This window comes from Pseudomonas sp. CFBP 5748 (genome assembly GCF_053850495.1).
Window position 1 is genome coordinate 342777 of record NZ_JBSPTN010000002.1, and the last position, 113527, is coordinate 456303.

102 protein-coding genes (1 of these 102 running past the window's edge) are annotated in these 113527 nt (G+C 61.9%); 57 read left to right on the top strand and 45 right to left on the bottom strand.

What is annotated here, in order from left to right; translation table 11 throughout:
- The 3 genes from ACWNZ1_RS06125 to ACWNZ1_RS06135 form a co-directional block, all read left to right on the top strand.
- Nucleotides 1–158: the end of a phosphotransferase family protein gene (locus tag ACWNZ1_RS06125; RefSeq protein ID WP_135845029.1), read on the top strand. 910 nt of this gene lie to the left of the window's left edge; 158 of the gene's 1068 nt are visible here — the last part of the coding sequence; its start codon lies off the left edge, out of view; its stop codon occupies nucleotides 156–158.
- 24 nt (nucleotides 159–182) lie between these two features.
- Nucleotides 183–950 (top strand): SDR family oxidoreductase, encoded by a 768-nt coding sequence (locus ACWNZ1_RS06130; protein WP_003180553.1) that lies wholly within the window; start codon nucleotides 183–185, stop codon nucleotides 948–950.
- Nucleotides 951–1165: 215 nt separating this feature from the next.
- Nucleotides 1166–2278, top strand: a complete 1113-nt coding sequence (locus tag ACWNZ1_RS06135; RefSeq protein ID WP_456027480.1) for a Gfo/Idh/MocA family protein — start codon at nucleotides 1166–1168, stop codon at nucleotides 2276–2278.
- Nucleotides 2279–2343: 65 nt separating this feature from the next.
- Here ACWNZ1_RS06135 and ACWNZ1_RS06140 read toward each other — a convergent pair whose 3' ends face one another.
- Both ACWNZ1_RS06140 and ACWNZ1_RS06145 read right to left on the bottom strand, forming a co-directional pair.
- Complete coding sequence (locus ACWNZ1_RS06140) at nucleotides 2344–3792, bottom strand: FAD/NAD(P)-binding protein (protein ID WP_265073019.1); 1449 nt, start codon at nucleotides 3790–3792, stop codon at nucleotides 2344–2346.
- A gap of 15 nt (nucleotides 3793–3807) precedes the next feature.
- Entirely contained in the window at nucleotides 3808–4371 is a 564-nt protein-coding gene (locus ACWNZ1_RS06145) for a helix-turn-helix domain-containing protein (protein ID WP_135845026.1), read from the bottom strand.
- Between the two features lie 12 nt (nucleotides 4372–4383).
- Here ACWNZ1_RS06145 and ACWNZ1_RS06150 point away from each other — a divergent pair, with 12 nt between their 5' ends.
- The 8 genes from ACWNZ1_RS06150 to ACWNZ1_RS06185 all read left to right on the top strand — a co-directional run bounded on the left by ACWNZ1_RS06150 (nucleotide 4384) and on the right by ACWNZ1_RS06185 (nucleotide 12751).
- Nucleotides 4384–5388, top strand: a complete 1005-nt coding sequence (locus ACWNZ1_RS06150) for a DMT family transporter (RefSeq protein WP_265073097.1) — start codon at nucleotides 4384–4386, stop codon at nucleotides 5386–5388.
- 152 nt (nucleotides 5389–5540) lie between these two features.
- Complete coding sequence (locus ACWNZ1_RS06155; protein ID WP_280944880.1) at nucleotides 5541–8462, top strand: monovalent cation/H+ antiporter subunit A; 2922 nt, start codon at nucleotides 5541–5543, stop codon at nucleotides 8460–8462.
- Nucleotides 8462–8806, top strand: a complete 345-nt coding sequence (locus ACWNZ1_RS06160; protein ID WP_003202835.1) for a Na+/H+ antiporter subunit C — start codon at nucleotides 8462–8464, stop codon at nucleotides 8804–8806. Before ACWNZ1_RS06155 ends, ACWNZ1_RS06160 begins: the two co-directional genes overlap by 1 nt.
- Complete coding sequence (locus tag ACWNZ1_RS06165) at nucleotides 8803–10488, top strand: monovalent cation/H+ antiporter subunit D (RefSeq protein WP_135845023.1); 1686 nt, start codon at nucleotides 8803–8805, stop codon at nucleotides 10486–10488. The genes ACWNZ1_RS06160 and ACWNZ1_RS06165 overlap by 4 nt, the downstream gene beginning before the upstream one ends.
- Entirely contained in the window at nucleotides 10485–10973 is a 489-nt protein-coding gene (locus tag ACWNZ1_RS06170; RefSeq protein ID WP_256452688.1) for a Na+/H+ antiporter subunit E, read from the top strand. Before ACWNZ1_RS06165 ends, ACWNZ1_RS06170 begins: the two co-directional genes overlap by 4 nt.
- Nucleotides 10970–11248, top strand: coding sequence for a K+/H+ antiporter subunit F (locus tag ACWNZ1_RS06175; protein WP_024780040.1), 279 nt, complete (start codon nucleotides 10970–10972; stop codon nucleotides 11246–11248). The genes ACWNZ1_RS06170 and ACWNZ1_RS06175 overlap by 4 nt, the downstream gene beginning before the upstream one ends.
- Nucleotides 11245–11607: a Na+/H+ antiporter subunit G gene (locus ACWNZ1_RS06180; protein ID WP_256452687.1), complete on the top strand. Its 363-nt coding sequence runs from the start codon at nucleotides 11245–11247 to the stop codon at nucleotides 11605–11607. The genes ACWNZ1_RS06175 and ACWNZ1_RS06180 overlap by 4 nt, the downstream gene beginning before the upstream one ends.
- A 739-nt stretch (nucleotides 11608–12346) precedes the next feature.
- Nucleotides 12347–12751 carry a hypothetical protein gene (locus ACWNZ1_RS06185; protein ID WP_456027481.1) on the top strand — a complete coding sequence of 135 codons (405 nt, stop codon included), beginning with the start codon at nucleotides 12347–12349 and terminating at the stop codon, nucleotides 12749–12751.
- Between the two features lie 126 nt (nucleotides 12752–12877).
- Here ACWNZ1_RS06185 and ACWNZ1_RS06190 read toward each other — a convergent pair whose 3' ends face one another.
- The 3 genes from ACWNZ1_RS06190 to ACWNZ1_RS06200 all read right to left on the bottom strand — a co-directional run bounded on the left by ACWNZ1_RS06190 (nucleotide 12878) and on the right by ACWNZ1_RS06200 (nucleotide 15097).
- Nucleotides 12878–13315, bottom strand: coding sequence for a DUF3995 domain-containing protein (locus ACWNZ1_RS06190; RefSeq protein ID WP_265073015.1), 438 nt, complete (start codon nucleotides 13313–13315; stop codon nucleotides 12878–12880).
- A gap of 141 nt (nucleotides 13316–13456) precedes the next feature.
- Nucleotides 13457–14467: an ABC transporter substrate-binding protein gene (locus ACWNZ1_RS06195; protein ID WP_456027482.1), complete on the bottom strand. Its 1011-nt coding sequence runs from the start codon at nucleotides 14465–14467 to the stop codon at nucleotides 13457–13459.
- A gap of 180 nt (nucleotides 14468–14647) precedes the next feature.
- Complete coding sequence (locus tag ACWNZ1_RS06200; RefSeq protein ID WP_135845013.1) at nucleotides 14648–15097, bottom strand: hypothetical protein; 450 nt, start codon at nucleotides 15095–15097, stop codon at nucleotides 14648–14650.
- A 427-nt stretch (nucleotides 15098–15524) separates the two neighbouring features.
- Between ACWNZ1_RS06200 and ACWNZ1_RS06205 the strand changes: the two genes are divergently transcribed.
- From ACWNZ1_RS06205 to ACWNZ1_RS06215, 3 genes are all read left to right on the top strand, one after another.
- Nucleotides 15525–15761, top strand: a complete 237-nt coding sequence (locus ACWNZ1_RS06205) for a hypothetical protein (RefSeq protein WP_256452683.1) — start codon at nucleotides 15525–15527, stop codon at nucleotides 15759–15761.
- Nucleotides 15762–15893: 132 nt separating this feature from the next.
- Nucleotides 15894–16124: a hypothetical protein gene (locus ACWNZ1_RS06210; RefSeq protein ID WP_135845011.1), complete on the top strand. Its 231-nt coding sequence runs from the start codon at nucleotides 15894–15896 to the stop codon at nucleotides 16122–16124.
- 87 nt (nucleotides 16125–16211) lie between these two features.
- Nucleotides 16212–16448: a DUF2789 family protein gene (locus ACWNZ1_RS06215; RefSeq protein WP_135845010.1), complete on the top strand. Its 237-nt coding sequence runs from the start codon at nucleotides 16212–16214 to the stop codon at nucleotides 16446–16448.
- Between the two features lie 174 nt (nucleotides 16449–16622).
- Here the strand turns inward: ACWNZ1_RS06215 and ACWNZ1_RS06220 are convergent, their stop codons facing one another.
- The 14 genes from ACWNZ1_RS06220 to ACWNZ1_RS06285 all read right to left on the bottom strand — a co-directional run bounded on the left by ACWNZ1_RS06220 (nucleotide 16623) and on the right by ACWNZ1_RS06285 (nucleotide 33672).
- On the bottom strand, nucleotides 16623–18233 hold the full coding sequence (locus tag ACWNZ1_RS06220; protein WP_135845009.1) for a methyl-accepting chemotaxis protein: 1611 nt from the start codon (nucleotides 18231–18233) through the stop codon (nucleotides 16623–16625).
- A 180-nt stretch (nucleotides 18234–18413) separates the two neighbouring features.
- Entirely contained in the window at nucleotides 18414–18818 is a 405-nt protein-coding gene (locus tag ACWNZ1_RS06225; protein ID WP_003202859.1) for a TraR/DksA family transcriptional regulator, read from the bottom strand.
- Between the two features lie 327 nt (nucleotides 18819–19145).
- The gene (locus ACWNZ1_RS06230) at nucleotides 19146–20168 is read right to left on the bottom strand and encodes an ABC transporter permease (protein ID WP_135845008.1); all 1023 of its coding nucleotides are present in this window, start codon (nucleotides 20166–20168) and stop codon (nucleotides 19146–19148) included.
- A 68-nt stretch (nucleotides 20169–20236) separates the two neighbouring features.
- A complete protein-coding gene (locus tag ACWNZ1_RS06235) occupies nucleotides 20237–21799 on the bottom strand; it encodes a sugar ABC transporter ATP-binding protein (RefSeq protein WP_135845007.1) in 1563 nt (520 codons plus the stop codon).
- A gap of 74 nt (nucleotides 21800–21873) precedes the next feature.
- Nucleotides 21874–22800 carry a sugar ABC transporter substrate-binding protein gene (locus tag ACWNZ1_RS06240; RefSeq protein ID WP_135845006.1) on the bottom strand — a complete coding sequence of 309 codons (927 nt, stop codon included), beginning with the start codon at nucleotides 22798–22800 and terminating at the stop codon, nucleotides 21874–21876.
- A 51-nt stretch (nucleotides 22801–22851) separates the two neighbouring features.
- A complete protein-coding gene (locus ACWNZ1_RS06245) occupies nucleotides 22852–23004 on the bottom strand; it encodes a hypothetical protein (RefSeq protein ID WP_018612770.1) in 153 nt (50 codons plus the stop codon).
- A 143-nt stretch (nucleotides 23005–23147) separates the two neighbouring features.
- A complete protein-coding gene (locus ACWNZ1_RS06250) occupies nucleotides 23148–24200 on the bottom strand; it encodes a Gfo/Idh/MocA family protein (protein WP_135845005.1) in 1053 nt (350 codons plus the stop codon).
- Between the two features lie 160 nt (nucleotides 24201–24360).
- Nucleotides 24361–25371 (bottom strand): Gfo/Idh/MocA family protein, encoded by a 1011-nt coding sequence (locus tag ACWNZ1_RS06255; RefSeq protein ID WP_256452682.1) that lies wholly within the window; start codon nucleotides 25369–25371, stop codon nucleotides 24361–24363.
- A gap of 29 nt (nucleotides 25372–25400) precedes the next feature.
- Entirely contained in the window at nucleotides 25401–27332 is a 1932-nt protein-coding gene (gene iolD / locus ACWNZ1_RS06260) for a 3D-(3,5/4)-trihydroxycyclohexane-1,2-dione acylhydrolase (decyclizing) (protein WP_456027483.1), read from the bottom strand.
- Nucleotides 27333–27483: 151 nt separating this feature from the next.
- Nucleotides 27484–28305: a TIM barrel protein gene (locus ACWNZ1_RS06265; RefSeq protein ID WP_456027484.1), complete on the bottom strand. Its 822-nt coding sequence runs from the start codon at nucleotides 28303–28305 to the stop codon at nucleotides 27484–27486.
- A gap of 35 nt (nucleotides 28306–28340) precedes the next feature.
- The gene (locus tag ACWNZ1_RS06270; RefSeq protein WP_135845001.1) at nucleotides 28341–29843 is read right to left on the bottom strand and encodes a CoA-acylating methylmalonate-semialdehyde dehydrogenase; all 1503 of its coding nucleotides are present in this window, start codon (nucleotides 29841–29843) and stop codon (nucleotides 28341–28343) included.
- Nucleotides 29844–29873: 30 nt separating this feature from the next.
- Nucleotides 29874–30683 carry a 5-deoxy-glucuronate isomerase gene (gene iolB, locus ACWNZ1_RS06275; RefSeq protein WP_135845000.1) on the bottom strand — a complete coding sequence of 270 codons (810 nt, stop codon included), beginning with the start codon at nucleotides 30681–30683 and terminating at the stop codon, nucleotides 29874–29876.
- A complete protein-coding gene (gene iolE, locus ACWNZ1_RS06280) occupies nucleotides 30680–31573 on the bottom strand; it encodes a myo-inosose-2 dehydratase (RefSeq protein ID WP_456027485.1) in 894 nt (297 codons plus the stop codon). Before iolE ends, iolB begins: the two co-directional genes overlap by 4 nt.
- 158 nt (nucleotides 31574–31731) lie before the next feature.
- Complete coding sequence (locus ACWNZ1_RS06285; RefSeq protein WP_256452680.1) at nucleotides 31732–33672, bottom strand: bifunctional 5-dehydro-2-deoxygluconokinase/5-dehydro-2-deoxyphosphogluconate aldolase; 1941 nt, start codon at nucleotides 33670–33672, stop codon at nucleotides 31732–31734.
- Between the two features lie 311 nt (nucleotides 33673–33983).
- On the opposite strand from ACWNZ1_RS06285, the gene ACWNZ1_RS06290 reads away from it, so the two are divergent.
- The gene (locus ACWNZ1_RS06290) at nucleotides 33984–34907 is read left to right on the top strand and encodes a MurR/RpiR family transcriptional regulator (RefSeq protein WP_014337867.1); all 924 of its coding nucleotides are present in this window, start codon (nucleotides 33984–33986) and stop codon (nucleotides 34905–34907) included.
- 30 nt (nucleotides 34908–34937) lie between these two features.
- The gene (locus ACWNZ1_RS06295) at nucleotides 34938–35549 is read left to right on the top strand and encodes a glutathione S-transferase family protein (protein WP_135844997.1); all 612 of its coding nucleotides are present in this window, start codon (nucleotides 34938–34940) and stop codon (nucleotides 35547–35549) included.
- A 168-nt stretch (nucleotides 35550–35717) separates the two neighbouring features.
- Here ACWNZ1_RS06295 and hcnC read toward each other — a convergent pair whose 3' ends face one another.
- Genes hcnC through hcnA form a run of 3 tightly spaced genes read right to left on the bottom strand, consistent with a single transcriptional unit; the run spans nucleotide 35718 to nucleotide 38720 of the window.
- Nucleotides 35718–36995, bottom strand: coding sequence for a cyanide-forming glycine dehydrogenase subunit HcnC (gene hcnC / locus ACWNZ1_RS06300; RefSeq protein WP_456027486.1), 1278 nt, complete (start codon nucleotides 36993–36995; stop codon nucleotides 35718–35720).
- Entirely contained in the window at nucleotides 36988–38397 is a 1410-nt protein-coding gene (gene hcnB, locus ACWNZ1_RS06305) for a cyanide-forming glycine dehydrogenase subunit HcnB (protein ID WP_456027487.1), read from the bottom strand. The genes hcnC and hcnB overlap by 8 nt, the downstream gene beginning before the upstream one ends.
- Nucleotides 38394–38720 carry a cyanide-forming glycine dehydrogenase subunit HcnA gene (hcnA, locus tag ACWNZ1_RS06310; RefSeq protein ID WP_256452677.1) on the bottom strand — a complete coding sequence of 109 codons (327 nt, stop codon included), beginning with the start codon at nucleotides 38718–38720 and terminating at the stop codon, nucleotides 38394–38396. Before hcnA ends, hcnB begins: the two co-directional genes overlap by 4 nt.
- A gap of 276 nt (nucleotides 38721–38996) precedes the next feature.
- Here hcnA and ACWNZ1_RS06315 point away from each other — a divergent pair, with 276 nt between their 5' ends.
- Both ACWNZ1_RS06315 and ACWNZ1_RS06320 read left to right on the top strand, forming a co-directional pair.
- On the top strand, nucleotides 38997–39680 hold the full coding sequence (locus ACWNZ1_RS06315) for a response regulator transcription factor (RefSeq protein WP_135844993.1): 684 nt from the start codon (nucleotides 38997–38999) through the stop codon (nucleotides 39678–39680).
- Nucleotides 39658–41043: a sensor histidine kinase gene (locus tag ACWNZ1_RS06320; RefSeq protein WP_456027488.1), complete on the top strand. Its 1386-nt coding sequence runs from the start codon at nucleotides 39658–39660 to the stop codon at nucleotides 41041–41043. Before ACWNZ1_RS06315 ends, ACWNZ1_RS06320 begins: the two co-directional genes overlap by 23 nt.
- Before the next feature lie 72 nt (nucleotides 41044–41115).
- On the opposite strand, the gene ACWNZ1_RS06325 is transcribed toward ACWNZ1_RS06320, so the two are convergent.
- The 4 genes from ACWNZ1_RS06325 to ACWNZ1_RS06340 all read right to left on the bottom strand — a co-directional run bounded on the left by ACWNZ1_RS06325 (nucleotide 41116) and on the right by ACWNZ1_RS06340 (nucleotide 46085).
- The gene (locus ACWNZ1_RS06325; protein ID WP_135844991.1) at nucleotides 41116–41364 is read right to left on the bottom strand and encodes a DUF1652 domain-containing protein; all 249 of its coding nucleotides are present in this window, start codon (nucleotides 41362–41364) and stop codon (nucleotides 41116–41118) included.
- A gap of 232 nt (nucleotides 41365–41596) precedes the next feature.
- A complete protein-coding gene (locus ACWNZ1_RS06330; protein WP_135844990.1) occupies nucleotides 41597–43084 on the bottom strand; it encodes a PAS domain S-box protein in 1488 nt (495 codons plus the stop codon).
- An 87-nt stretch (nucleotides 43085–43171) separates the two neighbouring features.
- Complete coding sequence (locus ACWNZ1_RS06335) at nucleotides 43172–44455, bottom strand: Zn-dependent hydrolase (protein ID WP_135844989.1); 1284 nt, start codon at nucleotides 44453–44455, stop codon at nucleotides 43172–43174.
- A 151-nt stretch (nucleotides 44456–44606) separates the two neighbouring features.
- A complete protein-coding gene (locus ACWNZ1_RS06340) occupies nucleotides 44607–46085 on the bottom strand; it encodes an NCS1 family nucleobase:cation symporter-1 (RefSeq protein WP_256452676.1) in 1479 nt (492 codons plus the stop codon).
- A gap of 620 nt (nucleotides 46086–46705) precedes the next feature.
- Between ACWNZ1_RS06340 and hydA the strand changes: the two genes are divergently transcribed.
- From hydA to preA, 3 genes are all read left to right on the top strand, one after another.
- Entirely contained in the window at nucleotides 46706–48145 is a 1440-nt protein-coding gene (hydA, locus tag ACWNZ1_RS06345; RefSeq protein ID WP_256452675.1) for a dihydropyrimidinase, read from the top strand.
- A gap of 182 nt (nucleotides 48146–48327) precedes the next feature.
- On the top strand, nucleotides 48328–49695 hold the full coding sequence (locus ACWNZ1_RS06350; protein WP_265073007.1) for an NAD(P)-dependent oxidoreductase: 1368 nt from the start codon (nucleotides 48328–48330) through the stop codon (nucleotides 49693–49695).
- Entirely contained in the window at nucleotides 49696–50970 is a 1275-nt protein-coding gene (gene preA, locus ACWNZ1_RS06355; RefSeq protein ID WP_456027489.1) for an NAD-dependent dihydropyrimidine dehydrogenase subunit PreA, read from the top strand.
- 71 nt (nucleotides 50971–51041) lie between these two features.
- Here the strand turns inward: preA and ACWNZ1_RS06360 are convergent, their stop codons facing one another.
- Together ACWNZ1_RS06360 and ACWNZ1_RS06365 are read right to left on the bottom strand one after the other, a co-directional pair.
- The gene (locus ACWNZ1_RS06360; RefSeq protein WP_003202912.1) at nucleotides 51042–51662 is read right to left on the bottom strand and encodes a TetR/AcrR family transcriptional regulator; all 621 of its coding nucleotides are present in this window, start codon (nucleotides 51660–51662) and stop codon (nucleotides 51042–51044) included.
- A 136-nt stretch (nucleotides 51663–51798) separates the two neighbouring features.
- Nucleotides 51799–52158, bottom strand: coding sequence for a DUF6124 family protein (locus tag ACWNZ1_RS06365; RefSeq protein ID WP_256452672.1), 360 nt, complete (start codon nucleotides 52156–52158; stop codon nucleotides 51799–51801).
- 829 nt (nucleotides 52159–52987) lie between these two features.
- Here ACWNZ1_RS06365 and ACWNZ1_RS06370 point away from each other — a divergent pair.
- The 7 genes from ACWNZ1_RS06370 (at nucleotide 52988) to ACWNZ1_RS06400 (ending at nucleotide 59913) form a co-directional block, all read left to right on the top strand.
- The gene (locus ACWNZ1_RS06370; protein ID WP_406550164.1) at nucleotides 52988–54175 is read left to right on the top strand and encodes an OprD family porin; all 1188 of its coding nucleotides are present in this window, start codon (nucleotides 52988–52990) and stop codon (nucleotides 54173–54175) included.
- Between the two features lie 99 nt (nucleotides 54176–54274).
- Nucleotides 54275–55096 carry an NAD-dependent epimerase/dehydratase family protein gene (locus tag ACWNZ1_RS06375; protein WP_256452671.1) on the top strand — a complete coding sequence of 274 codons (822 nt, stop codon included), beginning with the start codon at nucleotides 54275–54277 and terminating at the stop codon, nucleotides 55094–55096.
- A gap of 43 nt (nucleotides 55097–55139) precedes the next feature.
- Nucleotides 55140–56045 (top strand): SMP-30/gluconolactonase/LRE family protein, encoded by a 906-nt coding sequence (locus ACWNZ1_RS06380; protein WP_256452670.1) that lies wholly within the window; start codon nucleotides 55140–55142, stop codon nucleotides 56043–56045.
- A 60-nt stretch (nucleotides 56046–56105) separates the two neighbouring features.
- Complete coding sequence (locus tag ACWNZ1_RS06385) at nucleotides 56106–57074, top strand: TRAP transporter substrate-binding protein (protein ID WP_135844980.1); 969 nt, start codon at nucleotides 56106–56108, stop codon at nucleotides 57072–57074.
- 76 nt (nucleotides 57075–57150) lie between these two features.
- Nucleotides 57151–57678, top strand: coding sequence for a TRAP transporter small permease (locus ACWNZ1_RS06390; protein WP_135844979.1), 528 nt, complete (start codon nucleotides 57151–57153; stop codon nucleotides 57676–57678).
- Complete coding sequence (locus ACWNZ1_RS06395) at nucleotides 57678–58958, top strand: TRAP transporter large permease (RefSeq protein ID WP_256452669.1); 1281 nt, start codon at nucleotides 57678–57680, stop codon at nucleotides 58956–58958. The genes ACWNZ1_RS06390 and ACWNZ1_RS06395 overlap by 1 nt, the downstream gene beginning before the upstream one ends.
- An 85-nt stretch (nucleotides 58959–59043) precedes the next feature.
- Nucleotides 59044–59913 carry an aldose 1-epimerase gene (locus tag ACWNZ1_RS06400; protein WP_456027490.1) on the top strand — a complete coding sequence of 290 codons (870 nt, stop codon included), beginning with the start codon at nucleotides 59044–59046 and terminating at the stop codon, nucleotides 59911–59913.
- A gap of 32 nt (nucleotides 59914–59945) precedes the next feature.
- Here the strand turns inward: ACWNZ1_RS06400 and bkdR are convergent, their stop codons facing one another.
- The gene (gene bkdR, locus ACWNZ1_RS06405) at nucleotides 59946–60434 is read right to left on the bottom strand and encodes a Bkd operon transcriptional regulator BkdR (RefSeq protein ID WP_109755132.1); all 489 of its coding nucleotides are present in this window, start codon (nucleotides 60432–60434) and stop codon (nucleotides 59946–59948) included.
- A 192-nt stretch (nucleotides 60435–60626) separates the two neighbouring features.
- Here bkdR and ACWNZ1_RS06410 point away from each other — a divergent pair, with 192 nt between their 5' ends.
- The 5 genes from ACWNZ1_RS06410 to ACWNZ1_RS06430 all read left to right on the top strand — a co-directional run bounded on the left by ACWNZ1_RS06410 (nucleotide 60627) and on the right by ACWNZ1_RS06430 (nucleotide 66867).
- Entirely contained in the window at nucleotides 60627–61862 is a 1236-nt protein-coding gene (locus ACWNZ1_RS06410; protein ID WP_135844976.1) for a 3-methyl-2-oxobutanoate dehydrogenase (2-methylpropanoyl-transferring) subunit alpha, read from the top strand.
- Nucleotide 61863: 1 nt separating this feature from the next.
- Nucleotides 61864–62922 (top strand): alpha-ketoacid dehydrogenase subunit beta, encoded by a 1059-nt coding sequence (locus ACWNZ1_RS06415; protein ID WP_135844975.1) that lies wholly within the window; start codon nucleotides 61864–61866, stop codon nucleotides 62920–62922.
- Entirely contained in the window at nucleotides 62923–64200 is a 1278-nt protein-coding gene (locus tag ACWNZ1_RS06420; RefSeq protein ID WP_456027491.1) for a dihydrolipoamide acetyltransferase family protein, read from the top strand.
- 3 nt (nucleotides 64201–64203) lie between these two features.
- Entirely contained in the window at nucleotides 64204–65589 is a 1386-nt protein-coding gene (gene lpdA / locus ACWNZ1_RS06425; RefSeq protein WP_456027492.1) for a dihydrolipoyl dehydrogenase, read from the top strand.
- 258 nt (nucleotides 65590–65847) lie between these two features.
- On the top strand, nucleotides 65848–66867 hold the full coding sequence (locus tag ACWNZ1_RS06430; protein ID WP_210639229.1) for a branched-chain amino acid aminotransferase: 1020 nt from the start codon (nucleotides 65848–65850) through the stop codon (nucleotides 66865–66867).
- Between the two features lie 98 nt (nucleotides 66868–66965).
- Here the strand turns inward: ACWNZ1_RS06430 and ACWNZ1_RS06435 are convergent, their stop codons facing one another.
- The 3 genes from ACWNZ1_RS06435 to ACWNZ1_RS06445 are packed head-to-tail and all read right to left on the bottom strand — an operon-like array spanning nucleotide 66966 to nucleotide 69441.
- Nucleotides 66966–67730: a PAS domain-containing protein gene (locus ACWNZ1_RS06435; RefSeq protein ID WP_135844971.1), complete on the bottom strand. Its 765-nt coding sequence runs from the start codon at nucleotides 67728–67730 to the stop codon at nucleotides 66966–66968.
- Nucleotides 67731–68402 (bottom strand): response regulator, encoded by a 672-nt coding sequence (locus ACWNZ1_RS06440; RefSeq protein ID WP_256452666.1) that lies wholly within the window; start codon nucleotides 68400–68402, stop codon nucleotides 67731–67733.
- Entirely contained in the window at nucleotides 68371–69441 is a 1071-nt protein-coding gene (locus ACWNZ1_RS06445; RefSeq protein ID WP_135844969.1) for an ATP-binding protein, read from the bottom strand. Before ACWNZ1_RS06445 ends, ACWNZ1_RS06440 begins: the two co-directional genes overlap by 32 nt.
- A gap of 248 nt (nucleotides 69442–69689) precedes the next feature.
- Here ACWNZ1_RS06445 and ACWNZ1_RS06450 point away from each other — a divergent pair, with 248 nt between their 5' ends.
- The 9 genes from ACWNZ1_RS06450 to folD (ACWNZ1_RS06490) all read left to right on the top strand — a co-directional run bounded on the left by ACWNZ1_RS06450 (nucleotide 69690) and on the right by folD (ACWNZ1_RS06490) (nucleotide 80674).
- Nucleotides 69690–70136, top strand: coding sequence for a dimethylamine monooxygenase subunit DmmA family protein (locus ACWNZ1_RS06450; protein WP_456027493.1), 447 nt, complete (start codon nucleotides 69690–69692; stop codon nucleotides 70134–70136).
- Nucleotides 70133–71062 (top strand): PDR/VanB family oxidoreductase, encoded by a 930-nt coding sequence (locus ACWNZ1_RS06455; RefSeq protein ID WP_135844967.1) that lies wholly within the window; start codon nucleotides 70133–70135, stop codon nucleotides 71060–71062. Before ACWNZ1_RS06450 ends, ACWNZ1_RS06455 begins: the two co-directional genes overlap by 4 nt.
- Nucleotides 71063–71073: 11 nt before the next feature.
- Nucleotides 71074–72087, top strand: a complete 1014-nt coding sequence (locus ACWNZ1_RS06460) for a heme-dependent oxidative N-demethylase family protein (protein ID WP_135844966.1) — start codon at nucleotides 71074–71076, stop codon at nucleotides 72085–72087.
- Nucleotides 72088–72122: 35 nt separating this feature from the next.
- Nucleotides 72123–73253 (top strand): aminomethyltransferase family protein, encoded by a 1131-nt coding sequence (locus tag ACWNZ1_RS06465; RefSeq protein ID WP_256452665.1) that lies wholly within the window; start codon nucleotides 72123–72125, stop codon nucleotides 73251–73253.
- 30 nt (nucleotides 73254–73283) lie between these two features.
- Nucleotides 73284–74150, top strand: a complete 867-nt coding sequence (gene purU / locus ACWNZ1_RS06470; RefSeq protein ID WP_109755144.1) for a formyltetrahydrofolate deformylase — start codon at nucleotides 73284–73286, stop codon at nucleotides 74148–74150.
- A 21-nt stretch (nucleotides 74151–74171) separates the two neighbouring features.
- Nucleotides 74172–75539, top strand: coding sequence for an NAD(P)-binding domain-containing protein (locus tag ACWNZ1_RS06475; RefSeq protein WP_135844964.1), 1368 nt, complete (start codon nucleotides 74172–74174; stop codon nucleotides 75537–75539).
- A 15-nt stretch (nucleotides 75540–75554) separates the two neighbouring features.
- Nucleotides 75555–77897, top strand: coding sequence for a DUF1989 domain-containing protein (locus ACWNZ1_RS06480; RefSeq protein WP_456027494.1), 2343 nt, complete (start codon nucleotides 75555–75557; stop codon nucleotides 77895–77897).
- Nucleotides 77898–77974: 77 nt separating this feature from the next.
- Complete coding sequence (locus tag ACWNZ1_RS06485; RefSeq protein ID WP_456027495.1) at nucleotides 77975–79654, top strand: APC family permease; 1680 nt, start codon at nucleotides 77975–77977, stop codon at nucleotides 79652–79654.
- Nucleotides 79655–79750: 96 nt separating this feature from the next.
- Nucleotides 79751–80674, top strand: coding sequence for a bifunctional methylenetetrahydrofolate dehydrogenase/methenyltetrahydrofolate cyclohydrolase FolD (folD, locus tag ACWNZ1_RS06490; RefSeq protein WP_456027496.1), 924 nt, complete (start codon nucleotides 79751–79753; stop codon nucleotides 80672–80674).
- 213 nt (nucleotides 80675–80887) lie between these two features.
- Here the strand turns inward: folD (ACWNZ1_RS06490) and ACWNZ1_RS06495 are convergent, their stop codons facing one another.
- The 5 genes from ACWNZ1_RS06495 to glnT all read right to left on the bottom strand — a co-directional run bounded on the left by ACWNZ1_RS06495 (nucleotide 80888) and on the right by glnT (nucleotide 86783).
- Nucleotides 80888–82213 carry an ammonium transporter gene (locus ACWNZ1_RS06495; RefSeq protein WP_456027497.1) on the bottom strand — a complete coding sequence of 442 codons (1326 nt, stop codon included), beginning with the start codon at nucleotides 82211–82213 and terminating at the stop codon, nucleotides 80888–80890.
- Nucleotides 82214–82414: 201 nt separating this feature from the next.
- Complete coding sequence (locus tag ACWNZ1_RS06500) at nucleotides 82415–83755, bottom strand: FMN-binding glutamate synthase family protein (RefSeq protein ID WP_135844962.1); 1341 nt, start codon at nucleotides 83753–83755, stop codon at nucleotides 82415–82417.
- A gap of 20 nt (nucleotides 83756–83775) precedes the next feature.
- Entirely contained in the window at nucleotides 83776–84459 is a 684-nt protein-coding gene (locus tag ACWNZ1_RS06505) for a GltB/FmdC/FwdC-like GXGXG domain-containing protein (protein WP_135844961.1), read from the bottom strand.
- 11 nt (nucleotides 84460–84470) lie between these two features.
- Nucleotides 84471–85376, bottom strand: coding sequence for a class II glutamine amidotransferase (locus ACWNZ1_RS06510; protein WP_135844960.1), 906 nt, complete (start codon nucleotides 85374–85376; stop codon nucleotides 84471–84473).
- Between the two features lie 72 nt (nucleotides 85377–85448).
- The gene (gene glnT / locus ACWNZ1_RS06515) at nucleotides 85449–86783 is read right to left on the bottom strand and encodes a type III glutamate--ammonia ligase (protein WP_135844959.1); all 1335 of its coding nucleotides are present in this window, start codon (nucleotides 86781–86783) and stop codon (nucleotides 85449–85451) included.
- Between the two features lie 276 nt (nucleotides 86784–87059).
- Here glnT and ACWNZ1_RS06520 point away from each other — a divergent pair, with 276 nt between their 5' ends.
- The 7 genes from ACWNZ1_RS06520 to ACWNZ1_RS06550 all read left to right on the top strand — a co-directional run bounded on the left by ACWNZ1_RS06520 (nucleotide 87060) and on the right by ACWNZ1_RS06550 (nucleotide 94798).
- Entirely contained in the window at nucleotides 87060–87665 is a 606-nt protein-coding gene (locus ACWNZ1_RS06520) for a helix-turn-helix domain-containing protein (protein ID WP_109755155.1), read from the top strand.
- A 349-nt stretch (nucleotides 87666–88014) separates the two neighbouring features.
- A complete protein-coding gene (purU, locus tag ACWNZ1_RS06525; RefSeq protein ID WP_265073001.1) occupies nucleotides 88015–88881 on the top strand; it encodes a formyltetrahydrofolate deformylase in 867 nt (288 codons plus the stop codon).
- Complete coding sequence (gene folD / locus ACWNZ1_RS06530; RefSeq protein WP_135844957.1) at nucleotides 88878–89783, top strand: bifunctional methylenetetrahydrofolate dehydrogenase/methenyltetrahydrofolate cyclohydrolase FolD; 906 nt, start codon at nucleotides 88878–88880, stop codon at nucleotides 89781–89783. Before purU (ACWNZ1_RS06525) ends, folD (ACWNZ1_RS06530) begins: the two co-directional genes overlap by 4 nt.
- Complete coding sequence (locus ACWNZ1_RS06535) at nucleotides 89765–91006, top strand: FAD-dependent oxidoreductase (RefSeq protein WP_456027498.1); 1242 nt, start codon at nucleotides 89765–89767, stop codon at nucleotides 91004–91006. Before folD (ACWNZ1_RS06530) ends, ACWNZ1_RS06535 begins: the two co-directional genes overlap by 19 nt.
- A gap of 13 nt (nucleotides 91007–91019) precedes the next feature.
- A complete protein-coding gene (locus tag ACWNZ1_RS06540; protein WP_135844955.1) occupies nucleotides 91020–91322 on the top strand; it encodes a sarcosine oxidase subunit delta in 303 nt (100 codons plus the stop codon).
- Nucleotides 91319–94216, top strand: coding sequence for a 2Fe-2S iron-sulfur cluster-binding protein (locus ACWNZ1_RS06545; protein WP_456027499.1), 2898 nt, complete (start codon nucleotides 91319–91321; stop codon nucleotides 94214–94216). The genes ACWNZ1_RS06540 and ACWNZ1_RS06545 overlap by 4 nt, the downstream gene beginning before the upstream one ends.
- Nucleotides 94217–94219: 3 nt before the next feature.
- Nucleotides 94220–94798, top strand: a complete 579-nt coding sequence (locus ACWNZ1_RS06550; protein ID WP_135844953.1) for a sarcosine oxidase subunit gamma — start codon at nucleotides 94220–94222, stop codon at nucleotides 94796–94798.
- A 62-nt stretch (nucleotides 94799–94860) separates the two neighbouring features.
- Here the strand turns inward: ACWNZ1_RS06550 and ACWNZ1_RS06555 are convergent, their stop codons facing one another.
- Entirely contained in the window at nucleotides 94861–95640 is a 780-nt protein-coding gene (locus tag ACWNZ1_RS06555) for an ArsR/SmtB family transcription factor (RefSeq protein WP_456027500.1), read from the bottom strand.
- Between the two features lie 82 nt (nucleotides 95641–95722).
- Between ACWNZ1_RS06555 and ACWNZ1_RS06560 the strand changes: the two genes are divergently transcribed.
- Nucleotides 95723–96859 (top strand): cytochrome P450, encoded by a 1137-nt coding sequence (locus ACWNZ1_RS06560; RefSeq protein WP_265072997.1) that lies wholly within the window; start codon nucleotides 95723–95725, stop codon nucleotides 96857–96859.
- 13 nt (nucleotides 96860–96872) lie between these two features.
- On the opposite strand, the gene ACWNZ1_RS06565 is transcribed toward ACWNZ1_RS06560, so the two are convergent.
- Entirely contained in the window at nucleotides 96873–97214 is a 342-nt protein-coding gene (locus ACWNZ1_RS06565) for an FKBP-type peptidyl-prolyl cis-trans isomerase (protein ID WP_135844950.1), read from the bottom strand.
- A gap of 147 nt (nucleotides 97215–97361) precedes the next feature.
- On the opposite strand from ACWNZ1_RS06565, the gene ACWNZ1_RS06570 reads away from it, so the two are divergent.
- A complete protein-coding gene (locus ACWNZ1_RS06570) occupies nucleotides 97362–98423 on the top strand; it encodes a M4 family metallopeptidase (protein WP_256452657.1) in 1062 nt (353 codons plus the stop codon).
- On the top strand, nucleotides 98423–98746 hold the full coding sequence (locus ACWNZ1_RS06575; RefSeq protein WP_135844948.1) for a protealysin inhibitor emfourin: 324 nt from the start codon (nucleotides 98423–98425) through the stop codon (nucleotides 98744–98746). The genes ACWNZ1_RS06570 and ACWNZ1_RS06575 overlap by 1 nt, the downstream gene beginning before the upstream one ends.
- Before the next feature lie 4 nt (nucleotides 98747–98750).
- Here the strand turns inward: ACWNZ1_RS06575 and ACWNZ1_RS06580 are convergent, their stop codons facing one another.
- Nucleotides 98751–99059 (bottom strand): RcnB family protein, encoded by a 309-nt coding sequence (locus tag ACWNZ1_RS06580; protein ID WP_135844947.1) that lies wholly within the window; start codon nucleotides 99057–99059, stop codon nucleotides 98751–98753.
- Between the two features lie 161 nt (nucleotides 99060–99220).
- On the opposite strand from ACWNZ1_RS06580, the gene ACWNZ1_RS06585 reads away from it, so the two are divergent.
- A complete protein-coding gene (locus ACWNZ1_RS06585; protein ID WP_265072995.1) occupies nucleotides 99221–100321 on the top strand; it encodes a DNA alkylation repair protein in 1101 nt (366 codons plus the stop codon).
- Nucleotides 100322–100327: 6 nt separating this feature from the next.
- Here ACWNZ1_RS06585 and ACWNZ1_RS06590 read toward each other — a convergent pair whose 3' ends face one another.
- Nucleotides 100328–102406, bottom strand: a complete 2079-nt coding sequence (locus ACWNZ1_RS06590) for a putative bifunctional diguanylate cyclase/phosphodiesterase (RefSeq protein ID WP_135844945.1) — start codon at nucleotides 102404–102406, stop codon at nucleotides 100328–100330.
- 415 nt (nucleotides 102407–102821) lie between these two features.
- On the opposite strand from ACWNZ1_RS06590, the gene pncA reads away from it, so the two are divergent.
- Both pncA and ACWNZ1_RS06600 read left to right on the top strand, forming a co-directional pair.
- Complete coding sequence (gene pncA / locus ACWNZ1_RS06595) at nucleotides 102822–103475, top strand: bifunctional nicotinamidase/pyrazinamidase (RefSeq protein WP_456027501.1); 654 nt, start codon at nucleotides 102822–102824, stop codon at nucleotides 103473–103475.
- A gap of 41 nt (nucleotides 103476–103516) precedes the next feature.
- The gene (locus ACWNZ1_RS06600; RefSeq protein WP_456027502.1) at nucleotides 103517–104158 is read left to right on the top strand and encodes a DUF1345 domain-containing protein; all 642 of its coding nucleotides are present in this window, start codon (nucleotides 103517–103519) and stop codon (nucleotides 104156–104158) included.
- A gap of 66 nt (nucleotides 104159–104224) precedes the next feature.
- On the opposite strand, the gene ACWNZ1_RS06605 is transcribed toward ACWNZ1_RS06600, so the two are convergent.
- Together ACWNZ1_RS06605 and ACWNZ1_RS06610 are read right to left on the bottom strand one after the other, a co-directional pair.
- Nucleotides 104225–105532 (bottom strand): ATP-binding protein, encoded by a 1308-nt coding sequence (locus ACWNZ1_RS06605; protein ID WP_135844941.1) that lies wholly within the window; start codon nucleotides 105530–105532, stop codon nucleotides 104225–104227.
- Between the two features lie 3 nt (nucleotides 105533–105535).
- Complete coding sequence (locus tag ACWNZ1_RS06610; RefSeq protein ID WP_135844940.1) at nucleotides 105536–106237, bottom strand: response regulator transcription factor; 702 nt, start codon at nucleotides 106235–106237, stop codon at nucleotides 105536–105538.
- A 267-nt stretch (nucleotides 106238–106504) separates the two neighbouring features.
- On the opposite strand from ACWNZ1_RS06610, the gene ACWNZ1_RS06615 reads away from it, so the two are divergent.
- Both ACWNZ1_RS06615 and ACWNZ1_RS06620 read left to right on the top strand, forming a co-directional pair.
- Nucleotides 106505–107662 carry an efflux RND transporter periplasmic adaptor subunit gene (locus ACWNZ1_RS06615; RefSeq protein WP_135844939.1) on the top strand — a complete coding sequence of 386 codons (1158 nt, stop codon included), beginning with the start codon at nucleotides 106505–106507 and terminating at the stop codon, nucleotides 107660–107662.
- Nucleotides 107663–107676: 14 nt separating this feature from the next.
- Entirely contained in the window at nucleotides 107677–110775 is a 3099-nt protein-coding gene (locus ACWNZ1_RS06620; protein ID WP_456027503.1) for a multidrug efflux RND transporter permease subunit, read from the top strand.
- A 186-nt stretch (nucleotides 110776–110961) separates the two neighbouring features.
- Here the strand turns inward: ACWNZ1_RS06620 and ACWNZ1_RS06625 are convergent, their stop codons facing one another.
- Complete coding sequence (locus ACWNZ1_RS06625) at nucleotides 110962–112149, bottom strand: pyridoxal phosphate-dependent aminotransferase (RefSeq protein WP_265072994.1); 1188 nt, start codon at nucleotides 112147–112149, stop codon at nucleotides 110962–110964.
- 157 nt (nucleotides 112150–112306) lie between these two features.
- A complete protein-coding gene (locus ACWNZ1_RS06630; RefSeq protein WP_456027504.1) occupies nucleotides 112307–113443 on the bottom strand; it encodes a glycerate kinase in 1137 nt (378 codons plus the stop codon).
- Nucleotides 113444–113527: the final 84 nt, after the last annotated feature.

Sequence of the window (113527 nt, forward strand, 5' to 3'; positions counted from 1 at the left end):
ACACCTACGGCCTGTTCCGCCTGGCCGGGATCGTCCAGCAGATCTACTACCGCTTCTTCCACGGCCAGACCCAGGACAAACGCTTCGCGCAGTTCGTTCAGATGAACAAACTGCTGGAGCAGATGAGCCTGCACGTCATCGGCAAATCCACGCTTTGAGCGCACCTATAACAAGGAAACAGCATGTCCAAGACTCAGTTGTTCGACCTCGACGGTAAAATCGCTTTCGTTTCCGGCGCCAGCCGTGGCATCGGCGAAGCCATCGCCAAACTGCTGGCCCAGCAAGGCGCCCACGTGATTGTGTCGAGCCGCAAGCTCGACGGTTGCCAGCATGTGGCCGACGCCATCATCGCCGCCGGCGGCAAGGCCACCGCCATTGCCTGCCACATCGGCGAAATGGAGCAGATCAGCCAGGTGTTCGCTGGCATCCGCGAGCAGTTCGGGCGCCTGGACATCCTGGTGAACAACGCCGCCACCAACCCGCAATTCTGCAACGTACTGGACACCGACCTGGGAGCGTTCCAGAAAACCGTCGACGTGAACATTCGCGGCTACTTCTTCATGTCGGTGGAAGCCGGCAAGCTGATGCGCGAGAACGGCGGCGGCAGCATCATCAACGTGGCGTCGATCAACGGCATCTCGCCGGGAATCTTCCAAGGCATCTATTCGGTGACCAAGGCCGCCGTGATCAACATGACCAAGGTGTTCGCCAAGGAATGCGCGCAGTTCGGCATCCGCTGCAACGCCCTGTTGCCGGGCCTGACCGACACCAAGTTCGCCTCGGCCCTGGTCAAGAACGACGCGATCCTGAAAACCGCCCTGGCGCAGATCCCGCTCAAGCGCGTGGCCGACCCGAGCGAAATGGCCGGCGCGGTGTTGTACCTGGCCAGTGATGCGTCGAGCTACACCACGGGTGTGGCGTTGAATGTGGATGGGGGTTTCCTGTCCTGATATCGACATTCCTCCTGTGGGAGCGGGCTTGCTCGCGAATGCGCCGGATCAGTTGATACAGTTATGACTGACTCATCGCATTCGCGGGCAAGCCCGCTCCCACAGAGGATCTTCAGTGATTGCAGAAATGAATATTTATTCCAGTATTTGCAATTAGCGAATATTTATTCCATAAAGAGCCCTCCTGAAAACAAAAATTCAAAGGGCTCTTCCTCATGCGCGAACTCGGCATCGGTCTGATTGGCACCGGCTTCATGGGCCGTGCCCATGCGCTGGCGTTCCACAATGCCAAAGCGGTCTTCGACCTCCCCCTGAACCTGACACTGGCGGCCCTGGCCGACGCCGATCCGCAGCGCGCCCGGCAATGCGCCCAAAGCTGGGGGTTCGCGACGGCCCACAGTGACTGGCAACAACTGATCGACGACCCGAAGGTCAACCTGGTCGCCATCACCACCCCCAACCATCTGCACTTCCCGATGGCCATGGCGGCCCTGGCGGCGGGCAAGCCGGTCTATTGTGAAAAACCCCTGGCGGTGTCCCTGGAGCAGGCCGAGCAGATGCAGCAGGCAGCCAAGGCCGCCGGCGTGGTCACACGGGTCGGCTACAACTACCAGCACAACCCGATCATCCAACTGGCGCGGGACATGATCCAGCGCGGGGAACTGGGGCGGATCATCAGCTTCCAGGGTGAATTCAGCGAAGACTTCATGGCCGATCCGACCTCGCCCTGGTCATGGCGCTGCGAAGCGGCCCACGCTGGTGGTGCGCTGGCCGACCTGGGCAGTCACTTGCTGGCCATGGCCCGTCACCTGTTGGGCAATGTCGAAGCGGTGTGCGCCGACAGCCAGACCGTGCACAACCAACGCCCGGCCAGCGCGGGCAATCCCGAACAGCGCGCCATTGTGGTGGACGACCAGGTCCACGCCCTGCTGCGCTTCACTAACGGCGCCCGGGGCACCGTGAGCAGCAGTTGGCTCAAGCATGGCTACAAGAACCACCTGAGCTTCGAGATCAGCGGCACCCTCGGCACCCTGGCGTTCGATCAGGAGCGGCTCAATGAACTGCGCCTGTGCCACATCGGCCAGCCGGGTTTCCAGCGATTGCTGGCCGGGCCGGACTTGCCGGGGTATGCCGCGTTCAGCCCGGCGGCCGGGCATCAGTTGGGGTACAACGAATTGAAGACTCTGGAGGTGCAGGAACTGCTCATGGCCCTCGCCGGCCAGGGTGGCAGCGGGACAGATTTTGCCGAGGCCTGGGAGGTGGAGCGGCTGGCGGCGGCGATTCGTGTGGCGGCGCGGGAACAGCGCTGGGTGAAAATCAGTGAATAGTCACTGCCCGCCGCTGATCCGCTTTTGTGGCGAGGGAGCTTGCTCCCTCGCCACGGGGGACGAGGTCAATCTGGGTGGTGGGTTTGCAACTCAACCAAGCGCGCCGCCAGCGCCTTGGCCTGGCTCGCCACGTCGGTCACCGCGGTGCTTTCCCACCACATTCCGCGCAGCGGCGGGCCCATCGCGAAAAGGCGCTCGGCGGGCTCGCCGTGGGCGTCCAGCACGGCCCCATCGGGACACGCGGCGATGCCCAGGGCCAATGGGCCGGGCTGGATCAGACCACGGGCCAGCAACTGCTGCGGCAACGGTCGCGCCACCCGGCGCCAGTCATATTCGATGCCGCTGGAGTTGATCAATGCCGCGCCCTGCACCACGGTCAGGCCAGCCTCGCCCCGTCGACGGATGTGAATCGCCAGTGTCCCCTCAGCAGAGGACGCCAGCCCGTTGAACGACGCCGCCCGGATCCGCAACCGCCCTTCTTCGTGCAGACGCGCCACCAGTCCGGCGCTCAACGGTGGCGAGCGATGGTGATGGCTCTCCCACCAGGGCCGTACGTGCCGGACGAACTGCCGGCGCTGCACATCGCTGGCCTGGCTCCACAAACGCCCGATGTGCGCGCGCACCGTGTCCAGCGGCGCCTGCCAATCAATGCCTTGGGCCAGGGCCTGGCGGCATTGCTGCCGCAAGGCCCGCATCAGTTGGCGCGGCGAACGCAGGCTGTGATCCTCGGCCAGGAAATCCACCCAGGCCGGCGGCTGGCGACGTACATGGGGCAGCAGGCCATGACGGGAAAACACTTCGATCGGCCCGCGATGCCCGGCCTGCTCCAGGGACACCACGGCGTCAACCATGGTCAGCCCCGAGCCGATGATCAACACGGTGGATTGCGGATCGAGCCGGCGCATCGCCGCCACATCCCAAGGGTCCAGGGCGGCGGCATTCAAGCCGCTGGATTCGGTTTGCGGGGTTCGCGCCGCCGGAAACATGCCGGTGGCCAGCACGGCGAAACGGCCACGCAAGACCTGGCCGTCATCCAGGGTCAGCATTACGGCATCGTCGACAACCCGCAGGTCCACGGCCTCCCCGCGCACGTGCTCGGCGGTCGAACCGTTTTGTACGCCCAACTCGCGAGCCTCGGCCAGGCGTTGCTGCGCATAAAGGCCAAACATCCCCCGGGGTGGGAACAGCTCGCTGATGGGCACCTGTTGCTGATCCGACTCGGGCCAGCCGCCGGCCTCGATGAACGCAGTGAGCCATTGGGTCAGGTCATCGGCGTTGTCCGGATCGACACTCATCCGCGCCGCGTTGCCATTCAAGGTATGGCCCAGTTCCACGGCACTGTAGGCTTCACCCCGCCCCAGTTCGCTGCGCGGCTCGACGATCAACACCTCGCGTCGGCCCGGCAGGCGCAACAATTGCGCCGCCAGCATGGCACCGCTCAGGCCGCCGCCGATGATCAGGATGTCCGCCTCGCGGGTGACGCCATGCTCATGTCGATCCAGCGCTGTATCCATACCGCTCTCCAGGAATCAAATCACCACATTGCGGACGAATCTCGCCGCCACCGGCCCATCGTTGCGATAGGCATGGGGCTGGTTGCTGGCGAACATGAAAAACTCACCGGCGTCGATCCGGCGCTCTTCGCTGCCCAACAACAGGGTCAGGCAGCCTTCGAACACATAGAGCTGTTCGCTCCAACCCTCGGCGTCGGGTTCGGAAGGGTAATGCTCACCGGGCTCCAGGCGCCATTCCCAAAGTTCGACTTCGCGACTGGCAGTGGCTTTGGCCAGCAGCACGGCTTTGCTGCCGGGGATGGTGCCGGCCCAGGCCAACTCGTTGATGCGGCTCGGATCGCGGGCGTCGGGGGCCTGGATCAAGTCGCTGAAGGCCACGTTGAGGGCCTCGGCGACGCGGTCCAGGGTGGTCAGGCTGACGTTTTTTTCGCCGGCTTCGATGGCCACCAGCATTCGCCGGCTGACCCCGGACAGTTCCGCCAGCGCGGTCTGGCTGAGCTGCGCGACATGCCGCAGGCGGCGGACGTTCTGGCTGACGTGTTGCAGGACGGATGCCCGCTGGCCGTTTTCTTTGTGCACTATATTGCTCACATGCTAGGGCTGCGCATTATACTGCCCAACTTCGGGCGCATTGTGCGTCCGCCTCAAGTGGCGCGCAAGGTCATGACATCGGTGAACTCCCCTCAAGCTTCCTCCCGTTTCTCAAGGTTCAGCAAGGCCGAATGCGTGCTGGTGCTGATCACCATGATCTGGGGCGGGACTTTCTTGCTGGTGCAGCACGCCATGACCGTCAGCGGACCGATGTTTTTCGTGGGTTTGCGCTTTGCCGCCGCGGCGGGGTTTGTCGCGCTGTTCTCCTGGCGCCAGTTGCGGGAACTGACCTTGTTCGAGCTCAAGGCCGGGAGCTTCATCGGCGTGGCGATCATGCTCGGCTATGGCTTGCAAACGGTCGGCCTGCAAACCATCCCCAGCAGCCAGTCGGCGTTCATCACCGCGCTGTACGTACCCTTCGTGCCGCTGTTGCAGTGGCTGGTGCTGGGCCGCCGGCCTGGCTTGATGCCGAGCATCGGCATCATGCTGGCGTTCACCGGACTGATGCTGGTCTCGGGGCCGGCGGGCGCCTCGTTGAATTTCAGTGCCGGCGAGATCGCCACGCTGATCAGCGCCATCGCGATTGCCGCCGAGATCATCCTGATCAGCGCCTATGCCGGCCAGGTCGATGTGCGCCGGGTGACCGTGGTGCAACTGGCGAGCACGGCGGTACTGGCATTCTTGATGGTGGTGCCGACCCAGGAAGCCATCCCGGATTTTTCCTGGCTGCTGCTGGTCAGCGCCGTGGGTCTGGGGGCCGCCAGTGCAGCGATTCAGGTGGCGATGAACTGGGCGCAGAAAAGCGTCTCGCCAACCCGTGCCACGCTGATCTATGCCGGTGAGCCGGTGTGGGCCGGCATTGCCGGGCGCCTGGCGGGCGAGCGGCTGCCGGCGATTGCCTTGTTCGGCGCGGCGCTGATCGTCGCGGCAGTGATTGTCAGTGAGCTGAAGACCCGGAGCAAAGGTGAGGTCGGGGTGGATGAGGTGCTTGAGCGCGAGCAGTGAGGCCGTCGAGAAATCGTTGCCTTGCCTCCTCTTGCAGCCATGCAAAGTCAGAAAACTCCACCTGCTTTGTAGGATTCTGAGACAGCCTCGCGGTTGGTGATCCGGGATACGCCACGTATGATCCCTCACAAACTCCCGCCGAATAGAAGCCTATGTCACTGATAGTTCTATTGCTTTTACCCTTCATCGGCAGCTGTGTCGCGGCGCTGCTGCCGCATAACGCCCGTAACGCCGAATCGTTGCTGGCGGGCCTCGTGGCCCTGGTCGGCACCGTTCAGGTGGCCTTGCTGTACCCGCAGATCGCTGACGGCGGCGTGATCCGCGAAGAATATTCCTGGCTGCCCAGCCTGGGCCTGGATTTCGTGTTGCGCCTGGACGGTTTCGCCTGGCTGTTTTCGTTGCTGGTGCTGGGTATCGGCACGCTGGTGTCGCTGTACGCGCGCTATTACATGTCACCGGACGATCCGGTGCCGCGCTTCTTTGCCTTTTTCCTGGCGTTCATGGGCGCCATGCTCGGGCTGGTGATCTCCGGCAACCTGATCCAGATGGTGTTCTTCTGGGAGCTGACCAGCCTGTTCTCGTTCCTGCTGATCGGCTACTGGCACCACCGCGCCGACGCCCGGCGCGGTGCCTACATGGCCTTGATGGTGACCGGAGCCGGCGGACTGTGCCTGTTGGCCGGGGTGATGCTGCTCGGCCATGTGGTGGGCAGCTATGACCTGGACAAGGTCCTGGCCGCCGGCGACCTGATCCGTGCCCATGCCCTCTACCCCACCCTGCTCTCGCTGATCCTGATCGGCGCCCTGAGCAAAAGCGCCCAGTTCCCCTTCCACTTCTGGCTGCCCCACGCCATGGCCGCGCCCACGCCGGTGTCGGCCTATTTGCACTCGGCGACCATGGTCAAGGCCGGGGTGTTCTTGCTGGCGCGGTTGTGGCCGGCGCTGTCGGGCAGTGAACAGTGGTTCTATATCGTCGGCGGCGCGGGGGCCTGCACCTTGTTGCTGGGCGCCTACTGCGCGATGTTCCAGAACGACCTCAAGGGACTACTGGCCTACTCCACCATCAGCCACCTCGGGCTGATCACCCTGCTGCTGGGCCTGAACAGTCCGCTGGCGGCGGTGGCGGCGGTGTTTCATATCCTCAACCACGCCACCTTCAAGGCCTCGCTGTTCATGGCCGCCGGGATCATCGACCACGAAAGCGGCACCCGCGACATTCGCAAGCTCAGCGGCCTGGTGCGGCTGATTCCGTTCACCGCGACCCTGGCGATGGTGGCCAGCGCGGCAATGGCCGGGGTGCCGCTGCTCAACGGCTTTCTGTCCAAGGAAATGTTCTTCGCCGAGACCGTGTTCATTTCCGCCACAGCCTGGGTCGAGCTGGCGCTGCCGATCATCGCCACCATCGCCGGGACCTTCAGCGTCGCCTACTCCCTGCGCTTCACCGTGGACGTGTTCTTCGGCCCCACCGCCACCGACCTGCCCCATACCCCCCACGAGCCGCCGCGCTGGATGCGCGCGCCGGTGGAGTTGCTGGTGTTCACCTGCCTGCTGGTGGGGATTTTCCCGGCCCAGGTGGTCGGCTCGTTGCTCGCTGCGGCGGCGTTGCCGGTGGTGGGCGGCACGCTGCCCGAGTACAGCCTGGCGATCTGGCATGGCCTGAACGCGCCAATGATCATGAGCCTGGTGGCGATGTCCGGCGGCATCGTGCTGTACCTGCTGTTGCGTAATCAGTTCAGGCAGGGGCACATCAAGCACCCACCGTTCATTGGCCGGCTCAGCGGCAAGCGGCTGTTCGAGCGCTGCCTGGTGCTGATGATGCGCCAGAGCCGGCGGCTGGAACGGCTGATCAGCACCCGCCGCCTGCAGGCCCAGTTGTTCTGGCTGGTGCTGGCTGCGGTGCTCGCCGGGTTGATCCCGATGCTGCACAGCACGCTGGTCTGGGGTGACCGGCCGAAGATCCCCGGCTCCATCGTGTTCGTCACCCTGTGGCTGCTGGCGATCGCCTGTGCCCTGGGTGCGGCCTGGCAGGCCAAGTACCACCGGCTCGCGGCCCTGACCATGGTCAGCGTCTGCGGCCTGATGACCTGCGTGACCTTCGTCTGGTTCTCCGCGCCCGACCTGGCCTTGACGCAACTGGTGGTGGAAGTGGTGACCACGGTGCTGATTCTGCTCGGCCTGCGCTGGCTGCCACGGCGGATCGAGGATGCCTCACCCCGGCCCAACAGCGAACGGCGCGCGCGCATTCGACGCCTGCGGGACCTGCTGCTGTCCATCGCGGTGGGCAGCGGCATGGCGCTGTTGTCCTACGCGATGCTGACGCGCCAGACCCCCAACGACATTTCTTCGTTCTACTTGAGCCGGGCCCTGCCCGAAGGTGGCGGCAGTAACGTGGTGAACGTGATGCTGGTGGATTTCCGTGGCTTCGACACCCTGGGGGAAGTCACCGTGCTGGTGGCGGTGGCCCTGGCCGTGTTCGCCCTGCTGCGACGGTTCCGCCCGCCGAAGGAAAGCATGCAACTGCCGGCGCAACAGCGTCTGCTGGCGCCGGACGTGGTCACCGACCTGGTCAACCCGCGCCATGCCAGCGACACCGCGCTGGGCTTCATGATGGTGCCGTCGGTGCTGGTGCGGCTGCTGCTGCCGATTGCGCTGGTGGTGTCGTTCTACCTGTTCATGCGCGGACACAACCAACCCGGCGGCGGTTTCGTCGCCGGGCTGGTGATGTCGGTGGCGTTCATCCTGCAATACATGGTCGCCGGCACCCAGTGGGTCGAGGCGCAAATGAGCCTGCGACCACTGCGTTGGATGGGCACTGGGCTGTTGTTCGCCACAGCCACGGGGCTTGGGGCGATGGTGGTGGGTTATCCGTTCCTGACCACCCACACCTGGCATTTCCACTTGCCGCTGCTGGGCGACATTCATCTGGCCAGCGCGCTGTTCTTCGACATCGGCGTGTACGCCGTGGTGGTCGGCTCGACGCTGCTGATTCTCACCGCCCTGGCTCACCAGTCGGTACGTGCGCATAAACCGGGCCTGCAAGCCAAACCCGTCACCCAACCAGGAGCCACCGCCTGATGGAAGAAGTCATCGCAATCGCTATCGGCGTACTGGCCGCCTCCGGTGTCTGGCTGGTGTTGCGGCCTCGGACCTTCCAGGTGGTCATGGGCCTGTGCCTGCTGTCCTACGGCGTCAACCTGTTCATTTTCAGCATGGGCAGCCTGTTCATCGGCAAGGAGCCGATCATCAAGGACGGCGTGCCCCAGGATCTGTTGCACTACACCGACCCGCTGCCCCAGGCCCTGGTGCTGACCGCCATCGTCATCAGCTTCGCCATGACCGCGCTGTTCCTGGTGGTGCTGCTGGCGTCCCGGGGCCTGACCGGCACCGACCATGTGGACGGCCGGGAGCCCAAGGAATGATGTTGACGCCCCATCTGATCGCCGCGCCCATCCTGTTGCCGCTGCTGACCGCCGCGTTGATGCTGATGCTCGGTGAAAAGCACCGCCCACTCAAAGCGCGGATCAACCTGTTCTCCAGCCTGCTGGGCCTGGGCATCGCCGTGTTGCTGCTGCGCTGGACCCAGGACCAGGCCCTGCCCGCCTCCATCGGTGTGTACTTGCCCGGTAACTGGCAGGCGCCGTTCGGCATCGTCCTGGTGGTCGATCGTCTGTCAGCGCTGATGCTGGTGCTGACTGGCATCATCGGCGTCAGCGCCCTGCTCTTCGCCACGGCCCGCTGGGACCGCGCCGGGGCGAGTTTCCATGCGCTGTTCCAGATCCAGCTGATGGGCCTCTACGGCGCCTTCCTGACGGCGGACCTGTTCAACCTGTTCGTGTTCTTCGAGGTACTGCTGGCAGCTTCCTACGGTTTGATGCTGCACGGGTCAGGTCGGGCGCGGGTATCGTCGGGGCTGCATTACATTTCCATCAATCTGCTGGCCTCGTCGTTGTTCCTGATCGGCGCGGCGCTGATCTATGGCGTCACTGGCACGTTGAACATGGCCGACCTGGCCCTGAAAATCCCGCTGGTGCCGGAGGCCGACCGCGGCTTGCTGCACGCGGGGGCAGGCATTCTCGCGGTGGCGTTCCTGGCCAAGGCCGGCATGTGGCCGCTGAACTTCTGGCTGGTGCCGGCTTACAGTGCCGCCAGTGCGCCGGTGGCGGCGCTGTTTGCGATCATGACCAAGGTCGGCGTCTACACGATCCTGCGCCTGTGGACGTTGCTGTTCTCCGGCCAGGCCGGCGCCTCGGCGTATTTCGGCGCCGACTGGCTGGTCTACGGCGGCATGGCGACCATCGTCTGCGCCGCCATCGCCATTCTCGCGGCCCAGCGCCTGGAGCGCATGGCCAGTCTGAGTATCCTGGTCTCGGCCGGAATCTTGCTGTCGGCCATTGGTTTTGCCCAGCCGAACCTGGTGGGCGCGGCGCTGTTTTATCTGGTGAGCTCGACCCTGGCGCTTTGCGCGCTGTTCCTGCTGGCGGAGTTGGTCGAACGCTCGCGCTCGGCCAATGAAGCGGGCCTGGACGACGACTTCGACACGTTGCCGCGACCGCAGGAATCCCTGCAGCCGCCCAAGGGCATCAACCTCGATGACGAGCAGAAAGCCGTGGTCGGCCAAGTGATTCCCTGGACCATGGCCTTTCTCGGCTTGAGTTTCATCTTCTGCGCGCTATTGATTATCGGCATGCCGCCGCTCTCGGGGTTCATCGGCAAGCTGGGTCTGCTGAGCGCGTTGCTCAATCCCCAGGGGTTGGGGGCCAGCGCCGGGGCGCCGGTGTCGAATCAGGCGTGGAGCCTGTTGGCGTTGCTGATTCTGTCGGGGTTGGCCTCGTTGATCGCGTTCTCGCGCCTGGGCATCCAGCGCTTCTGGACGCCACAGGAACGACCGTCGCCGTTGCTGCGGCCGTTCGAATGCCTGCCGATCATCGTCCTGCTGGGCCTGGGCATCGCGCTGACCTTCAAGGCCGAGCCGTTGCTGCGCTATACCCAGTCCGCCGCCGATGCGCTGAACAACCCTGAACATTATGTGATGTCGGTTCTGGCCACCCGCGCCGTGCCCAACCCCCAGGCCAGCACCGCATTGCCGGAGGTGCAACCATGAAGCGCCTGTTTCCCGCTCCGTGGCTGTCCCTGGCGCTCTGGTTGCTGTGGCTGGTGCTGAACCTGTCCCTCAGCGCCGGGCACCTGCTGCTGGGGGCGGCGTTGGGCTTTCTCGCGCCGCTGATGATGCGCCCGCTGCGCCCACGGCCCATCCGTATCCGGCGACCGTGGGTGGTGCTGCGCCTGTTCCTGTTGGTGGGCCGCGATGTACTCGCCTCGAACCTGGCGGTGGCCTGGGGTGTGTTGAACGCCGGGCGCCGCCCGCCTCGCTCGCAGTTCATCAAGGTGCCGCTGGACCTGCGCGATGCCAACGGCCTGGCAGCGCTGTCGATGATCACCACGGTGGTACCCGGGACAGTCTGGTCGGAACTGGCCCTGGATCGCAGCATCCTGCTGATGCATGTGTTCGACCTGCAAGACGAGGCGTCTTTCATCGCGCATTTCAAGGCCACCTACGAGCGCCCGTTGATGGAGATTTTCGAATGAGCCCGCTGCTGTCCAATGCGATCCTGTTGAGCCTGTTCCTGTTCTCCCTGGCGATGGTGTTGACCCTGTTGCGGTTGTTCAAGGGCCCTTCGGCACAGGATCGGGTACTGGCCCTGGACTATCTGTACATCGTGGCGATGCTGATGATGCTGGTGCTGGGCATTCGTTATGCCAGCGACACCTATTTCGAGGCGGCGCTGCTGATCGCCCTGTTCGGCTTTGTCGGCTCGTTTGCCCTGGCCAAGTTCCTCTTGCGTGGCGAGGTGATCGAATGAGCGGTGAATTGTCAATGTGGGTCGAAATCCCGGTGGCGATCCTGCTAGTGCTCAGCAGCCTGTTCGCCTTGATCGGGGCGATCGGCCTGGTGCGCTTGAAGGACTACTTCCAGCGCATGCACCCACCGGCCCTGGCTTCCACGCTGGGCGCATGGTGCGTAGCGCTGGCCTCGATCATTTACTTCTCGGCGCTCAAGTCCGGGCCGGTGCTGCACGCCTGGTTGATCCCGATCCTGCTGGCAATCACCGTACCGGTGACCACCCTGCTGCTGGCCCGGGCGGCGTTGTTTCGCAAGCGCATGGCGGGGGATGATGTGCCGGCGGAGGTCAGCAGTCGCATAACCGAAAGCGGCGACTGACAGATGCTTCGAGCCGGCACCGTTTTTGTGGCGAGGGAGCTTGCTCCCGCTGGGGTGCGCAGCAGCCCTGAAACCTGTCGCCTCGGTATGTCAGGCTGACTTGTGTTCAGCCTTTTGGGGGCTGCCGAGTTTAGTTGATAACTGGCCGCACGGCCCTTCGCTACTCATAAGGACTCACCCAGCGACAACACCTGAAACGGTAACAATGAGGCTTTTAATATTGGGGCGGCGAAAATGTGTGCCAAGTACACATCAGCTCAGGTCAATACTCATTAGGCGGAGTTGAAGCACTCGACCAAAAACAGGTCCGCCTATGAGAATCTTTTTTTTACCGAGGATGATTGTTTGGCTGACATATGGACTGGCGCTGAGCGGTTGCAGCCTACTTGAGCCACATTCACCGACATGCTGGGAGACAGATTCGCGGGTATCGACCCAAGAAATTATTTCATGCGCGCAACAGACTCTCCAAGCTTTATCAGTTAAGAACCGTAAATGGGAAACGACTATTACTCGACTGGACATTCGCGGCGGGATACTAGAAACAGATGATTATCCAAACTCTAATGCGACTGGCTTACGAACCCGTGTCACTTTCCAACCCGAAGCCCATCAACTGACAGTGGACATTAAAAGGTGACGGCCCCTACTACATGGATCCTGGGGCTAAGAGGGCGCAACCCACTTCAAGCGAAGCATGGAAAACTGCCTAGCCAGATAGTTTCTCAGAGGAAAGGCAATGAATAAAAGATCATTCTTTTGGGCTACATTTTTGATGCTTTCAGGATTTTCCACTGGCGGTTTTTCTCGCGAAATCGAATGGCAGGTGAATGAGTCAGTCGTGAGGACCATAGAAGATCCAAAAATAATTATCGAGCGCACAGCGTCATTTAATAAAAGCTTGAAGCACAAAGGCCATACAGGCGTTATAAAAGATTGCTCTGACATCTATGACTTTCCTGTTGGGATTGCCGGTGGAAACCATAGTTTTGGCAGCATCTGCACTTATAAACATGATCAAACCACTGAAAAAGTTTTTGTTTGCAACGACATAATGATGGGGCATTTTGCGCTGCTAAATAAATTCACCGATACGGACCAGTGGAAAGCCAAAGCCATTTACGAGAACTGTTACGGCGGCTAGGCTGACTCGTGTTCAGCCTTTTCGGGGCTGCTACGCAACCCAGCGGGAGCAAGCTCCCTCGCCACAAGGATTGCGGTTGACTGGCTATTGTCTGCAATTACATGAAACCATGGGTGAGCTGGAAACTCAGGCCCACGCCACCGTCAGCAACCCAGCCCCAAGCACCACGCACAACGGCGAGTATACCCAGGTGTCGAGCCTGGCGAAGGTCGAGTCCTTGACCTCTTTGAAGAACCCCACCAGGTGCGACTCACCGATGGCCCGGGCGAACATCAGCAAGGCAATCGCGCTGATCAACCACTGCAACGCCCGATGGGTGACGGGCGGTGCCAGCAGACCGACTCGCAGGCAGACCAGCACCGCAATCATCAACAACGCAAGCGCCACCAGCAGGGTCAACCAGCCGGAAGGGTCGAACGCCGGACGCAACGAACCTCCCTGCTTCACCGGCACCTGAGGCACCACCGCCAGGGCCGCCCATCGCCCACCCAGGGCCCAATACAAATGAATCAAGCTGATGGTCGCAAACACTGCGACCAGCGTCCGTGCTAATAAAAGCGTCATTCGCCAGCCTCCTTGAAAAAGGTTGAACAATCATCCTAGCTGGAATTTGGCATTTCGCTGGGACCGGCGCAGATTGCCAGATTCCAGAGAATCACTCATTGCCCAGGATCAAGTGTTCAACCTGCTGGCATCCAAGCCCTCCTACAGGCCCGCGGAGACCTTATCGGCCACATCCTTGGGCAACCAGGCCTGCCAGACCTGTGGATGGGCCTTGAGGAACGCCTCGGCGGCTTCGCGCGGTGGCGTGTGCTTTTCGCTCATCTCGGCCAGGGCCTTGTTCAACGGTTCGATAGGCAGGTCGACCTTGCTGAAGAACTCGGCAATGTCCGGATATTGCTTCTGGAACGGCGCGGAGACGCCAATCGACAACTTCGAGGCCAGTGAACGGGTCGGCTTCGGGTTGGGGTTGTCGGCGTCGGTCAGGGTTTTCCAGGCCTCCGCATCGAACGGCGGCTCTTGCAGTTGCACCAGCTTGAAACGTCCGAGCAACGGCGTGGGCGACCAGTAATAAAACAGGATCGGCTTGCCCCGGCGGATCGACGAGCTGATTTCCGCATCCAGCGCCGCCCCCGAGCCGCTGCGGAAATTCACATAGCTGTCTGACAGGCCATAGGCCTTGAGTTTCTGTTTGTTGACCACTTCGGACGTCCAGCCGATGGGGCTGTTGAGGAAGCGCCCCTTGTCGGGGCTTTCCGGGTCCTTGAACACGTGCTTGTAGCGCGCCAGGTCTTCAACGCTGCGCAGGTCCGGTGCCAGGGGCTTGATGCCCTTGGCCGGGTCGCCCTTGATCACGTATTCCGGCACCCACCAGCCTTCGGTCGCCCCCTTGACCGTATCGCCCAGGGCAATCACCTTGCCTTCGGCCTCGGCCTTGACCCACACCGGGCTGCGCCCGGCCCACTCTTCACCGATCACCTGTATGTCGTTATTGGCCAGGGCGGTTTCCAGGGTAATGGTGGTACCCGGCAATGTGTCGGTCGCAAGCCCATAGCCCTTTTCGACGATGATCCGCAGGATATCGGTGATCAGGCTGCCGCTTTCCCAGTTCAAGTCAGCGAAGTGGATCGGCGCTGCAGCGGCTGACGCCGGGAGTGGCGAAACCAACACAGCGAAGGTGGCCCAGGCAGCCAACCACTGTCGAACTCGTTTCATGCGTTGTACCTCGTGCCAGACACAGCCATAGCTGAACGGCCCTGCGCAACCGAACGCAAGCCTCTGAATAGTTCAGTCAACTGACTGTAGCCGAGGTTCCAGCGATATTTCGTTAAAACTGTTACCGGTCCTGGGCGACCGAAGCCCCAGCGAACCTGGCGGTCAGCGGCGCTGCCTGCCTCACTCGCTGGCCTTGAACGTCACCAGCTCGCCCTTGCGCCACTTGGCGGCTTTGGCGGTGACCGCCTTCAGGGTCTTGGTCAGGCCTTCCTGCAGCTGTTCATTGGCCGCGAACACCGTCACCACGCTATGGCCTTCCTTGAACAGGATCGCGTGACCGGCGGGGGTCGTGACGAACGCGTAGTCCCCAAGGCCATAGACCGTCAGCTTGATTTCGCGAAACTTGATTTCAAACTTGCCGCCTTCACGGCTGGGCAATACCGCTGCGCGAAAATGATCGCCGACCTTGAGTTCGAGCCTGGGCTTGTCATCGACCACCAGGGCCGATTCGGTGTCGATTTCGGCGACATAAATACCTTCGGCGGTCTGCTCGGTGATGTAGACGAAACGTGACTGGAATTGTTTGACCAGTTTTGCCCGCAGGTCACCAAGTACAAATAACGCATGCATGTCGAGATTACTTACTGCCAAGGAAACATCCCCATCTTTGAAAACGGTCCGCCCTCTGAAAAGGACGGACCACGAGAACCCGTGCCGACTGTAGTGTCGCAATGGACCTGAAACTGAAATTCGAAGTGAACGGCGCGCCCTGTCCCGGAGCGAGAGGAGACTAAAGGATTGCCGCTCTCGCCGTCTTTCCCGGAAGGCGTCAGAGGCTGAAGGAAAACGCCACTCTGAGCATCGGAAAAGATCGGACTACTAACTTTAGGGAAATTTCCCACTTAAAAAAGCATTTTTCTGACATCGAGCCCAAAAAAAATTGCTTTAGATAGGCACAACCGTCCCCACGGCACTGCGGATTCTAGAGCAGTCGCAGGCGTGGAGACTACCCGAAGTACTCGACAATTCGTCGGTAAACCATAGAAAAGGAATTCGCATGGCCACTTTCACAACCCAGACCCAACCAGCAACCCCCTGCATCGTGGAGACACACGACAGGTTCGACGGGGTCGATTGCCTCCCCGTTTCGTTGATTCAACCGCGCTACCGGGTCGTCCTGGCCGGCAAGTGTTTCTTTCATATTGAAGAAACTTCGACGGGACGTGTAAGAGGATTCCGGACCGATCATAACGAAGCCTGCTACCTGGCCAGGCGTCTCGAACGCAGTGCCTGAGCTCATATACGCCCGTCCATGACTTAACTCAGCCGCCGACAGGCAACTGCTGCCATACTGCCTGCCCGCGAAGACCGTCTCCCATCGACGGATCGCGCACCAACAATATGACTTTTGAAGAGAAGGCGCGACGTGACGGAATTTGATATCGGCGAATTTTTTATCCGGGGCGAAGCCAGAGAGGTTGAAGGCGAGTTCCAGGCCGTCATCGTGATGCGCGCCAAACCGCCCCTGACCGCTGTCAGCTGCCACCAAGTGGAAAAGGACCGCTGGTTCAAGACGTCGGAGATCGCTGCCGAGGCCGCCAGGGAAGTGGCCAAGGCCTTGAAGGCCGCGGTGGATGAAGGGGCCTTGAAAGCCTGAGTCCGATCGAACTCCTGACGAGCGCTTGCCTCAGATAGAGGGAAGCCACCGAGGCGCCACGACGGCGCCCGCTCAAAGGAGTCCCCCATGGAACAGCCATCCTACGAACTCAATACCCTGTTCGACCAACTAGGCCTGCCCTCGGACGGCAAAGCCATCGACGATTTCATCATGGCGCACCCGCTGGCGCCGGAGATTAAGCTGGTGGAAGCCGATTTCTTGGCACCACACCAGAAAGCCCTGCTCAAGGAATGGATGCGCGCCGACGGCGAAGAAGCTCTGTTGGTAGACGAACTGAACGTGCGCCTGCACGGCGGTAAGTAGCGCCAAGAACCATGAGTCCCCTGTGGCTAGGGGATTGGTGGGAGCAAAGCTTGCTCGCGATACAGGCGCCTCGATCCCTCATGAGACCGCGTCGCCTTCATCGCGGGCAAGCCTTGCTCCCACAGATAATTTCCTCGCCACAAAAGCGCCTTTGCCACTCAGTGGCGTTGAGGCCTAGCGCGGTTTCTCGGGTTTGTAGCCCAAGCGCAAACCACCCCAATGCCGCCCCTTGAGCATGATCGGTACGGAAAGGTCGTGCATCAACTCACCCGTGTCGCGGGTGTAGGTCTGGAGCAGCACCGGCTGTTGGTGGCTGCCGCAGCGGATCCCGGTGCGATCGGAAAATTTGCGCTTGGTGCGGTTGTTCAGCGTGTCCACCTGCGGGTCGCCGGTCAGCGGCTGGCTGAAGACCTTGTTGTGAGTCGGCACATAACCTTGCTGGGTGCAGGCAATCGCAAACACCAGGCCTTCGTGGCGGGCAAGCAATGGCTCCTGGATCGCCGGCAGCACCTGATCGGTGTAGCGGTCGAAACGGGTCTGGTATTTGGCCGGCTGGGTGTTGGGGATAGGCTGGTAGCTACGGTCGAACAGATCCTCCAGGCTGACCCGGCCCTGGTCGATATCGGCCTCGAATTGCGCGGCGATCTGGCTCGCCCCTTCCCGTGCCAGGTCATAGACCCGTTGGTGATAGTCGTCCAGGCCCACCTCGGCCAGGCGTTCGCTGATGGTTTCGGCCTGGCCTTCCATCTGCACCGCCGCCTCGGCGAGGCGCTGAGTCTGCTGGTCGCTGATGGACAGGTCGCCGCGCATCTGCTCGATGGCATGGAACAGGCTGTCGAGTTGCTCACGATTGGTGTCGGTGCCCTGGGCGATGGCGCTGACCTGAGTTTCCACACCCGCCGCGAGCCGGGCAATGTTTTCCAGGTGCTGGCCGGTGTGTTCGACCTGCTGCACACCGCTGTCCAGGTCACTGGCCAATTGACGGATCTGTTCCACCACCTGGGCGGTGCGCTGCTGGATGTCCGCCACCATCACCCCCACTTCGCCGGTCGCCGCAGCCGTGCGCCCGGCCAGGCCGCGTACTTCATCGGCCACCACCGCGAACCCACGACCATGCTCACCGGCCCGTGCCGCCTCGATGGCCGCGTTCAGCGCCAGCAGGTTGGTCTGGCTGGCGATGGACTGAATCACCAGGCTGACCCGTTGGATTTCATCACTGCGCACGCTCAAGGCCTCGATCAACTCGCGGCTGTCGTTGGCGCGCTGGCTAAGCTGGTGCATACGGCTGATGGACTCCACCAGTTCGCTGCGCCCGGCCACGCTGCTGCGATGAGCTTCACTGGCGGCGCTCAGGGCCTGCTGGCTGAGTTGTGAGGTGGCTTGTTCGGTGGCGATCATCGATTCGGCATTGCTGACGATCTGCGCGGCGGCGTCGAGTTGCGACTGGACCTTGCCGGCCAATTGCTTGACCGAATAGGCGACTCCGGCCGCCGACAACGCGTTATGGCTGGTGGTGTAGGACAGGTCGCGAGTCAGCTCGGCCAAGCTGCCGACGCCCTCTGCCGGTTCAGGCACGGCGGCCAGGCGAGAACGCAGGCGCGGCAGCCAGACGATAAGCATCACCAGTGGCAGGCCCAGGTACAGCGACCAGCCGCCCAGGGCCATGCCACACAGCAGCAAGGTCAGGGCGAGACTCTGCAGGGTCGGCGTCAGCCAGCGCGCTGCGTTTTTTGTCCCAGGCACCGAGGCAGGCACCGCTCCCGCCAGAGATCCGTCTGTCGCCATGTTCGTCACCCACAATTCTCGTTGTTATGACCGCATTAAACGCCACTACCGAGCCATTATCCATGGTCCATTAGTCGTGTTCTTGCAGCAGGTCAACGGGAGTAGATAAATAGCCGGGAGACGAAAACAAAAGATCGCAGCCTTCGGTGAGAAGGCTGCGATCTTTGTTTGAGCCGGGAATCAGGCCTGACGCTGGTGCTTATCGATCTGCTCGTGACGTTCCTGAGCCTCGATGCAGTACTTGGTGGTCGGGCTGATCAGCAGGCGCTTGAGGCCGATTGGCTCGCCGCTGTCGTCGCACCAGCCAAAGCTGTCGTCGTTGATACGGTCCAGGGCCTGCTCCAGTTGAGGCAGCATGCGCTGGTCGCGATCGATGGCGTTAACCAGCCAGGTCCGCTCTTCTTCTACGGAAGCAGCGTCCGCTGGGTCAGCCGGGGTGTCCAGGCTCTCAATGGCGATTCGGTTCTGTTCGATGCGCTCGTGGGTTTCGACTTTCATGTTCTGCAACAGCTTGGTGAAGAAAGCCAGCTGCTCGGCATTCATGTAGTCATCCGCCGGCATGGCCAGCAACTTTTCCTTTGTCATTGATATCTCTATAAAAAAACGTGCATTAAGGCGAATTATGGAGCGTCCCGCAGCGCAGCTGCCGCGCTCATCGGGAAGGCGCCGTCTATTCCAAGCGCCACCCGGCACTCAATTTACGAGGGGCGGCAGTCTAAGGCCGAGTCGAGGCCTCAGCAACTGAAAACATAGGGAAAATGTCCGACAACCCCTTCAAATGTTCTCTGACAGGCTTTTGGCGGTCATCGGAGTGCGTTTATAACAAGAAATTCAGTGTAATAGCTGTATTAAGAAGACAAATGGCAACGCCACGCGGGTCAGGCGTGGCGCTTTGTCGCAGGACAGGGACCTTCAGCGCTTGAGTTTACGCTTGTTGCGGTACTGGTCGATGACCACCGCCACCACGATGATCAGCCCCTTGATGATGTCCTGGATGTAGGCATCGACACCGACGAAGGTGAAACCACTGGCCATCACCCCGAGGATCAGCGCCCCGATCACCGTTCCGGTGATACGCCCCACCCCACCCGCCAGGCTGGTACCGCCGATCACCGCCGCCGCAATCGCATCCAGCTCATAAGACATGCCCATGCCGGCCTGGCCGGTCGCCGCCCGCGCCGAGGCGACCACCCCGGCCAGCCCCGCCAGCAACCCGGCGATGCTGTAGACAATCACCAGGTGGCGCTTGACGTTGATCCCGGAAGTGCGCGCCGCCTGCATGTTGCCGCCGATGGCGTAGGTGTATTTGCCGTACTTGGTGTAGCGCAGGGCAATGTGGAAGATCACCGCCACCACCAGGAAGATGATCACCGGCATGGCGCCATGGCCGATGGCGGTGTAGGAATCGGACAACATGCTCACCGGCTGGCCTTCGGTGTAGTAACGCGCCAGGCCACGGGCCGAGACCATCATGCCGAGGGTGGCAATAAACGGCGGAATGCCGGTCATGGCGATGATGCTGCCGTTGATCGCCCCCGCCAATAGCCCCACGCCGAGCCCGGCGACCACCGGGATCCACACCGGCAGGTCCGTCAGGGAAGGAAACACCGCCCGGGCGAAGTCCGAAGTCTGGGCCAGGCTGGCGGCGATCATGGCCGACAGCGCCAGCACCGAGCCGGACGACAGGTCGATGCCGGTGGTGATGATCACCTGGGTCACGCCGATGGCCAGTAGGCCAATGATCGATACTTGCAGGATCATCAGCACCAGGCGCTGGGAGTTCATCAGGAAACTCTGGTCGCGCATGATCCAGCCGAACATTTCGAACACCAGGCCAATGCCAATCAGCACTAGGAAGATGCTCAGTTCCGTCGGCAGCCGCCGACGCGTCCTGGCCGGTGCGGCCGCGGGTTTGTTTTCCAGTATCGCGTTCATAGCCATTCACCTTTTTTATTGCGTGCCAGCGGCGCAGGTATCGCCGCCGACGTCGATTCGTTTAACTACTAATGAACCGCAGACAGGCCCGAAGCCAATTGCATCACCCGCTCCTGGGTCGCTTCGCTGCGGTCGAGGGTGCCCATCAGGTCGCCCTCGTGCATCACCATCACCCGGTCGCTCATGCCCAGCACTTCCGGCAGTTCCGAAGAAATCATGATCACCGCCATACCCTCGCTGGCGAGGAAGGAAATCAGCCGGTAGATCTCGGCCTTGGCCCCCACGTCGATGCCGCGGGTCGGCTCGTCAAGGATCAGGATGCGTGGGTTGGTCATCAGCCAGCGGGCCAGCAACGCCTTCTGTTGATTGCCGCCGGACAAGGTGTCAATGCACTGCTCAAGGGATGGGGTCTTGACCCGCAGCTTCTTGCACATGTCTTCGCACAAGGCACGCAGGGCTTTCTGCTGGATGAAGCCGTTGCCGACGTAATGGGGCAACACGGCCATTTCCATGTTTTCCAGCACCGACAGGCACGGGAACAGGCCGCTAAGCTTGCGATCCTCGGTCAACAGCGCAAAGCCCTTCTCGATGGCCATGTGCGGGTCACTGATGCGTACCGGTTGGCCGTCCAGCAGGATCTCGCCACCGGTGCTTGGGGTTACGCCGAAAATCGCCTCGGCCACATTGGTCCGGCCCGAACCCATCAGCCCGGCGATGCCAAGGATTTCCCCGGCATGCAGGTCGAAAGACACGCCTTTGAAGATGCCGTCCAGGCTCAGGTCGCGCACCGACAGCACCAATTCACCGATGGGTTGCTCCCGCACCGGGAACAACTGGCTCAACTCGCGCCCAACCATCATCGAAATCAGGCTGTCGCCATCCATGCTGTCAGCCCGTTGCAGGCCGATGTAGGCGCCGTCGCGAAACACCGCCACTTCATCGGCGATGGCGAATACTTCGTTCATTTTATGGGTGATGTAGATGATGCCCTTACCCTGGGACTTGAGGTCGGCAATGATCGAGAACAGATGGGCGACTTCCGTCTCGGTGATCGCCGAAGTCGGTTCGTCCATGATCAGGATGTCGGAATCGTAGGACACAGCCTTGGCGATCTCGACCATCTGCCGTTCGGCAATGCTCAGGTTGCCCACTTGCTCTTCAGGATCGAGGTTGATCCGCAGGCGCTCCAGCAGCCTGGCGGTGCAGCGATGCATTTCGCCATGGTCGACCATGTGCAGGCCGTTGAGCTGCTCGCGGCCGATCCAGATGTTTTCGGCAATGCTCATGTGCGGCATCAGGTTCAGTTCCTGATGGATCATCGCAATACCCGCCTGCAAGGCCGCCAGGGGCGTATCGAAGGTTATCGGCTTGCCGCGCAGGCGCAGCTCGCCGGCGTCCGGCTGGTAAATGCCGGCGATGATTTTCATCAGGGTGGATTTGCCCGCACCGTTTTCACCCATCAGGGCCAGCACGGAACCAGGACGGACCCGCAGCTGTACATCGGACAGGGCCACCACGCCGGGAAAGCCTTTGCTGACATTGACGACTTCCAGCAGGTACGGTTCTTCAGGTGTTACGTCCGGCTGGACAGTCATCGCCGGGGCGCTCGAAGCAGTCGCTGAAGCGAACATGATCAGGTACTCCCTCGGCAAGGTCGGCGTGCGACCTTGCCTGTTTATTGTTGTGGTGGCGGTACGTTAAAACGTCACTTGAACTGATCGACATTTTCCGGCGTGATCAGCCGGTACGGCACCCAGACGGCCTGTTCGACCGGCTGCTTCTTGACCATTTTCACCGCCGTATCGATCGAGCCATCGGCCTGGCCCTTGGCGTCCTGGAACACCGAGACCGCCATTTCGCCTTTCTTGATGGCGTTCAAGCCGTCCGGCGTACCATCGACCCCGGCAATCAATACGCTGCCTTTCTTGGTGCCCGCTTGCTTGAGTGCCATCGCGGCACCGATGGCCATCTCGTCGTTGTTGGACACCACGGCCTGGAAGTCGCGGCCCTGGGTCAGCCAATCGTTGACCAGGGTCATGCCCTTGTCTCGCGACCAGATACCGGTCTGTTCCTGTTCAATCTTGATGCCCGGATACTTGGCCAGAACCTCCTTGACGCCCTTGGTGCGGTTCGTGGTGGAGTTGTTGGCCAGGTCACCCAACAGGATCACGATGTCGCCTTTGCCGCCCATCTTGTCGGCCAGGTACTGCATCTGCATGCGCCCGGCTTCGAGGTCATCGGAGGCCACGGTGACCACGCCTTCCGGCAATTTCGGATCGTCCGGGCGGCGGTTGACGTACACCAGGGGAATACCGGCGGCCACGGCGGCCTTGGTGATGCGCTGGGTCGCGGCGGTGTCCACCGGGTTGACGATGAGCGCGTCGACCTTCTGGCTGATGAAGCTTTCCACCTGGCTCAGTTGCTTGACCACATCACTGCGCGCGTCTTCGAACTGCAAGGTGACGCCGTCCGGGAATGACTTGGCTTTCTTGTCCATGGATTCGCGCAGGTAGGTCAGCCAGGTGTCATCGAACTGGGACATGCTGACGCCGATCTTCAGGTCCGCCAGGGCAGCGCCGCTGGTGAGCATCAACGACAGGGCCAGCGAGGCGATACGGGTCTTGGTCTTCATGAACGGTCTTTCTCCACTTTTTTGTTGGTTTTATGGATAAGGCGTAGCGAATCAGGAACGGGGCAAGCGCACGATCGGTGCGCCGGGCATGCAACACACCATGGCGCCGTTGCGCTGGATGCAGAGGGATTCGAACAGGGGAAGGACTGCAGACAGGCGCAGCAGATGTGACAGGTGAAACGCAGAGCGGCTGAAGGTTTTCATCGACGGTACCTAGCTGTGTTTCTTGTTTTTGTTTCGTCCGTCATCTCTTCAAGGCTGGGCTTGGCAAGAAGCGGACAGGGTTGTCGGTAACCTGGAATCGACTTTATTGGAAAATATTTTCCATATCAACTCATTTTAGAATTTTATTCGTTTTTTATTCCATGCCCTACAGGCACGGTTAAACACACCACCCCGCCCTGCTCGGCACTCTGCCTGGCAGCGTCGAGGATGCGCGTGGTCGCCAGCGCATCACGGGCTTCCACCGGTAGCGGGCCAGAGCCCTGCAACGCGGTTTGCAAGCGTTGGTAGAACGCCATCCAGCAGCCTCGCTCCGAGGTCACCCGCTCACGCTCGGTGCCGTGTTCGAACCAGCCCCAGCGCCGATGTTCTTCGGCGCCCCAGCGCTCACCCTCGGTCGCTGGGCTCAACCCGGCCAACGCCTGGGCCTCCTGGCCATCCAGGCCATCGACGGTATAACAACCCTCGGTGCCATTGACCCGGAAACGCGGGCGCGGTGCGTTTTGCACACAATTGCCGCTCAAGTGGGAAATCACGCCACCGGCATGGGTCAAGGACATGAAGAAGCCGTTATCGAACGCCTGGCCTGGCTGCCGGTAATCCAGTTCGGCGTACACCCTGGCCACCGGCCCGAACAGTTGCAGCGCCTGGTCCACCAGATGGCTGCCCAGGTCACGCAGAAATCCGCCACCACTGCCCTTGCCCACCGACATCGGCGAATAGCGCTCGACGCTGGATTCAAAACGAATGATTTGCCCCAGGGCTCCGGAAGCCAGCAGCTTACGCAGAGTCAGGAAATCCGAATCCCAGCGACGGTTCTGGTACACGCTCAACGGCACATTGCGCCGTTCGGCCGCCAACACCATGGCCTCGGCTTGCCCAGCGTCTTGGGCGAAAGGCTTATCGCTGACCACTGCCACGCCGAGTTCGATGGCTTGCATCACCACGGCTGGGCGACCGTCCAACGGCGTGGACACCACCACCGCATCGACGCCGGCCGCCACCAATTGTTCGAGCGTGTCGAAGGCCTGGACGTGCGGGTAATCACTCGCCAGTTGCTCGCGCCGCTCGGCGGACCGGGTCACCACGCCAACAAACGTAGCCCCCGGCAGGCTGCTGATCAGCGGCGCATGAAAAAACCGCCCGCCCTTGCCATAGCCCACTAGTCCGATTCGCATGAAAGCTCCTTATTTGGATATAACACCGCCCTGTGGGAGCGAGCTTGCTCGCGATGGCGTCGGATCAGCTTGCACTATGTCGACTGACCCACCGCTATCGCGAGCAAGCTCGGCTCCCACAATTGACCGAGTACCTTCAGGGAAACGCGGTCGATTGTGGTTAGCCGTAGAAACGCGGGCGCTCGGGCAGTTCGACTTTGACGATCTGCCCGCTCTGCTGCGCTTGAATGCAAGCATCCGCCGCCACCGCCGCGGCGAAGCCGTCCCAGGCCGACGGACCGCCCACCTGCCCGGTGCGCACGCCGTCGATGAAGGCCTGCAATTCGACGTCGTAGGCAGCGATGAAGCGGTCCTTCCAATCCATCAGGATGGCGTTGGACAGCTTGGCGCCGCTGCGCAGTTGCACCTGGGACGGTTCCGGGAGCTTGGCGATGCCGGTCTCCCCCACCACTTCACACTGGATGTCGTAGCCGTACTGGCAGTTGACGAACACCTCCACGTCGATGCGCGTGCCCTTCGCGGTTTCCAACAGAATGATCTGCGGATCCCGCAAGTGCGCCAGGGCCTTGCTGGTCTTGCGCGGGAACACCACCTGCACCGAGACATAGTCATCGGCCAGCAGCCAGCGCAACACATCCAATTCATGGATCAAGGTATCGGTGATGGCCATGTCGGTCTTGTAGTTCTCGCCGACGCTCGGGTTGCGGTGGGCGCAGTGCAGCATCAGCGGTTCACCGATCTGCCCACTGTCAATCACCGCCTTGAGCGCCCGATAACCTTCATCGTACGGGCGCATGAAACCGACCTGCACCAGGCGCTTGCCGTGGGCGACTTCGGCCTCGACGATCTTGCGGCAGCCTTCGGCCGTGACGGCCAGGGGCTTTTCACAGAACACCGGTTTGCCAGCGGCAATCGCCGCCAGCACGAACTCTTCGTGGCTCGGTCCCCAGGAGGTCACGAGGATCGCCTCCACGTCCGGCGCCTTGATCAACGCATGACCGTCGGGGTAGACCTCGGCGGTCAGCTTGAGATCGGCAACGACCTTGGCCGCTTGTTGCAGGTTGATGTCGGTCACCGCCACCACCTGGCTGTTGAGCAAGGTCTGGCTGCAACGACGGATATGGTCCTGGCCGATGGCCCCGGTGCCGATGACGCCCAGCTTCAAAGACATGAAAAACTCCTTTCGTAGTGGTGGGGCAATCAGTATTGACGGGTCTTGGCCAGTCGCTCATTGAGGGTCTTGGCGACTGCATCGGTGCGGGCGCTGGTAGAAACTTGCGCCACGCCGACCCGCCACCACGACAGGTATTTGTGGATCATGGTCTTGGGCAGGACCTTGATGTCGATCAGCGTCGAGACCGTTTGCCGCCGCGCATCGGCCAGGGCCGCGTGCAGCTCGTCGAGGGTCTTGACCTTGTAGGTCTTGCAGCCATAGGCCGCCGCGCTCATGGCGAAGTCCACCGGCACGAAACCGCCGTCGAGCTTGCCGGTGTCCGGGTTGCGGAAGCGGAACTCGGTGCCGAAACTGTCCATGCCGTGTTCCATTTGCAGGTTGTTGATGCAACCGAACGTCATGTTGTCCAGCAGTACCACATTGATCTTGCGCCGCTCCTGGATCGAGGTCGCCAGCTCCGAGTGCAGCATCATGTAGGAGCCATCACCCACCAGGGCGTACACCTCTTTGTCGGGCTCGGCGAGCTTGACCCCCAGCGCCGCATTCACCTCGTAACCCATGCACGAATAGCCGTACTCGAGGTGATAGGTGTTCACGCCCTTGCTGCGCCAGCTGCGCTGCAAGTCGCCGGGCAGGCTGCCAGCGGCGGCGACGATGATGGCGTCATCCGCCAGGCTTTCATTGAGCGTACCCAACACGCGGCTCTGGGTCAGGCAGGAACCGGTGAGCTCGATGAATTCACGAAACACCGCCGGGTCCATGTGGTCGTTGATTTCCGGGACGAAATCCTCGGTCTGGAAGTCGGCCTGATAGATCCGATCCACTTCGGCGTCCAGCTGGGCCTTGGCATCGGCGACCTGCCCGCCCCATTCGGCGCGATAGTCGCCCATCGCCGCCGACAGTGCCTCCAGGCCCGAACGCGCGTCGGCCAGCAGTTGCACGCCGTCGAGTTTCAGGGCATCGCACGGGCTGATGTTGAGATTGAGGAATTGCACGTCCGGGTGCTGGAACAGCCATTTCGAGGCTGTGGTGAAATCGCTGTAGCGAGTGCCGATACCGATGATCAGGTCGGCTTTCTTGGCCAACAGATTCGCCGCCAGGCAACCGGTTTCGCCGACGCCACCCACGTTCAGCGGGTGGCTGGAAACCACAGCGCTCTTGCCGGCCTGAGTCTCGGCGAAGGGAATGTCGAAGCGCTCGGCAAAGGCCTGCAACGCGGCATTCGCACCGGAATACCGCACACCGCCACCGCAGATGATCAACGGCTGGCGCTTGCCCTTGAGCAGCGCCAGGGCATCGCCGAGCATCGCCTCGGTGGCCGGGCGACGGTCGATGCGATGAACCCGTTTCTGCAGGAAGTAATCCGGGTAATCGTAGGCTTCGGCCTGTACGTCCTGGGGCAGCGCCAGGGTTACCGCGCCGGTTTCGGCCGGGTCGGTCAAGACGCGCATCGCATGGATCGCGGCGGTCATCAGTTGCTCGGGGCGGTTGATGCGGTCCCAGTATTTGCTCACGGCCTTAAAGGCATCGTTGGTGCTGATGCTCAGGTCGTGAAACTGCTCGATCTGTTGCAGCACCGGGTCCGGTTGGCGGCTGGCGTAGACGTCGCCGGGCAACAGCAGCAACGGAATACGATTGGCCGTCGCCGTGGCGGCGGCGGTCAGCATGTTCGCCGCGCCTGGGCCGACCGACGAGCTGCAGGCGTAGATCTTGCGGCGCAGGTGCTGCTTGGCAAAGCCGATGGCGGCATGGGCCATGCCCTGCTCGTTGCGGCCTTGATGGACCACCAGGTCGCCGCTGTCCTGCTCCAGCGCCTGGCCCAGGCCCAGCACGTTGCCGTGGCCGAAAATGGTAAAGACCCCGGCGACGAATTTGCTCTGGACGCCATCGACCTCGATGTACTGGTTATCGAGGAATTTCACCAGGGCCTGGGCCATGGTCAGTCGTGTTGTGGTCATGCTTGCACCTTTTCAAACGCAACTCGGTCAAGTGTGGGAGCGGGCTTGCTCGCGAAAGCGGTGTGTCAGGCGACATCAATGTTGAATGTGCGGCCGCTTTCGCGAGCAAGCCCGCTCCCACATTGGGATCTTCATCGGGTCAACAATCGGGTCAGGCCTGGGAGCTTTGCAGGTGATTCATGCTCGCCCCCAGCGCCTGGCGAATGTCGGCCAGATCATGGACGCTCTCGGCAAACGGTTCGAAGGACAGGTAGCCCTCGTAACCACCGGCCCGCAACGCCTCGATCTGCGCGGCATTGCCGAGGATGTCGGCCTCGCCCACCAGCACCCGATGACCGTCGCGGATGGTGGCCAAGGGGGCCTGGGTATCCTCGACGCCGGAGATGTGCACCAGCCCGGTCAGTTCGGGGAAGACTTCGTGCTCACCGGCCAGATGATGGTGGAAGGTGTCATGCACCAGGCGGAACACATCGAGCCCGCCAATGGCCTTGATCGCCTCCACCGCCGTGCGTTTGCGGCGCAGCGAGCACTCCTCGAAACCCAGCGGTTCGATGAAACCGTAGATGCCAAAGGCCCGCAGAATCGGCGCCAGTTCACTGAGGGCCGTGCGCAGCCCCGCCGCGCGCTCGGCCTCGCTGCGCGGGTCGGCGCGATCGTTGAGCGGGCACATCACCAGCCCCTCGGCACCGCATTCACGGGCGTAGTCGGCCAGGCGCACGGCCTGGGCACGGCGCTCTTCATTCCACACGTCGAAGGGGTACAGGGCGTTGATCGACAGCACCTTGATGCCCCGCGCCTCGCACAACTCACGCACGCGGGCCGGCGGCATGCCGTCTTCGATCTCGACACCCTTCAGATCGTTGCGGATCTCGATGGCATCGGTTTTCAACGCCAGGGCCAGGTCGATAAAAGCGGGCAGTGACAGGCGCGGGGCAACCATTCGATTCAGGGCAAAACGCAGGGGCTTGTTCATTGTTGTTCTCCCTCCGGCAGTCATTCAAAAATGAGTTATTGGGCAGTCGGCATGCTGAATTCAGGCCCCTTGGAAATGCTGTCGGGCCAGCGCTGCATCACGCTTTTGTAGCGACTATAGAAACGCAGGCCTTCCTCGCCGTAGGCATGGTGATCGCCGAACAACGAGCGCTTCCAGCCGCCAAAGGAATGCCAGGCCATGGGCACCGGAATCGGTACGTTGATGCCGACCATGCCGACCTTGATGCTGCGGGCGAACGCCCGGGCGATGCCGCCGTCACGGGTGAAGCAGGACACGCCGTTGCCGAATTCATGGGCGTTGATCAGCGCGACTGCCGTGGCGAAATCCGGCACGCGAACGATCCCCAGCACCGGGCCGAAGATCTCTTGCTGGTAGATGCTCATCTCGACGCTGACCTGATCGAACAGCGTCGCCCCGACAAAGAACCCCTGCTCGGCCCCCGGCACCTTGAAACCACGGCCGTCGACGATCAGCCGAGCGCCCTCGGCCACGCCGGCGTCGATGAAGCCTTCGACCTTGGCCTTGTGCTCGGCGGTGACCAGCGGCCCCATGTCGGTGCCGGGCTGCTGGCCGTCGCCGATCTTCAACTGATCGATGCGCGGCAACAGTTTGGCAATCAACTCATCGCCCACCTCCCCCACAGCCACGGCGATGGAAATCGCCATGCAGCGCTCACCAGCCGAACCGTAGGCCGCACCGATCAACGCATCCGCCGCCTGGTCGAGGTCGGCGTCGGGCATGACAATCATGTGATTCTTGGCGCCGCCCAGGGCCTGGACGCGCTTGCCGTTCGCGGTGCCCTGCTGATGGATGTACTCGGCGATCGGCGTGGAGCCGACAAAAGAAATGGCTTCGATGTCCGGGTGCTGCAACAGCGCATCCACCGCCACTTTGTCGCCCTGGACCACGTTGAACACACCGTCGGGCAAACCGGCTTCCGTCAGCAACCGGGCCATCAGCAAACTGGCGGACGGGTCACGTTCCGAAGGCTTGAGGATGAAGCAGTTGCCCGCGACCAGCGCCAGGGGAATCATCCACAGCGGCACCATCACCGGAAAATTGAACGGCGTGACACCGGCGCACACGCCCAGGGGCTGGCGCAGGTTCCAGTTGTCGATGCCGCCACCGATGTTGTCACTGAAATCGGTCTTGAGCAGGCTCGGCGCACCGCAGGCGTACTCGACGATCTCGATGCCCCGGGTGACCTCACCATGGGCGTCGGACAAGACCTTGCCGTGTTCGCGGCTGATGATCTGCGCCAGTTCGTCGTGATGGCGGTCGAGCAATTCCTTGAACTTGAACATCACCCGCGAACGGCGCAGGGACGATTGCTCGGACCAGGCCGGAAACGCCGCCAGCGCCGAGGCCACCGCCGCATCGACGGTGCCCGGTTCGGCCAGGGCGACCCGGGCCTGCACCTGGCCAGTGGCCGGGTTGAACACCTTGCTGAACCGCGCGCTGTCGCTGTCCTGCACGTGGCCGTTGATGTAATGGCCTATTACCGGGGCGTCACTCATTGTTCTTGTTCTCCGTGCAAAGGGTGGAATTCAGAGGTCGAGCAGCCAACTGTGCTGCGGGTCGTTATGGAACTGCCAGACCCGCTTCGGGCCGGCCATGACGTTCAGGTAATACGACTCGTACCCATAGGGCACGCTGACCGGGTGGTAGCCCTTGGGCACCACCACCAGGTCGCTGTTCTCCACGGCCATGGCCTGGTCGATGCTGCGGTCGTCGGTGTAGACCCGCTGGAACACAAAGCCCTGGGACGGGTTGACCTGGTGGTAATAGGTTTCTTCCAGAAAGCTCTGGTGCGGCAAGTCGTCAGTGTCGTGCTTGTGGGGCGGGTAGCTCGACGAGTGCCCCGACGGCGTGCGCACTTCCACCACTAGCAGCGAATGGGCCGGTTCGCTGTCGGGCAGGATGTCGCAGACATACCGGGTGTTGGCACCCTTGCCGCGCACGCTGCGCTTCATGCTGTCCGGGCGGATCAGCCGTGGGCCGTAATTGTTTTGCGCAGAACCCGGCGCGGCACACACGGCAATCTGCACGTCGCTCAGGGCAGTCACCTGGGCCTGGCTGCCGGGCGGCAGATACGCGGCATAGGGCGATTTGTCCTCGAACACCGAGTGGCGGTCACCGAGGTTGTCCCAGTCAAAGGCGCCCTGCCCCGGCGCTTCGCCCTTGAGGCCGATGCGACCGCTGAGCAGCACCAGGCACAACTCCTTGTCAGCGGCGGCTACCGGCAAGGTTTCACCAAGGCTCAAACGGTAGGCGGTGAAGCCGACATATTCCAGTTCGCCAGCAGGCAGCTCGACCATGGTCCGACCGCTGGATTGGCTTTTGATCAACAGGCTCATGACGCAGTCCTCTCTTGCAGCAAGGCGCACAGGGTGTCGTAGCCTTTCTTGGCGTAGACATAACTCGGCGCCACGGCCGGATCCTGCTCGGCTTCGACCACCAGCCAGCCTTGGTAATCGGCGGCCAGCAGCACGTCGAGCAACGCGGCGAAATCGATGTCACCGTCCCCCGGCACCGTGAAGGTGCCGTTAATGATGCAGTCAGGAAAACTCCAGAGGTTGTTGCGCGCCAGTTGCACCACCGCTTTGCGCACGTCCTTGAAGTGCACATGGCAAACGCGCTCGATGTGTTTGCGCAACACCTGCAACGGCTCACCGCCGCCCATGTAGCAGTGGCCCGAGTCGAATAGCAGGCCCACTTCACTGCCGGTCAAAGCCATCAACTTGTCGATGTCCGCGGGCGATTCGACGTAGGCCCCCATGTGGTGGTGATAGGCCAGGCGCACGCCCCTGGATAAGGTGAAGCGTGCCAGCTCGGTGAGTTTGTCAGCGTAGGCTTGCCAGGCTTCATCGGTGTGAAAGCGCGGCCGTTCGATCAGAGGAATGCGCTGGCCTTGAATGGAGTCGGCGACTTCGCCATACACCAGCACCGTTGCACCGTTCTGCGCCAGCAGCTCGACATGGCTGGCGATAGCGTCGATTTCCTCAGCCGCCGAACGCCGGGCCAAGCGACTGGAATACCAGCCGGAAACCAACGCCAGGTCATAAGGGCGCAGCACATCGCCGACACCCTTGGCGTCCTTGGGGAACTTGCCGTTGAGCTCAAAACCTTCGTAACCGATGGCCTTGCCTTCGCTCAGCGCCGTGCTCAACGGCGTCTCGCCGCCCAACGATGGCAAGTCGTCGTTGCTCCAGGAAATCGGGTTGATGCCAATTCGAATAGCGGGCATGGCTGCACCTTTTATTGTTTTTCACAAATCAGTAAGAACGACGCTGAACACTTGTGGGAGCGGGCTTGCTCGCGAAGGCGGCGGCATATTCAACATGGATGTCGCCCGACACACCGCTTTGGCGAGTAACCCCACTCCCACATTGGATTGGCGTTAACTCATCTATCCCGCGCAGCACGCCACGCCTCGATCAACTCCACAAACCTGCCCTGCACTTGCCGGATCAACGTTTCATCATCGATTTCCCCGGCCAGCCAGGCCCGGCTCGGTTCCTGGAAGATCGTGCGACCCACGGCAAACCCGCGGCAGGTGGCGCTCTGGCTGGCCTGGCGGAAACCTTCGGCCAGGGCGGCAGCCGGGGCGTTGAGGCCCAGCAACACCACGCCCCGGCAGTACGGATCGCGCTGTTGGATCAGTTCGTCGAGCTGCTTCCACTCCTGCGCACTCTGGGCCTCGATCTTCCACCACGCCGGGAAAATGCCCAGGTTGTAGAGGCGCTTGAGGGCGCGATAGAGCACGTCCGGGTGCGGCGAGGGGTGATCCTTGGGCGGAATGACTTCCAACAGCAATTCATGGCCGCTGACCTGGGAGGCCTTGTACAACCCCATCAATTGCGCCTCCTGTTCGAGGCGCAGCAGCGGTTCGTCATCGGGGTGAAATTGCACCAGGCACTTGATGATCTGTTCCTGGGGCCAGGCGATCAGATTGCTGCCGATCGAGCGCCCATGTTCAAACGCCAGCGGCCGCGAGTTCTGCACCTCCACGGGCCGCGCCACCCACCAGCCCCGGCCGGTCGCAGCGTTCAGCGAGTCCTGGCCGAAACGTTGATCGGCCAGCAGGCCGACATCAGCCGCGATACCCTGACGCTGCAGGTCGGCTTCGACCCGCTCCACCGCCTGGATGAACAGTTGCTTGAGCTGACCAATGCAACTCAGGTCGCGACCGCTCTTCTGGGCCAGTTCCACCAGTTGCCAGCGATGGTCGAACGCAAAGATGAACAGCTGTTTCCAGGCCTTGCGTGGCACGCTGACCTGATGCAGCCGCTGCAACACGGCGTCCTGGTCCGGCCGGGTAATCGGCACCGGACTCTTGAATAAATAGTCGAGCTCGGCCCGGGTCGGCATCGCCGGGGCACAGGCATGGCGCGACACCACCAGGCCGCCGCAGGCATTGGCCAATTGGCAGCAACGTTCATCGCTGGCGTCCTCCAGCCACCCGGCGAGAAAGCCCGACATGAACGCATCACCGGCGCCCAATACATTCAGGACTTCGACCCGTACCCCAGGATAAAGGGCACCGTCTTCCAGTCGGGTCGGGATAGCGCCGTGGATGACTGTGCAGCCCTGCGGCCCGAGCTTGACCACCAGCGTGGCAGCCGTCAGCGAACGCACGGTTCGCAGCGCGGTCAGCAAGTCTTCACTGCCACCGGCAATCAGGAATTCTTCTTCGGTGCCGACGATCAGGTCAAAACGCGGCAGGATGCTTTGCACGTGCTGGCTGACTTTCTGGTCGGCGACGAACCGGGTTTCCCCATCCGCCTTGCCTGCCAGGCCCCAGAGTACCGGGCGATAGTCAATGTCCAACACGCGTTTGACGTTGTGTTTCTCGGCGTAATCCAGCGCCTGGGTGCTGGCCTTATAGACGTCTTCGGTAGAGAAATGAGTGCCGGTGATCAGCAGCGCCTTGCTGGAGGCAATGAACGTTTCATTGATGTCCTCGGCGCGCAGCGCCATGTCGGCGCAGTTTTCCCGGTAGAACACCAAGGGAAAGGTCTCCCGGTCCTTGATACCCAACAGGACCATGGCCGTCAGGCGCTGCGGGTCGACCTTGATGCCGCTGACATCGCAGCCTTCGCGGGCCAGGGACTCCACCAGGAAGCGGCCCATGTGGTCATCGCCGACCCGGCTCAACATCGCCGACTTGAGTCCTAATCGCGCCGTGCCGAAGGCGATGTTGGCCGACGAACCACCCAGGTATTTGGCAAAGCTTGAGACATCTTCCAGGCGCGCTCCGACTTGCTGCGCGTAAAGGTCGACACCCAGGCGTCCCAGGCAGATCACATCCAATTGACGCCCACTGGCAAAACGAGTCTGGCCCATGCTGGCTCCTGTTATTTTTATCAGCCTGCGCTTGCCGCCGGAACCGGCGCCAACGCTCTTGGTGGATGCAGACTAAAACGAGCAGCCGCCAATAATCAATAATTATTCTATAAATTTTTTACGTGGAATATTTTTTCCAATACGCTATAGCTGAACCGGACCAGACGCAGTGCATCGTTTCAGCACCTATTGCAACGTTGTCCACCCATGATTTTCCCTGCGCCTACGCTGTAGACTGCGACCAGCCAACCTATTGTCGAGGGCCGGCCTCTTTTGGGGCCGCCCATAAGAACAAGCCAGAAGGATTTTCTATGACCCGCCCCGATGATCTGCCGGCGCCGTCCGAGAGCGCGTCCGAACCCGCCCTCTCCAGCCCTCCGATCAATGCCGAGCGCCTGCTGCAACTGATTACCGATGAATACGAAAGCCTGCCGCGCCAGCTCAAACGCATCGCCAGCTACATGAGCCAGCAGAGCGACCGGATCATGGTCGATCGCATCAGCGACATCGCCCGGGAATGCGAAGTGCACCCCTCGGCCATCGTCAGGTTCTCGCAACGCTTCGGTTTCAGCGGCTTCAGTGAAATGCAGGCGTTGTTCCGCGAGGCCTACACCCACAAGACCACGCCGGTGCAGAACTACCAGCAGCGCATCCGCAGCATGATCGCCAACAAGTCGCAGAAAGCCAGCGGCGGCGACCTGGCCCGCGAGTGCGTCAACGCCACCCTGTCGGGCATCGAGCGCCTGGGGTTGGAGCTGGATGACCAGGCTTTCGAAAAAGCCGTGGACCTGGTGGTCAACGCCGACAACATCTATGTGGTGGGTGTACGCCGCTCGTTCGCGGTGGCCGATTACCTGGTCTACAACCTGCAACACACCAATAAACGCATTCACCTGGTGTCCGGCCTGGGGGGCAGTTATCGCGAGCAGATGCGTAGTGTGCGGGCCAACGACCTGGTCATTGCCATCAGCTTCACGCCCTACGGCAAGGAAACCCAGCACTGCCTGCGCATCGCCCAGCATCATCAGGCCAAGACACTGATCATCACCGACAGCAACCTGTCGCCCCTGGCCAAGCGGGCCAATGCGGTGCTGCTGGTGAACGAAGGCAGCTCGTTCGCCTTCCGCTCGTTGAGTGCCACACTGTGCCTGTGCCAGGCCTTGTTCATCGCGGTGGCTTACCGGCTGGAACTCAAGGTCGATGAAATCCATGAACAGGTCGGGTTCGAGGACTGACGCCCCGAGCTATCAATTGAAGGAGAAGCCATGAAACTGATCGGCATGCTGGACTCGCCCTACGTGCGCCGCGCCGCCATTTCCGCCAAATGCCTGGGGGTTGCCCTGGAACACCAATCGGTTTCGGTGTTCAGGCATTTCGAGCAATTCCAGCGCATCAACCCAGTGGTCAAGGCCCCTTCCCTGGTGCTGGACGATGGCACTGTGCTGATGGACTCCACGTTGATCATTGATTATCTCGAGGCCTTGGCCGCACCGGGCAAAAGCCTGATGCCGGATGATCTTGGACAACGAGTACGCTCACTGCGGCTGATCGGGCTGGCCTTGGCGGCGTGCGAAAAATCGGTGCAGATTTACTATGAGCGCAACCTGCGGCCGACGGAGATTCAACATGCGCCGTGGGTTGAACGCGTGGAAGGCCAACTGGCCGCGGCCTATGGAATGCTGGAGCAGGAACTGGAGAAACAGCCGTTGAGCACCGACGGCTCGATTGATCAGGCTGGCATCACTGTGGCAGTGGCGTGGAGTTTCACCAACCTTGTGGTGCCGGACCAGGTGCAGGACAAGGCTTTTCCGTTGATCAGCGCGTTTACGGCTTATGCCGAAGGGTTGGAGGTGTTTGCCAGCACGCCGATGGAGTAATGGCGACACCCAAGAACCTGTGTCCACCACAAACCCTGTGGGAGCTGAGCTTGCTCGCGATAGCGGTGAGTCAGCTTGCATGGATGCTGAATGTGCCGCCGTCATCGCGAGCAAGCTCGGCTCCCACAGGGTTGACGACAAATCTCTGTAGTTAGCGAGGGCTTATTCTCAAGCCAGCTCCACTTCCTTTGTTTCAACGGCCTTCGGCGTCACCTCGAAGCGATCCGCCAGAAATGGCGTGATGTCCAGCGGCAACGGTTCGTTGTTCACCAGTTTGTCCAGCAGCACTCCGGTGATGGCCGAAGTGAGGATGCCGGTGCGGAAATGGCCGCAGGCGTTGAGGTAGCCTTCCACGCCACGCATCGGCCCCAGGATCGGCAATTCATCGGGAGACCCCGGGCGCAGGCCGGCCCAGGTACGTTTCAGGTTGATGTCGGCCAGTTGCGGAATACACCGCACCGCGCCCTGCACCAGCCCTTCGATCTCGGGGTAGGTGGTGGTCACGTCGAAACCCTTGTCTTCCGTGGTGCTGCCAATCAGGATTTCGCCGTTGTCTTTCTGCGCCACGTAGCAGTCGCTGGTGGTCAGGCAGCCGTTGAGGATTTTCGGCATGCGTTCGGTCAGCAGGATTTGCCCCTTGACCGGCTTCACCGGGATCCGCACGCCGGTGGCTTGCTCGCTCAGGTCCGCCGCCCAGGCCCCCGTCGCGTTGATCAGGGTCCGGCAGGTGAAAGTCCCGGCCTCGGCGGTTTTCACGCCGGTGACCCGCGAACCACTGCGCAGGACTTCCGTCACGTTGGTGTTGAAAAACATATCGACACCGTTCTGCCGGGCACCTTCGGTGTAGGCGTCAGCCAGGCGGAACGGGCTGACCTGGTGATCACACAGGAACTCCAGCGCGCCACGGGCCTCATGACTGACATTCGGCTCGGCCTCGCGCAGGGTGGTCTGGTCGAGCCAACGCACCTGATCGGCCAGGTGGGGAATGCAGGCGACGATATGCTCGGCGTACAGACGGTCTTCGTCGTCGTAGATCACGAACTTGAGCCCGGTCTCCTCGAATTTGAAATCCATGCCATGGTTGTCGATCAACTCGCGGTGCAATTGGGGATACATCGCGTTGGACTGCAAGGCGAAATCAAAAAACGACTGGGGCAGGATGTGCGGCGTGCTGGCGTCCACCGCCACGGCGGCACCCTGGGTCTGGCGCTTGCGATTGGCCGACATCATGCGAAAGAAGATCACCCCGCAGCCCAACCCCACGGACTCGCCAATGGCCCACAGGCCGCCGGCCGAGGCACGGGTGGCGTTGCCGGGACGCTTGGCATCGACCAGGGCGATCTTCAGGTGCTTGCGCTTGGACAGCTGATAGGCACAGGAGGCCCCGATCACCCCGCCACCGGCGATGACCACGTCGTAGTCCTTGAGATCTGGATGCTTAATCATGCTGGGCGGCCTCCGTGTCGGCGTCGTGGAATGCAGAAAATGGAATCGGATCGATGGGGAAACGCGGTCGTAGCCAACCCACGTCGGCACGCCCGGTGGCTTCGCGCAATCGATCACTGCAATAGCCGACGCACATCCGCCCCTGGCAGTCGCCCATGCTGACGCGGGTGCGCATTTTCAGACCGGCCATGTCTTGCACGCCTTGCTCCAGGGCCCGGTCGATGTCGGCGCGGGTCGCGTGCTCACAGCGGCAAATCACCGTATCGGCAGCCGGCAATGCGGTTTGCCCGGTGCCACGCTGGGTGTAGCGGTCCACAGCGGCGCGAAAGCGAACGATTCGCTCCAGTTGCGCCTGGTACCGCTCGCGCTGCGCCAGGGCGGCGGACACATCCAGTACGTTGCGTTGCATCAGGATCGACAACGCTGCGATGCGCCCGCTCAGCATGGCCGCTTCCCCACCACGAATCCCGCCCATGTCGCCGGCCAGGTGAATGTGCGCCTCGCTGCTTTGTTGCCAGGCATCGGACACGGCCCGCAAGTAGCCGTCATCGCTGAAGCCGTGCTCCAGGCCCATCTGCTGGCTCAGCTGGGTACGTGGGATAAACCCGTAGCCAACCGCCAGGGTCTGGGCCGGCACCTCCTCGGCGCGTTTCAAGTCCGGCTCCCAGGTACTGGAATACGGCGCGACGGTGACGTGGCTCAACTCCCCCTCGCCGTCCGCCTGGACCACGCCCCAGCCATAGCGCACGGGAATGCGATTGAGCTTGAGATAGGCCAACATGCTCAGGCCATCGAGGAACAACTGCGGCTTGTTCAGCAACGCCAGGCTTTCCTTGGCAATCCTGCCGAAGGTGCAGGCCTCATAGACACCCGCCACCGCCACGCCCGAAGCGTGCAGTTGGCAAGCCACCAGCGGCAGCAACGGGCCGGTGCCGGCGATCACCACCGGCCCAGGCGGCTTGACCACTCCGCTCTTGATCTGCAATTGCAGGCCACCGAGCATCATCACCCCCGGCAAGGTCCAGCCAGGAAACGGCACGCTGCGCTCGTGACAACCGGCCGCCAGGACCAAATGTGAGTAGACAACCTCGCGCAGGCGCTCGTCGACGTCCAGCAGCATCAGCGCCCGGAAGCCTTCGGCGCCAATGACACGGCTGCTCAATCGCACGTCGATCAACCCGGCATAGCGCTGGAATTCACCGTGGAGCTTCTCCAGGGCTTCGCTGTAGCGGGGGCCCAGGTAATCCAGGCGCACACCATCGCGCAACGGTCCGCGATACACCACGCCACCCAGGCGCGGCGCTTCTTCGAGCAAGGTGCTGCGCACCCCATGGGAGGCCAGCTCAATGGCTGCGGCCATACCCGCCGGCCCACCGCCGACAATCACCGGATCAAGGCTCATGACGCCTCCGTCTCGGTGATGCGGTTGGCCCGGGTTTCGATCTGCATGCCGGGACGTACCAGGGTCTGGCAGGCGCGGCGCTTGTGGCGACCGTCGATCTTGACCAGGCAGCACTGGCACACGCCCATGCCGCAGTAAGCGCCGCTGATCTGGTCGTGATCGTTGCGGGCCACTTGACGTTGGCCCAGGGACTGGATGACGGTGAGAACGGTCTCACCCTGGGCGGCGCTGACAGCCTGCCCGTCCAGGCGCACCGTCATGTCGGCCTGGGTCAGCGGCTGGATATCGAATTTTCGGCGTAGAAGGTCTGGAGGTTGCATCATACTGCTCGTCCTTGAAAGGTCTGTGGGGGCTCGGCTCCTTGCGGCACACCATCACCGGTTCGCATCAGTACCCGGTAGCGGCAGCGCGCCAAAACGGGGCGACAGACGCAACATGATAGTGCGCACGAAATTTATGTTAGGGATTATTTGTGACCAAGTATTGATCCAGGCCAGCGAATCCGCTTGCTGGCTCATGAACTTTTTTTCAGAAAGCCGACAGGTATTCTTTGGCAGAATGCTGCGCAAGAGCACCAACTTCCCAACACGGTACCGCCCATGAATCGCATCCTGACCATCGAAGACGACGCCGTGACCGCCCGTGAAATCGTCGCCGAGCTGACCCGCAACGGCCTGGATGTCGACTGGGTCGACAACGGTCGCGAAGGCCTGGAGCGCGCGGTAAGCGGTGACTACGACCTGATTACCCTCGACCGCATGCTGCCCGAGCTCGATGGCCTGGTAATCGTGACCACCCTGCGGACCATGGGCGTGGCCACGCCGATCCTGATGATCAGCGCCCTTTCCGATGTCGATGAACGGGTGCGCGGTCTGCGGGCCGGTGGCGACGACTACCTGACCAAGCCCTTCGCCACCGACGAAATGGCCGCCCGCGTCGAGGTGCTGCTGCGACGTAACAGTGGCACCCGCGAGCCTGAAACCGCGCTGCGGGTGGCCGACCTGGAGCTGAACCTGATCAGCCGCGAAGCCAGTCGCAACGGGCAATTACTCAGCCTGCTGCCCACCGAATACAAGTTGCTGGAATTCCTGATGCGCAACAGCGGGCAGATCCTCTCGCGCATGATGATTTTCGAGGAAGTCTGGGGCTATCACTTCGACCCAGGCACCAATCTGATCGATGTCCACATTGGCCGCCTGCGCAAGAAGATCGACCCGCCGGGCCTGGAACCGCTGATTCGCACGGTACGGGGTTCCGGCTATGTCATTGCTGAACCCTGCTAAGGGCTGGCGTTCCTCCAGCAGCCGCCTGCTGGCGCTGTACAGTTCGCTGTTCGTGATCTGGAGCGCGATCCTGATGGGGGTGATGTATTACGAAGTGTTTGGCTACCTCGACAGCCTGGCCAAACACTCGCTGATGCAGCGCCAGCATCTGTTTTCGCGAATCCACGGCGATCAGTTGGAAGACGCGCTCATGGCCAGCCTGACGCTGGACGAGCGCGGCGTCGATGCCTACGGTCTGTTCGATCCGCAACTGCACCACTTGAGCGGGCCGATCCAGCGGATCCCCGCGGACCTGCCACTCGATGGCAGGATCCACATGCTCGGCGGCTGCGTCGATTCCGACGCCCCCGGCGTGTCTTCCGACAGTTGCGACGCGGTGGCGACCCGGACTCAGGACGGGCGCTGGCTGGTATTGGCGCGGGACAACGGCTCGCTGTTCGCCGTGACGCGGATCATCTTGCACGCGCTGTTCTGGGGCGTGTCGCTGACCATACTCCCAGGCATTGCCGGCTGGCATCTGCTGCGTCGCCGCCCGCTGCAGCGTATTCGCAAACTGCAAGCCAGCGCCGAGGCCATCGTCGCCGGCGACCTGACCCATCGCCTGCCCCTCTCAAGCCGGCGCGATGAACTGGACATGCTGGCGGCGATCGTCAACGCCATGCTCGATCGCATCGAACGCTTGATGAACGAGGTCAAGGGCGTGTGCGACAACATCGCCCATGACCTGCGCACGCCGCTGACCCGTCTGCGCGCGCAGCTTTATCGCATCCAGCAAGAAGCCCCGGACGGCTCGCCCGAGGCGCTGCAGATGGACCAGGTGATTGCCGAGACCGATACGCTGATGGCGCGCTTTCGTGGCTTGTTACGGATTTCCGAACTGGAAGACCAACAGCGTCGCTCGGGGTTTGTGCGCCTCGATCCGTTGCAGTTATTGCAGGAACTGCACGACTTTTACCTGCCGCTGGCCGAGGAAGGCCAACTGACTTTCACCCTGGAAGCGCCTGACGCCCTGCCCCTGCTCAATGGCGACCGTGCGTTGCTGTTCGAGGCGGTGTCGAACCTGCTGAGCAATTCCATCAAGTTCACCCCGCCAGGGGGCGAAGTGATTCTGCGCGGGGTCGATCAGGGCGACAGTACCCGCATCGAAGTGCTCGACTCCGGCCCCGGCATCCCTGAGGCGGAGCGCAAGGCCGTATTCCGCCGCTTTTATCGTGCCGAGGGCAGCAGCCAGCACGGCGGATTCGGCCTGGGCCTGTCGATCGTCGCAGCGATTGTCAATTTGCACGGGTTCACGCTGGAAGTGGGCAGCAGCGAGCGCGGCGGTGCGCGGTTGGTACTCGATTGCCGGGCGACGTTGTTGTAGACATGAGCTGGACCGCACTTGTGGTGAGGGGATTTATCCCCTCACCACAATGGACGGCGTTCAGCGGATCATCTATGCCAGGTCACTGCGACGCAGAGGGGTGTTTTCAAGCTCATAGCGCAGTTCGTCGATCAGCTTCGTCAGGCTTTCTTCCGAACGAACGCTGTCCAGGCTCATGCCACTCACGACCAAGTCCACCTCGCCGCTTTCGCGATGATAGAGGCGTACCGTAAGGGTGCCGTCGCCATTGAGGCTGCATTCGCAAGCCAGCGGCTTGAAGCTTTCTTCGAGGCGCGCGCGCACAGGGGCCAGTTGGGTCATGCGGTGTACCTCAGCGTTGAGATTGCAAACGACTGATGGACAACACCGGGCTCCCGGCCTTAACAGACATCCTGTTTACACGTTTGATGGGTTCACTGCGCATGCGACCTGTTCCTTGACTGTTTCATGGGGACGCGACATAGCAAACTAATGCCGCACCCTCACAGCCTAAGGTCCCAAGCGCCCGCGCAGAACCCGAATATGCACCAGTGGACCCAGTGCATTTGCACCATCATCGTGCCTTGTTTCGCCATTCGCTGGCGAACAAGCCCCGCTCCCGAGCCCAGACGATGGCTTCGCTGCGACTGTGCACGTCCAGCTTGGAGTACAGCGTCGCCACATGATTTCGTACGGTATTGGGGGCCAGTTTCAAGCGCGCGGCGATTTCCTTGTCCGCCAGGCCCTCACAGATCAAGCCCAGCACATCACGCTCCCGGGCCGTCAACTCGGTGAACGACACACTGGACACCTGAGCGTTGATACTCCTCACATTGGCCAATTTTTCGATCAGGGTCCGGCTGAACCAGGAAGCGTCCTTCATCACTTCCTCGATGGCCGCCACCAACTCCAGCTCCGAGCGCTTGCGCTCAGTGATGTTCATCAACACCAGCAGGTAGCAGGGCTTGTCCTGGATGATCACGGTGTCGGCCGCCACCTCGCAGTCGATCTGTTCGCCGTCTTTCTTGTGGACCTTGACGTCGACGCTGGACACCGTCGCGGTCTTTTCCAGGGTGGCAAACAGTGCGGCGCTGGCGCCCTTGCCGAGGAAGCCGATTTCCTCCACGGTTTTACCCAGCAGCTCCTCACTGGCATAACCGGTGGTTTGGAGAAAGGCTTCGTTGATTTCCAGCAATTGCTGTTCGGCGCTGCACACCAGGGTGGGTACCGGCGTGAGGCGGAACGACTTGGCAAAACGTTCCTCGCTCTGGCGCAGCGCCGTTTCCGCCTTGCGGCGCGGCTCCATGTCCATGAAGGAAAACAGCATGCAGTCTTCGTCGTGCAGGTCATCCAGCGGCTGGCCGGCGACAATCACTTGCTTGCTGCCGCCGCCTGGCAATTTCAGCTCGGCCTGCATTTGCGGAATGGTCGTGCCCTGCCCCAGACGCTCAATGGCCAAATCACGTTTTTCAGCGCTCTCGAGCACGTCCAGCTCATACACCGAACGGCCGATCACTTGCTCGCGGCTGTAGCCAGTCATTTCCAGAAAACCCTGGTTGACCTTGATATAGCGCAAGTCACTGAGACGACAGATCACTGCCGGCGCCGGGTTGGCCCCGAAGGTTCTTTCAAAACGCTGCTCGGCGCTGGCCCATTCGGTGGCATCGCTGAGGATCAGTACCAGTAATTCCGCCTCGCCGCTGCGGTCGGTCAATACCAGGCTGCGGATCCGATGAACCCAGGTGCGGTCCGGAGCGGCCTCGGGCGTGACTTCCACCAGCACATCACTGAACTCATCGCCCCGGGCGGCCCGGGCAATGGGGTAGTTGTCCGCAGTCAACGGGTGATTGTTGCGATAACGCAAATTGAACCGCTGGGCGTATTCCTCGGCATTGGCACCCAGCGCTTTGAGGTCAGTGACCCCGTGCATGGTCAACGCCGCTTCGTTGGCCCAGGCGATGGTCTGATCGACTTCGATCAAGATCACCCCGTCAGACAGCCCGGCGATAATTTGCAGCAATTGGCGACGATTGGTATCGGTGGTCGGGACATCTTGGTTCATTGGGTCTCCATGTGGTCAGTGCAATTTTCAAGCATGGATGCGTTGAAGGTTACGACCACATGGGGTTGCGATAGTGCACCACGCCACTCAAACCGCCATGCGCCCCTCGGCAATGGCCTGTGAGGCTGCCAGCATCGCCCGCAGCAGGACCGCGCAACCGGCGGCGAGATCGTCGGGGGCGGCATTTTCTATTTCGTTGTGGCTGATACCGCCTTCACACGGCACGAAGATCATCCCGGCCGGGCCCAGTTCGGCGAGGAATATCGCGTCATGACCAGCCCCGCTGACGATCTCCATGTGCGACAGACCGAGGCCCTGGGCCGCGCCACGTACGGCTTCGACGCAGCCTGGGTTGAAATACAGCGGCGGGAAGTCGGCCGTGGGTTTCAGGTCATAGGTCAGGCCATGCTGCCGGCAGGTGTCGTCGATCACCTGCTTGACCTCGGCGATCATCGAATCCAGCCGCGCCGGTTCCAGATGACGGAAATCCAGGGTCATGCGCACCTCGCCGGGGATGACATTGCGCGAGCCCGGATAGGCTTGCAGGCAACCCACCGTGCCGCAGGCATGGGGTTGATGACCGAGGGCGGCGCGGTTGACGGCGCCGACGATGATCGAGGCGCCCACCAGGGCGTCCTTGCGCAGGTGCATCGGGGTCGGGCCGGCATGGGCTTCGACGCCCCGCAACGTCAGGTCGAACCATTTCTGCCCGAGGGCGCCCATGACGATGCCGATGGTCTTGTGTTCATCTTCCAGGATCGGCCCCTGTTCAATGTGCGCTTCAAAATACGCCCCTACCGGATGCCCACTGACCTGGCGCGGGCCGGCGTAACCGATAGCGTTGAGCGCCTGGCCGACGGTGATGCCTTCGGCGTCGACCTTGGCCAGGGTTTCTTCAAGGGTGAATTTTTCCGCGAACACGCCGGAGCCCATCATGCACGGGGCGAAGCGCGAACCCTCTTCGTTGGTCCACACCACCACTTCCAGCGGTGCCTCGGTTTCGATGCCCAGGTCATTGAGGGTACGCAGCACTTCCAGCCCGGACAGTACACCAAAGCAGCCGTCGAACTTGCCGCCGGTGGGTTGAGTGTCGATGTGACTGCCGGTCATCACCGGCGGCAGGTTCGGATTGCGCCCCGGGCGTCGGGCAAAGATATTGCCCACCGCATCGATGCTGACCGTGCAGCCGGCCGCTTCGGTCCATTGCACGAACAGGTCCCGGGCCTGGCGATCGAGATCGGTCAAGGCCAACCGACACACACCGCCCTTGACCGTGGCACCGAGCCGGGCCAGGTCCATGAGCGATTGCCACAGGCGGTCGCGGTTGATGTGCGGGTGGGTGGACTGTAGAACGTCGACGGCTGCGTTCATGGGGGATCTCCATTTTTCAGGCATTTTTTTGGTGTTTTTGAGGCCGCTATCGCGAGCAAGCTCGCTCCCACAAGGGATCTACTGTGCGCATAGATTTCGCGGCCACCCGAATCCAGTGTGGGAGCGAGCTTGCTCGCGATGGGGCCCTCCTTCACACCGCAGATTTGGCGACGGATGGGCTCGCACGAAAACCGCACAACCCGTAATAAATCACCCCGCCCAGCGCCGAACCGGTGAACCAGCCGTAGCTGTAGAACCAGCTGAACGCGTCGCTGCCCAGGGACAACAAGGTCAGCAGCACCGGCACGCCAAAGGCGATGAAGCCGTTCCAGTTCCATGCCGGATAAACGTCGTCGCGGTACAGCCCGGCCAGATCCAGTTGCTGTTTCTTGATCAGGAAATAGTCCACCACCATGATCCCGGCAATGGGCCCCAGCAGGCTTGAATAACCCAGCAACCAGTTCGAATAAACCGATTCAAGACTGACCTCGGAGACGATCAGGCCAAGCTTTTTCAGCAGTTCGTGGGCCATCAGCGCCAACCCCACCAGCCCGGTGAGCATGACGGCCTTGGTACGGCCGATCAGTTTCGGCGCCAGGTTCTGGAAATCGTTGGTGGGCGAGACGATGTTGGCGGCGGTGTTGGTCGACAACGTGGCGACGATGATCAGCACCATGGCCAGGGCCACCCACACCGGGCTCTGGATGTGCCCGATCAAGCTCACCGGATCGGAGACGGTCACCCCCACCAGTTTCTCCGAGGCGGCGGTCATGACCACGCCGAGGGAGGCAAACAGGAACATGGTCAACGGCAGGCCGATGACCTGCCCCACGATCTGGTCTTTCTGGCTCTTGGCGTAGCGGCTGAAGTCAGGAATGTTCAACGACAACGTCGCCCAGAAACCGACCATGGCCGTCAGCCCGGCAAGAAAGTAACTGGTCACGCCAGCACCTTCAGGCCGTTTGGCCGGGACCGCCATCAGCTCAGTCAATGACACATTGGGCAACGCCCACACCAACAGCCCGGCCCCCACCAGCACCAGCAGTGGCGCGGACAAGGTTTCCAGCCATTTGATCGACTCGGCACCGCGCAACACCACCCACAGGTTCATGACCCAGAACAGCATGAAGCCGATCACTTCACCGGTGCCGCCCAGGCTCTTCCAGCCTTCGAACACCGAGCCGAGAAACAGGTGGATCGCCAGCCCGCCGAACATTGTCTGGATGCCAAACCAGCCACACGCCACCAAGGCGCGAATCAGACACGGGACATTGGAGCCAATGACACCGAAGGACGAACGCAACAACACCGGAAACGGGATGCCGTACTTGGTCCCGGCGAAGGCGTTGAGGGTCAGGGGAATCAACACGATGATGTTGGCGAATAGTATCGCCAGCAGCGCCTCGCCCACCGTCAGGCCAAAGTAGGCAGTGAGAACGCCGCCAAGGGTGTAGGTCGGCACGCAGATCGCCATGCCGACCCACAATGCAGTGATGTGCCACTTGTTCCAGGTTCGCTCGTGCACCTTGGTCGGCGCGATGTCGTGGTTGTAACGGGGGCTGTCGAGGACGTCGCTGCCGGCATCAAGCTCGAACAACCCGTCGCGCTCAGTCACTGTTGATCTGGTCATGTCCGCTCCACTGTTTTCATTATTTTTGCTCATCGACTGGCGATGGCCGGAGTACTTGCATGTAAGCACGCGTGCTACCGACGGCCCTGCCCGACAGCGTCAACACTCAATAACCGTGCCGATTGTTGCGCCGAGTTGACTGGGCGATCGATAAAACACTTATAACCACTTGATGTTTAATACTTTAATTCACACTCAGAACCTTGCCACACTGCTGAACATCGCCCTTTAGGCTAGATGACCTGTACGTTCTGTCGAGCTGAAGATTCAAAGTGGTGCACCCCCACTTTATGCGACGTGTCTAAACCGCACTTTCACAGCTTTCAAGCCGCTGATTTACCATGACAAATCTCGCTCAAATAGCGATCCTGTCAAGTGCGTCAAAATGGTGAGGCGGCTCACCATTTTGGTGATTTAATTATTTATTCGTTATTTTTCAAATAGTTATTAACAGAATAAGCTTATGAAAAATAATCTTGCTCATTCTCTCAACTCCAGCTAGCGTCTAATCCTGACAGCCGTGACAGGAATATAACCTGCCACGTTTTGTCACTTATTAATCGTGGTCTATAAAACATAAAGAACCGGCATCAGTCGGTCATGCCTGCGAGGAGCTCGGAATGTCTCTGTTGATCCGTGGTGCCACGGTAATTACCCATGATGAAAGTTATCGCGCCGATGTGTTCTGTGCCGACGGCGTGATCAAGGCCATTGGTGAAAACCTGGATGTTCCCGCCGAGGTCGAAGTGCTCGATGGCAGCGGCCAATACCTGATGCCGGGCGGCATTGACCCGCATACCCACATGCAGTTGCCGTTCATGGGCACGGTCGCCAGCGAGGATTTCTTCAGCGGCACGGCGGCAGGCCTGGCCGGGGGCACCACCTCGATCATCGACTTCGTGATTCCCAACCCGCAGCAGTCGCTGATGGAAGCCTTTCATCAATGGCGTGGCTGGGCCGAGAAAAGCGCCAGCGACTACGGTTTTCACGTGGCGATCACCTGGTGGAGCGAGCAGGTTCGCGAAGAAATGGCCGAGCTGGTCAGCCAGCACGGCGTGAACAGCTTCAAGCATTTCATGGCCTACAAGAACGCGATCATGGCCGCCGATGACACCTTGGTCGCGAGCTTCGAACGCTGCCTGGAACTGGGGGCGGTGCCCACGGTGCACGCCGAGAACGGCGAACTGGTCTATCACCTGCAACGCAAGCTGCTGGCCCAAGGCATCACCGGGCCGGAAGCCCATCCGCTGTCGCGCCCCTCGCAAGTGGAAGGCGAAGCCGCGAGCCGGGCCATCCGCATTGCCGAGACCCTGGGCACACCGCTGTACCTGGTGCACGTGTCCACCAAAGAGGCGCTGGACGAAATCACCTATGCCCGCAGCAAGGGCCAGCCGGTCTACGGTGAAGTGCTGGCCGGGCATCTGCTGCTGGACGACAGCGTCTATCGCCACCCGGACTGGCAGACCGCCGCCGGCTACGTGATGAGCCCACCCTTCCGGCCTCGCGGCCATCAGGACGCGCTCTGGCACGGCTTGCAGTCGGGCAACCTGCACACCACCGCCACCGACCACTGCTGCTTCTGCGCCGAGCAGAAAGCCGCCGGTCGCGACGACTTCAGCAAAATCCCCAACGGCACCGCCGGTATCGAAGACCGCATGGCCGTGCTCTGGGACGAGGGGGTCAACAGCGGCAAATTGTCGATGCACGACTTCGTCGCCCTCACCTCCACCAACACCGCGAAGATCTTCAACCTCTACCCACGCAAAGGGGCGATCCGCGTCGGTGCCGACGCCGACCTGGTGCTCTGGGACCCGCAAGGCAGCCGCACGATTTCCGCCAAGACCCATCACCAGCAAGTGGACTTCAACATCTTCGAAGGCAAGACCGTGCGGGGCGTGCCCAGCCACACCATCAGCCAGGGGCGACTGGTCTGGGCCGATGGCGACCTGCGGGCCGAACGCGGTGCCGGGCGCTACGTCGAACGGCCGGCGTATCCGGCGGTGTTTGATTTGCTGAGTAAGCGGGCGGAGCTGAACAAACCAACTGCGGTTAAACGCTGAAATCCAGGCCTTCGGCCTTCGCGAGCAAGCCCGCTCCCACATTGGATCTGGGATAGACGCAGATGTGTGGTGTGTAGCAAATCCCTTGTGGGAGCGGGCTTGCTCGCGAAGACGTCAGTCCAGACAACGAAAAAACCACTGCCCACCAGAGGCAGCACCTCAAACACCGTGAGGCCCATTCCATGATCCAGCCCTTGAGTCACCTCCCCCATTCCCCGGAAGAGCCGGCCACCCTCGCCGCCCGTTTCAGCGACCTGGCGCCGCCGCTCAATGCGCGCCAGGCCCACCTGGAAGCCTCCCGCTGTCTGTACTGCTACGACGCGCCGTGCGTGAACGCCTGTCCAAGCGAGATCGATATCCCCTCGTTCATTCGCAACATCCACCAGGACAACGTCCAAGGCGCGGCGCAGAAAATCCTCTCGGCCAACATCCTTGGCGGCAGTTGCGCGCGGGTTTGCCCCACCGAGATCCTTTGCCAGCAAGCCTGCGTGCGCAACAACGCCCAGGAATGCGCGCCAGTGCTGATCGGCCTGTTGCAGCGCTACGCCGTGGACAATGCCCACTTCAGCGAACACCCGTTCAAACGCGGCGCCGCCACCGGCAAGCGCATCGCCGTGGTCGGCGCGGGCCCTGCGGGCTTGTCCTGCGCCCACCGCAGCGCGATGCACGGGCATGACGTGGTGATCTTCGAAGCACGGGAAAAAGCCGGCGGCCTCAACGAATACGGCATCGCCAAATACAAACTGGTAGACGATTACGCCCAGCGCGAACTGGCCTTTCTGCTGGACATCGGCGGCATCGAAATCCGCCATGGCCAGAAGCTAGGCGAGAACCTGAGCCTGAGCGATTTGCACCAACAGTTCGACGCGGTGTTCCTCGGCCTCGGCCTGGCCGCCAGCAAACAACTGGGCCTGAGCGACGAACAAGCGCCGGGGCTGCTGGCCGCCACCGAGTACATCCGCGAACTGCGTCAGGCCGACGACCTCAGCCAGTTGCCCCTGGCCGACCGTTGCATCGTCCTCGGCGCCGGTAACACCGCCATCGACATGGCCGTGCAAATGGCCCGTCTTGGCGCCCGGGACGTCAGCCTGGTGTACCGGCGCGGCCTTGAAGACATGGGTGCCACCGTGCATGAACAAGACATCGCCAAGGCCAATCAGGTGCGCCTGCTGACCTGGGCTCAGCCGCAACAGGTCTTGCTCGACGACACTGGAAATGTGCGCGGCATGCGCTTCTCCCGCACGCATCTGGAAAACGGTCGCCTGGTCACCAGCGCCGAAACCTTCGACCTGCCCGCCGACGCCATTTTCAAAGCCATCGGCCAGGCCTTCGACGACAACGCGCTGGTGGATCCGCTGGCCCGGGAACTCAAGCGCCAGGACGGGCGGATCCTGGTGGACGAACAACTGCGCACCAGCATTGCCGGGGTGTATGCCGGTGGCGATTGCACCAGCCTGGACCAGGACCTCACTGTGCAGGCCGTGCAACATGGCAAGCTCGCCGCCGAGGCGATCAACGCTCAACTGATGCTCAACGTGGAGGCTGCGTAAATGGCCGATCTGTCGATTGTCTTCGCCGGCATCAAAGCCCCCAATCCGTTCTGGCTGGCCTCCGCGCCGCCCACCGACAAGGCCTATAACGTGGTTCGCGCCTTCGAGGCCGGCTGGGGTGGCGTGGTCTGGAAAACCCTCGGGGAAGACCCGGCCGCCGTGAACGTGTCGTCGCGCTACTCGGCCCACTACGGCGCCAATCGCGAGGTGCTGGGCATCAATAACATCGAGCTGATCACCGACCGTTCGCTGGAGATCAACCTGCGGGAAATCACCCAGGTGAAAAAGGACTGGCCGGACCGGGCGTTGATCGTGTCGCTGATGGTTCCCTGCGTGGAAGAGTCGTGGAAGCGCATCCTGCCCCTGGTGGAGGCCACGGGCGCCGACGGCATCGAGCTGAACTTCGGTTGCCCCCACGGCATGCCGGAACGGGGCATGGGCGCGGCGGTCGGCCAGGTGCCGGAATACGTCGAGCAAGTGACTCGCTGGTGCAAGACCTATTGCTCGCTGCCGGTGATCGTCAAGCTCACGCCGAACATCACTGACATCCGCGTCGCCGCCCGCGCGGCCCATCGCGGCGGCGCTGACGCGGTGTCGTTGATCAACACCATCAACTCCATCACCAGCGTCGACCTGGACCGCATGGTCGCCCTGCCCACCGTCGGCAGCCAGAGCACCCACGGCGGGTATTGCGGCTCGGCGGTCAAACCCATCGCCCTGAACATGGTCGCCGAAATCGCCCGCGACCCGCAGACCCACGGCTTGCCGATCTGCGGCATCGGCGGCATCGGCAGCTGGCGCGACGCCGCCGAATTCATCGCCCTGGGCAGCGGCGCGGTGCAGGTCTGCACGGCGGCGATGCTGCATGGTTTTCGCATCGTCGAGGAGATGAAGGACGGCCTGTCACGCTGGATGGACGATCACGGCCACGCCAACCTCCAGGCCTTCTCCGGGCGCGCGGTGGGCAACACCACCGACTGGAAGTACCTGGACATCAACTACCAGGTCATCGCCAAGATCGACCAGGACGCCTGCATCGGTTGCGGTCGCTGCCACATCGCCTGCGAAGACACTTCACACCAGGCCATCGCCAGCCTCAAGCAAGCGGACGGAACACGTAAATATGAAGTGATCAATGAAGAATGCGTGGGCTGCAACCTCTGCCAGATCACCTGCCCGGTGCAGGACTGCATCGAGATGGTGACGGTGGACACGGGCAAGCCGTTTTTGGATTGGAACCATGATCCGCGTAATCCCTATCATGTTGCTGTCTGAGGGCTGAGGTGTCTGGACTGGCCTCTTCGCGAGCTTGCTCGCGATGAGGCCATCAGCTTCACCACAAAACCTCAGGGCTCCAACCCAATCCCCCGCAAAATCACACTGGTCACCGTCTGCACCGCCCGCTCGAACTGCATGTCCGACAGCGGCTGATGATCATTGAGAATATTGATCTGGTGGTCGAAGTCGGCGTAGTGCTGGGTCGAGGCCCAGATCATGTAGAGCAGGCTGGACGGTTCCACGGGGAGGATGCGTTTGTCCTCCACCCACTGGCGGATTTTCGCTTCCTTCATCTTGGCCCAGTCGTAAAGGCTGGCATCCAAGGCCTGGCCTAGCGTCGGGGCGCCGTGGATGATTTCGTTGGCCCAGACTTTCGAGCCGTAGGGGCGGCTGCGGGAGTGGTTCATCTTGGCGCGGATGTAGCTGCTGAGCACCACCCGTGGGTCGTCGAACATTTCGAAGCACAAGGCGTCCTGCTTCCAGACTTCCAGCAGGTCGAACAGCACGGCGCTGTAGAGTTCGCTCTTGGTGCTGAAGTAGTAATGCAGGTTGGAACGAGGCAATTGCACTTCGGCGGCGATGTCGGCCATGGCGGTGCTGCCGAAGCCTTTCTCGGCAAAGACCTTCTCGGCGGCCAACAGGATTTTCTCGACGTTACTGCGACGAATCTCGATCTTGTGATTGCCCATGAGGGCTCCCTGGCAACAGCGTTGGTCAAGACTAGCATCCGCCCACTTTCGAAAACACTGGTGGTCCTTGTGGGAGCGAGCTCGCTCGCTCCCACATTTTGACTGTGTTTCTGTCCAGAGAGACGCGATATGTCGGTTAGCGTGGTTCGACGTTGTCCAGCGCGCGGTTCGCCAGCAATCCGCCCAGTTCGATCAACTGCTGGATGCCCAGGGCCACGTGCCGCCGTGAACCTTCCAGGTCAACGGCCAGGTCACTGACCATGGCATTGGCCGAGGCCAGGGTTTCGCTGAGGTTGGCGAGCAGGCTTTCGGTGTCGATGTCCTTGATGACGGTGAAGAGTTGGCCAGCCGCCGCATCGGCTCCTGGTTTGTCCGGTTTGGGGTTCAGGTAATAGTCGAGGGCGCGTTCGGCGGCTTCGTCGAGTTTTTGGGTCTGGTTTTTTTTGCGCGGTGAAGTCGGATCGGTGTCTGGTGGGTTGGGTGTTGGTTTGAACATAGATGGAACCTCATGTGGGATTGGAGGAGCCATCACCCTCGCTACCAAACGAAGGGCGGTGGCCATACGAAGGTTGGTAGACCGGTCCACATGAACACCGGCGCGCCCGAAGACGCCCTACGCATGGCCACCATCAAATACAAATGCTGAAGAAAAGCACCTGCAGAAGATGAAGCTGTGCGTCATATGGAAAAACCGGGCTACCAAACCCGATCGCTGATTCCTCAACGACCCGGAAACGATAAAACCCGGCCCACGAGCGCACAAGCCGGCGGATTCTGGCGCAGTTGTAGGCAACGGCGCAAGACAACGTAGCCCGATCCAGAGCGATCCTACATCTGGATAAACAAAGGCCTGTTTGGACTGGGAGAATGGGTTAACAACACACCCTTGTGGCGAGGGGATTTATCCCCTCGCCACAAGGGACTTCACCATCTGTCAGATCGGGTGCATTCGACTAATGTCTTAGACCAGTCATCGCATAACCAAACGCACACACCGCTATTCTCAGATCACCCATTTGCCCGGCACCAAGGCTTGCGATCTTGAACTCGTTCAGTGACAACCATCGAAACGCCTCATTTTGAAGCACCCTCGGCTTGGATAATTCCGATAATGGCCAGTTGACAACGAGGGGCAGCTTCCAAATAATCATCCCCATGTTGTACGACGACGTATGACAAATAAAAACAACAAAAAAGTAGGGAGCGTCATAGTGAGCACACGTGTCCGTTTTTCGCCCGACAACCGTCCAAACCGCCGTACCCTCTTCAATTCCAGCCCCGCACTGATTCTGCTCGGTTGCAGCAGCTTGTCCGTGTTTCTGCCAATGACGGCCAGCGCCGAAGGCTTCGTCGATGACGCTAAAGCCACGCTGAACCTGCGCAACGCCTATTTCAACCGTAACTTCACCAACCCGAACAATGCCCAAGGCAAAGCCGAGGAATGGACCCAAAGCTTCATCCTCGACGCCAAGTCCGGTTTCACCCAAGGCGTGGTCGGTTTCGGCGTGGACGTGTTGGGCACGTATTCGGTCAAGCTCGATGGCGGTCGCGGCACCACCGGTACGCAGCTGCTGCCGGTGCACGATGACGGTCGCCCGGCCGATGACTTCGGTCGCCTGGGCGTGGCCCTCAAGGCCAAGGTGTCGAAGACCGAGCTGAAGGTTGGCGAGTGGATGCCGGTGCTGCCGATCCTGCGCTCCGACGACGGCCGTTCCCTGCCGCAAACCTTCCGTGGCGGCCAGGTGACCTCCACCGAGATCAGCGGCCTGACGCTGTACGGCGGCCAGTTCCGCGCCAACAGCCCGCGCAACGACGCAAGCATGGAAGACATGTCGATGAACGGCCGTGGCGCGTTCACTTCCGACCGTTTCAACTTCGGCGGCGGTGAATATGCCTTCAACGAAAAACGCACCCAAGTCGGCGTCTGGTACTCGGAACTGTCCGACATCTACCAGCAACAATACTTCAACCTGACCCACAGTCAGCCCATCGGCGACTGGACCCTGGGCGCCAACCTCGGCTACTTCATCGGCAAGGAAGATGGCAGTGCCCTGGCCGGCGACCTGGACAACAAAACCGCGTTCGCCCTGCTCTCGGCAAAATACGGCGGCAACACCTTCTATGTCGGCCTGCAAAAAGTCAGCGGCGACGATGCCTGGATGCGCGTCAACGGCACCAGCGGCGGCACCCTGGCCAACGACAGCTACAACTCCAGCTACGACAACGCGAAGGAAAAATCCTGGCAACTGCGCCATGACTTCAACTTCGCCGCCGTCGGCGTGCCGGGCTTGACCCTGATGAACCGCTACATCAGCGGTGACAACGTGCACACCGCCACCGTTGACGACGGCAAGGAATGGGGCCGTGAAACCGAACTGGCCTACACCGTACAGAGCGGCGCGCTGAAGAGCCTCAACGTTAAATGGCGTAACGCATCGATTCGTCGGGACTACAGCACCAACGAGTTCGACGAAAACCGGATCTTCATCAGCTACCCGTTGTCCTTGCTTTAATCGTGGAACCCGACGTTGCCAAGTCCCGGCGCGCACGGGTACATGGCCACGTCGGGCCAAGCGGCACTGACACCTTTAACTGTTTGCCCAGGGAATTTCATGACTACGACACTCACCCGCCACCCCCTCAATCGCCTGCTGCTGACCGGTGCCGCCGGCGGCCTGGGCAAAGTCTTGCGCGAGCGTCTCAAGCCTTTCGCCCGCCACATTCGCCTGTCCGACATCGCCAACATGGCCCCGGCCATCGATGAAAGCGAGGAAGTGGTGCCCTGCGACCTGTCCGACAAGCAGGCGGTGCATCAACTGGTAGAGGGCGTCGATGCGATCCTGCATTTCGGTGGTGTTTCGGTTGAGCGCCCGTTCGAGGAAATCCTCGGCGCCAACATCAGCGGTGTATTCCACATCTATGAGGCCGCCCGCAAGCACGGCGTCAAACGCGTCATCTTCGCCAGCTCCAACCATGTCATTGGCTTCTACAAGCAGGATGAGGGCCTTGATGCCCTTTCTCCTCGTCGTCCGGATGGCTACTACGGCCTGTCCAAGTCCTACGGCGAAGACATGGCCAGTTTCTACTTCGATCGCTACGGCATCGAGACCGTGAGCATCCGCATCGGCTCGTCGTTCCCCGAACCGCAGAACCGCCGGATGATGAGCACCTGGCTGAGCTTCGACGACCTCACCCAGTTGATCGAATGTTCGCTCTACACCCCGAACGTGGGCCACACCGTGGTCTATGGCGTGTCCGCCAACCGCGACGTCTGGTGGGACAACAGCCACGCCGCGCACCTGGGCTACCAGCCCAAGGACAGCTCGGAAATTTTCCGCGCCAAGGTCGAAGCGCAGCCGATGCCGGCCGCCGATGACCCGGCCAGGATCTACCAGGGTGGCGCCTTTGTAGCGGCCGGCCCGTTCGACGACTGACTTGCCTGTTTTTCATGGGATGCGCACGCACAAAGGAATCACCATGCAAGCCGAATTGATTGTCGATGCACGCAACGCCGTCGGGGAAAGCCCGGTGTGGGTTCCCGAGGAAAACGCCCTGTACTGGGTGGACATTCCCAGCGGTGGCCTGCAACGCTGGAACGCCAGCAGCGGAAAAATCCAGGGCTGGGAAGCTCCTGAAATGCTCGCCTGCCTGGCCCGTCATCAGGACGGTGGCTGGGTCGCCGGCATGGAAAGCGGCTTCTTCCGTTTGCACCCCAATGAAGACGGCAGCCTGGACAGCGAACTGTGCGCGAGCGTCGAGCACAGCCGCACCGACATGCGCCTCAACGATGGCCGTTGCGACCGCCAGGGCCGTTTCTGGGCCGGCAGCATGGTGCTGAACATGGGCGCCAACGCCGACGAAGGCCGGATGTATCGCTACGAGGCGGGCCAACGTAGCCCGGTCGAGGCACAACTGAGTGGGTTCATCGTGCCCAATGGCCTGGGCTTCAGCCCGGATGGACGCACGATGTACCTCTCCGACTCACACCCGCTGGTGCAACAGATCTGGGCCTTCGACTACGACATCGACAGCGGCACGCCGTCCAACCGGCGGCTGTTCGTCGACATGCTGCCGTTGGCCGGGCGCCCGGACGGTGCGGCGGTGGATGCCGACGGTTGCTATTGGATCTGCGCCAACGATGCCGGCCTCATCCATCGCTTCACTCCGGATGGCCGACTGGATCGCTCACTGGCCGTGCCGGTGAAAAAGCCGACCATGTGCGCCTTTGGCGGCAGTCGCCTGGACACCCTCTTCGTCACCTCGATCCGCCCCGGTGACGACAGCGACCCGCAGTCTTTGGCCGGCGGCGTGTTCGCCCTCAATCCCGGCGTCAAGGGCCTGGCTGAACCCGCGTTTGGAGGACTGAAACACTCCGCGAACTGATCTGCATTGCCGCTTCACTGGATAAGCACATAAAAAAAACAACAAGACTGGAGATTGACCATGAACTTCAAACGCACGCTTCTGATCGCCGCCCTACCCCTGGCCTTTCTGGCACAGGCAGCCCATGCCCTCGATATCAAGATCGCCGACATCCATCCCAAGGGCTACCCTACCGTGGTCGCCGAGGAGTCCATGGGTAAAACCCTGGAAGCGGAAAGTAAGGGTGAACTGAAATTCAGATATTTCCCGGGTGGCGTACTGGGTTCTGAAAAAGAAGTCATCGAGCAGATGCAAGCTGGCGCGATCCAGATGTCCCGGGTCAGCCTGGGTATCGTCGGTCCTGTCGTGCCGGACGTGAACGTCTTCAACATGCCGTTCATCTTCCGCGACCAGGCCCACATGCGCGCGGTCATCGATGGTGAAGTCGGCGATGCGATCCTCGACCGAATCACCAACTCCGAATTCGGCCTGGTGGCCCTGGCCTGGATGGATGGCGGCACGCGCAACCTGTACACCAAGAAACCGGTGCGCAAGCTCGAAGACATGAAGGGTATGAAGATTCGCGTCCAGGGCAACCCGATGTTCATCGAGACCATCAACGCCATGGGCGGCAATGGTATCGCCATGGACACCGGCGAGATCTTCAGCGCCTTGCAGACCGGCGTGATCGACGGCGCGGAAAACAACCCGCCGACCATGCTTGAACACAATCACTATCAGAACGCCAAGTTCTACAGCCTGACCGGTCACCTGATCCTGCCTGAGCCCATCGTGATGTCGAAAATCACCTGGAACAAGCTCACGCCCGAGCAGCAAGACATGGTGAAGAAAGCCGCCAAGGCAGCACAGGCTGAAGAGCGCGTGCTGTGGGACAAGAAGTCCACCGCCAGCGAAGAGAAACTCAAGGCCGCCGGCGTCGAGTTCATCACCGTGGACAAGAAACCTTTCTACGACGCCACGGCGCCAATCCGGGCCAAATACGGCGCGCCGTATGCCGACCTGATCAAGCGCATCGAAGCCGTTCAGTAAGCCCTCTCAATCTGTACTCATGAAAAGGCTGGGCGCGCCTGCGGTTAAAAGGCGCGCCTGGTTACGGTGGAACCCGATGAAGAATTTACTGCTGCGTATCAACGACAAGATTTACATGACTTGCATCTGGGTGGCCGGCCTTTCTGTCCTGGCAGTTGCACTGATGATTCCGTGGGGGGTGTTCGCCCGCTATGTACTCGGGACCGGCTCTAGCTGGCCAGAGCCCACCGCCATCTTGCTGATGATCGTGTTCACCTTCATCGGTGCCGCCGCCAGCTACCGCTCCGGCTCGCACATGGCCGTGGACATGGTCACCAGTCGCCTACCACCGCACTGGCAAACCTTGGCTTCGGTTTTCACCCAGCTCTTGATGGCGGCGGTGTGCATTTTCATGACCATCTGGGGCACCAAGTTGTGCATGACCACCTGGAATCAATTCATGAGTGCCATACCCACCCTGCGCGTCGGCATCACCTACATGCCGATTCCGATAGGAGGTTTCCTGACCTTGATTTTTGTCCTGGAGAAACTCTTCCTGGGTGATCAAAGCCAGCGTCGGGTCGTGCAGTTCGATCTGATTGAAGAAAGCGAAGGTGCCGTTTAATGGACGCTCTGATTCTGCTAGGCAGTTTTTTGTTGTTGATCATGATCGGTATGCCGGTCGCCTACGCGCTGGGTGCTGCCGCCCTGATTGGGGCGTGGTGGATCGATATTCCGTTCCAGGCCATGATGATTCAGGTGGCGGGCGGGGTGAACAAATTCTCGCTGTTGGCCATTCCATTTTTCGTCTTGGCCGGCGCGATCATGGCCGAGGGCGGCATGTCTCGCCGACTGGTGGCATTCGCCAGTGTGTTGGTAGGGTTCGTGCGCGGCGGCCTGTCATTGGTCAACCTCGTGGCCTCGAGTTTTTTTGGCGCGATCTCCGGTTCCTCGGTGGCCGACACCGCCTCGGTCGGTTCGGTGCTGATCCCGGAAATGGAACGCCGCGGCTATCCGCGTGAATTCGCCACTGCCGTGACTGTCAGCGGCTCGGTCCAGGCCTTGCTGACACCGCCAAGCCATAACGCGGTGCTGTATTCGCTCGCGGCTGGCGGTACCGTATCGATCGGTTCTCTGTTCATGGCCGGTATCGTGCCCGGCATCCTGATGAACCTCTGCCTGATGGCGCTGTGCCTGGTCTTTGCGAGAAAGCGCAATTACCCCAAGGGCGAAGTGATTCCACTCAAGCAAGCATTGAAGATCTGCAAGGAAGCCATGTGGGGCATGATGACCCTGTTCATCATCCTTGGCGGCATTCTCTCGGGCGTTTTCACCGCCACCGAATCGGCCGCCATTGCCGTGGTGTGGGCGTTCTTCGTGACCATGTGCATCTACCGCGACTACAAGTGGAGCGAGTTGCCGAAACTGATGCACCGTACGGTACGCACCATCTCCATCGTGATGATCCTGATCGGCTTCGCCGCCAGCTTCGGCTACATCATGACGCTGATGGAGATTCCGGCGAAGATCACCACTGCGTTCCTGACGCTGTCGGACAACCGCTACGTGATCCTGATGTGCATCAACGTGATGCTGCTGCTCCTCGGCACGGTGATGGATATGGCGCCGCTGATCCTGATCCTCACGCCGATCCTGATGCCAGTGATCGTGGGCATCGGCGTGGACCCGGTGCAGTTCGGCATGATCATGCTGGTGAACCTGGGTATCGGGCTGATCACGCCACCGGTGGGCGCGGTGCTGTTCGTGGGTGCCGCCATTGGCAAGGTCAGTATCGAAAGCACCGTCAAGGCCCTGCTGCCGTTCTACGCGATGCTGTTCCTGGTACTGCTGCTGGTGACCTACATCCCTGCCATCTCGCTGTGGTTGCCGCACCTGGTGCTGTAACCCCAAAAGCAAGCAAGCCCCCTTGTGGCGAGGGAGCTTGCTCCCTCGCCACAAAAGCACCCTCTTCCCAAAAGACGCGACCATCATGACGCAGCCTCTTCTCTACCTCGAAGACGAACTCACCCGCCTCACCCTCGCTCCTCACCTGGGCGCCAGTCTCGTTGAATGGACCTTGCTCAGCACCGGCGCTCCCCTGCTACGCCCTCCCGCGCCGCAAGCGCTGGAAAACCGCCTTCCAGGCAAACTCGGCGGCTTCCCGCTGATTCCCTGGTCGAACCGGATCGCCCACGGCGGTTTCGACTGTCCCGGCGGCTGGCTCGCTTTGGAAGCCAACAGCCCCAACGATCCGTTTCCGATCCACGGCAGCGCCTGGCAACAGCCGTGGCAGGTAATCGAGCAGAGTGCCCAGCAAGTGTTGTTGCAACTCGACAGCCAGCAGCCATTCGCCTACTGCGCCAGCCTGCGGATCCGCTTGAGTGGCGGCCAGTTGCAAATCGCAATGCACGTCACCCACATGGCCGAACAGGCCGCGTGGCACGGGCTGGGTTTGCATCCGTACTTTCCACGCACCGCCAGCACTCGCCTGCAAACCCGCGCCAGCGAAGTCTGGATGTGTGATGCCTCGAAACTGCCGACAGAACTTCGGGAGATTCCTGAAAATTGGGATTTCCAGCAGCCCCGATTGCTGCCGGATACGCTCGTGGACAATGGCTTCGGCGGTTGGGACGGACACTGCCTGATCCAGCAACCGGACCTGGGCTACGAACTGGAATGCCGAGCCAGTGGCAGCGACTATTTCCTGCTGTACTGCCCCGTGGACCTGGACTTCTTTTGCATCGAACCGGTCAGTCATCCGGTCAATGCGCACCACCTGCCAGGGCGGCCGGGGTTGCGCTTGCTAGAGCAAGGGCAGTCAATCGCGCTGGGGTTTTCGATGCAGTGCCGCCCCCTGTAACCCATCCAAGCAGGCTGCTGTGGTATTGAGCCTCAGGTGCCCAAGGTCAACCCATTGGCCGGCAACGGCAACGCCGTCTTGTAGCGCACCTGCTTGAGGGCAAAGCTGGAGCGGATATTCGCCACGCCCGGGACCTTGGTCAGAAAGTCCATCATGAACCGCTCCAACGACTGGATGGTCGGCACCAGCACGCGGATCAGGTAATCCGGATCGCCAGCCATCAGGTAGCACTCCATCACCTCCGGCCGGTCGGAAATCGCCTCTTCGAAGTGCTGCAGCGCCTCCTCCACCTGTTTCTCCAGGCTGACATGGATGAACACGTTGACGTGCAGCCCCAGCAGGTCGGCGTCCAGCAGCGTGACCTGCTCGCGGATCACCCCCAGCTCCTCCATGGCCCGAACCCGGTTGAAGCACGGCGTCGGCGAAAGGTTGACCGAACGGGCCAGTTCGGCGTTGGTGATGCGGGCATTTTCCTGAAGGCTGTTCAGAATCCCGATGTCAGTGCGATCCAATTTGCGCATGAGACAAATAATCCTGTTTTTTATCGTTGTGCAGATTTTTTATCTGCAAATGATCTGAACAGCAAGCCAACAGAGAAAAATATTCTTCTGCGTCGAGCCTATGATTGTTGTAGGACAATTTCCCGTACCCGGGGAAATTCGTCAGCTAGCGCGCCCACTACAAGAAATTCACAAGATCGAGCGTAGAAAGCCATGAACCCAGCGTACGAACCGCTACGCCTGCACGTCCCCGAACCCTCGGGCCGTCCCGGCTGCCAGACCGACTTCTCCTACCTGCATCTGTCCGATGCCGGCACGGTGCGTAAACCTTCCATCGACGTCGAACCGTCCGACACCGCCGACCTGGCCCGGAGCCTGATCCGCGTGCTCGATGACCAGGGCAATGCCCACGGTCCATGGGCCGAAGACGTGCCGCTCGAGATCCTGCGCAAAGGCATGCGCGCCATGCTCAAGACGCGCATCTACGACAACCGCATGGTGGTCGCCCAGCGCCAGAAAAAAATGTCGTTCTACATGCAGAGCCTCGGCGAGGAAGCCATCGGCAGCGGCCAGGCCCTGGCGCTGAACATCGATGACATGTGCTTCCCCACCTATCGCCAGCAAAGCATCCTGATGGCCCGCGAGGTGCCTCTGGTGGGCATGATCTGCCAACTGCTGTCCAACGAGCGCGATCCGCTCAAGGGCCGGCAGTTGCCGATCATGTACTCGGTCAAGGACGCCGGTTTCTTCACCATCTCCGGCAACCTCGCCACCCAATTCATCCAGGGCGTGGGCTGGGGCATGGCCTCGGCGATCAAGGGCGACACCAAGATCGCCTCGGCCTGGATCGGTGACGGGGCCACCGCCGAATCGGACTTCCACACCGCCCTCACCTTCGCCCACGTCTACCGGGCGCCGGTGATCCTCAACGTGGTCAACAACCAGTGGGCAATCTCCACCTTCCAGGCCATCGCCGGCGGTGAAGCCACCACCTTCGCCGGACGCGGCGTCGGTTGCGGCATTGCCTCGCTGCGTGTCGACGGCAACGATTTCATGGCGGTCTACGCCGCTTCACGCTGGGCCGCCGAACGCGCCCGCCGCAACCTCGGCCCGGCGCTGATCGAATGGGTCACTTATCGCGCTGGCCCGCACTCCACGTCCGACGATCCCTCGAAGTACCGTCCCGCCGACGACTGGAGCCACTTCCCGCTGGGCGACCCGATTGCACGCCTCAAGCAGCACCTGGTGAAAATCGGCCATTGGTCCGAAGAGGAACATGCCGCCGTCACCGCCGAACTCGAAGCCGAGGTGATCGCCGCGCAGAAGGAAGCCGAGCAGTACGGCACCCTCGCTGGCGGGCAGATCCCGAGCGCCGCGACCATGTTCGAAGACGTCTACAAAGAGATGCCGGAGCACTTGAAGCGCCAGCGTCAGGAGTTGGGGATCTGACATGAACGATCACAACAACAATATTGCGCTGGACACCGCCATGACCACTACCACCATGACCATGATCCAGGCCCTGCGCTCGGCCATGGACGTGATGCTCGAACGCGATGATAACGTCGTGGTCTTCGGCCAGGACGTGGGCTACTTCGGCGGCGTGTTCCGCTGCACCGAAGGCCTGCAGAACAAATACGGCACCTCGCGGGTATTCGACGCGCCGATCTCCGAAAGCGGCATCGTCGGCGTGGCCGTGGGCATGGGCGCCTACGGATTGCGCCCAGTGGCAGAAATCCAATTCGCCGACTACGTCTACCCGGCCTCGGACCAGATCATTTCCGAAGCGGCGCGCTTGCGCTATCGCTCGGCCGGCGAGTTCACCGCGCCGATGACCCTGCGCATGCCTTGCGGCGGCGGCATCTATGGCGGTCAGACCCACAGCCAGAGCATCGAGGCAATGTTCACCCAGGTCTGCGGCTTGCGCACTGTGATGCCTTCGAACCCTTACGACGCCAAGGGCCTGCTGATCGCCTCCATCGAAAACGATGATCCGGTGATCTTCCTCGAGCCCAAGCGCCTGTATAACGGCCCGTTCGACGGCCACCACGACCGTCCGGTAACGCCGTGGTCGAAACACCCCTCGGCGCAGGTGCCGGACGGCTACTACACGGTACCGCTGGACGTGGCCGCCATCACCCGCCCCGGTAAAGACGTGACCATTCTCACTTACGGCACCACCGTGTATGTGTCCCTGGCCGCCGCCGAGGAAACCGGCATCGACGCCGAAGTCATCGACCTGCGCAGCCTGTGGCCGCTGGACCTGGAGACCATCGTCAAGTCGGTGAAGAAAACCGGTCGTTGCGTGATCGTCCACGAAGCCACCCGTACCTGCGGCTTTGGCGCCGAGCTGGTTTCGCTGGTGCAAGAACATTGCTTCCACCACCTGGAAGCACCCATCGAGCGTGTCACCGGGTGGGACACGCCCTACCCGCATGCGCAGGAGTGGGCGTATTTCCCAGGGCCGTCCCGTGTGGGCGCGGCGTTGAAACGGGTCATGGAGGTCTGAATGGGCACGCACGTTATCAAGATGCCGGACATTGGCGAAGGCATCGCCGAAGTTGAACTGTCGGTGTGGCACGTCAAGGTCGGTGACATGGTGGTCGAGGACCAGGTACTGGCCGATGTCATGACCGACAAGGCCATGGTCGACATTCCTTCGCCAGTGCATGGCCGGGTCATCGCCTTGGGTGGCGAGCCCGGTGAAGTCATGGCGGTGGGCAGCGAACTGATCCGCATTGAAGTCGAAGGTGCGGGTAACTTGAAGGAATCGGCCCAACCGGCGCCAGCTGCGGCGACGCAGGCGGCTACACAGGCGCCAAAGCCGACGCCAGTGGCAACACCTGACCCCGTGGTGGAAAAGACCACTGCGCCACGCTGCGCCCCGCAAGCGCCGGTGGCCCGCGATCCCGAAGAACGCCCACTGGCCTCGCCGGCCGTGCGCAAGCATGCGTTGGACCTGGGCATTCAATTGCGCCTGGTCCAGGGCAGCGGTCCCGCCGGGCGTATCCTGCATGAAGACCTCGAGGCTTATCTGGCCCAGGGTCCATCGGCCCAGGCCAAGGGCGGCTCGGGTTATGCCGAACGCCATGACGAGCAGCAGATTCCGGTGATCGGCATGCGCCGCAAGATCGCCCAGCGCATGCAGGAAGCGACCCAGCGCGCCGCCCACTTCAGCTACGTCGAGGAAATCGACGTCACTGCCCTGGAAGAGCTGCGGGTGCACCTGAATGAAAAACACGGCGCCGGTCGCGGCAAGCTGACCTTGCTGCCGTTCCTGGTCCGCGCGTTGGTGGTGGCCCTGCGGGACTTCCCGCAAATGAACGCCCGCTATGACGACGAAGCCCAGGTCATCCACCGTTTGGGCGCCGTGCATGTCGGCGTCGCGACCCAGAGCGATGTTGGCCTGATGGTGCCGGTGGTGCGTCACGCCGAAGCCCGCAGCCTGTGGGACAGCGCGACGGAAATCTCACGCCTGGCAACGGCGGCGCGCAATGGCAAGGCCAATCGCGATGAGCTGTCCGGCTCGACCATCACCCTGACCAGCCTCGGTGCGTTGGGCGGCATCGTCAGCACACCGGTGCTGAACCTGCCGGAAGTGGCGATCGTCGGCGTGAACAAAATCGTCGAACGGCCCGTGGTGATCAAAGGCCAGATCGTGATCCGCAAGATGATGAACCTCTCCAGCTCCTTCGATCATCGGGTGGTCGACGGCATGGACGCGGCGCAATTCATCCAGGCCCTGCGTGGCCTGCTCGAACAACCCGCAACGCTGTTCGTGGAGTAAGGCATGCAACAGACATTGAATACCACGCTGCTGATCATCGGCGGCGGTCCTGGCGGTTATGTGGCGGCGATTCGCGCCGGCCAGTTGGGCATCCCGACCCTCCTGGTGGAAGGCCAGGCGTTGGGCGGGACCTGCCTGAACATTGGCTGCATTCCGTCCAAGGCGCTGATTCATGTGGCCGAGCAGTTCCACCAGACCCGGCACCACAGCCAGGGCTCGGCCCTGGGCATCACGGTGTCGGCGCCTACCCTGGACATCGGCAAGAGCGTGGAATGGAAGGACGGCATCGTCGATCGCCTGACCACCGGCGTCGCGGCGCTGTTGAAAAAGCACAAGGTCCAGGTCATTCACGGCTGGGCCAAGGTGGTCGACGGCAAGACCGTCGATGTCGACGACACCCGCATCCAGTGCGAACACCTGCTGCTGGCCACCGGCTCGAAAAGCGTCGACCTGCCGATGCTGCCGATTGGCGGGCCGATCATTTCCTCCACCGAAGCCCTCGCCCCGACCTCGGTGCCCAAGCATCTGGTGGTGGTCGGCGGCGGCTACATCGGCCTGGAGCTGGGTATCGCCTACCGCAAGCTCGGCGCCGAGGTCAGCGTGGTCGAGGCCCAGGAACGGATCCTGCCAGCCTACGACGGCGAACTGACCCAACCAGTGCATGATGCGCTCAAGCAACTGGGCGTGAAGCTGTACCTCAAGCACAGCGTCGAAGGTTTCGATGCCCAGGCCAGCACTCTGCAAGTGCGTGATCCCAATGGCGAGACGCTGAACCTGGACACCGACCGGGTACTGGTGGCCGTTGGTCGCAAACCCAACACCCAGGGCTGGAACCTCGAAGCCCTGGACTTGGCGATGAACGGTTCGGCGGTGAAAATCGATAACCGGTGCCAGACCAGCATGCGCAACGTCTGGGCCATCGGCGACCTGAGCGGCGAACCGATGCTCGCCCACCGGGCCATGGCCCAGGGCGAAATGGTCGCCGAGCTGATCGCCGGCCAGCATCGCGAGTTCAACCCGACCGCCATCGCTGCGGTGTGCTTCACCGACCCGGAACTGGTGGTGGTCGGCAAGACGCCGGACGAAGCCAAGGCGGCCGGCCTGGACTGCATGGTGTCGAGCTTCCCGTTCGCCGCCAATGGCCGGGCCATGACCCTGGAATCGAAAAGCGGTTTCGTGCGGGTCGTGGCGCGCCGGGACAATCACTTGATCGTCGGTTGGCAAGCCGTTGGCGTTGGCGTCTCGGAGCTGTCCACCGCGTTTGGCCAGTCCCTGGAAATGGGCGCACGCCTGGAAGACATCGCCGGCACCATCCACGCCCACCCGACGCTGGGTGAGGCGGTGCAGGAAGCGGCGTTGCGGGCGTTGGGGCATGCGTTGCATCTGTGATTCAGGGGATTTTAGGGTGTGAGTGGTGGCCTCTTCGCGAGCAAGCCCGCTCCCACAGGTGATCTCGGTCGTTCATGCGAACGCAATCCCATGTGGGAGCGGGCTTGCTCGCGAATTTTCAAAAACACCACCATTTATCTGCCTACCCCCCATCGAGCAGGCTGCGAAACACCCCCGGAATGAAGTATTGTTGTCCCCATCCAAAAAACGTCAGAAGCCTTGAACCGTTTCGACGGTTGCTAAGAAATAGAGGGTGTCATGGGTAACGAGAGCATCAATTGGGACAAACTGGGCTTTGACTACATCAAGACCGACAAGCGCTACCTGTCGCACTGGCGCGATGGCGCCTGGGACGCCGGCACCCTGACCGACGACAACGTGCTGCACATCAGCGAGGGCTCCACCGCCCTGCACTACGGTCAGCAGTGCTTCGAAGGCCTGAAGGCCTATCGCTGCAAGGACGGTTCGATCAACCTGTTCCGCCCGGACCAGAACGCCGCCCGCATGCAACGCAGCTGCGCGCGCCTGCTGATGCCGCATGTCGAGACCGAGCAGTTCATCGAAGCCTGCAAGCAAGTGGTCCGCGCCAACGAGCGCTTCATCCCGCCTTACGGCACCGGCGGCGCGCTGTACCTGCGCCCGTTCGTGATCGGCGTGGGTGACAACATCGGCGTGCGCACCGCACCCGAGTTCATCTTCTCGATCTTCTGCATCCCGGTTGGCGCCTACTTCAAGGGCGGCCTGACCCCGCATAACTTCCTGATCTCCAGCTACGACCGCGCCGCACCACAAGGCACCGGCGCGGCCAAGGTCGGTGGCAACTACGCCGCCAGCCTGATGCCCGGTTCCCTGGCCAAGAAAGCGAGCTTCGCCGACTGCATCTACCTGGACCCGATGACCCATTCGAAAATCGAGGAAGTCGGTTCGGCCAACTTCTTCGGCATCACCCACGACAACAAATTCGTCACACCCAACTCCCCTTCGGTCCTGCCGGGCATCACCCGCCTGTCGCTGATCGAACTGGCCAAATCGCGCCTGGGCCTGGAAGTGATCGAAGGCGACGTGTTCATCGACAAGCTCTCGGACTTCAAGGAAGCCGGCGCCTGCGGTACCGCAGCGGTCATCACCCCGATTGGCGGCATCAGCTACAAAGACAAGCTGCACGTGTTCCACAGCGAAACCGAAGTCGGCCCGATCACCCAGAAGCTCTACAAAGAGCTGACCGGCGTGCAGACCGGCGACGTGGAAGCGCCAGCGGGTTGGATCGTCAAGGTCTGAGCCAGGCCTACCCGTAGTACCGAGGCGCTTGTAGCGAGGGGATAAATCCCCTCGCTACAAAGGGCGCCAGGATTCAAAAAAGCAAACCGTACCTGCCGTCACCCATCGGTTCGGGGCTGACCCGCCCTACGCTCGAAAATCGCCCCCTCGATACCCAGCACTTCACGCGTATCGGCATAGATCCCGACGCCCTTTTCCCAGACCTGCTTGATCGACTGATCGGCACAGCGAATCCGGTAATTGAGTTCGAACGGTTCCTGCCGCGACAAGGCATATTGCACCTCGCGCCAGACGTAATCGGCATCCTGCGCCAGGATCAGGCTGTTGTAGGTGAATTCATGGTTGTCCACCAGCCGCTCCGGTGGATATCCGGTCAGTTGCAGGCACCCGGCACTGACGAATTCCATGGTCCAGTCGCGGTTGTTGCGACCGCGATAGATCAGCCCCGGCATGCTGTCGAGCAGGCTCATGCTGCTGCGCTGGCTCGCCTGTAAGGCAATCTCGCGTCGCTTGTGCGCAGTGACGTCGCCGGCCACCAGATAGAAACCCTGGTGCCCGCGCTTCAGGCTGACCTCGAACCAGCGCAGTTCCCCCGAAGGGTGAACGAAACGCAGCCGCTGGTTGAAGGAGGTTTCGGGGCGCCGACGCAGTTCATGCAGGGCCTGACGCCACAACGACCGGTCTTCGTGGTGCACATAGTCGATGAGGTTGCGTTCCGTGCCTGGCAGATCCATCAGCTCGACCCAGGCCAGGTTGAACTGGGCAATCTGACCGCTGTCGCGCAGTTCAAGCAATGCCGCCGGAAAGCGGTCCATAAGGTGCACGGGCAGTGGCTGCACAAATGCCTCTGGTCGTTCCATCATCTAATGACGCTCCTCGTGTCTCACTGACGCGCCGTTGTGCACCCACGCCGCCAGTTCCAGACGGGAGTGCAGGCTGAACTTCTGCAACAGATTCCTCACGTAGATTTTGACCGTACCATCGCTGATCCCCAGTTCCCGGCCGATCTGTTTATTGCTCATGCCGGCGCCGATCAGGGCCAGGGTCTGCCCCTCGCGCTCGGTGAGGTTGCCTGTGTCTGGCAGGTCCAGATCGTGGGCGCTCCGGCTCCCCGACTCGGCCTGATCAGCCAACAGGGCAACCAGGCTTGAATCCAGGACGATCGCGCCCTTGTGGCAATTGCGCATGTAGCTCAACAACGCATCGGGTTCGGTTTCCTTGAGCACATAACCACTGGCGCCCAGGCGCAAGGCCGTCAACAGCTCGGCGCGATCCATCGAGGCGGTGAGCACCACCACCTGACAGTCGAGACGCAACTGACGCAGTTCATCGAGCACCTGCAAACCGCTCAAGCCGGGCATGTGCAGATCGAGCAAGACCTGCTGCGGTGCCAGGCTCACGGCCAGGTTGATGCCTTCGCGACCGCTGGCCGCCTGCCCCACCACTTCGAAGTCGTCGCTGGCATCGAATAGCTGCGCCAGGCCTTTGCGAAACAATGGGTGATCATCGATCAGTAATAAGGTCGTGCAGTCCATCGAAACTCCCCTGTGGCAGGTCTTGGTGGCGGCTGAGGCCAAGGTGTACGCGGACCCCGTGCGGACGGATCGCTTCAATTGTCAGCCGGGCGCCGATGCTCGCGGCGCGCTCGCGGATGATCGCCAGGCCGAAATGGTTTTGCTCCCCTGACGCCGGGCTGAGCCCGATGCCGTCATCCTCCACCGAAATGGAGGCATCACCGGCCTGGTTTTGCCGTAACTCGATGCGTACATGCCGCGCATGGGAATGGCGCACCGCGTTGGCCAGTGCCTCGCGAATGATCTGCAAAACCTGTAGTTCGGTGCCCGGGCTCAAGGCATCGTCGGCCAGGCGATTATCCAGTTCGAACACAATGATGCAGCGCCGCGAGAACTCCGCGATGGAGTCGGCCAGGGCCTGGCGCAGCGAGCGCCCGTCCATGGTCAGGCGAGCATTGGTGATCAACTCGCGCACCTGGCGCTGCAACTGGCTCAAGCCGACGCACAGTTCCTGCAACCCGGCGCTGGCCTGCTCAGGCTCGCCCAACTGCGACTGCAGTAAACGCGCCTGGAACGACAGGTAACCCAACTGCTGAGCCACCGAATCGTGCAGCTCACGGGCCAACGCGCCGTGCCGGGACGTCGCCTGCTTACGCTGCTGCTCACGGTTGTAGCTGCGCAAGCGCACGGCCACGCCTACTGCCTGCGCCGCCTCTTCCAGTAACTGGCGCCAACTGGCACCGGCCCGTTTTGGGCTATCGAGCAGCAACACACCCTTTTGGCCCTCGGGCAACGCGCACACCAGGCGGTGCACACCGCGTTGCCGGCACGTGCCGCAGGTTTGGGGGGTGTCTGCCGCGCTTGCGTCGCGCCAGGGGCAAGTCGCCGCGTCCTGGCAACCCTCGATCAAGCCGCGTCGCGTCGGGCTGAGGTCTTCGCCGCCGAGAATCAGGTTCAGCCTGGCAGGCGGCAGCAGTGCGTCGAAACGGTCCAGAAAACCCGATAAGGCACCGTCAGCGTGCGCCTGGCTCAAAGGTAACCCGGCCAACAGCTTGCGCACGCTGTGTGCCTGTTCGGGGCGCACAGGCCCTAACCAGAGCGGCCACCACTGCGGTCGTGTTCGCACTCTCGATAACTCCCCGTCCGGTTGCTCCACACTCCTCGAACACCAGCAACTTCCATGCCCCGGACGGCCGTACAGCAAGGCTTATCTCCAAAGGCATAGCCCTTTTTCCAGATTGAGAAGATTTTCCCTATAGGAAAGTATCTCTCCCAACAGGAAACAAAAGAGCACTTTGGAGAGCCCCCATGAAGCCCACCCTTAGCCGCCCCATCGTGGTGATGCAATCGGCAACCACCTGCACGGAGGTTGTCGCTGAACTGGACAATCCCCTGCTGCTGAACGGCGAACACCCCGACTTCGCCCGGCGCTTGCAACACGTATTGGCCAGCGCAACCGTGGGTTGTCGGCTCTACCTGCTGGGCGATGAAGCTTTTGTTTGGCGTGTTCACGGGGAGGCACGCGCCGCTGGCCTGGAAGACGACGAGATCAACATTCCCTGTGCGACGCCCGGCCTGCGCCAGGTGTATTGCGCACATTGCGGCCTGACCCAGGCTGTCGGGCCGGACGCAGTGTTGAACTGCATCGGCTGTAACGTCGGGCTTGAGGTACGTGCGCATTTTTCCAGGCGCCTGGGGGCTTATCTCGGGGTGTGCATTGATCCCGACCAGCCCTATGCGGCATTCCAGCCATGAGCGCGGCCCTCAACGTTCAAGTCAGCGCAGCAAGAATGCTCACGCCGGTGGTGCGCGAATTGACCCTGACGGCCTGCGACGGCACCCTGCCTGGCTTCTCGCCCGGCAGCCATGTGCAGGTGCATCTGCCACTGGCCGAGGGCAAGGTGCGCAACGCCTACTCGCTCACCAGCGACCCGGCGCACACCCAGCACTACCGCATCGCCGTGCGCCTGCAGGATGCTTCTCGTGGCGGCTCGCAGTACCTGCATCGCCAGGTGCAGGTCGGCGACACCTTGCAGATTTCGCCGCCGGCCAATCTGTTCGCACCCCACGGCACCGCACGCCTGCATATCCTGATCGCCGCCGGCATCGGCATCACGCCGTTCATGGCCTATATCGCCGCGATGGAACAGCAGCAGGTCGATTTCGAACTGCATTACCTGTTCCGCCCGGGCCTTAGCGACGCCTACCTCGACGAACTGCAACAGCGCCTCGGCGCGCGCCTGCACGCGTACAACAGTCGTCCCGACCTGAACCAGATCCTCGCCGGCCGGCCGCTGGGCAGCCACGTCTACACCTGTGGCCCGCAGTCGCTGCTCGACGCGGTTGAGCGTGAGGCCACGCGCCTCGGCTGGCCGCGCAAACGCCTGCATTGCGAAGCATTCAAAGGTGCGCAACCAGGCCAACCGTTTGACCTGCAGCTATTGCGCAGTGGCCGGCGCTTGCGCGTCGAGGCAGAGCAAAGCCTGCTCGAAGCCCTGGAGCACGCAGGTCTTTCAGTGCCCAACCTGTGCCGTGGCGGGGTCTGCGGCCAGTGCATCACACGCCACACCGGCGGTGCCATCGAACATCGCGACAGCTTCCTCAGCCCGGCCGAACAGGCCGACTTTCTGATGCCCTGCGTCTCGCGCGGCAGCGGCCCCTGCATTTCGCTGGACCTATAGGAGTGAGTGACATGCCCCTGCAAACGAGCCCTGTGCTGAGCTATCGCGACGACTTCAGCTTTCGCAACAGCCCCGCGGCCATCCGTCGTTTTCCCTTTCCCTTTGTCGAGGACAGCTACCTGTACTCGGTAAATATCGAACCGGCCACCTCCCGCGACCCCGGTTCGATCTATGAGCATGGCTTCGACATCGACGAACACTACCGCTCGGAAATGGCCGAACGCGCCCTGGTGCTGGACAAGGATCCACGCCGCTATCTGGTGATGCCGCACATGCAAGTGGCCGCCTGGGATGCGCTGCAGATGCTCATGGAACACCTCGCCACTGACTATCCGCAATGGTTCCGGCTGGCCCGTGACGGTGATCACTGGCATTGGCACAACACGCTGCTCAATATCGATCAGCACTTTGTCTTCGGTGACGCCAGCAGCCTGCCCTGCGAGCCGCTGGCGTTCATCGGCCGCCAGGTGCAGGGTGATTTTGCCCTGCTCGATCAGCGCGACGGCGATCTGTACATGGACGCCGGCCTGGTTACCAGCCCGGCCGACTGGTCCCTGGCCTTCGACGCCGGCATGAGCTTCAAGCAGTGGCATTCACCGGTGCCCATGGCCCATCAGATGGGCGTGTTCGACCGCGCGCTGAAGTACCTGCTCAACCTGCAAGTGGGCCAACCGGTGCGGCGCCTGAATTGGACGCTGACGATCAACCCGCGCCTGGACTCCTCGCCCGAGACATTCCATGAATGGGGCGCCGACCGCGGCCGCATCACCGCCGAAAACGTCGGGCAGCAGGTTCATCTGCGCGTCGAGCTGCAAGTGATGGCCCGCCTGCCGCGCAGCAACGCGGTGATGTTCAGCATCCGCACCTACCTCATCAGCATGGACGAACTGGTCACTCAACCCGGCTGGGGCTGTCGCCTGCACCGCGTGCTGCGCGACCTGCCCGAGCCGATCGCCGACTACAAAGGCATGAGCCGCTACCGCCAGACCCTGGTCCAGTGGCTGAGCCGCTTCGACCAGGCCTGAACCCTGACCCACTTTCACCGACAAGGATCCTCCACATGGCTCATTCATGGCGTATTTCTGCACTGGCCGAACGGCACCGCGCGCTCGGCTCGAACCTGGAAGACTGGAACGGCATGGGCACGGCCTGGACCTATGCCAGCGACCTGGCCGATCACCATCAAGCGATCCGCACCCGCGCCGGGCTGATGGACGTTTCCGGGCTGAAGAAAGTCCACTACGTCGGGCCCCATGCCGAAAGCCTGCTGCAATGGGCGACCACCCGCGACATCGCCAAGCTCTACCCCGGCAAATCGGTGTACGCCTCGATGCTCAACGAGGAAGGCAAGTTCGTCGATGACTGCATCGTCTACCGCACCGGGCCTAACGCGTTCATGGTGGTCCACGGCGCCGGCAGCGGTCACGAAATGCTGGTGCGTTCATCCCAGGGCCGGCAAGTGGCGGTGCTGTTCGACGACGACCTGCACGACCTGTCGCTGCAAGGACCGCTGGCGGTGGACTTTCTCGCCGAGCACGTCCCCGGGATTCGTCAGTTGCCCTATTTCCATCACCTGCAAACCCGCCTGTTCGATCGCCCGGTGATGATCTCTCGCACCGGCTACACCGGCGAACGCGGCTACGAGATTTTCTGCAAGGCGGCCGACGCCCCGGCGCTGTGGGACAACATCCTCGAACAGGGCGCGGGCCTGGGCATCATCCCGTGCGCCTTTACCGCCCTGGACTGGTTGCGGGTCGAAAGCTCGCTGATGTTTTTCCCCTACGACAACTCGCAGATGTACCCCTTCGCCGACCAGAAGGCCGGCGACACCCTGTGGGAAATGGGCCTGGATTTCACCGTTTCTCCAGACAAACGCGAATTTCGTGGCGCCGAGGAGCACTTCCGGTTGCGCGGCCAGGAGCGTTTCAAGATCACCGGCGTGTTGCTCGAAGGTGTGCGCGCCGCCGAGGCGGGCGACACCCTGTGGCAAGGCAATCAGCAAGTCGGGGTGATCACCTGCGGCATGTATTCGCGCCTGAGCAAACGCTCCATGGCCATCGCCCGCATGAACGTCGCCTGCGCGGTTCCCGGGATTGCCTTGCAGGTGCGTGGCAGCCAGGAAAGCGCCGCGGTGACCCACGCCCTTCCCTTCGACGACCCGGAAAAAACCAAGCGCACGGCCAAGGGCTGAGCCTCTACCACCTTGCACAGGGAGCCCTCGATGGACACCTCCAGCGAACACTACATTCTCAAGATCAACTGCCCGGCGGCGTCCGGCATCGTCGCCGCCATCAGTACCTGCCTGGCCCGGCAACAGTGCTACATCAGTGAGCTCGCGCAATTCGACGACGAGTTCACCGGGCAGTTTTTCATGCGCGCGGTCTTTCGTTTCAACACCGGCGTGACCGGCGATATTGGCGCCCTGCGTGAAGACCTGGGCGACCTGGCTGGCGGCTTCGACATGCAGTGGCAACTGTTCTGCTCAAGCCAGCCGACCCGGGTGCTGCTGATGGTCAGCAAGTTCGACCATTGCCTGACCGACCTGCTCTACCGCCACCGCAAGGGCGAGATGGACATGCACATCACTGCGGTGGTCTCCAATCACCTGGACCTGCGGGCCATGGCCGAACGCGAAGGCATTCGCTTCATCTACCTGCCGGTCACCAAGGACAGCAAGGCCAGCCAGGAAGTCGAGCTGATGCGCATTGTCGAAGACACCCAGACCGACCTGGTGGTGCTCGCGCGCTATATGCAGATTCTCTCCGATGGCCTGTGCCAGCAGCTGTCCGGTCGGGCCATCAACATCCATCACTCGTTCCTCCCCGGTTTCAAGGGCGCCAAACCCTATCACCAGGCGTATGACCGGGGCGTGAAGCTGATCGGTGCGACCGCCCATTACGTCACCAGCGACCTCGATGAGGGACCGATCATCGAGCAGGAAATCCAGCGCGTCGACCACACGCACCTGCCCGACTCGCTGGTTGCCATCGGCCGTGACACCGAAACCGTCGCCCTTTCCAAAGCCCTGAAATACCACCTGGAACACCGGGTGTTCATCAACCAGGACAAGACAGTGATCTTTCGCTGAAACCCTTCAGGAGGCACGCTCATGACACTACGCGTAGCAATCATCGGCGCCGGCCCGTGCGGCCTGGCTCAACTTCGCGCCTTCCAGTCAGCCCGCGACAAGGGCACCGCCATTCCCGAACTGGTGTGCTTTGAAAAACAGCAGGATTGGGGCGGCATGTGGAACTACACCTGGCGCACCGGTCTGGACGAGAACGGCGAGCCGGTGCATGGCAGCATGTACCGTTACCTGTGGTCGAACGGCCCGAAGGAATGCCTGGAGTTCGCCGACTACACCTTCGAGGAACATTTTGGCCGCCCCATCGGCTCTTACCCGCCGCGAGAAGTGCTCTGGGATTACATCAAGGGCCGCGTCGAAAAAGCCGGGGTACGAGATTACATCCGGTTCAACAACGTGGTGCGCCAGGTCACCTTTGACCAAGCGACTCGCCGCTTCACGGTGCTCGCCCACGACCACGGCAGCGATACCCAGACCTCGGAGGAGTTCGATTATGTGATCAACGCCTGCGGGCACTTTTCGACGCCGAAGATGCCGTACTTCCCCGGATTCGAGCAGTTCGGCGGGCGCGTCCTGCACGCCCATGATTTCCGCGATGCGCTGGAGTTCAAGGGCAAGGATCTGCTCATCGTCGGCAGCAGCTATTCTGCCGAAGACATCGGTTCCCAGTGCTACAAATACGGCGCCCGCAGCATCACCAGTTGCTACCGCACCGCGCCGATGGGCTATGACTGGCCCGCCAATTGGGAAGAAAAACCGCTGTTGCAGCGCCTGGAAAAAAACCGCGCGTACTTTATCGACGGCAGCCACAAGCACATCGATGCGGTGATCCTGTGCACCGGCTACAAACATCACTTCCCCTTCCTGCCGGACGAACTGTGCCTCAAGACCGATAACCGGCTGTGGCCGATGAACCTGTACAAAGGCATTTTCTGGGAATCCAACCCGCAGCTGATCTACCTCGGCATGCAGGACCAGTGGTACTCGTTCAACATGTTCGACGCCCAAGCCTGGTACGCCCGCGATGTCATCCTGGGGCGTATTCAACTGCCCGGCCAGGCCGAAATGATCGCCGACAGCCGGCAATGGCACGAACGGGAACAGACCCTGGAAACCAACCAGCAAATGTTCGAATACCAGGGCGCCTACATCCAGCACCTGGTGGACGCCACCGACTACCCGAACTTCGACATCGCCGCCGTCAATGAAACCTTCCTGCACTGGAAGCACGACAAAGCGGAAAACATCATGGGCTATCGCGACAAGTCCTATCGCTCGTTGATGACCGGAACCCAGTCACCGCCGCACCACACCCCCTGGCTGCATGCGCTGGACGACTCGATGGCGGCGTACCTCGCTGAGCCGCCGATGTCCGTCAAGTCGATCGGTTGACCCGGGAGCGCCACCATGAACGCACCTCGTGTTTCCCATCCGCGCGAGCCCGGACTCTTTGCCCGGGTCCCGGACCTGGAGCGCTATCGGGTGGGCGCCGGCGGCCTGACCCTTGTCGCGCTGCAGCCCGGCGACAGCCTGCAAGTGATCGACCTTGAAGGCCGGCAACCCTGCCAATTGCTGGCCATGGATACGCTCGGCCGCAGCGCGCTGTCGGCCTGGGCGTTGAGCGGTTCGTCGGCTTGCGAATTCATCGGCGCACGGCTCGCCGAACCGACCTTGCAAGCTCGACGTATCCACCAGGCGTTGCGCCGACGCGGCGTTGATCCGGACCACCTGCCCAGTGCCGCTTCACTTTGGGACGAGGACAGCCCTGCCGACTTCAGCCGCCAGTTTGTCGCCAACGATGAACTGTTAGTGATTGTCGCCGCGCCCGCGGGTCCCACGTCCGTCGATCGGCAGTACCGGCCCAGCGAACTGCGGTTGTGGGTGACACGGGCCAATCCCTCGTCGCTGCTGCTCCCGGCATTACCCGAACCGTTGGGCGAGTTGCTCGATGAATTCACTATTCACGCCGGCACCGCCCACAGTTACACGGTCGGCAAAGGGCAGTACGTGCAGGTGCTGGACGTGGCCGGTCGCCAATGCTCGGACTTCGTCGCCCTCGATCGGCGGGCATTGGATCGCGGCCTGGAACTGGACCTGGACCAGACCGTCACCCGCACCCTGAACGGCAGCGCCTACCCGGCACCGGGATTGTTCTCGAAGTTTTTCGACCGGCAGATGCAACCGATGCTGGAGGTGGTGCGTGACACCGTCGGCCGCCACGACTCCTTCGCCCTGGCCTGCGCCGCGCGCTACTACGAAAGCCATGGCTACTTCGGGCACGACAACTGCAGCGACAACCTGAGCCGGGCCTTGGCACCTCATGGGGTCGAGGCTCGCAGCGGTTGGCCGGCGATCAATTTGTTCTTCAACACCGGGATCGACGCCCACCAGCAGATGACGCTGGACGAGCCGTGGTCGCGGCCCGGCGATTACGTGCTGCTGCGGGCCATGACCGATCTGCTGTGTGGCAGCACCTCATGCCCCGATGACATCGACCCGGCCAACGGCTGGAACCCGACCGATATCCATGTCCGCATCTACAGCGAAAAGGAGCGTTTTTCCATCGCCATGAGCACTCGTACCACGGCCGATGCCGACCCGATCCTCACCCGTGAGTCCGCGTTCCATTCACGCACCAGAGCCTTGACCGGCAGCTTTGCCGACTACCGCAACTGGTGGCTGCCGCTGCGCTACGACGGCTATGGCGCCATCGAGGAATACCTCGGTTGCCGCGAACGCGTCGCGGTGATGGACCTGACCGCCCTGCGCAAATTCGAAATCCTCGGCCCCGACGCCGAAGCCTTGATGCAGTACTGCCTGACCCGGGATGTGCGGCGCCTGGCGGTGGGTCAAGTGGTGTACTCGGCGATGTGCCACGAACACGGCGGCATGCTCGACGACGGCACCCTGCTGCGCCTGGGCCCGGACAATTTCCGCTGGATCTGCGGCGAGGATTACGCCGGAGTCTGGCTGCGCGAACAGGCGCAAAAGCTCGGCATGAAGGTCTGGGTCAAATCCGCCAGCGAGCAGATTCACAACCTGGCCCTCCAGGGCCCGATGAGTCGTGAACTGCTCAAACAGATGGTCTGGACCCCACCGACCCAACCGAGCCTGGAAACCCTGGGCTGGTTCCGCTTCCTGGTGGGCCGCCTGGACGGTTACGACGGCTGCCCGCTGATGATCTCGCGCACCGGCTACACCGGCGAACTGGGCTACGAAGTCTGGTGCCAGCCCGAGGATGCCGAGCGGATCTGGGACCGGATCTGGCAACTGGGCCAACCCCTGGGCCTGGTGCCGCTGGGCCTGGAAGCACTGGACATGCTGCGCATCGAAGCCGGGCTGATTTTCGCCGGCTACGAGTTCAGCGACCAGACCGATCCTTTCGAAGCGGGTATCGGCTTTAGCGTGCCGATGAACAGCAAAACCGACGATTTCATCGGCCGCGATGCGCTGTTGCGGCGCAGTGCCCACCCCGCCCAGAAGCTGGTGGGCCTGCAACTGAGTGGCAACGAAGGCGCCCACCACGGTGACCCGGTGTATCGCGGCCGGGCCCAGGTCGGGGTCATCACCAGTGCCTGCCGCTCGCCGCTGCTGGCCAGCAACATCGCGCTGTGCCGGGTCGACGTGGCCTGCGCCGACGTCGGCACGATGCTTGAGATCGGCAAAGTCGATGGCCTGCAGAAGCGCATCAGCGCCGAGGTCACCGCAGCGATTTTCTACGACCCGCAAAAGAGCCGGGTACGCAGTTGATCGACCAGACGGACCTGGGCGCCACCCTGACTTTGACTGCCCCCACTACTCCGCTACTCAGACATGGGAATACGAAGATGGAAGCGACTACGTTCGAGACCGTACCGCAGGCCGCCAGCTCAGTTGGCAGCCTGCACCGCAAGATCGATTGGCGCGGGGCTTTCTGGGTTGCCAGTGGCGTGCCCGCGCTGGTGCTGTTTTCAATCGGCGCGATTGCCGCCACAGTGGGCAAGCCGGCGTGGATCGTCTGGATCGTGTCGATCCTGTTCGGGTTTATCCAAGCCTTCACCTACGCCGAAATCGCCGGGCTGTTCCCGCACAAATCCGGCGGCGCCTCAGTCTATGGCGCGGTCGCCTGGGTGCGTTACAGCAAGCTGATCGCACCGGTTTCGGTGTGGTGCAACTGGCTGGCCTGGTCGCCGGTGCTGTCGATCGGTTCGGGGCTGGCAGCCGGCTACATACTCACCGCACTGTTTCCCGCCGACGCGTTGATCAATACCTGGCAATTGACCCTGCTCGATCTGGGTTGGATCAAGAGTGGCCTGTCGTTGCGGATCAATGCGACATTCGCCATCGGTCTGTTGATCCTGCTGACGGTGTTCGCCGTGCAGCATGGCGGCATTCTGCGCTCGGCGCGTCTGACCCTGGTGCTCGGCGTGACATCGCTGATCCCCTTGCTGCTGGTGGGTGTGGTGCCGTTGCTCACCGGCGATGCGGCCCAGGCCAATTTCCTGCCGTTGTACCCCCTGGCCCATGATGATGCCGGGCAAGTGATCGATGGGCCCTGGGATCTGTCCGGCTGGACGCTGATGGCCGGCGGTCTGTTCATGGCGGCGTGGTCCACCTACGGCTTCGAAACGGCGGTGTGCTACACCCGGGAATTCAAAGACCCCAAGCGCGACACGTTCAAGGCGATTTTCTATGCCGGCCTGCTGTGCATTCTGGTGTTCACTCTGGTGCCCCTGGCGTTTCAAGGCAGCCTTGGGCTCGGTCAACTGGTGACACCGGCCGTGCTGGACGCCAGCGGCGCCGTGGTTTCGCCGGCGGTCTACAGTGGCCTGTTGTCGCCGGCGATCTACAGCGGCATGGGCGTCGGCCAGGTGATGGCGGACAGTATCGGCGGCGGTAAACTGGTGGCCAACATCGTGCTGATCATGCTGGTCCTGGCCACCCTGCTGGCGATCATGACGTCGATGTCCGGCTCGTCGCGCACTTTGTACCAGGCGTCGGTGGATGGCTGGCTGCCGAAATACCTGGGCCGCACCAATGACCACGGCGCACCCACCGCCGCGATGTGGACCGACCTGTGTTTCAACCTGCTGCTGTTGCTGATGTCCGACTATGTCTTCGTGCTCGCGGCGTCCAACGTCAGCTACATCATCTTCAACTTCCTCAATCTCAACGCGGGCTGGATCCATCGTCTGGATCGTCCTGACTGGATACGCCCGTACAAAGCCCCTACCGTGCTCCTGGCAGCCGGTGGCGTGCTGAGCTTCGTCAACCTGGCCTGCATGGGGCTGGGCGCCGATATCTGGGGCGCTGGAACCCTGATGACCGGCCTGCTGCTGGCGCTGTTGATCCTGCCGGTGTTCTGCTACCGCCACTATGTGCAGGACAAGGGGCTCTTCCCCGAAGCCATGCTCAACGATCTCTACGTTCAGGCCGATACGGGTCAGAAACGCGCTGGCTGGTGGCCTTACCTCACGCTGATCGCAGGTGTTCTTGTGGTGTACGGCAGCCATCAATTGGTAGTCTGAGCGCCCTTGCTTGCAGATCTTCGCGAATCATCGAGGCGCAACGACGCCTCGGTGATTATTTCGCCCCTCTATCATTTCAAGCCAACGGTGACTCTTTTGATCAGCACCACCCCTGCACTTGCTCGCGATATCGACGGCAAGGCCATCTCCGCCCGGGTTCTCGAGGAGGTTCGAGAAGAGGTTCTGGCCCTCGCGGGACAGCACATCTACCCGGCCCTGGCTGTACTGTTGGTGGGTGAAGACCCGGCCAGCGAGGTTTATGTACGCAACAAACTGCTGCGGGCCAAGGAAGTCGGCATTCGCTCCCTGGAGTACCGTCTGCCAGCCAATGCCAGCCAGCACCAGGTACTGGAACTGATTGCCCAACTGAACGCCGATGTCACGGTGAATGGCATCCTGGTGCAATTGCCATTGCCGGGGCATATCGACGAGGCAGCAGTCATTCAGGCCATCGACCCGATCAAGGACGTGGACGGTTTTCATCGCGAGAACGTCGGCGGCCTGGTGCAAGGCATGGAAGTCCTGACACCCTGCACGCCCAGCGGCTGCATGCGTCTACTGTACGAAACCTGCGGCGACGTGAGCGGCTTGCACGCCGTGGTCGTCGGGCGCTCGAACATCGTCGGCAAGCCCATGGCAACCTTGTTGTTGCAGGCTCACTGTTCGGTCAGCGTGGTGCACTCACGCAGCGTCGACGCCCCGGCGTTGTGTCGACTGGCCGATATCGTCGTCGCAGCGGTGGGCCGTCCTGGGCTGATCGATGCCAGTTGGCTCAAACCTGGCGCCGTGGTGATCGATGTCGGAATCAATCGTGTTACTGATGAATCCGGCAGCCATCTGGTGGGGGATGTCGACTACGCCAGCGCGCGTACCGTCGCCAGCGCGATCACGCCGGTCCCCGGCGGCGTCGGGCCGATGACCATTGCTTATCTGCTGAAGAACACCCTGATCGCCAGCCAGTTGCAGCACGCGGCCCAGGCCCGTGGGCAGGCATCTGCCAGCCATCTGGTGGTGAGTTGAGCACAACGCGTACGGCCCGTTCGAGGGTGTAAATGCTGTTTACTTAAGCCGTTCCCGGAGATTCTGATCTTCCGTTCCTAGCGTGTTTTTTGGGGGGATTGGTGTGTATATCCGTTACCGCAAAAACGGATATACACACCAAAGCAAGTAGATACAGCACCACTTTTTCTAAGTGAACACTCGAAGGTGAACCGTGTCGATCAACAGCAACGATCAGTGGTTGTAAGCACGCTCGTTGTGTTCAGCCAGGTCCAGCCCCATCTCCTCCACCGACTCATCGGCGCGCAAGCCGATCACCGCGTTGATCACCTTGAGAATGACCCAACTGACGACAAAACAGTAAACCGTCGTCAGCAGTACGCCTTTGATTTGCGCCACGACCTGAGACCCCATGGTCACACCTTCGACCAATCCCCCCACCGACGGTACACAGAACACCCCGGTCAACACCGCGCCAATCATCCCGCCAATGCCGTGCAAGCCGAACACGTCGAGGCTGTCGTCATAACCGAAGCGCCGCTTGAGCACGGTAACGCTCAAGTAGCAGAACACCCCACACAACAAACCGATGGCCAACGCACCACCGACGCCGACATACGCGCACGCCGGCGTGATGCCGACCAGCCCGGCCAAGGCACCACTGGCCAGGCCCAGAGCGCTGGGTTTGCCAACCTTGAACCACTCGGTGAACATCCAGCCAAGAATGCCCGCGCACGCCCCCAACTGAGTGTTGAGCATGACGATGCCAGAAGTGCCGTTGAGGCCACCGCCGGAACCAATGTTGAAGCCGAACCAACCCACCCAGAGCATCGCCGCACCGGCCATGGTCAGGCTCAGGTTGTGGGCGGGCATCGGCGTGTTCTGATAGCCCTTGCGCTTGCCAAGAAGCAGGCACGCGGCCAAAGCGGCGACGCCGGCATTGATGTGCACGGCGGTGCCACCGGCGAAATCGAGTACCCCCCAGTTATGCATCAAAGCGCCCGCGCCACCCCAGACCATATGCGCCACCGGGGCATACACCAGGGTGAACCACAACGCCATGAACCACAGCGCCGCCGAAAACTTCATGCGTTCGGCGAACGCACCGGCAATCAGCGCCGGGGTGATGATCGCGAAGGTCATCTGGAAGGTCACGAACACGCCCTCCGGAATATCCCCCACCAGGCTCTCCGGGGTCATGCCCGCCAGAAAGGCCCGGCTCAAACCGCCGACAAAACTGTTGAACGTCACCTGCCCCTCAATCATGCCGGTGCTGTCAACCACCATGCTGTAGCCATAGATCACCCACAACACGCCGACCAGGCCGGCGATGCCGAAGCACTGGGTGAACAGCGAAAGCATGTTTTTTGCCCGGACCAGGCCGCCGTAAAACAATGCCAGACCCGGTAGACACATAAACAGCACCAGCACCGCGGCAGTGACCATCCAGGCGGTGCTGCCAGTGTTCAACGCGGGGGCATCGGCGGCCTGGGCCAATGGCGCAAGTGCACCGGTCGCCAATAAGCCAAGAAGGGATTTTCCGAGAAGACGATTGACCATGTTCAAAGCTCCTGCAAAGAAAGGTGAGTGTCGGGCAGCGAGCAGTAAAGAATGAGATACGGGCCTTTTCGGCCTCTCGAATATAAATGCCATGAACAGGACTTGTGGGAGCGGGCCTGCTCGCGATAGCGGCGGGTCAGCTTGCATCGGTTTTGCCTGTGCCACCGTCTTCGCGAGCAAGCCCGCTCCCACAGTTTTTTGTCAGTAACCGGTACCAGAACCTGGAACCCAGTTGGTCCCCGCCAACGGCACTCGCGCCATGGCCGCTGACTCCACCGTCAGCGCTACCAAATCCTCGGGATCGAGGTTGTGCAGGTGCGACTTGCCGCAAGCGCGGGCCATGGTCTGGGCTTCCAGCACCAGCACACGCAGGTAGTTGGCCAAGCGGCGGCCACCCTCCACCGGGTCCAGTCGCTTGGACAATTCCGGGTCCTGCGTGGTGATCCCGGCCGGGTCGCGGCCGTTCTGCCAATCATCGTAAAAACCGGCGGCCGAGCCGATTTTCTTCAGTTCCTCGTCCAGGCGTGGATGGTTATCACCCAAGGCAATCAGCGCCGCCGTCCCGATAGCCACCGCATCCGCACCCAGCGCCATGGCCTTGGCGACGTCGGCACCGTTGCGAATCCCTCCAGAAACGATCAACTGTACCTTGCGATGCATGCCCATCTCCTGCAAAGCCTGTACCGCTTGCGGGATGGCCGACAAAATCGGAATCCCCACGTGCTCGATAAAGACCTCCTGGGTTGCCGCCGTCCCGCCTTGCATGCCATCGAGCACAATCACATCCGCCCCGGCCTTCACGGCCAACTTGACGTCGTAGTACGGCCGGCTGGCGCCGATTTTCACGTAGATCGGTTTTTCCCAATCAGTGATTTCGCGGATCTCGGCAATCTTGATCGCCAGGTCATCCGGGCCGGTCCAGTCGGGGTGACGGCAGGCACTGCGCTGATCGACGCCAATCGGCAAGGTGCGCATGCCGGCAACACGCTCGGTGACTTTCATCCCCAGCAACATACCGCCGCCGCCAGGTTTGGCGCCCTGCCCCAGGACGATTTCAATCGCGTCAGCCTTGCGCAAGTCGTCCGGGTTCATACCGTAGCGCGACGGCAAATACTGATAGACCAAGTGCTGCGACTGACCGCGCTCCTCCGGGGTCATGCCGCCGTCACCGGTGGTGGTACTGGTGCCCGCGATGGTCGCGCCACGGCCCAGGGCCTCCTTGGCATTGGCCGACAACGCACCGAAGCTCATGCCGGCGATGGTCACCGGAATCTTCAGGTGGATCGGCTTCTTGGCAAAGCGGTTGCCGAGGATCACATCGGTGCCGCACTTCTCCCGATAGCCTTCCAACGGGTAACGCGAAACGCTGGCGCCGAGCAGCAGCAAGTCATCGAAGTGCGGCAATTTGCGCTTGGTGCCGCCGCCACGAATATCGTAGATGCCAGTCTCGGCGGCCCGTTGGATTTCCTGGATGGTCAGGCGGTCGAAGGTGGCTGACTCGCGCAGTACCGGAGCCGCTTTTTCGCTGATTGGATCGCTCATATCTGTTCTCCTCGCGCGGATCAGTACGCGGACGCGTTATCGACTTTAAAGTTGTACAGCTGACGGGCCGAACCGTAGCGTTTGAAGTCAGCCGCCTTGTGCGCGAAACCGGCACGGTTCAACAGGTCCTGGAGCTCTTGGAGGTGCTCGGCTCGCATCTCTTTCTCGATGCAATCGGAGCCCAGGGACTCCACAGTGCCCTTCACGTAGATGTGGGTCTCGTACAAGGAATCGCCCAGCGCATCGCCGGCATCGCCGCAGACCACCAGACGCCCGGCCTGGCCCATGAAACAGCTCATATGGCCGATGCTGCCACCCACGACAATGTCGATGCCCTTCATGGAAATCCCGCAACGCGCGCCGGCATCCCCTTCAATCACCAGCAGCCCGCCATGGGCCGTGGCACCGGCGGCCTGGGAGGCGCTGCCTTTGACGCGGACGTAGCCAGACATCATGTTCTCGGCGCAACCGACACCGACGTTGCCGTGCACGGTGATCGAGGCCTTTTGATTCATACCCGCGCAGTAGTAACCGGCGTGTCCCTGAATATCGATGGACAGTGCTTCGTTCACCCCGACCGCGAGGTTGTGCTTGCCGTCCGAATGACTCACCACCCATTCGTGGTGTTCAACGTTGTTGACCTGGTCGTGCAACGCCTGATTGAGTTCACGCACGGTGGCCGTGGAAAGGTCGATGGTTTTCATGTGTGCGCTCCTTAAGCTGACTCGCGTTCCCAGATGTACATAGTGGCCGGTGCCGGCTCCCAGACCTTGGCGTGCTCGATGCCTGGCAGGCTCGACAGGGCCTGATACTCGGAGGCCATGGCGACGTAATCGTCGGTCTCGGCGAGGATCGCCGGCTTGCAGGCAATCGGGTCGCGGATCACGGCAAAACCGTTGCGGGTGCCGATGGCGAAAGTGAAGAAACCGTCCAGATCCTCCAGCGAGTGATCCAGCGCTTCTTTCAATGAGTCACCCTGCTGCAGGCGCCAGGTCAGGTAGCCGGCGGCCACTTCGGTATCGTTGTCGGTCTCGAAGTGAATGCCTTCGCGCTTGAGTTCCTGACGCAGGCGGAAGTGGTTGGACAGCGAGCCGTTGTGCACCAGGCACAGGTCGGCGCCGGTGGAGAATGGGTGGCTGCCTTCCATGGTCACCGCGCTTTCAGTGGCCATGCGGGTGTGGCCGATAATGTGGCTGCCCTTCATGCCGGCCAGGCCGAAGCGCTGGGAAATCTCCTGGGGCAAGCCCATGCCCTTGAGGATTTCGATGCTCTGGCCGGCGCTCATGATGCGCACGCTCGGCGCCAGTTCAGCGAGGGCCAGACGTACCGGCGCCTCCTGAGCATTGATCTTGAGCACGGCAGCGCTGGCGTTCTGGAACCAGTCCAGCGAGCAGCCAAGACGCCCTTCCAGTTCGCCCATCAGGGCTTTCCAATCGAAACCGTCGGTGGTCGCCTGCAGAGTCAGCTTGACCCAACCGTGCGCCACTTCATCGCCATAGATGGCAAACCCGGCACTGTCCGGCCCGCGGTCGGTCATGGCCTGCAACATCGGTTCAAACAGCTTGCCGAGCTGGGATTCCAACTGCGGATTTTTCAGGTAAAGACCTACGATCCCACACATATCAATTCTCCTTCGAAGGCACTGAACATCCGACGCCGAGCCGGGTGCCCGAATGGTTGGCAAAACACTGAGTCAGAAAAATTCGGTGTAGCGCTGGATCTCCCAGTCGGAGACGTGGCGGCTGTATTCCACCCACTCCATGCGCTTGAGCTTGATGAACTCGCCTACGATCTGCGGGCCCAGCACCTCGGCGAACAACGGGTCGGCTTCCAGGGCGTCGCAGGCCTCCTTGAGCGATTGCGGCAGGGTCTTGATGCCCCGAGCGGCGATCTGTTCCAGGCTCAGGCTGTAGAGGTTTTCATTGCAGACGTGGTCGATTTCCAGCTGGCGATCGATGCCATCCAGGCCGGCAGCGATGATCGCGGCGCTGACCAGATAAGGATTGCAACCGGCGTCCGGCAGGCGGAATTCCAGGCGGCCGTAAGGCACCCGCACCATGGCCGAACGATTGTTGGCGCCGAAGGCGATAAAGGCCGGCGCCCAGGTCGCGCCGGACAACGAATTGCCGACCACCAGACGCTTGTAGGAGTTGACCGTCGGCGCGGCGAAGGCACACAGCGCCGGGCCGTGGGCAAGCAGGCCCGCGGCGAAGTGATAGGCCATTTTCGACAGGCCCATGCCGCTGGGATCACTGGCGTCATGGAACAGGTTCCTGTTCTCGGCGCTGCTGATCGACAGGTGAAAATGCATGCCGTTGCCGGCCCGTTTCGGGTCGGGCTTGGGCATGAACGAGCAGATCATGCCCAGGTCATTGGCGATTTCGCCGGCGGCCATGCGGAAAAACGTGAAGCGATCCGCCGAGGTCATGGCGTCGCTGTAGGTGTAGTTGATCTCGAACTGGCCGTTGGCGTCCTCGTGGTCGATTTGATAGACCTCGAAATCCACTGCCTGCAAGGCTTCGGTCAGCCGCTCAAGGAAAACCCGGGAGCGCGACAGGCCTTTGTAGTCGTAGCAAGGCTTGTCCAGATTGTCGCTGAGGTCCACCAGTTGCAGTTTGCCCTGTGCGTCGCGGCGCATCAGGTTGAACTCGGGCTCCAGGCCGGTGTTGAGCGTCCAGCCCTTTTCTGCCAGGCGTTGCACTTGTTGCTGCAACACATAACGGCTGTCGTACGGGTGCGGCTTACCGTCGACGTGACCGATGCACACCACGCGCCCGTAACCCGGCTGCCAGGGCACCGGAGTCAAGGTGGACAAATCGCCGCGGGCCATGAAGTCCGGCCCGTGGGGCTCCATGCCCATGCCGCTGATCGCGAATCCGGCAAAACCCGCTCCCTCTTCGGCCACCGCCTTGAGCCCACAGATAGGCACTGACTTGGTTTTGGCCGAACCGTGAATATCCACAAACTGCGCAAGCACGTACTTGATTCCATGCTTGTCGATGATGCGCTGGGTTTCTGCTGGCAACATTGCTCGTCACTCCTCGCGAAAGGGCAAAACATTGTGGATGGCCTTGACTGACTTTTTATTCCTAAAAAGAAAGTTATTTTCCCAATAGGAATGCAAGGCCCTTGCCAGATTCGCGAGTGAAGCGCCGAGCCTCTCAGAAAAGCGCTTTTGTGCTGTATATATGGGAAAATTCTTTTCCCCGTGGGAATATCGCTCAATAGACGCGAGCTGAACGCCGCCATTTGCACTTTCTCAGTGCGAAACTAATATTACTGAACGGAAAGTGTGCAGGATTTGATGACTATGCCGACCGAAACCGCCCCGCGCCTCAAGCTTGAGCAATACCTGGGCTTGCAGATCAAGCGTCAGCGCCAGGCCCAGGATCTGAAATTGTCTGACGTGGCCAAGATTGCCGATATCAGTCAAGGCATGTTGAGCAAGATCGAAAACGCCCAGGTATCCACCAGCCTCGATACCCTGAGCCGTCTGTGCGACGTGCTCGGCCTGCCACTGTCCAAGTTGTTCAGCGAATACGACCAACAAGACGGCAGTGCGCTTCTGGTCAAGGCTGACCAGGGCATGGAAGTGGTGCGCCGTGGCACCGAGAAAGGCCATACGTACCATCTGCTCAACCATACCCGCGGGCCGAAGAAGAGCTTCGAGGCTTATATGGTCAGCATGGACGACGCGAGTGAGGAGTTTCCGACCTTCTCTCACCCCGGCACCGAATTCCTTCATCTGCTGGAAGGTGAACTGATCTATCGCCACGGCAATCAGCTTTACCGCATGGAAGCTGGCGACAGTCTGACGTTCGAAGGCGAAATCCCCCACGGCCCCGAGCAACTGGTGCAGGTGCCTATCCGCCTTTTATCGATCATGAACTACGGCAACGACAAAGAGTAACGCCTCCCTCCCGATGCATGAAGATCAACCTGTGGGAGCGGGCTTGCTCGCGAATGCGATGTGCCAGTTGTCATCTCTATCAACTGACAGAGCGCATTCGCGAGCAAGCCCTCTCCCACATTTTTGACCGCGTTCGAACGAAGAAACCGAGTCGCCTTCCCTCGCAAAAAATTCCCCTCAGTTAAAAATCTTTCCCAAAACTCTAGACGTCCCGCCTCCACTCCCCTATAAAGCCATTTCAGGAATATTTTATTCCCAACAAGAAAATATGCTCATGGATGAGCCTGCTGTCCGTTGATGATTTTTTTCGCTATGCGATGAGCTGCCGCCATCATCCCGAGGACGTGTCATGCAACACGAAAAAAACCATTTCATCATCAAGATCACCTGTCCCGCGGTGTCCGGCATCGTCGCAGCCGTCACCACCTATCTGGCGGACAACCATTGCTACATCGGGGAGATGGCGCAATTCGACGACGACTTCAGCGGCCGTTTTTTCATGCGTGCGGTGTTTCGTTTCAACGACGGTCACCCAGGCGACCTGCAACAGATCAAGGACGGTTTCGCCCACGTCGCCCAAGCCTTCGACATGACCTGGGAATTGCATGACACCCGCGAGCCCATGCGCGTGTTGCTGATGGTCAGCAAGTTCGACCACTGCCTGACCGACCTGCTCTACCGCTACCACAAGGGCGAGATGGACATGACCATCACCGCCATTGTCTCCAACCACCTCGACCTGCGCCCGATGGCCGAACGCGAAGGCATTCGCTTCATTTACCTGCCAGTGACCAAGGAGACCAAGGCCCGGCAGGAAGCCGAACTGATGAAGATCGTCGACGACACCGGCACCGAGCTCGTGGTGTTGGCGCGCTACATGCAAATTCTCTCCGATGACCTGTGCAAGCAACTCTCGGGTCGAGCGATCAACATTCACCATTCGTTCTTGCCCGGTTTCAAAGGCGCCAAACCCTATCACCAGGCCTACCAGCGTGGGGTGAAACTCATTGGCGCCACCGCTCATTACGTCACCAGCGACCTCGATGAGGGACCGATCATTGAGCAGGAAGTACAGCGCGTCGACCACGTCTACCTGCCCGACGACCTGGTGGCCACCGGCCGCGACACCGAAACCGTGGCCCTGTCCAAGGCGGTCAAGTACCACCTGGAGCACCGGGTTTTCCTCAATCAGGACAGAACGGTGATCTTCCGGTGAACACGCACAAACTGATCGACGGCAAAGCAACCGCCGCCCGCGTGCTCATACAGGTTCGCGAGGACGTGGAGCGTCTGCGCGAGCAAGCCATTGAACCGGCACTGGCGGTGATCCTGGTGGGCAGCGACCCGGCCAGCCAGGTCTACGTGCGCAACAAAATCCTGCGCGCCGAAGAGGTGGGTATTCGCTCGCTGGAACATCGGCTGCCTGCGGACACCAGCACTGAACAGTTACTCATTCTGATCGCCCGATTGAATGCCGATCGTTCGATCCACGGCATTCTTCTGCAACTGCCGCTGCCTGCCCATATCGATGAATTACGGGCACTGGAGGCTATCGCGCCAGACAAGGACGTCGACGGGTTCCACAGTCAGAACGTCGGCGGCCTCAGCCAGGGTCGTACGGTACTCGCACCTTGCACCCCCAGTGGTTGTTTGTATTTGCTGGAACAAACCTGCGGTGATCTGCGCGGCAAGCACGCGGTGGTGATCGGCCGCTCGAACATCGTCGGCAAACCCATGGCTGCGTTGCTGCTTAAGGCCGACTGCTCGGTGACCCTCCTGCATTCGCGCAGCCCGGATCCCCAGGCACTGTGCCGGCAGGCGGACATCGTCATCGCCGCCGTGGGTCGCCCACGGTTGATCGACGCCAGTTGGCTCAAGCCTGGCGCCGTGGTGATCGACGTCGGCATCAACCGCATCGAAGACGATGGCCGCAGCCGTCTGGTGGGCGACGTCGACTTCGACAGCGCCCTGGCGCACGTCGCGGCGATCACCCCAGTACCCGGTGGTGTCGGCCCGATGACCATTGCCTTCCTGATGAAAAACACTGTCACCGCAGCCCTTGCACAACACCAGGCCCAACGCAGCCAATCGGAGGCCCTATGCCATTCAATCTATTGAAATACGGGCTGAGTTCGCAGTACCCGGTGGAAGTGGATCTGCCGCCACCATGCGAACTCAAATCAAGCTACGACGTGGTGATCATCGGCGCCGGCGGCCACGGCCTGGCCATCGCTTATTACCTGGCCAAGTACCACGGCATCACCAACGTCGCGGTGTTGGAGAAGTCCTACCTGGGCGGCGGCAATACCGCGCGCAACACGGCGGTGATCCGCTCCAACTACCTGACCAGCGAAGGCGTGCGCTTTTATGCCGAGTCGGTGCGGATGTTCCAATCGCTGTCCAACGAATTCGATTTCAACATCATGTACTCCGAGCGCGGCCAACTGACCCTGGCCCACACCGATGCCACGGTGCGCTCGTTCCGTCAGCGCGCCGAGGTCAACAAACACTTTGGCGGCCGCAGCGAGATGATCGACCGTCAGCAGATCCGTGAACTGGTGCCCAGCCTCAACCTCGATCCCGGCCACTTGCCGGTGCTCGCCGGTCTGTGGCACATCGACGGCGCCACCGCGCGCCACGACGCGGTGGCCTGGGGTTACGCCAAACAGGCGGCCAAGCGCGGTGTGGAAATCCATCAGCTCACTGAAGTCCAGGACCTGATCATCGAGAACGGCACCCTCACCGCGGTCAAGACCAACCGCGGCACCATCAAGTGCGGTTGCGCGGTGCAGGCGATTGCCGGGCACAGCTCGTTGCTGATGGCCAAGGCTGGGATTCGTTCGCCGATCCAGACCTTCCCGCTGCAAGCGATGGTCACGCAGCCATTCAAGCCGTTTCTCGATCCACTGGTGAGCTCCTCTGCCTTGCACTGCTATGTGCAGCAAACGAGTCGTGGCGAGGTGGTATTCGGTGGCGGCTCAGACCCCTATCCACTGTTCAATACCCGTTCCACGCTCGATTTGAAGGAAAGCCTGCTGGCCCATGCCATCGAGATGTTCCCGTTCCTGGCCAACGCCAAGCTGATGCGCCAATGGGCCGGGATCACCGACATGACCCCGGACTACAGCCCGATCATGGGCCTGTCGCCGGTGAACAATTACTACCTCGACGCGGGCTGGGGCACCTGGGGCTTCAAGGCCACGCCGATCTGCGGCAAGACCATGGCCGAGTTGGTCGCCAGCGACGGCAAGGTGCCGGAGCTGATCAAACCGTTCGGCCTCGAACGCTTCTCGACCTTCCAGCAAGTCAACGAAATGGGCGCCACGGCGGCCAGTCACTGACGCAGAGCAGACTATGAAAATCATGACTTGCCCGCTCAACGGGCCGCGCAATATCAGCGAGTTCACCTATGGCGGTGAATTCAAACCCATGCCCGACCCGGTCACCTGCAGCGACGGCGAATGGGCGGACTACGTGTTCAACACCGACAACCTCGCCGGCGTGGTGCGCGAATGGTGGATGCACACCCCCTCCAGCTACTGGTTCCTCGCGGAGCGGCATACCGTCACCGACGAAATTCTGCGCACCTTCGATCCTAAAGAGCTCTTCAGCACCCGTGTCGAATTCAACGCCGCCGCCAAGGAGATCGCAGGATGAATCGCCTACCCGCCCCCATGGGCTTGCTGATCGACCGTGATCAGCCGCTGGATTTCAGTTTCGACGGGCAACGCTACCAAGGCTTGCAAGGCGACAGTATCGCCAGCGCCTTGTTGGCCAACGGGCGCTTCCTGATCTCCCGCTCGTTCAAATACCATCGCCCACGCGGCCCGCTGACCATGGCTGGCCAGGACGCCAACAGCCTGGTGCAACTGCCCCAGGAACCCAATGTGCTGGCCGACGCTCACGCGCTGTCCGCGGGTTTGCAGGTGACGGCGCAGAACGTCAACGGCTCGCTGGATAACGACCGCGACGCCTACCTGGGCAAGTTTTCCAAATTCATGCCGGTGGGCTTCTACTACCGCTCGTTCTACAAGCCCAAGGGCATGTGGAAAGTCTGGGAACCGATCATTCGCAAGAAGGCCGGCCTCGGTGTGCTCGACCTGAAGTTCCAGCCGGAGTACTACGACAAGGCTTACCTGTTTACCGACGTCGCCGTCATCGGTGCCGGTCCCGCCGGGTTGCACGCCGCCCTGACCGCCGCCAACGCCGGAGCCAAGGTGCTGCTCATCGAGCAACAGCCGATTCTCGGTGGCTCGCTCACCTATGCCCGCTTCGACATCGACGGCAACAAGGCTGAAAACCTGCGCCGCGAACTGCTCGCGGCGGTCGAGCAACACGCCAATATCCAGATCCTCACCGAAGCCACGTGCAACGCCTGGTTCACCGATAACTACCTGCCGGTGATCCAGGGCAAACGCCTGTACAAGGTCCGCGCCCGCCAATGCCTGGTGTGCAGCGGCGCGTTCGATCAGCCGGTGATCTTTCGCAACAACGACCTGCCGGGCGTGATGCTGACCAGCGCCGCGCAAAGGCTGATGAAGCTGTATGCGGTCAAACCGGGCAACCGCGCCGTGGTGCTGACGGGCAACGACGATGGTTACCTCGCCGCGCTTGATCTGCATGACCAGGGCGTGGAAGTCGTCGCGGTGGTGGACCTGCGCCAAGGGCCTGCGGACGAAGCCCTGCTGCGCGCACTGGCGCAACGCAAGATCTACCGTCAGGCCAACAGCACCGTTTATGAAGCCCGGCACGAAAAAGGCATGCGCCATATCAACGGTGTCGACGTGCGCCAGATCACCGCACAGGGCCAGGTCGCCGAGAGCGGGCAATATCTGGCGTGCGATTTACTGTGCATGTCCGCCGGTTACATGCCGGTCTATCAACTGCTGTGCCAGGCCGGCGGCAAACTGGCCTACGACGATCAACGGGCCGAGTTCACCCTCAGCGGCCTGCCAGGGAATCTGAATGTCGCCGGCTCGGTCAACGGTCGGCACCATCTGGATAACGTGATTGCCGATGGCGTGAATGCCGGCGCCGAAGCCGCCCTCGCGCTGGGTCTGACCGTCAGCACGCAACGCGTGCCATTGAGTGGCGAGGCTCGGGTCAATTTCAATTGGCCCATCTTCCCGCACCCCAAAGGCAAGGACTTCGTCGACTTCGACGAGGACCTGCAGGTGGCCGACATCGTCAACGCCACCCGCGTCGGCTATCGCGACGTGCAACTGGTCAAGCGCTACTCCACCGTCGGCATGGGACCGTCTCAAGGGCGTCACTCGGCGCTGCCGACCGCACGGCTGGTGGCGTGGGCCACGCAACGCAACATCAGCGAAACCGGTGTGACCACGGCACGGCCGCCGTTTGTGGCCGAGAAGCTGGCGCACGTCGCCGGTCGCGCATTCGATCCTTACCGACAAACGCCGATGCATGCCCGCCACCTGCAGGCCGGGGCGAAGATGATGCCCGCCGGCATCTGGCAACGCCCGGCCTACTACGGTGATACCAAGGATCGCGAGGCCTGCATGCAGGCCGAAGCCCTGCATGTACGCAACAAGGTCGGCCTCATCGACGTCTCGACACTGGGCGGTTTGGATGTACGTGGCCCAGACGCCGCCGAGCTGCTCAACCGCATGTACACCTTCGCCTTCCTCAAACAACCGGTCGGCCGCTCCCGCTATGCGCTGATGACCAACGAGCACGGCGTGGTGATCGACGATGGTGTCTGCGCGCGGTTTGCCGAAAATCACTTCTACGTCACCGCCACTACCAGTGGCGTCGACCGGATCTATCAGCAAATGCTCAAGTGGAACGCGCAATGGCGCCTCGACGTGGATGTCGCCAACGTCACCGCGGCCATTTGCGCGGTCAACGTCGCCGGGCCCGACTCGCGCAAAGTACTGGAGCAGGTTTGCACCGACCTGGATCTGAGCGCCGAAGCGTTTCCTTATCTGGGGGTGCGCCAGGGCACCGTGGCCGGCATCAAGGCCCGTTTGCTGCGAGTGGGTTTTGTCGGCGAACTGGGCTATGAAATCCACGTGCCGGCGCGTCATGGGCTCAAGCTTTGGGACGCACTGATGGAGGCCGGCAAGGCCCACGGCATCCGCCCCTTCGGCGTCGAAACCCAACGCCTGCTGCGCCTGGAAAAAGGCCACGTGATCATCAGTCAGGACACCGACGGCATGACCCATCCGGCGGAAATCGACATGGGCTGGGCGGTCAACCGCAGCAAGCCGTTCTTTGTTGGCCGGCGCTCGGTGGACATCCTCCAAGCCCAGCCGCTAAAACGCAAACTGGTGGGCTTCAGCCTACCGAAGAACAGCCCGCAACCGCTTGAAGGGCATCTGGTGCTCAACGGGCCGGACATCAGCGGCAATGTCACGTCCTGCGAATATTCCGCAAGCCTTGGCAAGATCATCGGCCTGGCCTACGCCAGCATCGACCAAAGCACCCCGGGGCAACGCATCCCGATCCGTGTCGAAGGGGGCATCGTCGTCCAGGCCGAGGTGGTGCAGTTGCCCTTCTTTGATCCCGACAACCAACGCCAGGAGCTTTGAGCCATGACCAGTCTGAAAGAACAACACACCGTCGGGCACCACGCTCTCGCGCCGTTGCCCACGTGCACGCTGGCGGATTTAACTGACCTGCCTCGGGTAGGTTTTCGTGGTGCTCACAGTGCCGCGTACCTGCAAGGTCGCCATTTCGTTCTGCCCCACGCCCCCAATCGCGCCGAGCCCCAGACCGATGGCAGCCAAGTGGCACGCCTGTCGCAGACCGAATATCTGCTGTTGGGCAGCCTCGAAGACCAGGGCCAGCGCATTGCCGACGAAGAAGCCCGCTGGGAGCTCGATCACCAAGCCAACTATTTGCTGCCTCGCCAGGACAGTCATGCCTGTTTTCAACTGACGGGAGAGCATCTGAGCGAGGTGATGGCCAAGCTCTGTGGGGTCGATCTGAGCCCACAGGCGTTCGGCCCGGGAGCGGTGGCCCAAACGTCGGCGGCACGCATCAATGTGATCGTGATCAACTCCAGTACCGCGCAGCAGGCAAGTTTGCACATCCTGTGCGATCGGGCGTCAAAAGCGTATTTCCGAGAGGCTTTGCTCGATGCCATGCAGGAGTTTTCGGGAATGGTGTGAACCTGCCTGCGATGACGTGGCTGGAATCGCCATCGCGAGCAAGCTCAGCTCCCACAGGAGATTTATGGTGAACGCCGGATTTTTGAGTATCCGAGTGCCAATGTGGGAGCAAGCCTGCTAGCGATGGCGCCGGCAGGCCCGGCATCCATCTCGACATCGATACCCAACCGCCCCGCCATCTCCCGGCGACCACTGGCCGTCAACCCCAACGCCCGGCTATCCAGGTCCTGAATCACCCACTTGCGCTTGATCGCCACTTGCAGCAACGCCGCCCCCAGGGCACCGCCCAGGTGCGGACGGCGCATGCTCCAGTCCAGGCAGGGACAGGCGAATCGGCGGCGTTGGGCGCTCAACACCTGAACATCCACGCCCAGCTCCTCGAACAGAGCCTCGCCCGATTCACTCAGCCGATAATCGCGCCCTTCCACGTCCACCAGCCACCCAGCCTCGATCATCCGATCATGCAGCCGCACCGCCAGGGTGCCGGCCATGTGGTCGTAACAGGTGCGAGCGAATTGCAGGCGATCCGGGGTGCGTGGCGTGAAGGTCGGAGCGCCGTTCTGGCCGATCACCATCAGCGCTTCAAGGGCCTGGGCGACGCGTTTGTCCGCCAGGCTGTAATAACGATGACGCCCCTGGACGTGCAGGCGCACCAGGGCCAGTTCCTTGAGCTTCGCCAGGTGGGCGCTGGCGGTAGAGGCACTGACATCGGCAATGCTCGCCAATTCCGTGCTGGTGCGGGCATGGCCGTCCATCAGCGAACACAGCATTCGGGTCCGGGCCGGTTCGGCGATAGCCGCGGCCACTTGGGACACGCCAACATCATGTTGCTCTGCGTTCATATTTCGCTCCCCGACGAATCAAGCCATACATCGACTGGAGATAGTAGCAACACTTTCTCCATCATGAACAAGGCCGTACTCCATGGACCCGATCATCGCCGCGACTCACCCTGATCCCTACCCTTACTATGCGAACCTGCGGGCCGCAGGCGGGCTGACCTTCGATCCGCAATTGAATCTGTGGATCGCCAGCAGCGCCGAGGCCGTGTGCGCGGTGTTACATCACCCCGATTGCCATGTGCGCCCGGCCCACGAGCCCGTGCCAAAGGCCATTGCCGAGGGGCCCGCCGGGCACGTATTCGGGCGCCTGATGCGTATGAACGAAGGTGAACAGCAGCGTTGCCCGAGGGCCGCGATTGCGCCGCGGTTGCAGGACATTGACCCGCAACAGGTCGAGGCATTGGTCAGGGCACGCTTCTTCAAGGAAGGTGCCGAAGGCCTGCACCAGGCTCAGTTCATCGGACCGGCCAGCGTGGTGGCGGCGCTGTTGGGTTTCAGTCCGGCGGACTGTCGCATGATCAGCGAGCTGACCGGGAATTTCGTGAGCTGTCTGTCGCCCCTGAGTGACGCGGCGCAACTGGACGCGGCGCACCGGGCCAGCGAGCGACTGGTCACAGTTTTCGGGGAGCGGATCGAGGCGCGGGACAGCCCGTTGTTGGCGCACATTGGCCGGGGCTTCGAAGGTACCGATCCGGACGGCCTGATCGCCAACCTGATCGGCCTGCTCTCGCAGACCTATGAAGCCACGGCCGGCCTGATTGGCAATGCATTGCTGGCACTGATCCGCGATCCGGCACTGCAGCGCACACTCCGGGAGGATCCTGGGAAAATCCGCCCGTTGCTGGCCGAAGTCCAGCGCTTCGACCCTTCGGTGCAGCACACGCGCCGCTTCGTCGCCGCGCCCTGTGAAACCCTCGGTACCGCGCTGAACCCAGGGGATGTAATCCTGGTGCTGCTGGCCTCGGCCAACCGCGACCCACAGCTCAACCCGCAACCGGACATCCTGCTGCTGGACCGCCCGGGCCGCCGCAGTTTCAGCTTCGGCGCCGGGCGCCATGAGTGCCCCGGTCAAACCCTGGCATTGGACATCGCACAGGCCACACTGGGTGCGCTTCTTGAGCGTGAACCACGACTGGATCAATTGATCTGGTGCTACCGCCCTTCTATCAACGGACGCATTCCGTTGTTCAGCGACCGGCCCGGGACGAAAACGCCCTGATCCACAGCATCGCTCAATCGTCCCGGGTCAGGACTTCCAGCAACTCGATTTCAAAGATGAGGTTGGCGTTGGGCTTGATATGGGCGCCCATGGAGCGTTCGCCATAGGCCAAGTGAGCCGGTACCAGCAGCTTGCGCTTGCCGCCGACCTGCATGCCCATCAGGCCCAGGTCCCAACCCTTGATGACGCGACCGGTGCCGATCACGCACTGAAAGGGTTTGCCACGACTGTAGGACGAATCGAATTCGGTGCCGTCTTCAAGGGTGCCGCGGTATTGGGTGGTGATCAGCGCGCCTTTGACTACGCTTTTGCCGTCGCCCTGTTCCAGGTCGATGATTTGCAGTTCTTCGTTCATGGGGTATTTCCGTGGAATTCAAGCGCGGGGTTTTCGCAGAAATTGGCGCGCCTGGCAAACTTATGTGTATTGCATGCAGCAGGGAACCGCAGCGGTCACTTCGGTTCACATGGGTATCGACCCTGCCTTTCAGATAAGGATTTTCTGATGATCGACTCTCGTCCGCTCCACGGTTTCATTCCGCCGTATATCCTCAATCGCATCATCGCCCATGGCTCCGAACAGCAACGCTCCAGCGCCCTCGGCACCCTGTCCCACGTGCGCAATCTGCGGCACAACCCCGGGCCGCCCAGTCATCTTCCCGCCGCCGCGAAATTCTCCAAGCCTGGCAGGCCCGGCCACCCGCAGCGCAGCGTGCATGATGCCCAAAACACCATGGAGTTGCCTGGCCAGCCGGTTCGCCTGGAAGGCCAGTCGGCCAGCGGCGACCCAGCCGTGGACGAAGCCTACAACGCCCTCGGTGCCACCTATGATTTTTTCTGGAAAGTCCTGGGGCGCGATTCCATCGACAACAAAGGCTTCGCCCTGGTGGGCAGCGTGCATTATGGCCAGGGCTACGAAAACGCCTTCTGGAACGGCGCGCAAATGGTGTTTGGCGACGGCGATGGAGAAATCTTCCAGCGCTTCACCCGCTCCCTGGACGTGGTCGCCCATGAACTGGCCCATGGTGTCACCGAAAGTGAAGCCGGGTTGGTCTACGCCAACCAGTCCGGAGCGTTGAACGAGTCCATCTCCGATGTGTTCGGCGTGCTGGTCAAGCAGTTCGTGCTGGAGCAGACCGCCGACCAGGCCGACTGGCTGATCGGCGCCGACCTGCTCACTGACAAGATCAATGGCGACGGCCTGCGCAGCATGTCCAACCCCGGCTCCGCCTACGATGACCCGTTGCTGGGCAAAGACCCGCAACCGGCGCACATGCGCGAATTCGTCATCACCCGCGAAGACAACGGCGGCGTGCATATCAACTCCGGTATTCCCAATCGCGCCTTTTATCTGGCGGCCACCACGCTGGGCGGATTTGCCTGGGAAAAGGCCGGCCGGATCTGGTATGACACCTTGTGCGACCGAAAACTGGCCAACGACGCGTCCTTCAGCGCTTTCGCCCGCCTCACTGTCGAGCACGCCCGCCAGCGCTTCGGTGAACGGGAGGTGCAAGCGGTGCAGAACGGCTGGGCCCAGGTCGGTGTCGATCTGACAGAGGAAAGCTGATGAAAACCCTTCCAGACCTCGACGATAATGCCGTGGTACGACTGTCACGCCAGGGCGGCGTGGCGGCCATCCATGCCTTGACCCGGCCCCGGGAAATCGAGTTCGCCCAGTGCGACCTCGACCAACGCACGCGCATCTGCTCGGTGCTGGAGGGCTGTCTGCCACTGACTTCGTCCACACCTGGCCGGGGCGACCAGCGTTTTTTCCAGATCGAGGTGCGTTATCGCACTGACGACCATGACGACGAGATGGTGTTGCAGGTGCCTGAGGACCAGGCACCCGGCGAACTGGTTCGCCTGTGGGACAAGGGCGAAGTGACCTGAAGACTTAACGTGTGGCCGGAACGATCTTGACGATTGCGCCGGACACGGTTTCGATCAGCAAGTACTTGTCGTCGATATGCACCCATTGCTGTTCTTGTGTCGGCTGCTCGAGTTTCTTCTGTTTCCAGTCTTTCATGGCCCTGTCCGCACGCTGGTAGTCCGCCGGTACTCGGTCGTTTTCCACCAGCCTGCGCCCATTGCTCGGCGAATGTTCCAGGGCGTCTCCGGTTTTTTCGACCGCTTGCGCAACAGGCCCAAGGGCTCCGAGGCCGGCGATCAGGACCAGGCTGGCGATCAGGGTTGGTTTGCGCATAGAAAAAACTCCAGTTATTCGAGGGACTGAATCTGGGACTTCGCGGGCGGCGAATCATTCCCTTTACTGCAGCGACTGGAAGCTGAGAGCCTCCCTCGCCACGGGTCGCGCATGGCATAGTGTCAGGCTCGGAACTACAACACCCGCCGGACGGACCCACCATGAGCACCACCGCCTCCTCCCCAGCCCTCAAGGAAATCTTCAACAGCGCCCGCCTGGAGCACATCGCCAGCGAAATGCTCGTGGTGTATCCGGCCTTCGACGCCAAGGCGTTCTTGCACATGGCCAACGACGGGCTGGCCGAATTGTCGGTGATGCAACGCATGGCACGGGTCAGTGAATGCCTGCATGCCGTGCTACCCCTGGGTTACGAAGCATCTCTGGACGTGCTGCGTGATCTGGCTCCGCGCCTCAACAGCATGTTCGTCAGCATGTTCCTGCCGCACTATGTCGCGTCTTACGGCCGGCACACCTTCGACCTGTCGATGGACGCGCTCAAGTACTTCACCCGGTTCGGCTCGTCGGAGTTCGCGGTGCGGCACTTCCTGCGCGACGACCTGGCCGGCACCCTCAAGGTCATGCACGACTGGGCACTGGATGCCAACGAACACGTACGGCGCCTGGCCAGCGAAGGCAGTCGGCCGCGCTTGCCGTGGTCGTTCCACCTCGAGCCGATCCAGGCCAACCCCGACCTGGCGGCCGCGATCCTCGACGCCCTCAAGGCCGACGACAGTCTCTATGTGCGCAAGTCCGTGGCCAACCACCTCAACGACGTCACCAAGCAGCATCCGGAGTGGGTGCTGGAGCAGATCGAAGGCTGGCCACTGCAAGACCGCCACACCGCGTGGATCGCCCGGCATGCGCTGCGCAGCCTGATCAAACAAGGCCATCCCCGGGCACTGGCGGTCATCGGTGTAGGTGGCAAGGCCCAGGTCGAAATCCTGGACCTGAAGGTGACGCCAGCGGTCATTCGCCTGGGAGAACAGATCACCCTGTCCTTCAAGGTGCAATCGACCCTCGGGCAGAGCCAGCGCCTGGTGATCGATTACGCGATCGATTACGTAAAAGCCTCGGGCGGCACATCGGCCAAGGTCTTCAAGCTCAAGACCTTCGACCTGCCCGCCGAAAGTTGCGTCACCCTCAGCCGTTCACAACATATTCGCGAGCTGACCACTCGCCGGCACTATGCGGGCCGGCATGCGGTGCATCTGCTGGTCAATGGCGAGCGGCTGGACAGCTCGGCGTTCGACATCATTGCTTGAAGCCGCTCAGACCACCGCCACCCGTTGTGCCTGGCGGATATCGTGGATGAAGCGCTCGGCCGGCAGCGGATGCCCCAGCAGGTAACCCTGCAGCGAATCGCAGCCCAGCTGGGTCAGGAAATCCTGTTGCACATCGGTCTCCACGCCTTCGGCAACGATCCGCAGGCCCAGGGCCTGGCCGAGGGCGACGATGGCCGAGACGATGGCGGCATCATCACTGTCGTGCTCCAGGTCGCGCACGAAACCGCGATCGATCTTCAGTTCGTTGGCCGGCAGGCGCTTGAGGTACATCAGGCTCGAATAACCGGTGCCAAAGTCATCGATGGACAGGTCCACGCCCATGTCCGAGAGCTGCTGCAGCACGGTCATGCTCGCGTCCGCATCGCTCATGGCGGTGGTTTCGGTGATTTCCAGGGTCAGGCTGTTGGCCGGCAGTTGATGGGTTTCCAACGCCTTGGCCACACTTTGCACCAACCCGGTATGGCAGAACTGCAAGGCCGACAGGTTCACCGCGATGCGCCAGTCGGTATAACCGAGCACGTACCATTCGCGCATCTGGCGACAGGCCTCGTTCAACACCCATTCGCCGATGGGAATGATCAGCCCGGTCTTTTCCGCCAGGTCGATGAAGGTGTCGGGCATCAACAGGCCCTGGGTCGGGTGGGTCCAGCGCAGCAACGCCTCGGCGCCGACCGGCCGGCCATTGGCGGCGTCGAACTTGGGCTGATAGTAGAGGCTGAATTGCCGTTGTTCGACAGCGATGCGCAAGTCTTGCAGCAACTGCAATTGCTTGCGGGCGTTGCTGTTCATCGACGCATCGAAAAAGCTGTAGCCGTTTTTGCCAGCGCCTTTGGCGTGGTACATCGCCGCGTCGGCGTTCATCAGCAACTCTTCGGCGTTCTGGCCGTTGCCCGGGTAAAGCGAAATGCCGACGCTGGCGGAAATCTGCAGGTCGTGGTCAGCGACCCGGAACGTGCGGGCGATCAGCCCGACCTGACGTGCCGCCAGTCGCAGGGCATCGTCGGGTTCGGCCAATTGCACCAGCAGCACGAACTCATCGCCGCCGATCCGCGCCAGGGTGTCCTGGCTGCGCAGGTCTTCGCGCAGGCGCAGGGCCACGTCCCGCAGCAACAAATCCCCCATGTGATGACCAAAGGCATCGTTGACCGGTTTGAAACCGTCGAGGTCGATGAACATCAAGGCAAAGCAACCGCCCTGCTCCTGCACCCGGTGCATGGCCTGGCCGATGCGATCAGCCAGCAGCACGCGATTGGGCAATGCGGTGAGAGGGTCGTGCAGGGCCAATTGGGTCAGCTCCCGGTTGGCCTGGGTCAACGAATGGGCCAGCTCCGCGGTACGGGCTTCCAGGCGCGCGTCGAGAATTGAGGTCAGCAAGGCAATGGCCAGCACCGCCAGGGTGGTGATCAGCACCAGATTGTCCAGGCCCTTGCCGCTCAAACCGTCCAGGGAGCCGCAAAAGCTGCCCTCACTGAACCGCGCCCCGGCCATGCCGGTGTAGTGCATGCCAACGATGGCGACGCCCATCACCACCGCAGCGCCAGCACGAGCCATGCGCACATGGGGGGTGTTCTGGCGCAGGCGAAAGGCAATCCATAGCGCCGCCGCTGACGCCCCGACGGCAATCACCAAGGACGCGCCGAACAGCGTCGGGTCATAATCGATGCCCGGCTGCATCTGCAGCGCGGCCATGCCGGTGTAATGCATGGTACTGATGCCCGCGCCCATGATCAGTGCGCCAAACGCCAGCTGCCACGCCGGCAACCGCGGCTGGCTGACCAGCCACAAAGCAAATCCGCAGGAAAGGATGGCAATCAGCAGCGACAGCGCGGTGATCGACACATCGTAACCAAGCTCGATCGGCAAGGTGAACGCGAGCATGCCGATGAAATGCATGGACCAGACACCCACGCCCATCGCCAATGCCCCTCCAGCCATCCACAAATGGGCCGCACGTCCCCGCGCGGTGGCGATACGCCCGGTCAGGTCTAGCGCGGTGTAGGAGGCCAATACTGCAACAAACAGGGAAATAAAAACTAAGGCGGGGGAGTAACTGCCTATGAGCATGGTTTTTTCTCGTGACTGCAAAGCCGAACTGCTTCCATGCCCGGTTGAAAGCCGGCGATTGTACTTAATCGTGTCATGGACGCACGGGGCAAATGTCAAAAAGCCATCAACGCGGGGATATTTGCGACGAAAGACATCTTGTGGGTGGGCGGCAATATACATGATCCCGCCTCAAACCCTTGTTGGATAGGGCTTGGTCGCTGGAGTGGATCAGCTTGCATTGATGTTGAATGTGCCGCCTTCGCGAGCAAGCCCGCTCCCACATGGGGACTCGGGTGGTCACAGGATCAGCTATCACCGCCAATCTACTGTGGGAGCGAGCTTGCTCGCGATAGCGGTATGTCAGCTTGCGCAGATGTCGGGGCCTGGGATTGTTCGGCTAATATCGGAGGACCACTTCAAGGAGGATGTATCCATGGCTGCTCCAATCACTCGGGCTTCGACCAGCGCCCTACTGGTCATCGACGTACAGAACGACTTCATCCCCGGCGGCCGCCTGGCCGTGCCGGGGGGCGATGAGATTGTGCCGTTGATCAATCAACTGGGCCGCTCATTCCGACAGGTCATCCTCGCCCAGGACTGGCACCCGGCCGGGCATGCGTCGTTTGCCTCCAGCCATCCCGGCAAGCAGCCATTCGAGATCGTCCAATTGCCGTACGGCGAGCAGAAACTCTGGCCCGACCACTGCACCCAGGGCAGCCGAGGCGCAGAATTCCACCCGACGCTGGAACTGACCCACGCCCAACTGATCATTCGCAAGGGCTGCAACCCGGACATCGACAGTTATTCGGCCTTCATGGAAGCCGATCGCCAGACCACGACCGGGTTGGCGGGTTACCTGAAGGAGCGCGGCATCGACACGGTGTACCTGGTCGGACTGGCCCTGGACTTCTGCGTGATGTTCTCGGCGCTGGACGCTCGGGCGGCCGGGTTCAATGCATTTGTGGTGCTCGACGCCTGCCGGGGCATCGATATGGATGGCTCGATGGACAGCGCGATCCGCAGGATGCAGACCGCCGGTGTGGAGTTGATTCAGTCTACCGCGATAACAGGCCAGGCCCTCGCCTGATGACGCATACTCAGCAGCCCTTTCTCGTACAGTGAGCCTCCATGCCCTTCCTTGTCCGCACCCACCCGCGTCTTTCCAGCGCCACGGTCCTTGGCCTGGCGGTGGGTTTGCTGGTTCCCGTGGATTCGATCATCAGCAAAATCCTGATCGGCTGGAACGCCGGGGTCTGGACCTACCTGGTGCTGATGTCCTGGCTGACCGTGCGGGCCAAGGCGCCCGACGTCAAACGCATCGCCGAGATTGAAGACGAAAATGCCGGGCTGGTGCTGCTGCTCGTCTGCGTCGCGGCGTTGGCCAGCCTGGCGACCATCACCTTCGAACTGGCGGGCAGCCGCGATCTGCAAACCGCTGGCAAGCTGCTGCACTACGGCTTCACGGCAATGACCGTGATCGGTTCATGGTTGCTGATCGGGGTGATCTTCAGCGTTCACTACGCGCGGCTGTATTACACCTGGGAGGGCAAGGAGCCGGCGCTGCGGTTTGCCGAGGGGCTGACCACGCCCAACTATTGGGATTTCCTGTATTTCTCTTTCACCATCGGGGTGGCGGTGCAGACCTCGGACGTGGGCGTTGCCACGCGGCAGTTGCGCAAGATCGTGCTGGCGCAATCGTTGATCGGGTTTGTGTTCAATACGGCGATTCTGGGGTTTTCGATCAATATTGCGGCGGGGTTGTTTGGGTGATAGTCGTTGGGCTCGCTTCGCGACCCAGCGGGAGCAAGCTCCCTCGCCACAGGACCGCAGCAACCTTCAAAGGGAGGAAGGGGTTGGCAGCCACAGCCTGAAGCGTGCCCCGGCCAGCGGCGAGGCTTCGACCGTCAGGGTGCCGCCCTGGGCTTCCAGGGCGCGGCGGCTGATGGCCAGGCCGAGGCCGAAACCGCCCGTGGCGCGGTCGCGGCTGCGGTCCAGACGGTAGAATGGCTCGAACACGCGCTCGCGTTCGCTGTCGGGAATCCCGATGCCGTCGTCGTCGACCCAGATCTCGCAGCCGTGCTCACTGACCAGCACGCCAATCTGGATTCGTTTCTCGCAATAACGCATGGCATTGCGCAGCAGGTTTTGCAGCGCCCGGGCGGTCAGGCGTGGGTCCAGCACAAAACGCTCCAGCGCGCCGTGCAACAGCACATCGATCACCACGTCCGGTGCCGCCAGATCCTCGTCGACGCTGCCCAAAATGCTGTCGATGAATTCGTCCAACGGCACTTCGACCCGCTCGGGCAAACGCTCGGGGTTCTGCAGACGGCTGTAGGACAGCAACTCCAGCACCAACTCATCCAACTCGCGGATGTGCGCCACCAACCCTTGCAGGCGCTCGCGACTGGCCGCCGGCAGGTCCTCGGACAGCGCCAGGGCCAGGCCGAAGTCCAGCCGGGTCAGGGGCGTGCGCAGTTCGTGGGACACCGCATTGAGCAGATCCCGCTGCTGGTTGAGCAGGTTCTCGATGTCGCCGGCCATGGTGTCGAACACGTGGGCCAGGCTGCCGATGTTCGAGCTGGAGGCAATGTGCGTGCGTTCGCCCAGATGCCCCTTGCCGAAGCGCTGCGCGGTGCTTCTGAGGCGTTCCAGATCGCGCCAGTGCGGCCGCAGCCAAAGCAGCAGGCAGGCCAGCATCGTCGCACCGATCAGAACGTTGATGCTCCAGTACAGCCAACTGACGTCCGCCGGGTCCGGAGGCACGATCATCTTGACCGCCGTGTGCTCATCCAGCGGTGCGGCCGTCAGGGTGCGCCAAGCCCATTCACCCAGGCGCACCACGTTCTCTCCGCGTTTGAGACGGGCCTGTTCATCGGGGGTGAAATCCTCATCCTCGACAGCCGCCAGCTCAATGCGCAACGGCTCGAACTCCTTGTCCATCTGCGCCGCCAGCGCCGGCCACTGCTCGCTGGGCACGGCGCGGAACTGCTTGACCATCAAGGTTTGCAGGCCACGGGAGTGGTCGAGGTTGTAAGTCACAAAGCGCTCATGGAACAGGCGAATCACCAATTCCGGCATCAGGTACATCGCCGCGCTGTAGGACACGATGGTGACCAGGTAGAGGCGAATCAGCAGCTTCCACACCGCTCAGCATTCCCACTCGGAACGGCTGAACAGATAGCCCTTGCCCCACACCGTCTTGATCTTGCGCGCTTCACCGGCGTTATCGTCGAACTTGCGCCGCAGCTTGGAAATCGCCACGTCCACCGAGCGGTCGGTGCCGTTGAATTCGATGCCCCGCAGGCGTTGCAAAATCTGGTCGCGGCTCAGCACTTCCCCGGAATGACGGGCCAGCACCACCAGCAGGTTGTATTCGCCGCTGGACAATTCCACCCCTTGGCCGCGCCAAGTTACCGTGCGCTCGGACAGATCGATGCACAGGTTGCCCATGAGGATCCGGTCATTGGCCGTCTGCGGCTCGGTGAGACTGCTGCGGCGCAACAAGGTGCGTACCCGCGCCAGCAACACCCGGGGCTCGCAAGGCTTGGTGACGTAGTCGTCGGCGCCCATCTCCAGGCCCAGCACCTGGTCGTGGCTGTCGTCCCGAGCGGTGAGCATCAGGATCGGCAAGGTCGCCGAATCGGCCCGCAGCAAGCGGCAGACCTGCAAACCGTCCAGCCCCGGCAGCATCAGGTCGAGAATCACCAGGTCCGGCGGATCGATCCGGGCCCGCTCGCGCACGTGGTCGCCACGACTGAGCACACTGACCTGATAGCCGTTGCGCTCCAGGTAACTGGCGATCAGTTCGGAAAGTGCGGAGTCGTCTTCCACCAGGAGGATGTTGGGCATGGGTGTTTCCAGAAAGTGCTGGGGGGCCTGTGTGGATCGCCTTCGCGAGCAAGCCCGCTCCCACAAAAGTTCGCATGACCATTGTGGGAACGGGCTTGCTCGCGAAGGCGGCATAACAGGCACCAAGGAATCAAGCTGCCAAGGATATACGCCCTCACCCACCCACGAGCAAACCCCTTACACAATTTCACACACCCCCTACAAAGCTTTACCGTTGCCGGCGGTCGCCCCCCGTAGCATGGCAATGCTCATTATTGGGGAAGCACCATGCCAAGAAATCCTTTCGCCACCCTGGGCTTGCTGCTCGGGGCGCTGCTGTTGAGCGCCTGCGACTCATCCTCGGCACCCAAGGACGAAGCGCCGCTGGCCACCGTGACCGTCGAAACCATCGAGGCCCGGCCGCTGTCCATCAGCAGCGAACTGAGCGGGCGCATTGCCGCGCCGCGGATCGCCGAAGTCCGCGCGCGCGTGCCCGGTGTGGTGTTGCAGCGGGTCTTTCGCGAAGGCAGCGACGTAAAAAAAGGCGACGTGCTGTTCCGGATTGATCCAGCGCCATTCAAGGCCGACCTGGACAGCGCCGAAGCGGCGCTGCGCAAAGCCGAGGCCAACGCGTTCCAGGCACGCTTGCAAGCGCAGCGTTACGCGCAACTGATCGACGACAACGCCATCAGCGGCCAGGACTACGACAACGCCCGCGCCGCCGTCCGCCAGACCGCCGCCGATGTCGCCGCCAACAAGGCCGCGGTGGAACGGGCCAGGCTGAACCTGGGTTATGCCACCGTCACCGCACCGATTGCCGGGCGCATCGGCCGGGCACTGGTAACCGAAGGCGCCCTGGTGGGGCAGAACGAAACCACGCCGCTGGCCCTGATCCAGCAGTTGAACCCGATTCACGCCGACCTCACGCAATCGACCCGCGAGCTCAACGATTTGCGTCGTGCCCTGCGCTCCGGCCAGTTGCAGCAGGTCGGCCAGGATCAGGCAAAAGCCACGTTGATCCAGGACGACGGCAGTCTTTATCCGCTGCCTGGCAAGTTGCTGTTCACCGACATCAGCGTCGACCCGGGCACCGGCCAGATCACCCTGCGCAGCGAGTTTCCCAACCCCGACCTCGACCTGCTGCCGGGCAGCTTCGTGCGCGTGCGTCTGGAGCAGGCCTTCGACCGGCAAGGCATCAGCGTGCCGCAACGGGCGATCCAGCGTGACAGCTCGGGCGTTGCCCAGGTGTTGCTGCTCGACGCGCAACAGCAGGTTCGCGTGCAACCGGTGGAACTGGGCGCCGTACAGAACGATCGCTGGATCGTCATCCATGGCCTGAAGTCCGGCGACCGCATCGTGGTGCAAGGCCTGCAACACGCACGGCCCGGTGAAAAAGTCCGGATCGACGATACCCCTCTTCCACTTGCCCAGGCACCTGGTCAGTAAGCAGGACGTTTCCCATGCCGCAGTTCTTTATCGACCGCCCGGTGTTCGCCTGGGTGGTCGCGTTGTTCATCCTGTTGGCGGGCGTATTGGCCCTGCCGCAACTGCCGGTGGCGCAGTACCCCGACGTCGCGCCGCCGCAGATCGAGATCTCCGCCACGTACCCGGGCGCTTCGGCGCAGACCGTGGACGAAAGCGTGGTCAGCCTGATCGAGGAGGAGCTCAACGGCGCCGACAACCTGCTGTACTTCGGCTCCCAGAGCAGCCTGGGCAGCGCCACCATCACCGCGACGTTCCAACCCGGCACCAACCCGGAACTGGCCCAGGTCGACGTGCAGAACCGCCTCAAGGCCGTGGAGTCGCGCTTGCCGCAAGCGGTCACCCAGCAAGGCTTGCAGGTCGAAAAAGTCTCGGCGGGCTTCTTGCTGCTGATCACCCTCACTTCCAGTGACGGCAAGCTCGACGACGTGGCGCTCAGCGATTACCTGGCGCGCAACGTGATGAACGAGATCAAGCGCCTGGACGGCGTCGGCAAGGCCCAGTTGTACGGTGCCGAACGGGCGATGCGCATCTGGCTCGACCCGCAGAAGCTGCTCAGCTTCAACCTGACCCCGGCCGACGTGAATGCGGCCATCGTGGCGCAGAACGCCCAGGTGTCGGCCGGCAGTATCGGCGACTTGCCGACGCGTACGACCCAGGAAATCACCGCGACTGTCCTGGTCAAGGGCCAACTGTCGACGCCTGAAGAGTTCGCCGACATCGTGCTCAAGGCCAACCCCGACGGCTCGACCGTACGCATCGGCGACGTGGCGCGCGTGGAAATCGGCAGCCAGGAATACCAATTCTCCACACGGCTGAACGGCAAGCCCTCCACCGCCGTCAGCGTGCAATTGTCACCCGGCGCCAATGCCGTGAGCACCGCGACCCGGGTGCGGGCGAAGATGGACGAACTGTCGCGCTACTTCCCGGCTGGCGTGGCGTACAAGATCCCGTACGACACTTCGCCCTTCGTCAAAGTCTCCATCACCAAAGTGATCTATACCCTCGGCGAGGCGATGTTGCTGGTGTTCGCTGTGATGTTCCTGTTCCTGCAAAACATCCGCTACACCTTGATCCCGACCCTGGTGGTGCCGGTGGCGTTGATGGGAACGTTCGCCACGATGCTTGTCCTGGGTTTTTCCATCAACGTGCTGACCATGTTCGGCATGGTGCTGGCCATCGGCATCCTGGTGGACGATGCCATCGTGGTGGTGGAAAACGTCGAGCGGATCATGGCCAGCGAAGGGCTGTCGCCCAAGGAAGCGACGCGCAAGGCAATGCAGCAGATCACCGGGGCGATCATCGGCATCACCTTGGTGCTGGTGGCGGTGTTTATTCCGATGGCGTTCATGCAGGGGTCGGTGGGCGTCATCTACCGGCAATTCTCCCTGTCCATGGCTACCTCGATCCTGTTTTCGGCCTTCCTCGCGCTGAGCCTGACGCCAGCCCTCTGTGCCACCTTGTTAAAGCCCATCGCCCAGGGTGAACACCACGCCAAAAGCGGCTTTTTCGGCTGGTTCAATCGTCGCTTCGATCAATTGGGCGATCGCTATCAAGGCTGGGTAGCCTATGCCCTCAAGCGCAGCGGGCGGTATCTGTTGATCTACGGCGTGCTGCTGGTGGGCATGGGTCTGCTATTCAGCCGCTTGCCCTCCTCGTTCCTGCCGGTAGAAGACCAGGGCTACACCATCACCGATATTCAGTTACCGCCCGGCGCGAGCAAAAACCGCACAATGCAGGTGGTCGAGCAGATCGAAGCCCACAACGCTGGCGAGCCTGGGGTGGGCGACAGTACGGTGATTCTGGGCTTCAGCTTTTCCGGCAGCGGGCAGAACGCCGCGCTGGCGTTTACTACTCTCAAGGACTGGTCGGAGCGTGGCAGTGACGACTCGGCAAGCGCCATTGCCGACCGCGCCAACCAAGCCTTCAGCCAGATCAAGGACGCCATGGCCTTTGCCGTGCTGCCGCCGCCAGTGGATGGCCTGGGAACCTCCAGCGGTTTCGAGTTCCGCCTGCAAGACCGTGGCGGCCTCGGCCATGCCACGCTGATGCAGGCCCGCAGCGAGTTGCTCGCCGCCGCCGAAAATAGCCCGGTGCTGATGAACGTGCGCGAAAGCGCCCTGGCCGAAGCGCCGCAGGTTCAGTTGGAGGTCGATCGCAAGCAGGCCAATGCCCTGGGCGTGTCCTTTGCCGATGTTGGCAACGTCCTGGCCACCGCCGTGGGTTCGACCTACATCAATGACTTCCCCAACCTGGGGCGGATGCAACGGGTGGTGGTCCAGGCTGAGGGCGACCAACGCAGCCAGGTGGCCGATCTGTTGAAGATCCATGTGCGCAACGACGCCGGAAAAATGGTGCCGTTGTCGGCCTTTGTCCGGGCCAAATGGACCCAGGGGCCGGCGCAACTGACCCGTTACAATGGCTACCCGGCCATCAGCATTTCCGGCGAACCGGCGCCTGGCCACAGCACCGGCGAGGCCATGGCGGAGATCGAACGGCTGGTGGCCCAGGGTCCGGCGGGGCTGGGTCAGGAATGGACCGGGTTGTCGTTGCAGGAACGCCTGTCCGGCAGCCAGGCGCCGATCTTGCTGGGCCTGTCGTTGCTGGTGGTGTTCCTGTGCCTGGCGGCGTTGTACGAGAGCTGGGCGATTCCCACTTCGGTGCTGCTGGTGGTGCCACTGGGGGTGCTCGGCGCGGTACTGGCGGTGTCGTTGCGCGGCCTGCCCAATGACGTGTTCTTCAAGGTCGGGCTGGTGACCATCATCGGCCTCTCGGCGAAGAACGCGATCCTGATCATCGAGTTTGCCAAGAGCCTGCACGATCAAGGTCATGACCTGATCGAGGCAACGCTTGCGGCCGCACGCCTGCGCCTGCGTCCGATCATCATGACCTCCCTGGCCTTCATCCTCGGCGTGGTGCCACTGGCCATCGCCACCGGGGCCAGCTCGGCGAGCCAACAGGCCATCGGCACCGGCGTGATCGGCGGCATGATCACCGCCACACTGGCGGTGATGTTCGTACCGGTGTTCTTTGTGGTGGTGATGAAGCTCGTGCGCAGATTCGGCAAACACCACTAAAACCTGTGGGAGCGAGCTTGCTCGCGAAGGCGTCAGGTCAGTCAATATTGAGTTGGCTGACACACCGCTATCGCGAGCAAGCTCGCTCCCACAGGGGATTTTTGGCGGACATGAGCCTTGCGACCACCACCGGACAATGTGGGAGTGAGCTTGCTCGCGATGGGGCCTTCGAATTCAGCCCGTTTCTCAAGCTCGCCGCGCCTGCAACAACCCCGCCGTGCACAAGGCAATCCGCTGGCAGGCATCCGCCAGTTTCACCTGGTCCACCACCAGCCCGATCCGGATATGCCCCGCCGCACTCGGCCCGAATGCCTCGCCGGCCAGCACCGACACGCCATAACCGTCCAGCAGTTGTTCGGCAAAGCCCTGGGCATCGAGGCCTGTCTGGCGCACGTCGACCATTACAAACATGCCACCATCAGGCCGCACAGGCCGCAGGCCAGGACAAGCCTCGAGGGCCGCGCAGACCAGGTCCCGGCGCTGGCGATACTCCTCGCGCATCTGCGCCACTTCAGGCAAGTCCTGCTCCAGCGCTACCTGGGCGGCCCGTTGCACAAAGTCCGGCAAGCCGAACAGCATGCACAGGGACAGATTCGCCAAATGCTCGGCCAAGGGTTCAGGCCCAATGACCCAGCCAATGCGCCACCCAGTCATGGCGTGGGATTTGGACAGGCTGTTGAGGGTCGCGGTGCGTTCGGCCATGCCCGGCAGACTGGCCGGACTGATGTGTTCGCCGTCGAACAACAGGTCGCTGTAGACCTCGTCACTGATCAGCCACAGGTCATGCTCAATGCACAACTGCGCCAGTGCTTGCCAGGTAGGCCGCGACAGGCTCGCACCGGAGGGGTTGTTGGGACTGTTGAGCAGCATTGCCCGAGTACGCGGGGTAATCAGCCGGGCCACATCGGCCGGTTCGACTCGAAAACCGTTTTCCGGACGCACCGCCACCGGCACCACTTTCGCCCCGCAGGCGCCGAATACCGCCTCGTAAGTGACATACATCGGCTCGGCGACAATCACCTCATCACCGGGGTCGAGCAGGCATTGCGCAACCGCATACACCGCACACTGCGCCCCCGGCAACACCGTGACATGTTCGGCGCCCACCGGCTGACCACAGCGCCGGCGATGACGCCGAGCAATACTGGCCCGCAAGGTGTGCAGGCCACGAATGTCCGAATAATGGGTCTCCCCGGCCCGCAGGCTGTTCACTGCAGCCTCGACGATGGCGTGCGGCGTGTCAAAATCCGGGTCACCCACCGACAACAGCAGCACGTCCACACCCTGCTCACGCAGGGCCAGCGCCCGGTCGTGAATCTGCCAGGCGGCGGCGCCATCGCCGGTGATGCGTTGGGTCAAAGCTGAAAAGCGCATGTACGTCTCCTGATTGCGCGATGTCCAGCCACAACCCTATCTCAAATCACAAAGCGCGCCACCATCGCATTCCAAGCCGCCATTAGGCGCGACGGTTTTGCGATGGGTGTGGCGCGCACGCTTGCTCCCTCGCCACGGGTTTTGTACGGGGTGACGGTTAGCGGGCGGCCACCCGCCACAGCCGGGCGATGTCCTGGGCGCGCTCACTCAGCAGGCGCGGGGCATCGGCACAGGCTTCTTGCAATGTCATCGGCCCGCTGGCCAGGGCAAAGGCCGCGTCGATGCCGTGCTCGTACAGCGCCTGGTAGCCCTCCCCCAGCGTGCCGGCGATGACCAGCACCGGTACGCCATGCTGGCGAGCAATGCGGGCCACACCAAAGGGGGTTTTGCCGCGCAGGGTCTGGGCGTCGAAACGGCCTTCGCCGGTGATCACCAGGTCGGCGCCATTGATCGCAGCGGCCAGTCCGGTCAATTGGGCGACGACTTCCACGCCAGTACGAAATTGTGCGCCCAGGAACGCCTTGGCCGCGAACCCCAGGCCACCGGCGGCGCCGCTGCCCGGCTCATCCCGTACATCTTTATTCAACGCCTGGGCACAGTGTTCGGCAAAATGCCCCAGGGCCCGGTCCAGTTCCCGCACCTGCAGGGCAGAGGCGCCCTTCTGCGGACCGAAAACGGCGGATGCGCCATGGGGCCCGCACAACGGGTTATCGACGTCGGCGGCGATCTCGAAGCTGACCTGGGCCAGGCGCGGATCCAGGCCGCCCAGGTCAATGCGCGACAGGTTCGCCAGGGCCAGGCCGCCGGGAGGCAGGGGTTGGTTGTGTACATCCAGCAACGCCACGCCCAGGGCCTGCATTGCACCGGCACCGGCATCGTTGGTGGCGCTGCCGCCGATCGCCAGGATCACTCGCCCGGCGCCTTCATCCAGGGCGGCGCGAATCAACTCGCCAGTGCCATAGGTGCTGCTGGAACAGGCATCGCGTTGCTCCGGCGGGACCAACTGCAAGCCACTGGCCTCGGCCATCTCGATGATCGCCGTGCGACTCTCGGCCAACCAGCCCCAACGCGCCTCGACGGCAACACCCAGGGGGCCGCGGACCCGGGTGCGGCGCCACTCACCGTTGCAGGCGGCCAGCACCGATGCCACCGTCCCCTCCCCGCCGTCGGCCATCGGGCACTTGAGCAACTGCGCCTGCGGCCAGACCTGGGCCAGCCCCTGGGCGATGGCATCGGCTACGTCCTGGGCGCTGAGGCTATCCTTGAACGAGTCGGGGGCGATGACTATTTTCATATTATTCTCCGGTTCCGATGCACAGCATGCTGCCAGCTGACCGCAGCCATGACGCCGGTCCACCGCACAAAAGACACTGGGCAT

What these genes read in the sequence shown, in the direction of transcription:
- ACWNZ1_RS06130 (WP_003180553.1), top strand. Translation starts at nt 183, where the DNA reads ATGTCCAAGACTCAGTTGTTCGACCTCGACGGTAAAATCGCTTTCGTT.
- ACWNZ1_RS06135 (WP_456027480.1), top strand. Translation starts at nt 1,166, where the DNA reads ATGCGCGAACTCGGCATCGGTCTGATTGGCACCGGCTTCATGGGCCGT.
- ACWNZ1_RS06140 (WP_265073019.1), bottom strand. Translation starts at nt 3,792, where the DNA reads ATGGATACAGCGCTGGATCGACATGAGCATGGCGTCACCCGCGAGGCG.
- ACWNZ1_RS06150 (WP_265073097.1), top strand. Translation starts at nt 4,384, where the DNA reads ATGCTAGGGCTGCGCATTATACTGCCCAACTTCGGGCGCATTGTGCGT.
- ACWNZ1_RS06155 (WP_280944880.1), top strand. Translation starts at nt 5,541, where the DNA reads ATGTCACTGATAGTTCTATTGCTTTTACCCTTCATCGGCAGCTGTGTC.
- ACWNZ1_RS06160 (WP_003202835.1), top strand. Translation starts at nt 8,462, where the DNA reads ATGGAAGAAGTCATCGCAATCGCTATCGGCGTACTGGCCGCCTCCGGT.
- ACWNZ1_RS06165 (WP_135845023.1), top strand. Translation starts at nt 8,803, where the DNA reads ATGATGTTGACGCCCCATCTGATCGCCGCGCCCATCCTGTTGCCGCTG.
- ACWNZ1_RS06170 (WP_256452688.1), top strand. Translation starts at nt 10,485, where the DNA reads ATGAAGCGCCTGTTTCCCGCTCCGTGGCTGTCCCTGGCGCTCTGGTTG.
- ACWNZ1_RS06175 (WP_024780040.1), top strand. Translation starts at nt 10,970, where the DNA reads ATGAGCCCGCTGCTGTCCAATGCGATCCTGTTGAGCCTGTTCCTGTTC.
- ACWNZ1_RS06180 (WP_256452687.1), top strand. Translation starts at nt 11,245, where the DNA reads ATGAGCGGTGAATTGTCAATGTGGGTCGAAATCCCGGTGGCGATCCTG.
- ACWNZ1_RS06185 (WP_456027481.1), top strand. Translation starts at nt 12,347, where the DNA reads ATGAATAAAAGATCATTCTTTTGGGCTACATTTTTGATGCTTTCAGGA.
- ACWNZ1_RS06190 (WP_265073015.1), bottom strand. Translation starts at nt 13,315, where the DNA reads ATGACGCTTTTATTAGCACGGACGCTGGTCGCAGTGTTTGCGACCATC.
- ACWNZ1_RS06195 (WP_456027482.1), bottom strand. Translation starts at nt 14,467, where the DNA reads ATGAAACGAGTTCGACAGTGGTTGGCTGCCTGGGCCACCTTCGCTGTG.
- ACWNZ1_RS06200 (WP_135845013.1), bottom strand. Translation starts at nt 15,097, where the DNA reads ATGCATGCGTTATTTGTACTTGGTGACCTGCGGGCAAAACTGGTCAAA.
- ACWNZ1_RS06205 (WP_256452683.1), top strand. Translation starts at nt 15,525, where the DNA reads ATGGCCACTTTCACAACCCAGACCCAACCAGCAACCCCCTGCATCGTG.
- ACWNZ1_RS06215 (WP_135845010.1), top strand. Translation starts at nt 16,212, where the DNA reads ATGGAACAGCCATCCTACGAACTCAATACCCTGTTCGACCAACTAGGC.
- ACWNZ1_RS06220 (WP_135845009.1), bottom strand. Translation starts at nt 18,233, where the DNA reads ATGGCGACAGACGGATCTCTGGCGGGAGCGGTGCCTGCCTCGGTGCCT.
- ACWNZ1_RS06225 (WP_003202859.1), bottom strand. Translation starts at nt 18,818, where the DNA reads ATGACAAAGGAAAAGTTGCTGGCCATGCCGGCGGATGACTACATGAAT.
- ACWNZ1_RS06230 (WP_135845008.1), bottom strand. Translation starts at nt 20,168, where the DNA reads ATGAACGCGATACTGGAAAACAAACCCGCGGCCGCACCGGCCAGGACG.
- ACWNZ1_RS06235 (WP_135845007.1), bottom strand. Translation starts at nt 21,799, where the DNA reads ATGTTCGCTTCAGCGACTGCTTCGAGCGCCCCGGCGATGACTGTCCAG.
- ACWNZ1_RS06240 (WP_135845006.1), bottom strand. Translation starts at nt 22,800, where the DNA reads ATGAAGACCAAGACCCGTATCGCCTCGCTGGCCCTGTCGTTGATGCTC.
- ACWNZ1_RS06245 (WP_018612770.1), bottom strand. Translation starts at nt 23,004, where the DNA reads ATGAAAACCTTCAGCCGCTCTGCGTTTCACCTGTCACATCTGCTGCGC.
- ACWNZ1_RS06250 (WP_135845005.1), bottom strand. Translation starts at nt 24,200, where the DNA reads ATGCGAATCGGACTAGTGGGCTATGGCAAGGGCGGGCGGTTTTTTCAT.
- ACWNZ1_RS06255 (WP_256452682.1), bottom strand. Translation starts at nt 25,371, where the DNA reads ATGTCTTTGAAGCTGGGCGTCATCGGCACCGGGGCCATCGGCCAGGAC.
- iolD (WP_456027483.1), bottom strand. Translation starts at nt 27,332, where the DNA reads ATGACCACAACACGACTGACCATGGCCCAGGCCCTGGTGAAATTCCTC.
- ACWNZ1_RS06265 (WP_456027484.1), bottom strand. Translation starts at nt 28,305, where the DNA reads ATGAACAAGCCCCTGCGTTTTGCCCTGAATCGAATGGTTGCCCCGCGC.
- ACWNZ1_RS06270 (WP_135845001.1), bottom strand. Translation starts at nt 29,843, where the DNA reads ATGAGTGACGCCCCGGTAATAGGCCATTACATCAACGGCCACGTGCAG.
- iolB (WP_135845000.1), bottom strand. Translation starts at nt 30,683, where the DNA reads ATGAGCCTGTTGATCAAAAGCCAATCCAGCGGTCGGACCATGGTCGAG.
- iolE (WP_456027485.1), bottom strand. Translation starts at nt 31,573, where the DNA reads ATGCCCGCTATTCGAATTGGCATCAACCCGATTTCCTGGAGCAACGAC.
- ACWNZ1_RS06285 (WP_256452680.1), bottom strand. Translation starts at nt 33,672, where the DNA reads ATGGGCCAGACTCGTTTTGCCAGTGGGCGTCAATTGGATGTGATCTGC.
- ACWNZ1_RS06290 (WP_014337867.1), top strand. Translation starts at nt 33,984, where the DNA reads ATGACCCGCCCCGATGATCTGCCGGCGCCGTCCGAGAGCGCGTCCGAA.
- ACWNZ1_RS06295 (WP_135844997.1), top strand. Translation starts at nt 34,938, where the DNA reads ATGAAACTGATCGGCATGCTGGACTCGCCCTACGTGCGCCGCGCCGCC.
- hcnC (WP_456027486.1), bottom strand. Translation starts at nt 36,995, where the DNA reads ATGATTAAGCATCCAGATCTCAAGGACTACGACGTGGTCATCGCCGGT.
- hcnB (WP_456027487.1), bottom strand. Translation starts at nt 38,397, where the DNA reads ATGAGCCTTGATCCGGTGATTGTCGGCGGTGGGCCGGCGGGTATGGCC.
- hcnA (WP_256452677.1), bottom strand. Translation starts at nt 38,720, where the DNA reads ATGATGCAACCTCCAGACCTTCTACGCCGAAAATTCGATATCCAGCCG.
- ACWNZ1_RS06315 (WP_135844993.1), top strand. Translation starts at nt 38,997, where the DNA reads ATGAATCGCATCCTGACCATCGAAGACGACGCCGTGACCGCCCGTGAA.
- ACWNZ1_RS06320 (WP_456027488.1), top strand. Translation starts at nt 39,658, where the DNA reads ATGTCATTGCTGAACCCTGCTAAGGGCTGGCGTTCCTCCAGCAGCCGC.
- ACWNZ1_RS06325 (WP_135844991.1), bottom strand. Translation starts at nt 41,364, where the DNA reads ATGACCCAACTGGCCCCTGTGCGCGCGCGCCTCGAAGAAAGCTTCAAG.
- ACWNZ1_RS06330 (WP_135844990.1), bottom strand. Translation starts at nt 43,084, where the DNA reads ATGAACCAAGATGTCCCGACCACCGATACCAATCGTCGCCAATTGCTG.
- ACWNZ1_RS06335 (WP_135844989.1), bottom strand. Translation starts at nt 44,455, where the DNA reads ATGAACGCAGCCGTCGACGTTCTACAGTCCACCCACCCGCACATCAAC.
- ACWNZ1_RS06340 (WP_256452676.1), bottom strand. Translation starts at nt 46,085, where the DNA reads ATGACCAGATCAACAGTGACTGAGCGCGACGGGTTGTTCGAGCTTGAT.
- hydA (WP_256452675.1), top strand. Translation starts at nt 46,706, where the DNA reads ATGTCTCTGTTGATCCGTGGTGCCACGGTAATTACCCATGATGAAAGT.
- ACWNZ1_RS06350 (WP_265073007.1), top strand. Translation starts at nt 48,328, where the DNA reads ATGATCCAGCCCTTGAGTCACCTCCCCCATTCCCCGGAAGAGCCGGCC.
- preA (WP_456027489.1), top strand. Translation starts at nt 49,696, where the DNA reads ATGGCCGATCTGTCGATTGTCTTCGCCGGCATCAAAGCCCCCAATCCG.
- ACWNZ1_RS06360 (WP_003202912.1), bottom strand. Translation starts at nt 51,662, where the DNA reads ATGGGCAATCACAAGATCGAGATTCGTCGCAGTAACGTCGAGAAAATC.
- ACWNZ1_RS06365 (WP_256452672.1), bottom strand. Translation starts at nt 52,158, where the DNA reads ATGTTCAAACCAACACCCAACCCACCAGACACCGATCCGACTTCACCG.
- ACWNZ1_RS06370 (WP_406550164.1), top strand. Translation starts at nt 52,988, where the DNA reads ATGACGGCCAGCGCCGAAGGCTTCGTCGATGACGCTAAAGCCACGCTG.
- ACWNZ1_RS06375 (WP_256452671.1), top strand. Translation starts at nt 54,275, where the DNA reads ATGACTACGACACTCACCCGCCACCCCCTCAATCGCCTGCTGCTGACC.
- ACWNZ1_RS06380 (WP_256452670.1), top strand. Translation starts at nt 55,140, where the DNA reads ATGCAAGCCGAATTGATTGTCGATGCACGCAACGCCGTCGGGGAAAGC.
- ACWNZ1_RS06385 (WP_135844980.1), top strand. Translation starts at nt 56,106, where the DNA reads ATGAACTTCAAACGCACGCTTCTGATCGCCGCCCTACCCCTGGCCTTT.
- ACWNZ1_RS06390 (WP_135844979.1), top strand. Translation starts at nt 57,151, where the DNA reads ATGAAGAATTTACTGCTGCGTATCAACGACAAGATTTACATGACTTGC.
- ACWNZ1_RS06395 (WP_256452669.1), top strand. Translation starts at nt 57,678, where the DNA reads ATGGACGCTCTGATTCTGCTAGGCAGTTTTTTGTTGTTGATCATGATC.
- ACWNZ1_RS06400 (WP_456027490.1), top strand. Translation starts at nt 59,044, where the DNA reads ATGACGCAGCCTCTTCTCTACCTCGAAGACGAACTCACCCGCCTCACC.
- bkdR (WP_109755132.1), bottom strand. Translation starts at nt 60,434, where the DNA reads ATGCGCAAATTGGATCGCACTGACATCGGGATTCTGAACAGCCTTCAG.
- ACWNZ1_RS06410 (WP_135844976.1), top strand. Translation starts at nt 60,627, where the DNA reads ATGAACCCAGCGTACGAACCGCTACGCCTGCACGTCCCCGAACCCTCG.
- ACWNZ1_RS06415 (WP_135844975.1), top strand. Translation starts at nt 61,864, where the DNA reads ATGAACGATCACAACAACAATATTGCGCTGGACACCGCCATGACCACT.
- ACWNZ1_RS06420 (WP_456027491.1), top strand. Translation starts at nt 62,923, where the DNA reads ATGGGCACGCACGTTATCAAGATGCCGGACATTGGCGAAGGCATCGCC.
- lpdA (WP_456027492.1), top strand. Translation starts at nt 64,204, where the DNA reads ATGCAACAGACATTGAATACCACGCTGCTGATCATCGGCGGCGGTCCT.
- ACWNZ1_RS06430 (WP_210639229.1), top strand. Translation starts at nt 65,848, where the DNA reads ATGGGTAACGAGAGCATCAATTGGGACAAACTGGGCTTTGACTACATC.
- ACWNZ1_RS06435 (WP_135844971.1), bottom strand. Translation starts at nt 67,730, where the DNA reads ATGATGGAACGACCAGAGGCATTTGTGCAGCCACTGCCCGTGCACCTT.
- ACWNZ1_RS06440 (WP_256452666.1), bottom strand. Translation starts at nt 68,402, where the DNA reads ATGGACTGCACGACCTTATTACTGATCGATGATCACCCATTGTTTCGC.
- ACWNZ1_RS06450 (WP_456027493.1), top strand. Translation starts at nt 69,690, where the DNA reads ATGAAGCCCACCCTTAGCCGCCCCATCGTGGTGATGCAATCGGCAACC.
- ACWNZ1_RS06455 (WP_135844967.1), top strand. Translation starts at nt 70,133, where the DNA reads ATGAGCGCGGCCCTCAACGTTCAAGTCAGCGCAGCAAGAATGCTCACG.
- ACWNZ1_RS06460 (WP_135844966.1), top strand. Translation starts at nt 71,074, where the DNA reads ATGCCCCTGCAAACGAGCCCTGTGCTGAGCTATCGCGACGACTTCAGC.
- ACWNZ1_RS06465 (WP_256452665.1), top strand. Translation starts at nt 72,123, where the DNA reads ATGGCTCATTCATGGCGTATTTCTGCACTGGCCGAACGGCACCGCGCG.
- purU (WP_109755144.1), top strand. Translation starts at nt 73,284, where the DNA reads ATGGACACCTCCAGCGAACACTACATTCTCAAGATCAACTGCCCGGCG.
- ACWNZ1_RS06475 (WP_135844964.1), top strand. Translation starts at nt 74,172, where the DNA reads ATGACACTACGCGTAGCAATCATCGGCGCCGGCCCGTGCGGCCTGGCT.
- ACWNZ1_RS06480 (WP_456027494.1), top strand. Translation starts at nt 75,555, where the DNA reads ATGAACGCACCTCGTGTTTCCCATCCGCGCGAGCCCGGACTCTTTGCC.
- ACWNZ1_RS06485 (WP_456027495.1), top strand. Translation starts at nt 77,975, where the DNA reads ATGGAAGCGACTACGTTCGAGACCGTACCGCAGGCCGCCAGCTCAGTT.
- ACWNZ1_RS06495 (WP_456027497.1), bottom strand. Translation starts at nt 82,213, where the DNA reads ATGGTCAATCGTCTTCTCGGAAAATCCCTTCTTGGCTTATTGGCGACC.
- ACWNZ1_RS06500 (WP_135844962.1), bottom strand. Translation starts at nt 83,755, where the DNA reads ATGAGCGATCCAATCAGCGAAAAAGCGGCTCCGGTACTGCGCGAGTCA.
- ACWNZ1_RS06505 (WP_135844961.1), bottom strand. Translation starts at nt 84,459, where the DNA reads ATGAAAACCATCGACCTTTCCACGGCCACCGTGCGTGAACTCAATCAG.
- ACWNZ1_RS06510 (WP_135844960.1), bottom strand. Translation starts at nt 85,376, where the DNA reads ATGTGTGGGATCGTAGGTCTTTACCTGAAAAATCCGCAGTTGGAATCC.
- glnT (WP_135844959.1), bottom strand. Translation starts at nt 86,783, where the DNA reads ATGTTGCCAGCAGAAACCCAGCGCATCATCGACAAGCATGGAATCAAG.
- ACWNZ1_RS06520 (WP_109755155.1), top strand. Translation starts at nt 87,060, where the DNA reads ATGACTATGCCGACCGAAACCGCCCCGCGCCTCAAGCTTGAGCAATAC.
- purU (WP_265073001.1), top strand. Translation starts at nt 88,015, where the DNA reads ATGCAACACGAAAAAAACCATTTCATCATCAAGATCACCTGTCCCGCG.
- ACWNZ1_RS06535 (WP_456027498.1), top strand. Translation starts at nt 89,765, where the DNA reads ATGCCATTCAATCTATTGAAATACGGGCTGAGTTCGCAGTACCCGGTG.
- ACWNZ1_RS06540 (WP_135844955.1), top strand. Translation starts at nt 91,020, where the DNA reads ATGAAAATCATGACTTGCCCGCTCAACGGGCCGCGCAATATCAGCGAG.
- ACWNZ1_RS06545 (WP_456027499.1), top strand. Translation starts at nt 91,319, where the DNA reads ATGAATCGCCTACCCGCCCCCATGGGCTTGCTGATCGACCGTGATCAG.
- ACWNZ1_RS06550 (WP_135844953.1), top strand. Translation starts at nt 94,220, where the DNA reads ATGACCAGTCTGAAAGAACAACACACCGTCGGGCACCACGCTCTCGCG.
- ACWNZ1_RS06555 (WP_456027500.1), bottom strand. Translation starts at nt 95,640, where the DNA reads ATGAACGCAGAGCAACATGATGTTGGCGTGTCCCAAGTGGCCGCGGCT.
- ACWNZ1_RS06560 (WP_265072997.1), top strand. Translation starts at nt 95,723, where the DNA reads ATGGACCCGATCATCGCCGCGACTCACCCTGATCCCTACCCTTACTAT.
- ACWNZ1_RS06565 (WP_135844950.1), bottom strand. Translation starts at nt 97,214, where the DNA reads ATGAACGAAGAACTGCAAATCATCGACCTGGAACAGGGCGACGGCAAA.
- ACWNZ1_RS06570 (WP_256452657.1), top strand. Translation starts at nt 97,362, where the DNA reads ATGATCGACTCTCGTCCGCTCCACGGTTTCATTCCGCCGTATATCCTC.
- ACWNZ1_RS06575 (WP_135844948.1), top strand. Translation starts at nt 98,423, where the DNA reads ATGAAAACCCTTCCAGACCTCGACGATAATGCCGTGGTACGACTGTCA.
- ACWNZ1_RS06580 (WP_135844947.1), bottom strand. Translation starts at nt 99,059, where the DNA reads ATGCGCAAACCAACCCTGATCGCCAGCCTGGTCCTGATCGCCGGCCTC.
- ACWNZ1_RS06585 (WP_265072995.1), top strand. Translation starts at nt 99,221, where the DNA reads ATGAGCACCACCGCCTCCTCCCCAGCCCTCAAGGAAATCTTCAACAGC.
- ACWNZ1_RS06590 (WP_135844945.1), bottom strand. Translation starts at nt 102,406, where the DNA reads ATGCTCATAGGCAGTTACTCCCCCGCCTTAGTTTTTATTTCCCTGTTT.
- pncA (WP_456027501.1), top strand. Translation starts at nt 102,822, where the DNA reads ATGGCTGCTCCAATCACTCGGGCTTCGACCAGCGCCCTACTGGTCATC.
- ACWNZ1_RS06600 (WP_456027502.1), top strand. Translation starts at nt 103,517, where the DNA reads ATGCCCTTCCTTGTCCGCACCCACCCGCGTCTTTCCAGCGCCACGGTC.
- ACWNZ1_RS06610 (WP_135844940.1), bottom strand. Translation starts at nt 106,237, where the DNA reads ATGCCCAACATCCTCCTGGTGGAAGACGACTCCGCACTTTCCGAACTG.
- ACWNZ1_RS06615 (WP_135844939.1), top strand. Translation starts at nt 106,505, where the DNA reads ATGCCAAGAAATCCTTTCGCCACCCTGGGCTTGCTGCTCGGGGCGCTG.
- ACWNZ1_RS06620 (WP_456027503.1), top strand. Translation starts at nt 107,677, where the DNA reads ATGCCGCAGTTCTTTATCGACCGCCCGGTGTTCGCCTGGGTGGTCGCG.
- ACWNZ1_RS06625 (WP_265072994.1), bottom strand. Translation starts at nt 112,149, where the DNA reads ATGCGCTTTTCAGCTTTGACCCAACGCATCACCGGCGATGGCGCCGCC.
- ACWNZ1_RS06630 (WP_456027504.1), bottom strand. Translation starts at nt 113,443, where the DNA reads ATGAAAATAGTCATCGCCCCCGACTCGTTCAAGGATAGCCTCAGCGCC.